This is a genomic window from Marinomonas atlantica, from assembly GCF_001639725.1.
Taxonomy (GTDB): Bacteria; Pseudomonadota; Gammaproteobacteria; order Pseudomonadales; family Marinomonadaceae; genus Marinomonas; species Marinomonas atlantica.
Genome location: NZ_LTAW01000001.1, coordinates 1 through 115343, shown reverse-complemented (window position 1 = coordinate 115343; position 115343 = coordinate 1). Strand labels below are relative to the sequence as shown.

108 protein-coding genes (1 of these 108 running past the window's edge) are annotated in these 115343 nt (G+C 46.8%); 61 read left to right on the top strand and 47 right to left on the bottom strand.

The annotated features are described in order from the left end of the window. Positions 1–77, bottom strand: the 5' portion of a protein-coding gene (locus tag AYW75_RS00530) for a glutamine synthetase family protein (RefSeq protein WP_067093889.1). Its footprint begins 1258 nt before the window's first position; 77 of the gene's 1335 nt are visible here — the first part of the coding sequence; it begins with the start codon at positions 75–77; the stop codon falls past the left edge of the window. A gap of 562 nt (positions 78–639) precedes the next feature. Between AYW75_RS00530 and AYW75_RS00525 the strand changes: the two genes are divergently transcribed. Continuing rightward, entirely contained in the window at positions 640–1458 is an 819-nt protein-coding gene (locus AYW75_RS00525) for a LuxR C-terminal-related transcriptional regulator (protein ID WP_067035266.1), read from the top strand. 90 nt (positions 1459–1548) lie between these two features. Here AYW75_RS00525 and AYW75_RS00520 read toward each other — a convergent pair whose 3' ends face one another. Together AYW75_RS00520 and AYW75_RS00515 are read right to left on the bottom strand one after the other, a co-directional pair. Further along, positions 1549–2832: an NAD(P)/FAD-dependent oxidoreductase gene (locus tag AYW75_RS00520; protein ID WP_067093886.1), complete on the bottom strand. Its 1284-nt coding sequence runs from the start codon at positions 2830–2832 to the stop codon at positions 1549–1551. A gap of 114 nt (positions 2833–2946) precedes the next feature. Then, positions 2947–4437 (bottom strand): aldehyde dehydrogenase, encoded by a 1491-nt coding sequence (locus AYW75_RS00515; protein WP_067093882.1) that lies wholly within the window; start codon positions 4435–4437, stop codon positions 2947–2949. 215 nt (positions 4438–4652) lie between these two features. On the opposite strand from AYW75_RS00515, the gene aguB reads away from it, so the two are divergent. Then, entirely contained in the window at positions 4653–5531 is an 879-nt protein-coding gene (gene aguB, locus AYW75_RS00510) for an N-carbamoylputrescine amidase (protein WP_067093878.1), read from the top strand. Positions 5532–5539: 8 nt separating this feature from the next. Next, positions 5540–6619 carry an agmatine deiminase gene (gene aguA, locus AYW75_RS00505; protein WP_067093876.1) on the top strand — a complete coding sequence of 360 codons (1080 nt, stop codon included), beginning with the start codon at positions 5540–5542 and terminating at the stop codon, positions 6617–6619. A gap of 220 nt (positions 6620–6839) precedes the next feature. Here aguA and AYW75_RS00500 read toward each other — a convergent pair whose 3' ends face one another. From AYW75_RS00500 to AYW75_RS00490, 3 genes are all read right to left on the bottom strand, one after another. After that, entirely contained in the window at positions 6840–8000 is a 1161-nt protein-coding gene (locus AYW75_RS00500; protein ID WP_067093873.1) for an FAD-dependent monooxygenase, read from the bottom strand. 501 nt (positions 8001–8501) lie between these two features. Next, positions 8502–8765, bottom strand: a complete 264-nt coding sequence (locus AYW75_RS00495) for a Txe/YoeB family addiction module toxin (RefSeq protein ID WP_067093871.1) — start codon at positions 8763–8765, stop codon at positions 8502–8504. Continuing rightward, on the bottom strand, positions 8758–9012 hold the full coding sequence (locus tag AYW75_RS00490; protein WP_067093868.1) for a type II toxin-antitoxin system Phd/YefM family antitoxin: 255 nt from the start codon (positions 9010–9012) through the stop codon (positions 8758–8760). Before AYW75_RS00490 ends, AYW75_RS00495 begins: the two co-directional genes overlap by 8 nt. A gap of 386 nt (positions 9013–9398) precedes the next feature. On the opposite strand from AYW75_RS00490, the gene AYW75_RS00485 reads away from it, so the two are divergent. Next, complete coding sequence (locus AYW75_RS00485; protein ID WP_067094999.1) at positions 9399–9701, top strand: type II toxin-antitoxin system RelE/ParE family toxin; 303 nt, start codon at positions 9399–9401, stop codon at positions 9699–9701. Then, the gene (locus AYW75_RS00480) at positions 9698–9973 is read left to right on the top strand and encodes a helix-turn-helix domain-containing protein (protein ID WP_067093865.1); all 276 of its coding nucleotides are present in this window, start codon (positions 9698–9700) and stop codon (positions 9971–9973) included. The genes AYW75_RS00485 and AYW75_RS00480 overlap by 4 nt, the downstream gene beginning before the upstream one ends. Positions 9974–10282: 309 nt before the next feature. Here AYW75_RS00480 and AYW75_RS00475 read toward each other — a convergent pair whose 3' ends face one another. Both AYW75_RS00475 and AYW75_RS00470 read right to left on the bottom strand, forming a co-directional pair. Then, the gene (locus tag AYW75_RS00475; protein ID WP_067093862.1) at positions 10283–10837 is read right to left on the bottom strand and encodes a hypothetical protein; all 555 of its coding nucleotides are present in this window, start codon (positions 10835–10837) and stop codon (positions 10283–10285) included. After that, positions 10837–11418: a ComF family protein gene (locus tag AYW75_RS00470; protein ID WP_067093859.1), complete on the bottom strand. Its 582-nt coding sequence runs from the start codon at positions 11416–11418 to the stop codon at positions 10837–10839. Before AYW75_RS00470 ends, AYW75_RS00475 begins: the two co-directional genes overlap by 1 nt. 754 nt (positions 11419–12172) lie before the next feature. Between AYW75_RS00470 and AYW75_RS00465 the strand changes: the two genes are divergently transcribed. The 4 genes from AYW75_RS00465 to AYW75_RS19185 all read left to right on the top strand — a co-directional run bounded on the left by AYW75_RS00465 (position 12173) and on the right by AYW75_RS19185 (position 14953). Further along, the gene (locus AYW75_RS00465) at positions 12173–12433 is read left to right on the top strand and encodes a type II toxin-antitoxin system Phd/YefM family antitoxin (RefSeq protein WP_067093856.1); all 261 of its coding nucleotides are present in this window, start codon (positions 12173–12175) and stop codon (positions 12431–12433) included. Further along, positions 12430–12693: a type II toxin-antitoxin system mRNA interferase toxin, RelE/StbE family gene (locus AYW75_RS00460; protein WP_067093853.1), complete on the top strand. Its 264-nt coding sequence runs from the start codon at positions 12430–12432 to the stop codon at positions 12691–12693. Before AYW75_RS00465 ends, AYW75_RS00460 begins: the two co-directional genes overlap by 4 nt. Positions 12694–12772: 79 nt before the next feature. Further along, a complete protein-coding gene (locus AYW75_RS00455; RefSeq protein WP_067093850.1) occupies positions 12773–13072 on the top strand; it encodes a hypothetical protein in 300 nt (99 codons plus the stop codon). A 12-nt stretch (positions 13073–13084) separates the two neighbouring features. Continuing rightward, positions 13085–14953 carry a methylated-DNA--[protein]-cysteine S-methyltransferase gene (locus tag AYW75_RS19185; RefSeq protein ID WP_067093847.1) on the top strand — a complete coding sequence of 623 codons (1869 nt, stop codon included), beginning with the start codon at positions 13085–13087 and terminating at the stop codon, positions 14951–14953. Between the two features lie 19 nt (positions 14954–14972). On the opposite strand, the gene AYW75_RS00445 is transcribed toward AYW75_RS19185, so the two are convergent. Further along, positions 14973–15188: a DUF2798 domain-containing protein gene (locus AYW75_RS00445; protein ID WP_067093845.1), complete on the bottom strand. Its 216-nt coding sequence runs from the start codon at positions 15186–15188 to the stop codon at positions 14973–14975. A 107-nt stretch (positions 15189–15295) separates the two neighbouring features. Between AYW75_RS00445 and AYW75_RS00440 the strand changes: the two genes are divergently transcribed. Further along, entirely contained in the window at positions 15296–16183 is an 888-nt protein-coding gene (locus AYW75_RS00440) for a LysR family transcriptional regulator (RefSeq protein ID WP_067093842.1), read from the top strand. A 36-nt stretch (positions 16184–16219) separates the two neighbouring features. Beyond that, entirely contained in the window at positions 16220–17011 is a 792-nt protein-coding gene (locus tag AYW75_RS00435; protein WP_067093839.1) for a sulfite exporter TauE/SafE family protein, read from the top strand. Positions 17012–17228: 217 nt separating this feature from the next. Here the strand turns inward: AYW75_RS00435 and AYW75_RS00430 are convergent, their stop codons facing one another. After that, on the bottom strand, positions 17229–17585 hold the full coding sequence (locus AYW75_RS00430; RefSeq protein ID WP_067093836.1) for an endonuclease domain-containing protein: 357 nt from the start codon (positions 17583–17585) through the stop codon (positions 17229–17231). 269 nt (positions 17586–17854) lie between these two features. Next, the gene (locus tag AYW75_RS00425; RefSeq protein WP_067093832.1) at positions 17855–20662 is read right to left on the bottom strand and encodes an FAD-binding and (Fe-S)-binding domain-containing protein; all 2808 of its coding nucleotides are present in this window, start codon (positions 20660–20662) and stop codon (positions 17855–17857) included. 258 nt (positions 20663–20920) lie between these two features. Here AYW75_RS00425 and AYW75_RS00420 point away from each other — a divergent pair, with 258 nt between their 5' ends. Beyond that, positions 20921–21694, top strand: coding sequence for an FCD domain-containing protein (locus tag AYW75_RS00420; protein WP_067093829.1), 774 nt, complete (start codon positions 20921–20923; stop codon positions 21692–21694). Position 21695: 1 nt separating this feature from the next. On the opposite strand, the gene AYW75_RS00415 is transcribed toward AYW75_RS00420, so the two are convergent. From AYW75_RS00415 to AYW75_RS00405, 3 genes are all read right to left on the bottom strand, one after another. Then, on the bottom strand, positions 21696–23507 hold the full coding sequence (locus tag AYW75_RS00415; RefSeq protein ID WP_067093826.1) for an Lnb N-terminal periplasmic domain-containing protein: 1812 nt from the start codon (positions 23505–23507) through the stop codon (positions 21696–21698). Positions 23508–23587: 80 nt separating this feature from the next. Then, positions 23588–24064 (bottom strand): DUF3015 family protein, encoded by a 477-nt coding sequence (locus AYW75_RS00410; RefSeq protein ID WP_067093823.1) that lies wholly within the window; start codon positions 24062–24064, stop codon positions 23588–23590. 131 nt (positions 24065–24195) lie between these two features. Then, complete coding sequence (locus tag AYW75_RS00405) at positions 24196–25500, bottom strand: MATE family efflux transporter (RefSeq protein WP_231886115.1); 1305 nt, start codon at positions 25498–25500, stop codon at positions 24196–24198. A gap of 382 nt (positions 25501–25882) precedes the next feature. Here AYW75_RS00405 and AYW75_RS00400 point away from each other — a divergent pair, with 382 nt between their 5' ends. Next, positions 25883–26083 (top strand): hypothetical protein, encoded by a 201-nt coding sequence (locus AYW75_RS00400; RefSeq protein WP_067093820.1) that lies wholly within the window; start codon positions 25883–25885, stop codon positions 26081–26083. Beyond that, entirely contained in the window at positions 26076–26513 is a 438-nt protein-coding gene (locus tag AYW75_RS00395; RefSeq protein ID WP_067093816.1) for a group II truncated hemoglobin, read from the top strand. The genes AYW75_RS00400 and AYW75_RS00395 overlap by 8 nt, the downstream gene beginning before the upstream one ends. 20 nt (positions 26514–26533) lie before the next feature. Here the strand turns inward: AYW75_RS00395 and norR are convergent, their stop codons facing one another. After that, a complete protein-coding gene (norR, locus tag AYW75_RS00390; protein WP_067093813.1) occupies positions 26534–28105 on the bottom strand; it encodes a nitric oxide reductase transcriptional regulator NorR in 1572 nt (523 codons plus the stop codon). 231 nt (positions 28106–28336) lie between these two features. Between norR and hmpA the strand changes: the two genes are divergently transcribed. Beyond that, positions 28337–29530 (top strand): NO-inducible flavohemoprotein, encoded by a 1194-nt coding sequence (gene hmpA / locus AYW75_RS00385; RefSeq protein ID WP_067093810.1) that lies wholly within the window; start codon positions 28337–28339, stop codon positions 29528–29530. A gap of 116 nt (positions 29531–29646) precedes the next feature. On the opposite strand, the gene AYW75_RS00380 is transcribed toward hmpA, so the two are convergent. The 4 genes from AYW75_RS00380 to AYW75_RS00365 form a co-directional block, all read right to left on the bottom strand. Beyond that, on the bottom strand, positions 29647–30804 hold the full coding sequence (locus AYW75_RS00380) for a GNAT family N-acetyltransferase (RefSeq protein WP_067093807.1): 1158 nt from the start codon (positions 30802–30804) through the stop codon (positions 29647–29649). Positions 30805–30927: 123 nt separating this feature from the next. Continuing rightward, the gene (gene aroE / locus AYW75_RS00375; protein WP_067093805.1) at positions 30928–31728 is read right to left on the bottom strand and encodes a shikimate dehydrogenase; all 801 of its coding nucleotides are present in this window, start codon (positions 31726–31728) and stop codon (positions 30928–30930) included. 39 nt (positions 31729–31767) lie between these two features. Then, positions 31768–32694, bottom strand: coding sequence for an oxygen-dependent coproporphyrinogen oxidase (gene hemF, locus AYW75_RS00370; protein WP_082856323.1), 927 nt, complete (start codon positions 32692–32694; stop codon positions 31768–31770). A gap of 85 nt (positions 32695–32779) precedes the next feature. Further along, entirely contained in the window at positions 32780–33382 is a 603-nt protein-coding gene (locus AYW75_RS00365) for a TetR/AcrR family transcriptional regulator (protein WP_082856322.1), read from the bottom strand. 236 nt (positions 33383–33618) lie between these two features. Here AYW75_RS00365 and AYW75_RS00360 point away from each other — a divergent pair, with 236 nt between their 5' ends. The 3 genes from AYW75_RS00360 to AYW75_RS00350 are packed head-to-tail and all read left to right on the top strand — an operon-like array spanning position 33619 to position 36550. Then, positions 33619–34578: a dihydrodipicolinate synthase family protein gene (locus AYW75_RS00360; RefSeq protein WP_067093802.1), complete on the top strand. Its 960-nt coding sequence runs from the start codon at positions 33619–33621 to the stop codon at positions 34576–34578. Beyond that, the gene (locus tag AYW75_RS00355) at positions 34569–35519 is read left to right on the top strand and encodes a 4-hydroxyproline epimerase (protein WP_067093798.1); all 951 of its coding nucleotides are present in this window, start codon (positions 34569–34571) and stop codon (positions 35517–35519) included. Before AYW75_RS00360 ends, AYW75_RS00355 begins: the two co-directional genes overlap by 10 nt. 11 nt (positions 35520–35530) lie before the next feature. Then, a complete protein-coding gene (locus AYW75_RS00350) occupies positions 35531–36550 on the top strand; it encodes an Ldh family oxidoreductase (RefSeq protein WP_067093795.1) in 1020 nt (339 codons plus the stop codon). Between the two features lie 69 nt (positions 36551–36619). Here the strand turns inward: AYW75_RS00350 and AYW75_RS00345 are convergent, their stop codons facing one another. Continuing rightward, positions 36620–38170, bottom strand: coding sequence for an aldehyde dehydrogenase (NADP(+)) (locus tag AYW75_RS00345; protein ID WP_067093792.1), 1551 nt, complete (start codon positions 38168–38170; stop codon positions 36620–36622). A gap of 128 nt (positions 38171–38298) precedes the next feature. Further along, positions 38299–38967 carry a GntR family transcriptional regulator gene (locus AYW75_RS00340; protein WP_067093789.1) on the bottom strand — a complete coding sequence of 223 codons (669 nt, stop codon included), beginning with the start codon at positions 38965–38967 and terminating at the stop codon, positions 38299–38301. A gap of 259 nt (positions 38968–39226) precedes the next feature. Between AYW75_RS00340 and AYW75_RS00335 the strand changes: the two genes are divergently transcribed. Beyond that, positions 39227–40705, top strand: a complete 1479-nt coding sequence (locus AYW75_RS00335) for an NAD-dependent succinate-semialdehyde dehydrogenase (protein ID WP_067093786.1) — start codon at positions 39227–39229, stop codon at positions 40703–40705. 149 nt (positions 40706–40854) lie between these two features. On the opposite strand, the gene AYW75_RS00330 is transcribed toward AYW75_RS00335, so the two are convergent. Further along, the gene (locus tag AYW75_RS00330) at positions 40855–42891 is read right to left on the bottom strand and encodes a TonB-dependent receptor (RefSeq protein ID WP_067093783.1); all 2037 of its coding nucleotides are present in this window, start codon (positions 42889–42891) and stop codon (positions 40855–40857) included. Between the two features lie 453 nt (positions 42892–43344). Between AYW75_RS00330 and AYW75_RS00325 the strand changes: the two genes are divergently transcribed. Both AYW75_RS00325 and gabT read left to right on the top strand, forming a co-directional pair. Then, positions 43345–44811 (top strand): NAD-dependent succinate-semialdehyde dehydrogenase, encoded by a 1467-nt coding sequence (locus AYW75_RS00325; protein WP_067093781.1) that lies wholly within the window; start codon positions 43345–43347, stop codon positions 44809–44811. A gap of 78 nt (positions 44812–44889) precedes the next feature. Beyond that, on the top strand, positions 44890–46167 hold the full coding sequence (gabT, locus tag AYW75_RS00320) for a 4-aminobutyrate--2-oxoglutarate transaminase (RefSeq protein WP_067093778.1): 1278 nt from the start codon (positions 44890–44892) through the stop codon (positions 46165–46167). A gap of 118 nt (positions 46168–46285) precedes the next feature. Here the strand turns inward: gabT and AYW75_RS00315 are convergent, their stop codons facing one another. The 7 genes from AYW75_RS00315 to manD form a co-directional block, all read right to left on the bottom strand. After that, positions 46286–47203, bottom strand: a complete 918-nt coding sequence (locus AYW75_RS00315) for a sugar kinase (protein WP_067093775.1) — start codon at positions 47201–47203, stop codon at positions 46286–46288. 54 nt (positions 47204–47257) lie between these two features. Continuing rightward, positions 47258–48700 (bottom strand): mannitol dehydrogenase family protein, encoded by a 1443-nt coding sequence (locus AYW75_RS00310; protein ID WP_067093773.1) that lies wholly within the window; start codon positions 48698–48700, stop codon positions 47258–47260. A 13-nt stretch (positions 48701–48713) separates the two neighbouring features. After that, positions 48714–49988, bottom strand: a complete 1275-nt coding sequence (locus tag AYW75_RS00305; protein ID WP_067093770.1) for a TRAP transporter large permease — start codon at positions 49986–49988, stop codon at positions 48714–48716. 2 nt (positions 49989–49990) lie between these two features. Then, the gene (locus tag AYW75_RS00300) at positions 49991–50524 is read right to left on the bottom strand and encodes a TRAP transporter small permease (protein ID WP_067093768.1); all 534 of its coding nucleotides are present in this window, start codon (positions 50522–50524) and stop codon (positions 49991–49993) included. A gap of 67 nt (positions 50525–50591) precedes the next feature. After that, positions 50592–51551, bottom strand: a complete 960-nt coding sequence (locus tag AYW75_RS00295; protein ID WP_067093766.1) for a TRAP transporter substrate-binding protein — start codon at positions 51549–51551, stop codon at positions 50592–50594. A gap of 35 nt (positions 51552–51586) precedes the next feature. Further along, complete coding sequence (locus AYW75_RS00290) at positions 51587–52609, bottom strand: Zn-dependent oxidoreductase (RefSeq protein WP_067093763.1); 1023 nt, start codon at positions 52607–52609, stop codon at positions 51587–51589. Between the two features lie 4 nt (positions 52610–52613). Continuing rightward, a complete protein-coding gene (gene manD, locus AYW75_RS00285) occupies positions 52614–53825 on the bottom strand; it encodes a D-mannonate dehydratase ManD (protein ID WP_067093760.1) in 1212 nt (403 codons plus the stop codon). 208 nt (positions 53826–54033) lie between these two features. On the opposite strand from manD, the gene AYW75_RS00280 reads away from it, so the two are divergent. Next, the gene (locus AYW75_RS00280; protein ID WP_067093758.1) at positions 54034–54741 is read left to right on the top strand and encodes an FCD domain-containing protein; all 708 of its coding nucleotides are present in this window, start codon (positions 54034–54036) and stop codon (positions 54739–54741) included. A gap of 24 nt (positions 54742–54765) precedes the next feature. On the opposite strand, the gene AYW75_RS00275 is transcribed toward AYW75_RS00280, so the two are convergent. Both AYW75_RS00275 and AYW75_RS00270 read right to left on the bottom strand, forming a co-directional pair. Next, positions 54766–55668, bottom strand: a complete 903-nt coding sequence (locus tag AYW75_RS00275; protein WP_067093755.1) for a DUF808 domain-containing protein — start codon at positions 55666–55668, stop codon at positions 54766–54768. Between the two features lie 131 nt (positions 55669–55799). Next, positions 55800–56750: a LysR family transcriptional regulator gene (locus tag AYW75_RS00270; RefSeq protein WP_067093752.1), complete on the bottom strand. Its 951-nt coding sequence runs from the start codon at positions 56748–56750 to the stop codon at positions 55800–55802. Between the two features lie 354 nt (positions 56751–57104). Between AYW75_RS00270 and AYW75_RS00265 the strand changes: the two genes are divergently transcribed. From AYW75_RS00265 to AYW75_RS00250, 4 genes are all read left to right on the top strand, one after another. Beyond that, positions 57105–58991: a methyl-accepting chemotaxis protein gene (locus AYW75_RS00265; protein ID WP_067093749.1), complete on the top strand. Its 1887-nt coding sequence runs from the start codon at positions 57105–57107 to the stop codon at positions 58989–58991. A 432-nt stretch (positions 58992–59423) separates the two neighbouring features. Continuing rightward, positions 59424–60449, top strand: a complete 1026-nt coding sequence (locus AYW75_RS00260; protein WP_067093746.1) for a TRAP transporter substrate-binding protein — start codon at positions 59424–59426, stop codon at positions 60447–60449. Between the two features lie 70 nt (positions 60450–60519). After that, the gene (locus AYW75_RS00255; RefSeq protein WP_067093743.1) at positions 60520–61071 is read left to right on the top strand and encodes a TRAP transporter small permease subunit; all 552 of its coding nucleotides are present in this window, start codon (positions 60520–60522) and stop codon (positions 61069–61071) included. Beyond that, positions 61071–62390, top strand: a complete 1320-nt coding sequence (locus AYW75_RS00250; protein WP_197478870.1) for a TRAP transporter large permease — start codon at positions 61071–61073, stop codon at positions 62388–62390. Before AYW75_RS00255 ends, AYW75_RS00250 begins: the two co-directional genes overlap by 1 nt. 101 nt (positions 62391–62491) lie before the next feature. Here the strand turns inward: AYW75_RS00250 and cysQ are convergent, their stop codons facing one another. Then, positions 62492–63337: a 3'(2'),5'-bisphosphate nucleotidase CysQ gene (gene cysQ / locus AYW75_RS00245; RefSeq protein ID WP_067093741.1), complete on the bottom strand. Its 846-nt coding sequence runs from the start codon at positions 63335–63337 to the stop codon at positions 62492–62494. A 63-nt stretch (positions 63338–63400) separates the two neighbouring features. Between cysQ and hslR the strand changes: the two genes are divergently transcribed. After that, the gene (gene hslR, locus AYW75_RS00240) at positions 63401–63817 is read left to right on the top strand and encodes a ribosome-associated heat shock protein Hsp15 (protein WP_067035431.1); all 417 of its coding nucleotides are present in this window, start codon (positions 63401–63403) and stop codon (positions 63815–63817) included. A gap of 32 nt (positions 63818–63849) precedes the next feature. Here hslR and dprA read toward each other — a convergent pair whose 3' ends face one another. Continuing rightward, positions 63850–65058, bottom strand: coding sequence for a DNA-processing protein DprA (gene dprA, locus AYW75_RS00235; RefSeq protein WP_067093737.1), 1209 nt, complete (start codon positions 65056–65058; stop codon positions 63850–63852). 220 nt (positions 65059–65278) lie between these two features. On the opposite strand from dprA, the gene def reads away from it, so the two are divergent. The 6 genes from def (at position 65279) to ybaK (ending at position 71803) form a co-directional block, all read left to right on the top strand. Beyond that, on the top strand, positions 65279–65785 hold the full coding sequence (gene def / locus AYW75_RS00230) for a peptide deformylase (RefSeq protein ID WP_067093735.1): 507 nt from the start codon (positions 65279–65281) through the stop codon (positions 65783–65785). Between the two features lie 120 nt (positions 65786–65905). Beyond that, complete coding sequence (gene fmt, locus AYW75_RS00225) at positions 65906–66904, top strand: methionyl-tRNA formyltransferase (protein ID WP_067093732.1); 999 nt, start codon at positions 65906–65908, stop codon at positions 66902–66904. Next, positions 66901–68220, top strand: a complete 1320-nt coding sequence (gene rsmB, locus AYW75_RS00220) for a 16S rRNA (cytosine(967)-C(5))-methyltransferase RsmB (protein WP_067093729.1) — start codon at positions 66901–66903, stop codon at positions 68218–68220. The genes fmt and rsmB overlap by 4 nt, the downstream gene beginning before the upstream one ends. Positions 68221–68427: 207 nt before the next feature. Then, positions 68428–69801 carry a Trk system potassium transporter TrkA gene (trkA, locus tag AYW75_RS00215; protein WP_067093727.1) on the top strand — a complete coding sequence of 458 codons (1374 nt, stop codon included), beginning with the start codon at positions 68428–68430 and terminating at the stop codon, positions 69799–69801. A 61-nt stretch (positions 69802–69862) separates the two neighbouring features. Continuing rightward, positions 69863–71311 carry a TrkH family potassium uptake protein gene (locus AYW75_RS00210; protein ID WP_067093724.1) on the top strand — a complete coding sequence of 483 codons (1449 nt, stop codon included), beginning with the start codon at positions 69863–69865 and terminating at the stop codon, positions 71309–71311. Positions 71312–71332: 21 nt separating this feature from the next. Beyond that, positions 71333–71803 carry a Cys-tRNA(Pro) deacylase gene (gene ybaK, locus AYW75_RS00205; RefSeq protein WP_067093722.1) on the top strand — a complete coding sequence of 157 codons (471 nt, stop codon included), beginning with the start codon at positions 71333–71335 and terminating at the stop codon, positions 71801–71803. A 49-nt stretch (positions 71804–71852) separates the two neighbouring features. On the opposite strand, the gene AYW75_RS00200 is transcribed toward ybaK, so the two are convergent. Continuing rightward, positions 71853–72752 carry a lysophospholipid acyltransferase family protein gene (locus AYW75_RS00200; protein ID WP_067093719.1) on the bottom strand — a complete coding sequence of 300 codons (900 nt, stop codon included), beginning with the start codon at positions 72750–72752 and terminating at the stop codon, positions 71853–71855. A gap of 150 nt (positions 72753–72902) precedes the next feature. On the opposite strand from AYW75_RS00200, the gene gmhB reads away from it, so the two are divergent. Continuing rightward, the gene (gmhB, locus tag AYW75_RS00195; protein ID WP_067093716.1) at positions 72903–73460 is read left to right on the top strand and encodes a D-glycero-beta-D-manno-heptose 1,7-bisphosphate 7-phosphatase; all 558 of its coding nucleotides are present in this window, start codon (positions 72903–72905) and stop codon (positions 73458–73460) included. Positions 73461–73580: 120 nt separating this feature from the next. Here the strand turns inward: gmhB and AYW75_RS00190 are convergent, their stop codons facing one another. Then, positions 73581–73976: a winged helix-turn-helix transcriptional regulator gene (locus AYW75_RS00190; protein ID WP_197478869.1), complete on the bottom strand. Its 396-nt coding sequence runs from the start codon at positions 73974–73976 to the stop codon at positions 73581–73583. 84 nt (positions 73977–74060) lie between these two features. On the opposite strand from AYW75_RS00190, the gene AYW75_RS00185 reads away from it, so the two are divergent. Continuing rightward, positions 74061–74915 carry an SDR family oxidoreductase gene (locus AYW75_RS00185; protein ID WP_067093713.1) on the top strand — a complete coding sequence of 285 codons (855 nt, stop codon included), beginning with the start codon at positions 74061–74063 and terminating at the stop codon, positions 74913–74915. 76 nt (positions 74916–74991) lie between these two features. Here AYW75_RS00185 and gyrB read toward each other — a convergent pair whose 3' ends face one another. The 4 genes from gyrB to dnaA are packed head-to-tail and all read right to left on the bottom strand — an operon-like array spanning position 74992 to position 81249. Then, positions 74992–77415: a DNA topoisomerase (ATP-hydrolyzing) subunit B gene (gyrB, locus tag AYW75_RS00180; protein ID WP_067093711.1), complete on the bottom strand. Its 2424-nt coding sequence runs from the start codon at positions 77413–77415 to the stop codon at positions 74992–74994. Further along, complete coding sequence (gene recF, locus AYW75_RS00175) at positions 77416–78510, bottom strand: DNA replication/repair protein RecF (protein WP_067093708.1); 1095 nt, start codon at positions 78508–78510, stop codon at positions 77416–77418. A 51-nt stretch (positions 78511–78561) separates the two neighbouring features. Continuing rightward, on the bottom strand, positions 78562–79659 hold the full coding sequence (gene dnaN / locus AYW75_RS00170) for a DNA polymerase III subunit beta (RefSeq protein ID WP_067035471.1): 1098 nt from the start codon (positions 79657–79659) through the stop codon (positions 78562–78564). A 33-nt stretch (positions 79660–79692) separates the two neighbouring features. Further along, positions 79693–81249, bottom strand: a complete 1557-nt coding sequence (dnaA, locus tag AYW75_RS00165; RefSeq protein ID WP_067093701.1) for a chromosomal replication initiator protein DnaA — start codon at positions 81247–81249, stop codon at positions 79693–79695. A 529-nt stretch (positions 81250–81778) separates the two neighbouring features. Here dnaA and rpmH point away from each other — a divergent pair. From rpmH to mnmE, 4 genes are all read left to right on the top strand, one after another. After that, on the top strand, positions 81779–81913 hold the full coding sequence (gene rpmH / locus AYW75_RS18575; RefSeq protein ID WP_082856320.1) for a 50S ribosomal protein L34: 135 nt from the start codon (positions 81779–81781) through the stop codon (positions 81911–81913). A gap of 18 nt (positions 81914–81931) precedes the next feature. Continuing rightward, on the top strand, positions 81932–82315 hold the full coding sequence (gene rnpA / locus AYW75_RS00160; RefSeq protein WP_231886114.1) for a ribonuclease P protein component: 384 nt from the start codon (positions 81932–81934) through the stop codon (positions 82313–82315). Positions 82316–82410: 95 nt separating this feature from the next. Then, on the top strand, positions 82411–84066 hold the full coding sequence (gene yidC, locus AYW75_RS00155) for a membrane protein insertase YidC (RefSeq protein ID WP_067093698.1): 1656 nt from the start codon (positions 82411–82413) through the stop codon (positions 84064–84066). Positions 84067–84172: 106 nt separating this feature from the next. Continuing rightward, entirely contained in the window at positions 84173–85552 is a 1380-nt protein-coding gene (mnmE, locus tag AYW75_RS00150) for a tRNA uridine-5-carboxymethylaminomethyl(34) synthesis GTPase MnmE (RefSeq protein ID WP_067093696.1), read from the top strand. A 45-nt stretch (positions 85553–85597) separates the two neighbouring features. Here mnmE and acuI read toward each other — a convergent pair whose 3' ends face one another. Together acuI and acuR are read right to left on the bottom strand one after the other, a co-directional pair. Beyond that, complete coding sequence (gene acuI, locus AYW75_RS00145) at positions 85598–86575, bottom strand: acrylyl-CoA reductase (NADPH) (protein ID WP_067093693.1); 978 nt, start codon at positions 86573–86575, stop codon at positions 85598–85600. 45 nt (positions 86576–86620) lie between these two features. Continuing rightward, positions 86621–87247, bottom strand: coding sequence for an acrylate utilization transcriptional regulator AcuR (acuR, locus tag AYW75_RS00140; protein WP_067093691.1), 627 nt, complete (start codon positions 87245–87247; stop codon positions 86621–86623). An 86-nt stretch (positions 87248–87333) separates the two neighbouring features. On the opposite strand from acuR, the gene AYW75_RS18720 reads away from it, so the two are divergent. The 16 genes from AYW75_RS18720 to AYW75_RS00065 all read left to right on the top strand — a co-directional run bounded on the left by AYW75_RS18720 (position 87334) and on the right by AYW75_RS00065 (position 102067). Continuing rightward, on the top strand, positions 87334–87492 hold the full coding sequence (locus AYW75_RS18720; RefSeq protein ID WP_156490784.1) for a hypothetical protein: 159 nt from the start codon (positions 87334–87336) through the stop codon (positions 87490–87492). Between the two features lie 419 nt (positions 87493–87911). Continuing rightward, a complete protein-coding gene (mnmG, locus tag AYW75_RS00135; RefSeq protein WP_067093688.1) occupies positions 87912–89801 on the top strand; it encodes a tRNA uridine-5-carboxymethylaminomethyl(34) synthesis enzyme MnmG in 1890 nt (629 codons plus the stop codon). Between the two features lie 37 nt (positions 89802–89838). After that, positions 89839–90465 (top strand): 16S rRNA (guanine(527)-N(7))-methyltransferase RsmG, encoded by a 627-nt coding sequence (gene rsmG, locus AYW75_RS00130; protein ID WP_067093685.1) that lies wholly within the window; start codon positions 89839–89841, stop codon positions 90463–90465. Positions 90466–90472: 7 nt separating this feature from the next. Next, positions 90473–91246, top strand: a complete 774-nt coding sequence (locus AYW75_RS00125) for a ParA family protein (RefSeq protein WP_067093683.1) — start codon at positions 90473–90475, stop codon at positions 91244–91246. Positions 91247–91268: 22 nt separating this feature from the next. Continuing rightward, entirely contained in the window at positions 91269–92159 is an 891-nt protein-coding gene (locus tag AYW75_RS00120) for a ParB/RepB/Spo0J family partition protein (RefSeq protein WP_067093680.1), read from the top strand. A gap of 180 nt (positions 92160–92339) precedes the next feature. After that, positions 92340–92744 (top strand): ATP synthase subunit I, encoded by a 405-nt coding sequence (locus tag AYW75_RS00115; RefSeq protein WP_067093677.1) that lies wholly within the window; start codon positions 92340–92342, stop codon positions 92742–92744. A 46-nt stretch (positions 92745–92790) separates the two neighbouring features. Further along, positions 92791–93612, top strand: a complete 822-nt coding sequence (atpB, locus tag AYW75_RS00110) for a F0F1 ATP synthase subunit A (RefSeq protein WP_067035510.1) — start codon at positions 92791–92793, stop codon at positions 93610–93612. Positions 93613–93679: 67 nt separating this feature from the next. Further along, a complete protein-coding gene (gene atpE, locus AYW75_RS00105) occupies positions 93680–93937 on the top strand; it encodes a F0F1 ATP synthase subunit C (RefSeq protein ID WP_067035513.1) in 258 nt (85 codons plus the stop codon). A 60-nt stretch (positions 93938–93997) separates the two neighbouring features. Further along, entirely contained in the window at positions 93998–94468 is a 471-nt protein-coding gene (locus AYW75_RS00100) for a F0F1 ATP synthase subunit B (protein ID WP_067093675.1), read from the top strand. Positions 94469–94479: 11 nt separating this feature from the next. Next, a complete protein-coding gene (locus AYW75_RS00095; protein WP_067093672.1) occupies positions 94480–95016 on the top strand; it encodes a F0F1 ATP synthase subunit delta in 537 nt (178 codons plus the stop codon). A gap of 36 nt (positions 95017–95052) precedes the next feature. Then, positions 95053–96597 carry a F0F1 ATP synthase subunit alpha gene (atpA, locus tag AYW75_RS00090; RefSeq protein ID WP_067093669.1) on the top strand — a complete coding sequence of 515 codons (1545 nt, stop codon included), beginning with the start codon at positions 95053–95055 and terminating at the stop codon, positions 96595–96597. A 78-nt stretch (positions 96598–96675) separates the two neighbouring features. Then, positions 96676–97536: a F0F1 ATP synthase subunit gamma gene (gene atpG, locus AYW75_RS00085; RefSeq protein WP_067093666.1), complete on the top strand. Its 861-nt coding sequence runs from the start codon at positions 96676–96678 to the stop codon at positions 97534–97536. Positions 97537–97564: 28 nt separating this feature from the next. Then, entirely contained in the window at positions 97565–98941 is a 1377-nt protein-coding gene (atpD, locus tag AYW75_RS00080; protein WP_067035528.1) for a F0F1 ATP synthase subunit beta, read from the top strand. 60 nt (positions 98942–99001) lie between these two features. Then, a complete protein-coding gene (locus AYW75_RS00075) occupies positions 99002–99421 on the top strand; it encodes a F0F1 ATP synthase subunit epsilon (protein WP_067093664.1) in 420 nt (139 codons plus the stop codon). A gap of 175 nt (positions 99422–99596) precedes the next feature. Beyond that, the gene (locus tag AYW75_RS00070) at positions 99597–100034 is read left to right on the top strand and encodes a F0F1 ATP synthase subunit epsilon (protein WP_067093661.1); all 438 of its coding nucleotides are present in this window, start codon (positions 99597–99599) and stop codon (positions 100032–100034) included. Between the two features lie 128 nt (positions 100035–100162). Continuing rightward, complete coding sequence (locus AYW75_RS00065; protein WP_067093658.1) at positions 100163–102067, top strand: propionyl-CoA synthetase; 1905 nt, start codon at positions 100163–100165, stop codon at positions 102065–102067. 102 nt (positions 102068–102169) lie between these two features. Here the strand turns inward: AYW75_RS00065 and AYW75_RS00060 are convergent, their stop codons facing one another. Next, positions 102170–102910, bottom strand: coding sequence for a TrmB family transcriptional regulator (locus tag AYW75_RS00060; protein WP_067035541.1), 741 nt, complete (start codon positions 102908–102910; stop codon positions 102170–102172). A 220-nt stretch (positions 102911–103130) separates the two neighbouring features. Between AYW75_RS00060 and tcdA the strand changes: the two genes are divergently transcribed. The 3 genes from tcdA to AYW75_RS00045 are packed head-to-tail and all read left to right on the top strand — an operon-like array spanning position 103131 to position 105423. Then, complete coding sequence (gene tcdA / locus AYW75_RS00055) at positions 103131–103916, top strand: tRNA cyclic N6-threonylcarbamoyladenosine(37) synthase TcdA (RefSeq protein WP_082856319.1); 786 nt, start codon at positions 103131–103133, stop codon at positions 103914–103916. A gap of 40 nt (positions 103917–103956) precedes the next feature. Then, a complete protein-coding gene (locus AYW75_RS00050; protein ID WP_067093653.1) occupies positions 103957–104787 on the top strand; it encodes a helix-turn-helix transcriptional regulator in 831 nt (276 codons plus the stop codon). 51 nt (positions 104788–104838) lie between these two features. Beyond that, a complete protein-coding gene (locus tag AYW75_RS00045) occupies positions 104839–105423 on the top strand; it encodes a LysE family translocator (RefSeq protein ID WP_067093650.1) in 585 nt (194 codons plus the stop codon). Positions 105424–105454: 31 nt separating this feature from the next. Here AYW75_RS00045 and AYW75_RS00040 read toward each other — a convergent pair whose 3' ends face one another. After that, complete coding sequence (locus tag AYW75_RS00040; RefSeq protein ID WP_067093647.1) at positions 105455–105847, bottom strand: SufE family protein; 393 nt, start codon at positions 105845–105847, stop codon at positions 105455–105457. Continuing rightward, on the bottom strand, positions 105840–107057 hold the full coding sequence (locus tag AYW75_RS00035; protein ID WP_067093644.1) for an aminotransferase class V-fold PLP-dependent enzyme: 1218 nt from the start codon (positions 107055–107057) through the stop codon (positions 105840–105842). Before AYW75_RS00035 ends, AYW75_RS00040 begins: the two co-directional genes overlap by 8 nt. 166 nt (positions 107058–107223) lie before the next feature. Between AYW75_RS00035 and AYW75_RS00030 the strand changes: the two genes are divergently transcribed. Both AYW75_RS00030 and AYW75_RS00025 read left to right on the top strand, forming a co-directional pair. After that, positions 107224–108909 (top strand): GntR family transcriptional regulator, encoded by a 1686-nt coding sequence (locus AYW75_RS00030; RefSeq protein ID WP_067093641.1) that lies wholly within the window; start codon positions 107224–107226, stop codon positions 108907–108909. A 108-nt stretch (positions 108910–109017) separates the two neighbouring features. Then, positions 109018–110247: an aminotransferase class V-fold PLP-dependent enzyme gene (locus AYW75_RS00025; RefSeq protein ID WP_067093639.1), complete on the top strand. Its 1230-nt coding sequence runs from the start codon at positions 109018–109020 to the stop codon at positions 110245–110247. Positions 110248–110256: 9 nt separating this feature from the next. Here AYW75_RS00025 and AYW75_RS00020 read toward each other — a convergent pair whose 3' ends face one another. From AYW75_RS00020 to AYW75_RS00010, 3 genes are all read right to left on the bottom strand, one after another. Continuing rightward, complete coding sequence (locus AYW75_RS00020) at positions 110257–110889, bottom strand: DsbA family protein (RefSeq protein ID WP_067093636.1); 633 nt, start codon at positions 110887–110889, stop codon at positions 110257–110259. Between the two features lie 97 nt (positions 110890–110986). Next, the gene (locus AYW75_RS00015; protein WP_067093633.1) at positions 110987–112183 is read right to left on the bottom strand and encodes an amino acid aminotransferase; all 1197 of its coding nucleotides are present in this window, start codon (positions 112181–112183) and stop codon (positions 110987–110989) included. Between the two features lie 268 nt (positions 112184–112451). Beyond that, positions 112452–112646 carry a PA3496 family putative envelope integrity protein gene (locus tag AYW75_RS00010; RefSeq protein WP_067093631.1) on the bottom strand — a complete coding sequence of 65 codons (195 nt, stop codon included), beginning with the start codon at positions 112644–112646 and terminating at the stop codon, positions 112452–112454. A gap of 166 nt (positions 112647–112812) precedes the next feature. Here AYW75_RS00010 and uvrD point away from each other — a divergent pair, with 166 nt between their 5' ends. After that, a complete protein-coding gene (gene uvrD, locus AYW75_RS00005; protein WP_067093628.1) occupies positions 112813–115023 on the top strand; it encodes a DNA helicase II in 2211 nt (736 codons plus the stop codon). Positions 115024–115343: the final 320 nt, after the last annotated feature.

The following is a 115343-nucleotide window of genomic DNA, read 5'->3' as shown; positions in this document are numbered from 1 at the left end:
CGCTTACCGCGCAAGTTACCGTTAAGATCTGTAATGAACAAATCAAACTCATTGTTGCTATCGTAAATATCCGACATAAAAAGCTCTCTTATGAAATTAGTCTTACTGCGGGAGACTCTTTAACGCATGAATAGCCGAACTTTAATTCGAGTTAAGCATTAAATCAGTGATTTCAGGTTAGGTTCTCTCGATATAACTCACTGTAACCCGAGCAAATGATGCGAGTAACTATCCCCGATTAGGTATATGCAATAAGGCACTATTTGTATAAAAACTACTCTAATAGGATTACAGTTACTTATCTTTACTGCTCTAAAGGCATTGATATATAGGCACTTTGATAGGGAAGCAGACCTAAATGGAGCGAACCTGCGCATCTTAAAGCGAAAAATATTTCGGGTTATCCGATTTATTTTTACTACACGGTCAGATACAAAGTCGATGTATTTTTGTCTGACTAAGAGCACATTCCTAGACGGGATAAGAAAATAAAAACCGACATTTTGATCGATTTATAGAGGATGCGTTAAGGCCTAAAAACTGGCGCACAAGTTGCTTCATTTAAGCCAGCGTCAAGACGGCTAGGCTTGCTTGACCCGTCACACCGTATTCGATCCAAGTAGAAGAGGCGTTATACTCATGCAAACAAACACCTTACGAGGACAGCTAGGTCTTTCAGAAATCATGAAGGATTTAGCCACGCTGACCTGTCACGTTCGTGTGCCTAGCTTTCCAAGTGTATTAGAAGGGGTTTTAAGCAATCTATGCTACTTTGACACCATCATCATGGTGACTTATAAAAAAGCACTGAAACCACTGCTCATTTATCCCTCCGACCCAGCGGAACAAAGCCAAACCTTACGCACGTATTTAAATCAGGCGTATTTACTCGACCCTGTGTTTAACTCGATCCAACAAGGCATTGCACCCGGCATTTATCGTTTGGTGGATATGGCGCCCGATTCATTTGAAGAAACAGAGTATTACCAGTCCTGCTATCAAAAGTTTGATTTGGTCGATGAGATCAACATCTTGGTGGACTTGGATAAAAACACCACCTGCGCCGTGTCTCTGGGGCGTAAAAAAACGGTTGGCTCTGTTCGCCGTACGGAGCTGAATAATCTAAAAACTGTGTTCCCTATGTTGGAAGCGTTAATAGGGCAGTTTTGGATGGCGCAAGCAGGGGAGTTCATTGAACGAGCACCGTCTACAGGGCCGCTTAAACATGCACTGAAAACCTTTGCACAGGGTGTTTTAACGACCCGCGAGCAGGAGATACTCGGGCTCTTACTGAAAGGGCACTCATCAAAGTCCATTGCCAATGAACTGGGCATCAGCGCTGGCACAGTTAAGGTGCATCGTAAAAACATTCATGCGCGCTTGGACACCTCCACACAATCTGAAATTTTCACACTATTTCTCAGCCACTTAGATGCATTAGATCGAGAAGTCGTATAGCTGAACACGATCAATACTTAATGTTTAAATACAAAAAAGCCGCTTGAAAGCGGCTTTTTAGCATGTCTAAACACTCTTGGCATTTATCTTTTAGATACCTAATCGATCACGCATGTTGTAGTACGCCGCGCCAACAACGGTGTAGGGCACGCGTAACATGCGACCGCCTGGGAACTGATACTGTGGCATGCTGGCGAACACATCAAAGCGTTCGGTATCACCGTCTATCGCATCCGATAAGATTTCGCCCATCAGATGTGAATTGGTCACGCCATGGCCAGAGTAGCCTTGTGCGTAGTACAAGTTCTCGCCGATTTTACCGACCTGAGGCATGCGCATCATGGTCAACAAGAAGTTACCGGTCCACGCAAAATCGATTTTTGTGCCTTTCAACATCGGGTAGGTTTTCAGCATCTTCGGCACAATGATCGACTCAATTTCACCCGGATCACGCGCGCCATAGGTGGTGCCGCCGCCATAAATTAGACGTCCATCGCCGGATAAGCGGTAGTAATCCAGCACATAGTTACAGTCTTCTACACAACGATCCGTTGGTAACAGCTGTTTTTGCATCTCAGGCGATAGCGGCTCGGTAGCAATCACTTGCGTGCCACAAGGCATGGCCTTTTTCTCGATCTCTGGCAATATGCCAAAGATGTACGCATTACCTGCGACGACGATTTTATCGGCAATCACAGAGCCTTGTTTGGTCACGACTTTGCCTGGCACACCTTTTTCTAAACGCACCACTTCTGAGTCTTCGAAGATCAGTCCACCAAGGCTTTCAAAGGCTTGTGCTTGTCCTAAAACAAGGTTTAACGGCTGAATATGGCCGCCTTTTCGATCCAGCAAACCACCCTCGTAGCGATCACTACCAATGTGGTCTTGAATCGTAGAGGACGTCAGTAGCTCAAGTTCATTGTGGCCATGAGACTCCCACAATGCTTGCTTGGCTTTTAGCTCTTCAAATTGCTTTTTATTGCAAGCCGCAAAGACGTTGCCGTGCTTTAGGTCGCAATCAATATTGTATTTTTCAATGCGATGACGGATCAGGTCCGCGCCAGCAAAGGCCATTTTCGCCATTTTATGACCAATAACCTCACCGTAATTATCAAAGATGTAATCAATATCTCGGTTGAAGCTGTTAACGATCTGACCGCCGTTACGACCCGAGGCGCCAAAACCAATACGACTGCCTTCAACGACAATCACACGTTTGCCTTTTTCGGCCAACGCGAGCGCTGTAGAGATGCCAGTAAATCCAGCCCCCACCACACAGACATCGCAACGGTGCTCGCCAGTTAACTGGGGACGCGGTGTTTTGTCGTTTGCGGAGGCCGCATAATAAGAGTTTGCATGAGTAGGAGATGACATAATAAACGACCTTCCAAAGCTTAAAGACTGATAATAGGTTCATGGCAGGTTCGCCTGCCGCCCTCTTTTTTAAACGCTAAGAGGGCAATAAACGTGGCTTAACAACCCCGACGTTTATTTAAGACTGATCCACGTATTCTTGAGTTCGGTGTATTTCTCTAGTGCGTGCCATGATTTATCGCGGCCATTACCAGAGGCTTTCACTCCGCCAAATGGCACTGTGCTGTCACCATCGCCCCACGTGTTTACCCACACCATGCCAGATTCCAGCAAGCGGCTGACACGATGAGCGCGGCCTAAATCATTAGTCCACACGGACGCCCCTAAGCCATATTGGGAATCGTTCGCTAGCTCAATCGCTTCGTCTTCGCTGTCAAACCCCATGACCGCCAATACTGGGCCAAAAATTTCTTCGCGAACAAACTCCATCTCATGCGTCGCATCGGTAAAGATGGTCGGCTTAGCATAGAAGCCTTGTCCTTCTTGATACTCAGGTGCGCCACCCAAAGCCAACGTCGCGCCATCTGCAATGGCACTTTCAATAAAACGCGTCACGGTATCCAACTGGGCTTTATCGACCATCGGTCCCATTTTCGTCGCAGGGTCCAATGGATCGCCCGGCACATATGCTTTGGCCGCCTCCAGTAGCGCCACCATAAATTCGTCTTTGATGCTGTTTTGCACATACAAACGCGAACAAGCGATACAGACTTCCCCTTGGTTGGTAAAGATGGCCGTTGCCGCGCCTTTCGCCGCCGCTTGAATGTCTTTGCAATCTTCAAATACCAAACACGGGGATTTACCGCCCGCTTCAAGCCAAACCCGCTTCATATTGGACTGACCTGCATATTGCATTAGCATTCCGGCGACACGGCTGGAACCAGTGAAGGCAAGGGTGCCAATATCGTGGTGCAACGCAAGGGCTTTACCAGCGGTGTGACCATAACCGGGGAGGACATTGAAGACACCATCTGGGACCCCCGCTTGCGTTGCTAACTCGGCAATTCGTAACGCGCTCAACGGCGACTTTTCCGACGGTTTAAGGATGACGCAATTGCCCGCCGCCAGCGCGGGTGCAATCTTCCACATCACCATCATCAAGGGGTAATTCCATGGTGTGATGATCGCCACCACACCTAACGCTTCGCGGCTGATTAACGCTAGATTGTCTTTATTGGTTGGCGCAATTTCGCCATATAACTTATCAATGCATTCTGCTGACCAACGTAGTGAGTCGATCGAGTCTGGCACATCAATATTGACCATTTCAGAAATGGATTTCCCCATATCTAAAGTATCGATTAACGCCAATTCGTCTTGGTGCTGTTCCAGTAAATCAGCCCATTTTTGTAAAATGCGCTTGCGTTTACCAGGGGCCATATCAGACCAAGTACCGCTTTTAAAGGCGGCTTTCGCCACATCCACGGCGATGTCGACATCTGCCGCATCACAGCTGGCAACGTTTCCTAGTAAGCGCTCGTCAGTCGGATTAATGCAGGCGAATGTGTCACCGCTTTGCGCTGGCGTGAAACGTCCATTAATGTATGCCTGTGTCGACAGGGACAGTTCCGTTTGTAGCGTTTGCCATTGTTGATAGGTTTTCATTCGTCCTTCCTTACTCTGACGCTCACAAGGAACGTGTAGTGAATTGCTAGGGTTCTAAGTTAACTGAGTGTCATCCTGTCTCACCATATCCCCGTGGGGGTATATCGTTTTTTTACCGGCTCACTAAGATGAGGCAATACGTCAAAGCAGCGTCTTTGCCAATTTTATTTATAACCATAACAATACCCACTGGGTGACGATCTGGAGAGCACACTATGTCAAAAGTAACGGTGGCAGCGACACAAATGCACTGTACCTGGGATCAGCAAGACAACCTCAACCGAGCGGAAACGTTGATTCGTAATGCGGCGTCACAAGGCGCTCAAATCATTTTGATTCAAGAACTCTTTGAAACACCGTATTTTTGTATTGAAATCCACGAGCCTTACCATGATTTGGCCACCACACTTGCTGAAAATGAGGCGTTTAAACGCTTTACCGAACTCGCTAAAGAGTTGAATGTAGTATTGCCATTCAGCTGGTTCGAAAAAGCAGGACAAGCGCGTTTTAATTCGGTTGCCATGATCGACGCCGGTGGCGAACTACTGGGTGTGTACCGTAAAACACATATCCCAGACAGCGATGGCTACTTAGAAAAGTACTACTTCAGCCCTGGGGATACGGGCTTTAAAGTATGGCAAACCAAGTTCGGCTGCGTTGGCGTGGGCATCTGTTGGGATCAGTGGTTCCCTGAAACCGCACGCTCTATGGTATTAATGGGCGCGGATATTTTATTGTTCCCAACTGCCATTGGCTCTGAGCCAAGCCAGCCTCAGCTTAATACCATGCCACACTGGACCAACACCATGCGTGGTCATGCCGCCGCCAACCAAGTACCTGTGATTGCTTCCAACCGTATTGGCAAAGAAACCGCACAACATCGTGATTTAGAGCTAACATTCTATGGCTCTTCGTTTATCTGTGATGAAACAGGTGACGTCATCAAACAAGCAGGGCGCGACAGCGAAGACGTGCTAGTACACACCTTTGATTTAGACGACGTGCGCCGACAGCGTAAAGCTTGGGGTTTATTCCGAGATCGTCGCCCAGAGCATTACGATGTGATCAAAACCCTTGATGGACAAGTCAAATAGGAGCCGCAATGCAAGTACCTACCCCTAAAGCAGACGGTTTTTGGATGCCGGGAGAGCATAGTCCTCTTGCCAGCGTTTGGTTGGCGTGGCCAACTCGACCAGACAACTGGCGCAAACAAGCCGCACCTGCACAGGCGACCTTCGCACATTTTATTAAATGCCTAAGCCGCTACGTCACCGTCAAAGTCGCCGTTTTGCCGGAGCAAGAGATACAAGCAAGAGCCATGCTACCAGAACAGGTACAGATTTTTCCGATGGCCTATAACGATGCTTGGATGCGCGACATCGGCCCGACCATGGTCATCAACAAGGCCGGTGAAAAACGTGCCGTGAATTGGCAGTTTAACGCATGGGGTGGGGAACTTGATGGGCTCTACGACGACTGGTCAGACGACGAAACGGTTGGCATACGTATCGCCGAACACGAAGATGTGGTGTGCTACAACGCACCGCTTATTCTTGAAGGTGGCTCCATTCACTGCGATGGAGAAGGTACCGTCTACACCACTGAAGAATGTCTGCTGCACCCCAGTCGTAACCCAGATTTAAGCCGTGCAGAGATTGAAGCACACCTCATGGATTACTTGGGCATCGAAAAAGTCATCTGGCTGCCATTGGGATTATTCAACGATGAAACCAACGGCCACATCGACAACATTTTGCATGTGGTAAAACCCGGCGAAGTGATCCTGAGCGTCTGTGAAGACAACTCCGATCCGCAGTATGCCATTAGCCAACAAGCACTCGAAATACTGGCCAATGAAACCGATGCCAAGGGGCGGAAGATCAAAGTACACCAGATCCCCATACCTGGGCCGTTATACATGTCTGAGGAAGAAGCCGCAGGCTTGGTACAACCGGACCGCATGGCACGCGAAGCAGGCGAACGTCTCGGCGGATCGTACGCCAACTTCTTAATCTGCAACGGCGCCGTCTTCTACCCACAACTGGACAGCACGCAAGACGAATGCGCGAAAGACGTCTTAGCAACCGCCTTTCCCGAGCATACGTTAGTCGGCATTCCTTCACGCGAAATCCTACTGGGCGGCGGGAACTTGCACTGTATTACCCAGCAAATACCGGCGTAAACACAACGCAAATATACACAAAAGCCACGTCTGACTCACAGACGTGGCTTTTTCGGTTATTTTTACCCGTTTTTTCATCTGACCCCAATTAGCCCGCGAAATCCTACTGGGAGGCGGGAATTTGCATTGTATTACCCAGCAAATACCTGCGTAATCACCACGACAATAACCGATAAAGTGGCCAAGTCATCGTAAAACGACGCGTAATTTTCATCTGCCCTTAATTATTGGAGTGTTTAGATATCTCGAAATTATAAAGCCAATCCGATTGGCTGTTCGCCATCATTGGCGCGACCTTACTTAAAATTTGGTTTCGTGCTGAACACAGGAGCGGAGAGCGCCAGTTGGTAATCTGACCAATTTTCCATGAAGCTTTCGACACCCTATCCACTCTGGTCTGCCTAGCCTGCTGAAACTCTAAAAAGGCTGTTGCTGGGTCACTAAAGTGCTCTAATTTTTCTGCAATCGCATAGGAATCTTCAATCGCTAATGCCCCACCCTGACCTAAGTTGGGTGTTATCGCATGAGCCGCATCCCCTAGAAGCACTACTCGATTTGAAAACCAGTGTTTCAGCGGTTTTATGTCATACATATTCCCCTCAATTATTAAATCTTGAGGCGTACTATCAATGATGTTATCGACACACGTTATGTAAGAAGAGAACAGCTTTCGCAAACTGTCAGCAGCTCTATCAGATTCAAAATAATAATTACGTTTACTAGAGGCAGTTGCATACCAATATACTTGATCTGGCCCGATTGGCACAAAGCCAAAACGAGTGCCATCTCCCCATAGCTCTGTTAGTTGAGCATTAGAGCTTTCAGGTAATTGAATATTTGCCACACCTCTCCAGCAGACCTGCTGACCGTTACGCAATGCGGAGTCAGGCATGACAAACTGCCTCACTTTCGACCTTAGGCCATCCGCCCCTATCATGAAATCTGCAATGCGTTGTTGGTTATTCGCAAAAGAGACCTGTAGACCTTCATTCGTACTCTCGACTCTGCTGTACTGATAGCCTAGATGAATGCGCTCTTCACTGACATTGCGAAGTAATATTTCTTGTAGCTTCCCTCTGTGAAGAGCGACTGTTTTGAACTGCGTTCGATTGTTTACGAACGTGGATGGGGTTATTGATATGGGCTCCCCTCGGAAGCTCGAAACACGGAGGGCATCTATTTCCTTGCCATAAGACTTTACCTCATCGGCCAGACCATAATGAGCTAAAACGGCCATTGCATTGGGTGGCACAAGGATGCCCGCACCAACTACTTTCAACTCCGCGGATGCTTCATAAATATCGACCTCAATGCCCTTTAACTTAAGAGCAATCGCTGTCGAAAGACCAGCAATGCCAGCACCAATAATGATTCCATTCATCTTCTTACCTTCTAAAGGGTATCAATTAAGCCTACGCTCTTATTGGGCCGAATAAAACCTCATCATTATCATTAACCGACACACTCAGTTTTTGAGAAAGCCAAAATATTCTATGCGCCCTGAGCCATATATCCTTGCACTTAGCTTCAAGCTAGCCGTAACTCAAACAAAGCTCAGACTATTTTTCATCTGACCCCGATTACCTTGACGTAAAACTCATATTCCTGTCTTTGATGCCAGAGAATACCCTGAGCTAAAAGATCAGATCGATGAAAACATCTGGAATGAAAACAACCAAGATGAAACCCAAGACATCCCCACGACGAAATCGTAACGGTTTACCTGCCTAACAAAAACGGCCTCATCCGAGGCCGTTTTTTGTGCTAATCATTGTCAAATAGAAAGAGGTACAGGCCTGATAAGTTTAAAAGACCTTAAACAACGCCTCTTGTCGAACATTGGTTATTTTCATCTGACCCCGATTAACTGAAAGGGCAATTACTAGTAATGATAACGGCACGAAATAACCGTAATTGCTGTATCATCCACGGCATATACCAAACGATTGGTATCATCTATTCTGCGAGACCAGAAGCCTGAAAGGTTTTCCTTAAGAGGTTCCGGTTTTCCAATCCCAGCAAATGGAGTGCGCTTTACATCGGCAATTAGCTTATTGATACGTTTCAAGGTTTTCTTGTCTTGAGTCTGCCAATATACGTAACCATTCCAAGCTTCATCAGTCCATGATAATAACCTGTCACTCATCAATAAGTTCTCGCTGGGTCGTTTTACCCGCTTTAAACTGTGCAATTGAACGATTTAAGTGTTCAGCGTTCGCTGGAGAACGAAGTAAATGAACCGTTTCCATAAGACTATTGTAGTAATCCAATGACATTACAACAGCATCTTCAGAGTCACGACGAGTGATTACAGTCGTATCCGCATCATTAATGACATTATCCAAAACGGCTTTTAGGCTATTTCGGGCTTCGGTAAAAGAGACTATTCTCATTTTGCACCTCACTTGTACAATATATGGGACAAGTTTAGTTTAAGACTCAGTACATGTACAGGATATTGTGCATCACTTTACAGTAGCTGCTAATGCCACAATAACCGGCGTGAGGTAAGAGCGTCCGGCTCTGCAAGCGCGTAGTTGATTGCACTTAACGCAAGCGATTCCACGCCGAAGCAATAGCACCACAGTAGGAGCACTGGAAACTATCGTGATCCATGCCAAGAATATCCAATGCTTCTTTTACTTGGTCATTTGTTGGAACAATTATTGGGACTATTTTTCATCTGACCCAAATTACTTCTGGTTTTAGCACTAATAGGATTGTTGAAAAAACAACCAACCAAAGTTATCATAAAGGATAACTTTTCATGGAGGGAATCATGAGTTGGAAGTTACAGTTTTACAGTGGCGTTGAAGAGTCAATTTTATCAATGCCACCCAAAATACAAGCAAGAATGATTCGATTATTAGAGCTTATGGAGCGTCCCCATACAGAGCCGATGGGCGATGGATTATTCGAGATACGGACAAAAGCACAGGAAGGTATTGGACGAGGCTTGTTTTGCTACTTAAAAGGTAATGAAATTATAGTCTTGCATGCATTTGTCAAAAAAAGCCAAAAGACGCCTAAAAAAGAATTGAGCATAGCCAAGCAGAGACAAAAAGAGGTGCAATCGAAATGAGTTTAAAAGATCTCAAACAACGTGCTTTGTCGAATCCTGAGGTACGTGATGAATACCACAACTTAGAAAGCGAGTTTTCCTTAATCGATCAACTGCTTTCCATGCGCACCAAAGCTGGCCTTACTCAAGAACAAGTCGCCGAACGTATGCACACGCAAAAAAGCAACATTAGCCGACTAGAGCGAGGCAACGCCAACCCAAGCTGGCTGACGTTACTTAAATACGCCAAAGCCTGCGGATTTGAGCTGGGGTTGGAAGTTAAGAAGCGGTGAGCGGGGTGGACAGTTACGGCTATTTTTCATCTGACCCCGATTACTTACGGCTATTTTTCATCTGACCCCAATTACTTACGGCTATTTTTCATCTGACCCCAATTACTTAGAATAGTTATGAAAAACAGCATCAGCTGATTCGATTAGCCTTTCTGAAAATTCCAAACTGTATTCCATGCTTTGAAAGACTCCTAACGCTCAAATCAGGCGACCGAACCGATGTGTGGATTTTGGTACTAAAATGCCGCGAAGCGAGCAAGCACCAAAAGCCGCGCAGCGGTTAGGGTCGCCTGGATTTTCTTGTTAGGCCTAAAACAGTGCTCCCTGCTCGTGTTTTAATTTAGCTATTTTGTTTTGTAAAGATAGTTTTTTATCTGCTTTTTCATAAGCAGAGGGACTCATGAATTTAATTAGTTGCTCCAAGTCTTCAGGTGTTTTCACTTTGTGGAATATTTTTTCTTTGTTAATGAAGACTAAAGAGACTTTTTTCTGAGAAAGAAGCTCAAGAGTATTACTCAATGTACCTGTGCTTTTAGTATCCCACACCATAAGACCCAAGTCACAATCATCAGCCATTTTTAAATCTTTTTCAGTGAAATACGCTCTAGTGCCAGACTCGTATTTTGAATAAATATTATTTGTCTGCCAATTTGCTAAATTATTTCGTGGATTATCGCCAGTACAATAAACTACGGCATTAAGATATTCTTTTGTTTTTAAATAGTCTTGAATGGAGCTGTCAACTCCATCAGCATCGCCCACGATTACTTTGTGTCCTAAAGAAATAATATTGTCTAGACGCTCAAGTACCTTTACGTCAAGTTTCTTTATTCGCATTGAGCCTGATATAAATACAGTTGTCATTACGACCTCGTTTTCGTAAATGCTGCAACATAAATGTTATCTATTTTATCATACTCACGAAGTACTAATGTTGCTGCTTCCATAGTACTGCCAGATGAAAATAGATCATCGAGTAGAACTATATCATGTACGTCATCGAGGTTATCAATCACAGAGAAGCAGCCAAGCAGAGCTTCCATTCGCTCTTCCTTGGAAGATAGATCTTTCATTTGCTGAGTTGTTCCATTTTTTACAAGAACATCCTCTATGCAATCTATACCAAGCTCATCTGCTACTGCATTAGCAAGTAAAGAAACAGGCTGAACTGCTCTAGCTTTAGACGGGGAGAGAGGAATGATCGCATCAACTTCACCAAATTGTTCATCAATCATTTCAGCCATAGTTTCTGCTAATTCATCAACTCCTACATCATTTCCTTGATATTTAAGTTGATATATTGCCTCTCCGACTTCTGAACGAGTGTTATCCCATATAGGATAACCAGAGCTATTATGTCCGACAATTTCACTATGGATCGTATGACGATCTAATACATAACCATCTTCCCAGTTTCCATGAACTTCAATTAGATTTGTTTCCATCTTTAAAACTCCATTAAAGATGTTGAATATTTTGGTGATACTCGATAGGGGGCCTAACAGCTTAATAGTTCGCATGCTCGTTTATACACACCGTGCGTGCTCGTTATTATGTTTAGCACTTCAAGACTAAGTGTGCTAAACATTTGATTATTAAAGGGTTAAAAAGAATCTTTAGGCGCTCTCTCACTGTAAAAACAAGTATGCGCGTTTTTCTAAATAACCGTGCGAGTCAGGGAGAGGAGAAGATGTGTAGCTCTCGTCTTCCTTGACGCTATGCTGACACACTAATCTATTTTCAAATGAGTGCCAATCAAAACAGGCTGATAGTAGGTTGAACCCTGCTTATTATCATCTAGCACGCTGCAATGCCCCCGATACAATCGGGTCGTACAAATGCTTTGCTAAGCGATGTCATGCGTTTGATTCGCGCTGACGGTCTCGGAACGAGACATTGCGTAAGCGAAGCAAATGCATGGCATTGCAAACCAGTAGGTTAGATGCGAAGCGGGGGCGGATTCCCTCGCGCAGCGAGGTCGTACAACGTGTCCCCGATACAACTGGGTCGTACAAACGCATTGCAAACCAACAGATGTGAAGCGGAGCGGGGGCGGATTCCCTCGCACAGCGAGGTCGTACAACGAGTCCCCGATAGCTTAAAAAGAGACCAATAGTTTATCTGAATAGCTAAATACTAATATACTTCTCAAAATACTAAGTGGTACGCTTTATGGTACGTTAATAGAGGATATTCATCATGGTAACCATGACGGCGACAGAAGCTCGAAAATCATTTTTCGAGTTGATTAAGCAAACCAATCAGCAGCACGAGATCATTGAGGTACAACATAAAACTGGTAATGCGGTGATCATGTCTGCAGAAGACTACGAAAGCTTGCAGGAAACGCTACATTTGCTGTCACAACCCCATTTTAAACAGACATTCGATCAATCTGTTAAAGAGGCCGATGAAGGCCAAACAGATAGCTTTGACGATGTGTTTGGGGAACCTCTGTGACAGAGAAGTCCTACCAAATAGAATTCACCAAGCAGGCGCAAAAGGATATTTCCAAGCTAACCCCAAAGCTTAAGGACAAGCTAAAAGATATTCTGCGCTACAAAATCTCTGTCGCTCCTGAAACTGGCAAGCCACTCGTCGGCGACTTCAAGGGCTATTACTCGGTTCGCTTAAGCTTTCAAGACAGAATCGTCTACCGGATCGAGAATGGCCGCTGTGTCGTGGTGATTATCAGAGCACGGTCACATTACGGGGAGTGAATACTCCTAGCTATCATTTTATCCCCGATACAATCGGGTCGTACAAATGCTTTGCTAAGCGATGCCGTGCGTTTGATTCGTGCTGACGGTCTCGGAACGAGACATTGCGCAAGCGAAGCAAATGCGTGGCATTGCAAACCAGCAGGTTAGATGCGAAGCGGGGGAGGATTCCCTCGCGCAGCAAGGTCGTACAAACGCCTTTCTAAGCGATGTCATGCGTTTGATTCGCGCTGACGGTCTCGGCACGAGACATTGCGCAAGCGAAGCAAATGCATGGCATCTCCCACCATCAGATGAGAAGCGGGTTTCTATTGAGTTCCGATTTCGTCGCATGTTTTCGGGTGTGTTGATTTACACTGTTGCTGACACTCTTTTTTGATGGGTAATTGGGATGAGCAGTAATACGCTTTCTAGTCAGCAGCGGTCGGCCTTTCAGCAAGCAAGGCTGGCGCGTGATCCGCGCTTTGATGGGACATTTTTCGTGGCGGTCAAATGCACGGGGATTTTCTGTCGTCCTATTTGTCCGGCGCGTTTGCCGAAGGAATCCAACGTTACCTACTACCAACAAGCACTTGAAGCCATGCGCGATGGGTATCGTCCGTGCTTACGTTGCCGACCTGACAGTGCGCCCGGTTCCTGTGCTTGGCAGGGCGTTCAGACCACAGCCACGCGAGCGCAAACGCTGCTGTCGACTCTACCACCCGAGCCGATTAGCACGATTGCCGAGCGTTTGGGCATCTCCGAGCGTTACTTGCATAAGCTGATCCATGCCGAGTTGGGGCTGTCGCCTAAGAGTGTCCAGCTTTACCACCAGCTGATGTTTGCTAAGCGTCTGTTGCAGCAAACCAATTTGCCCATTGATGAAGTGGCATCGAGCGTTGGCTTTCACTCTGCCAGACGTTTGCAGAGTGTGATGAAAAGCCATTGGTCACTAACCCCTTCGCAACTGCGTCGCGCCAACACCGACGGGTTGGAACAAGCTGTGCCTCAGTTAACGCTCTTTCTTGCTTATCGACCGCCTTACCAATGGGCGGTGGTTCGGGATTTTTTGCGTAAGCGTGCTATTACCGAAGTAGAAGAGGTGCGTGATAACAGCTATCGACGCGTATTTAGCGAGGATGACGTCAATGGTTGGATACACGCTCAGCATCAACCCGAGCATAATGGGTTTGCAGTGAGCTTATCCATCAATACGTTGCAAGCGGCGCCTAACATACTGGCGACGTTAACGCGCGTGCTCGACCTTAATGCCGATCCTGATGTCATTTTCCAAGCGCTCTTGTCGGCGGGCATCAGCCCCAATGAGGCGGTTGAAGGGCTGCGGTTACCCGGTGTTTGGAGTGTGTTTGAAGCGGGGTGCCGAGCCATTTTAGGTCAGCAAGTGGCGGTGAAAGCGGCCATTTACCAAGTTAATACACTGACTCAAGCCTTAGGGCAAGACAATGGTTTCGGGCGGACGTTTCCGACGCCAGAGGCGGTCGCGTCCAGTGACCTAGACTTCTTAAAAATGCCTCAAGCCAGAAAAAACACCTTGCGGGCGTTTGCCCACTATATGGCCACCACCGCCTCTGAAAACTTTGCGCCCGACGCTGTTTTAGCGTTAAAAGGCATTGGCCCTTGGACGCTGGATTATATAATGATGCGCGGGCTAAGCGACCCAGACAGAACGTTAGCGGGCGACTTAATCGTGCGCACTATGACCGAGACGCTGCCGATTCAACCTGAGCGCGCGGCCCCTTGGCGCAGTTATTTAGCCATTCAGTTGTGGCACATGGCCGATGTCATCAAAAATAAGGAACCTGCTATGTACAACCAATATCTTCAAAGCCCATGTGGACTGATTCATATTCAAGCAACAGAGGAGGGCATTACGGCGATTCGATTTGTCGAAGCGTCGGGCGCGCACACGTCAAACCCATCTGAGCTAACCATCGAAGCCAGCCGCCAGCTCGACGCATATTTTGCGGGCCAGCTGACGGTGTTTGATTTGCCTTTGACGGCTCAAGGGACGCCGTTTCAGCAAAGTGTCTGGCAAGCGCTCTGCGCCATACCTTTTGGTGAAACGCGCAGCTATAAAGACATCGCAAATGCCATCGACAACCCCAAAGGCGTGCGCGCGGTGGGTCTAGCCAATGGCAAAAACCCTATTTCCATTGTAGTACCGTGCCATCGCGTCATTGGCAGCAACGGCAAACTTACTGGCTATGCCGGCGGGCTAGAACGCAAAGCCGTGCTATTGGAACTGGAAGGCGTCCATTAAACCGGCGTCTTTTCAGGGCTTACACTTTCTCCGCTATGCGATGGGCCAGCTGATGCAAGAAAGGCGCGAATAAAAAAGAAATCACACCCGCCGCCGGCCAAGCCAATACCCATGCGTGCATCCAGAATGATACAAAATCGGGGTGCAGTCCGATGTTCAAAAACGTAATCCAAGCGGACATTAACAACGACAGCACAAAAGACATCATGGTGGCGAAAATAATACGGTGTTTCATAGGAAGCCTCTGCGTTACTGCATAAGTTTAACAATGCATACAGCATAACAAATCGCTATATTGGTAAAAATAGACACTTTTAAGAACCCTTTTTACAAATATGCAAAATGCTAGATGATCTAAAAATCTTTATCACCGCGGCGCAAACCAAAAGCCTGACGGCGACAGCCGAGAAGTTGGGTATGACCATCGCAACGGTGTCACGTCGTATAGCGAATCTTGAAAGCACCCTTGGTTCGGTGTTGCTGCATCGCTCTACCAAAGGCCTGACGCTGACAACGACGGGGGCGTCTTATTACCGTGAGTGTGCGGAATTTATCGAAGCCCTCGACCAACGTATCTCCGATTTGGACAACACGCTAAACAGCTTAGAAGGGGAGGTGAAAATCCTCGCGCCAACGAACCTTGGTGCGGGGCCGTTGGATGAGTTTTGGCCTCTGTTCGCCATTAAATACCCACAAATTTCACTGCGTATTGAGCTGAGTAATGATTTTCAAAGCTTACAAGATACTCAAGCGGACCTCGCTTTGCGCTCTGGTCAGTCCAGCAATCAATCGTTAATTCAACGTAAGGTGGGTGAAATACAAGGAATATTGGTGGCTTCGCCCACTCTGTCACCTTTTCCCGAGACGATAGAACAACTGGAACAAACACAAAGTGTTGCAGGTCAGCTGTTTAATGAGTGGCATTTGATTAACGATGCGTCTGGCGCGGAGCAAACCATCGATAAAACCCATCGCCACACCTGCAATGATATGCGCATCTCGGTTAACCTCGTCAAACATGGGCACGGGGTGACGTTTTTACCCGAAAGTCTTGTGTATGACGAGATACAAGCAGGGCAGCTCAAGCGTGTTCTACCTGAATGGCGTGGTCGATCGCGCGAAATCTATGTGGTATGGCCGTATCGCCGCAGTTTATCTGTCAGAGCAACACTGGTACGCGATGAGTTGATGGCCTTTCTCCATAGCCAAGCGTGGTTCAAACCCTCATAATTTAGCCATTCAGATTCACAACGAGACAACCTCATCATGGAACATTTAGTTTGGTGGCAGTACGCCGCCATCGCAGGGATTTTTATTTGGAGCGGCTTTGTTCGCACCGGGTTAGGCTTTGGCGGCGCCGTCTTGGCATTGCCATTCCTGCTACTGGTTCACAATGATCCTTTAGTATTTTTACCCATCATTTCGATACATTTACTGGTGTTTTCGAGCTGGATCGCATGGCGAGGCTCGCAAAAAGCCAAACAGGAACACGCCACCACCGAAAGTGGCGAAGCTTCTGGCAATATCGCATGGGGCTATTTGCGCAAAGCGCTGGGGATTATGATTGTCCCAAAATTGATCGGTGTGTTTGGTTTGCTGACCTTGCCCAATGACATTGTTACCGGCGTGATTTTCATCATCGTCGCAGTATTTGCCATGTCTTATATTCTGGCTAAACCGTTCTACAGCAACAACCCTGTTGTCAGCACCGGTCTGCTGATGATGGGCGGTTATGTGAGCGGCACGTCATTAATCGGCGCGCCATTGATCGTTTCGGTGTTTGCCACCAAAGTACCGCGCCATCAGTTACGCGATACCTTGTTTGTGCTGTGGTTTATCTTGGTCTGCATCAAGATGGTGTCATTCTTGATTGCGGGCGTCGATCTGCAACTGATCCACCAGTTGTGGCTGCTGCCTTGTGCCTTCATCGGCCACCTGATCGGCCAGCATTTTTACGACAAAATTCAAAAGGCCGAAACGCCTGTATTCTTCAAATTCATCGGCTGGGCGCTGTTACTCGTCTGTGTGTTTGGGTTATACACCACGTTTTGGTTGTAACCCTCACCTTAAAGACACAAGGGGAGGGAAATCGAAATGCTGCAGTGCTGAAGCTCTAGCTCCTCCCCCTTAACAAGGGGGAGGCTGGGAGGGGGTTGCAATGTCTGACGTTACCCGAACAATTTAACCCCTCCCTAACCCTCCCCTTAAAGAAACAAGGGGAGGGAATTCGAAATGCTGCAGTGCTGAGGGTCTAGTGGAGGGGGGTTGGAAGCAGTTATTTCTTTAGTTCAGCCGAGATCATGCCCACAACTGCTTCCATTTCTTGCATCACTTGCTGATTTGTAAAACGCATGACACAAATACCTAGCGATGCCATATATTGGTCACGCTCTTGGTCGTAAGTCATTCCTTCTTCGGTATAGTGGCTATCACCATCTACCTCGATTACTAGCCGCTTCGCAGGACAGTAAAAATCAACAATATAGCGTCCAATACCAAACTGACGTCTAACCTTAACACCCAACTGATTTTTACGCAGATAGCTCCACAAACGCCGTTCGGGTTCTGTCATATTTGTTCTTAGCTGAGAACGTAAATCCTTTGTTCTTTTCTGATTGTATATCTTCGTCATTCCTTGACTCCTTTGATGAACCCCTCCCTAACCCTCCCCTTAAAGACACATGGGGAGGGAATTCGAAATGCCGCAGTGCTAAAGCTCTAGCTCCTCCCACTTACTAAGGAGGAGGTTGGGAGGGGGTTGCAGCGCCTGACGTTACCCAAACACTTTAACCCCTCCCTAACCCTCCCCTTAAAAACACAAGGGGAGGGAATTCGAAATGCCGCAGTGCTAAAACTCTAGCTCCTCCCCCTTAACAAGGGGGAGGCTGGGAGGGGGTTAGCTCAATGTGCCAACTTATCCACTAGATACACGATCGATTGGTACTCTATTCCCGAATGTTCGGTTAAGCCTATCTCGCAGGTGCGGGAGTTGGAGTAGCCAACGTCACAGTCTTGTACGGCGCTTTTCAGGGTTTTGAGGGCGCTTTGGTTCAGCTCCGGTGTGGTGAAGCCTTTGTCGCCGGCAAAGCCACAACAGGTGATATCAGGCGGTATAACGACATTGTCTGCCAACTGTCTCGCCAAGTCGATAAAGGTTTGACCCAAGCCCATACGGGTGGTGCTGCAGGTGATATGCAGGGCCATGTTCGGGATCTTGCGTTCAATATTAAGCTTCGGCAACGCTTGCTCTGCAAGGAACTGCACTTGCTCGTACAGTTTCAAGGATGGATCCAGGGTATCTTTCATGGTGAGTAAGCATGGGCTGGTGTCACACACGATCGGCAATGCGCCTTGTTGACTGGCGTCCATTAGTAACGTGTTGAGATCCTTGGCTTTTTTCGCTGCAGCATCAAATTGGCCTTTGGATTGAAACGCCATGCCACAGCATTGGCTTTCGACGTCTTTAGGTACAATCACGTTATAACCCGCTTTTTCGAGTACAGACAACATGACTTCCATCACAGGACGTTTGTCAGAAGCATCTGGGCCTGCGCCCATAACACGGGTGGCACAACTAGGCATGTAGACGACGCTGGGGCGTTCGTCGTTGACCATAGGAATACGTTTTGGCATAGACGCGGCTGTGGGCATTTGCGGATGCCAGTTCGGCACCATGCCGCCACTGACTTTATGGGCCACGCCCGTCACCGCTTTCATAGCGCCATTACCCAAGGCACCTCGCATCGCGCCCGCGACAGCAAGCCCCGTGCGTGCGGTTTTGGTGACGCCGGCAAAATGATCGGCAATCCAATAGCCAACTTTGGTGTCCTGATAACGATCATGTCGTAGCTCGCGAGTCAGGTCGCCCGTATTAATGCCGACAGGACATTGCATTGAACATAAGCCACACGCGGCGCAGGTATCGACGCCTTGGTAACTGTATTCTTCTCGCAACTCAGCAAGACGCTGGGGCGATTCACCAGAGCGCTCTAAACGCTGTATTTCACGCCACAGTACGATGCGCTGGCGTGGTGTTAAGGTCAGATCGCGGGAAGGGCAAGCGTGCTCACAGAAGCCACACTCGATGCAGGTATCTACCTTGTCGTTGGCTTGCGGTAAGGGCTTTAGATTTTGCACATGGATATTAGCGTTATGACTGAGTATCACATCGGGATTCAGTAAGCCTTTAGGATCAAAGGCTTTTTTCAACTGCCACATGATGTCGTAAGCTTGTTGCCCCCATTCCAGCAGCACATACGGTGCCATGTTGCGGCCCGTGCCGTGTTCTGCTTTTAGCGAGCCGTTGTATTTCACCGCCACCAATTGCGCCACTTCATCCATCAGCGCTTCGTAACGTGTTACTTCTGCCGGATCATCAAAGCCTTGCGTAAAGACAAAGTGCAAGTTGCCCTCTAACGCGTGGCCAAACAGGATAGCTTCACTGTAACCGTACTTTTGAAAGACGCCTTGCAGTTCCGCGACGCCTTCCGCTAATTGTTCCACGGGAAACGCGACATCTTCAATGATGACGGTGGTGCCAACTTTCCGGACGGCGCCCACCGCGGGAAACATGCCTTTGCGGATTTTCCAGTAGGTATCGTAAAGTGCTTTTTCTTGGGTAAATTCAATCTCGTACAGCGCGTTCATACCCTGCAATGATTGTGTTACCTGTTGTACTTTTTGATCGAGTTCATCGGCTGTGCTGCCACGAACGTCGATCAGCAGGCCAGCGACGTCATCGCCTAAGTCCGCCAAAATGGCTGGCATGCCCGGTTTACCGGCGACGGTACGAAGACCAGCACGGTCAATCAGTTCAACCGCGGAGACAGGCGTGCTTTTTAGAACCGTCACCGCACGACAGGTCGCTTCCATATCAGGGAAATAAATCAGTGCCGCGGCTTTGATCGGGTGATCTTCAACCGTTTCATAGGTCACTTCACTGATAAATCCCAGTGTGCCTTCTGAACCGATCATTAAGTGGGTCAGAATGTCGAACGCATCCTCAAAATCGACCAAACTGTTCAGACTGTACCCTGTGGTATTTTTTAGCCTGTATTTGTGTCTGATTTTATTGGCTAAATCGCTGTTATTTTTGACGCTGTTCGCAAGTGTTTCCAATTCAGACAGCAAATCTGCGTGGCTTTCGCGAAACGCTGTACGACTGTGCTCATCGGCCGTATCAAGCAAGGTGCCATCTTCCATGATGACGCGCATGCTTTTCACGGTGTGGTAGCTGTTTTGTGCGGTACCACAACACATGCCACTGGCGTTATTGGCGGCAATGCCGCCAATCATACAGGCATTGATCGAGGCCGGATCTGGGCCGATCTTGCGTTGATAAGGCGCCAATAGCTGGTTGGCTCGGGCACCAATGATACCGGGCTGTAACGACACCGAATGACCGTGATCGTGAATGCGATAGCCTTTCCATTGATCCGACAGTTGAATCAGTACCGATTCTGTCACGGCTTGCCCTGATAGACTGGTCCCAGCGGCGCGAAAGGTCACCGGAATATCAAGCGCACGGGTCTGTTGCAGCACGAACCGCACTTCGTCTTCGTCATGCACACGTACCACAAGCTGCGGCACAAGGCGGTAAAAGCTCGCATCCGTGCCGTAAGCGAGGGTGCGCAACGGGTCATGAATTAAACGTTCTGGGGCGATGCGGCTGGATAATTTGTCGAACAGAGATTGATACTGAGATTTCATAATGCCTTCCACGATCAAAATAAATTGGTATTACCAATTTACCTTTGTTATTTTGTAGACAATAGAAACCTTTCCGATCATTGTCAATATACGACTTTAACGGATTTTAAGCGCACAATTGCTGATTTTTATTGGTTTTACCAATTTTAGTTTTATCCACAGATATTGTGAATAATGGGATAACATGAACCTTGGTCTGACCAATTTTAGAACACTATGCAGTTCAACCATTTAGCGATAACCACAGCAGGATTTAAAATGGATCGACGCCCTTTAGGCCGTGTACAGCAGCCAAAAATCTCTGACATCATCATGCAAGAGCTGGAAAGCATGATACTAGATGGCACCTTTAAACCCGGTGAGAAACTTCCGCCTGAGCGTCAATTGGCCGAACAATTTGAAGTATCACGTCCATCGCTACGCGAAGCCATTCAAAAATTGGTGGCTCGTGATGTGCTGTATTCGCGCCAAGGCGGAGGTACATATGTGTCAGACAAGCTGGGAGCGTCGTTCACGGATCCACTGCAAGCCTTACTCAGTTCTCATGATGAGTTTCTGTACGATCAGCTTGAGTTTCGTGATGCTCTGGAAGGGTTATCCGCTTATTACGCGGCACTACGCAGTACGGCCGCCGATAAAGCAATGCTTACACGTAAGTATCAAGCACTCGTCGCAGCAAACGAAGTAGAAGACGCACAACAAGAGTCTAAACTCGATGCGGAATTTCACATGGCCATCGCAGAGGCTGCTCATAATGTTGTTCTGCTACACACGCTAAGAAGCTTATTTTCGACACTAGAACGCAGCATCTCCTCTAATCTCACTAATTTGTTTGAGAAGAAAAATGCTCGATCACAAGTGATGGCTCAGCATCAAGCACTGTATGAAGCGATTATGGAAGGCAGACCAGAAGATGCACGCAAAGCCGTGCATGAACATCTGATCTTTGTCGAAGACAGCCTATTGAAAATGCGCCGCGAGGAGTCACGTATTCAACGCTCCTTGCGACGCACAAAAAGCGGCACTTGGTAAGTTACCAATAGTACCCAGCTCCCACAGTAAATGAGGTGTCTTGGGACTTTTCTAAAGTTACTCTTACATCCCAATGAGGCGAAGAGCTGAAGGCTTGCTGCCACTTAATACTGTCTGACGACAAAGAGCTATTCAACCCTAATTCGGACGTAATCACCAACCTAGAACGCCACCAATTAACAGGTTTAATAACGGCACCGATTTCAGCGCCTAAATAGCCAGTATCGATGTTGTGATGATGAGTTTGTAGACGTGTTGTTAATAAACCATAAACCGTTCTATTGAAGCCTCCGAATGCTTTACCGAAGCCACCTTCAACGTATCCTACAGAGCAATTTGAGCATGCTGTTGTAGCCGGTTGAAAACCAAATTTTGCAGTCCACGCATGACTTTGATCGCCATCCAGCTGAGTATTATCTGGCTTAATATTTCGAACATTGATTAAATCTATTCTCTTCAGGCCTTTCGATTCACTATCTGACAATACAAAGTTCATTGTTTCAAGTGCTGAGAAGTTGTTCTCTGGTTCGTTAATGGACAAGGCATCGTAATAGCTGCCTCGTACCTTCAGCTGAGTCTCTGAACCATTTTGTTGCCAAACATGTGATAACTGTATCAGCATTGGACGTTGAGTTTTGTGGGGGGGTAATACTTCACGGGTAGTCCATTCAGCCGCCCCTATTCCCATAGAGAAGCGAGCAACTAGTAGTTCTTGCCTCTGCTTTAATTGTATCTTAGTAAGCGAGTCTTGGCGGATTTCTAAATAGCTAAAGTAATCGAGCAACACTTCAATTAACTGTTTTTTCTCACTTTTCTGACTTACTGAATCTAGAATTTGAGATAAAGATCGATTCTCTGAGAGGTAATTTTCAATTAAATTTTGAGTAATAGCTGTCAATTGTTGGTAGCGATCATAAAACAACTGTTGTCGGGAGGGCCTACGTTTAAAGGAAGTTATTATCGAGGGCTCAAAATCCGCTAGCGCTGTAATCACGTCAATCGGCAGTACCCAAGGATATTTCCTCTGTAACACAGGCTCGTCATTCACTAAGCCTAATAAAAAAGCCAGTTGATAGGCGCAATTCTCCGTAAAAAAGTAATAGTCGAACGTTACATTTCTAAGTTCAAAACGATGTGCTAGCAATAACGATATCTGAGTCTCATCAAGATCTAGTTCATACTCCCACATGTTACGAAGTTCATCTTCATTATAGATGTTACTGTGATGATAAAACGGCTCATCGGAAAAACGGGAGACATATCCGCCTGTAATTCCTTTGAATATATAAACGAATTTATTATCTTTTGGTGGCACAATCGCACCAAAGTTGAAAGTGTTATCTAATAGTTGCGAAGACTGGCCTAAGTTCAAGCGTAATAACAAGTGCCCAAACATCGAAGCTGGATTACCTAAAAACCCGGAAGCGTATACTAAGCTGATACTCTTTACAGGCAGCTCTGCTAAGTAGTTTCGATATTCAATACACGCCGATTTTACATCTCGCGGATTAACTAATTTATATTGTAGTAAAAACAGGTATCTAGCAGGGTACTGACAATAAACTTTAAGCTGATCTGATTGAAAGGCTTCTATCGTTGCAATGAGCTCGGCTTTAGGGTCATTTGAACCCTGCTTAGCCAAAAAAAAATTCGCTGAAGTAATAGAGCTTTTAAAAGCGCCAAAATACGGCTGATAATGCCCTAAGACACGCCACTGCTGAGTGCTTGCAATGGTCTCAAGAGAAGTTGATGCGGTTGAGTAGACTTGAGTACTCAATAGGCCAACCAATATACACAGTATGATTTTATACATATCAATGGCTCATTCCATCTGCGCCACAAATAAAAAAGGCCATACAAAGTATGGCCTTAAAGAAAATTCAAATAATTACCTTAGGCGCCACAAGTTGCTGCATTTGCAGTCAATGCAGTGTAGTAAGCTTCTGATTTAGCACTAACAGACAGTCCTTGATAACTTGGCTGAGCCACCTGATCCGCCACGTCGATACGAACATTTGATAAAATAGCGGTAAAGTCTTCTTCACGACAATCCATCATGCCTAACATTGCAGTAACGTACTCACCTTCACCTTTAGCTGTCTCTTCTAGCACATTGTTAAAGCTCTTTTGAATAAACATAGCTGTTTGTATACGCTTACCTTCACAAGAGTCTTCAGATGTGACTTTTGAAGAAACAGCTGTTGTTCCTAAATCCCAAATGATGTTTGAGATAGCTGCTGCAGTCCCATTGTCATCAAAAATCATTGCACCGATACCACAATGTTTCCAAGGATTGATGTTATCTTGTGCAAGAGCTTGAGTAGATGCCAAAGCGGCTGTTGCTAAAATCGCTGCAGAAACTAATTTCATGAAATTTTCCCTAAATATATAGTTAAGATTTAACAATTCAAATCATTATGAATTGCTAGCAAGATACAAAAGCCTCTTTGTTATGGCAATATAAAGTCTGTAATTTTGTAAGAATTATTCACGATATTGCGTTAATTAAACCAAACACCATTTTTCATATTCCGACGATAACACCACCAAAGTGTGATCGCGCGGGCGACAAAGAACACCGCCATACTGAACCATAAGCCATGATTGCCGAACCCTTGGGTGACAAACCACAATGGAAAGAAGATGCCTAGAACACTGGCGATCATGGTGTTTTGCATCTGTTTCACACTGGTCGTGCCGATGAAAATGCCATCGAGCATATACGACCAAATACCCAACAGTGGGAAAGCGATTAGCCAAGGTAGGTACAGTTTGGCGTCAGCACGAACCGATTCAACATTGGTCAGTAAATCAATGATCAGGCCGCCAAAAGCGCTAAAAATCAGCATCAAGAGTACTGCGGCGAGCAGTGCCCAATAGGTTGATAGCCGTATCACCTTTTGAAACAACGCTTTTTGCTTGCGACCGAGAGACTCGCCGCACAGGGCTTCCACAGAAAAAGCAAAGCCATCTAAAGCATTAGAGATAATCATCAGAAAGGTCAGCAATACCGCGTTGGCCGCTAGGACCGAGTCCCCCAAACGCGCCCCTTGCGCGGTAAAGAAAGTCATCACGGTAAGCAGTAAAATCGTGCGCACAAACAGATAACGGTTCACTTGTATCAATTCGATATAAGTGTGCCATTTCGATAAGTCGATTAACGGCACATGACCGTCAAAACGTCGTAATTGTTTCGCTGCGAAGAATAACGCCATCATAACGCCCAAGTAATGAGACGCTACGGTCGCCCAAGCGACGCCAACACTGGCCATGTCCCACTGATACACCGCCACGTAATCCAATATCATATTGGCAATGTTGATCACCAGCAGCATCCAAAGAGGGCCTTTAGAATATTGCACACCAAAGAACCATCCCATCAGCGCATAACCCGCCAACACGGCAGGCGCACTGTAAATTCGGGCTTCACAATAGGCTCTCGCCCAAGGCTCTAATTCAGCACTGGGTGCCATAAAGTAAATGGCAAGCTCAATGATCGGGGTTTGAAACAGAATCAGCAGCAAGCCGAGTCCCACGCCCATGGTAATGGACTGCAATAACAACGCTCGAACTTGGCGGCCATCCTCTCGGCCGAGCGCTTGCGCGGTCAGTCCGGTGGAGCCCATACGTAAAAAGCCAAACGCCCAGAATAGAAAACTAAAAATGCTCGCGCCAATGGCAACAGCACCAAGATGCACGGCCGTACCTAAATGACCCACGACCGCCGTATCCACCAATCCCAATAGAGGCGTGGTGATATTGGCGACCATCGGCGGCCAGGCCATGCGCCAAATTTTCAGGTTCAATTCACCGTCTTTTTGAAAACGTTTTATAAGGTGTTGATAAAACAATACAAGCCTCAATAATTGGTTATCTGTGGATATCCATCCATTGTGGATAAGTGGTTATTTTATGCACTGCCAAAGAAAAATATTCACTTGTGGACATAACAGCACTTTATACACAAAACAGGGAATACTAGAAAGTTTTCAACTGCAAGCCAGGCTGATAAACACCATTTATATCCACAATCCACTCTTATAATTTGTTTACCCACAAAACAAACGGTTCATATTGTATCTCTAGGCAGATATATTGACTTCTGGATAAGTGGGTGTTTTTTCCACAATTTGCTTTAAAATAGTCGGTATTTTGCTAAACTCAGCGTCGAAAATTTTGGGGAATTTTATGAAAAAAGCACTAAAACCTATTCTTGAAGGCCTCGCCGTTGGCTGTGTCTTTGTCAGCATCACCATGTTGTTTGATATTCCAATGTACATGAGTTTAGTCATTGGCGCTTTAGCGGCGTTAGGCGGTTACCGCAACTCCATCAAAATGGACAAAGCTAAAGCAGACAAAGCCGCCGCTGCGGAACAAAAAAATGACTGAAGCGACTACAACGAGCGTATACGGTGAAGGCGACGCTACCTTACAAGCAGTGGGTGGCTTAGAAGGGTTGACCAAACTGGTTCATAACTTTTACCGCATCATGGCTGAAGTGCCAACTTACCGTCCGCTGTACGACATGCACCCGCAACCCATTGAGACTTCGATTGATAAGCTCATCTTGTTTTTGCATGGTTGGTTGGGTGGTGAACGTCTGTATGCAAAGAAATACGGCCAGATTGCGCTGCCGCGTGCTCATGCCCACCTGAAGATCAGCGATCACGAACGCTTGGTTTGGCTAAACTGCATGTCGGATGCGATCAGTGATTTAGGCTACCCTGAAGACCTACGTGAATACTTAGTATCAGCATTTAGCGTTCCCGCTGGACGTATTCAACAAGTCAGCCAAGCACAACACGCCGCACAATCTTAATCCCTCTGATGAGCAGCGTATTAACTGCGCTGCTTAGTGACTTCGATCCCCAGTCGTTTTGCTAGACGCACTAAGTTCGCTCTATCCATGGACAACAAGCGTGCGGCTTGCGACCAGTTTAACTGTGATTGATCCAATGCCCTTTGAATCAAACGACGCTGATAAGCTTCTGTAACCTGTTTCAAATCGAGTGTTTCAACTGCATCCTTTTCATCCTCGCCTGTCGCGGGCGTCTCCCATAATTCAGGCTCCGCTATAAACGTATCTAAGTCACTCAAGTGTGTCACGTCAATACAGGTAATCCCTTGATTTGTATGTTGTTTGGCTAACAATGCCGCACGCGAGAGTACGTGTTCTAGCTCTCTGACATTACCTGGCCATGGATACTGCTGCAATTGTTGGCGTGCTTTTGCAGAGAGGGTAATTTGCTGTAAGCCAAACTTACGACGCAGTTGTTCGGCAAAAAAACCTGCCAACAAGAGTACATCGCCCTGACGCTCCCGCAATGGCGGCACCTTAATCGGGAACACACTTAAACGGTGGTACAAATCAGCTCGAAAACGCTTTTCGGCCACTTCTTGTTTTAAGTTACGATTGGTCGCCGCAACAATGCGAACATCGACGTACTCGACCGTGTCCTTACCCACCGCCTGAATTTCTTGGTTTTGAATGGCTCGCAGCAAGCTGCCCTGAGCTTCGAGTGGCAGCTCACCAATCTCATCCAAAAATAGGGTACCGCCATTAGCCAGCGTAAACTTGCCCGTTCGATCCCGATCCGCGCCAGTAAACGCCCCCTTCACATGGCCAAACAGCTCACTTTCAATCAAGTTTTCCGGAATGGCCGCACAATTGACGTACACCATTGGCGCTTGGGCGCGTTTCGAGAGTCGATGCATGGTTCGCGCCACCAACTCCTTGCCGACACCGGTTTCACCTTCAATCAATACCGCCAGATCGGCGGGCGCGACCAGTTCAAGATTTTGTCGAAGGGTTTGCATACTCTGACTGTTGCCAACCATATCACTGCCTTCTTTGAGCAACGCCTCCTCGTTTAACTCGACAAGTAGGTTTTGCGCATGCTTCGATTTTTGCTCAAGGCGATCCAACAGCATGGCCGTATTAAGGCTCATCGCCGCCATTGTCGCGACAATGTCCAGTGCCCGTGAATCAATGTCATCAAAGACTCCAGGGGTCATGCTGTCGAGCGTCACGACACCCAGTAGCTTCCCTTGAACATACAGAGGAATCCCCATACAAGCATGTACAGGCAGACCGTCATCGTGTCCGGCGACCATGCCATCATAAGGGTCAGGCAGTGTACTGCCGGTCGGAAAGCGTACCGGCTGATACGAGTCACAGATGGCCGCGAAGCGCGGGTGCTCAGCAATTACAAAACGACGACCCATCACATCATCCACTAAACCTTGTTGCGCCAGCGGCTGAAGGTGTTCGCCTTGATGCACAAGCAACACCACGGCATCGCTTTCAATGGTGGCACGCACCGCACGAATTAAACGCTCAAAGCGATCTTCAAGCGTGACAGAGCTGGCAAGATCTAAGGCAAAACGGAGCAGATTGTCGCTGGCAATCATAGAGTTCTCACTGGTTCAATCTTATTTATGTCATATTGACCTATTTAAATCATAATGACACATCCTTAAAAGAGTCAAAATGACATAAATCAGGTTTATCGGATTTATTAACCTTATGATTTTTAAGGAAAATTAAAACTGGCACTGTTTTCGCAATAGATCTAGGTAATTGTTATGAAAATTGCTCAGTCAATCGAGCTTATTACCTTAAGCGTTCTTAGGAGCCTATTTATGTTATCGCAAACTCACATCGACACCGTCAAAGCCACTATCCCAGTCTTAGCGTCTGCTGGTACGGCTATCACCGAACATTTTTACAAGCGTATGTTCACACACAACCCTGAGCTTAAAGACGTGTTCAATATGTCGCATCAAGCCACTGGCCGCCAGCCAGCGGCTTTGTTTAATGCCATTGCCGCTTACGCGACACACATCGATAACTTAGAAGTATTGACGGGCGCCGTGATGCGTATCGCTCATAAACATACCAGTTTTAACATTCAGCCTAATCAATACCCAATCGTGGGTCATCACCTTATCGAAACGCTGCGTGAGCTACTGGGTGACGCGTTCACACCTGAGATCGAAGAAGCTTGGGGCGCAGCTTACCAACAGCTGGCGGATCTGTTTATACAGATTGAAGGTGATTTATACAAAGCCAATGCAGCAAAGCAGGGTGGTTGGGACGAATTCCGTACTTTCCGCGTTGCCAAAAAGCACCCTGAATCTGAGTTGGTGACAAGTTTTGTGCTCGAGCCAACGGATGGCGGTGCGGTGGTCGATTACGTACCTGGCCAATACTTGGGCATTAAGTTACACCCAAGCAATCACGAATTCGATGAAATCCGTCAGTACAGCCTTTCTACGGCCCCGAATGGCAAAAGCTACCGCATTAGCGTGAAACGCGAGCTGAGCGATGTGAAAAATGGTGTGGTATCGAACTATCTACATGAAAGTGTTCAAGAAGGCGATGAAGTTGCATTAATGCCTCCAGCCGGTGACTTCCATTACCAAGAGCGTGAACGTCCAGTCGTTCTGATCTCAGCGGGGGTGGGCTTAACCCCAATGAATTCAATGCTGGATACGCTGGCGGCACAAGGCAGTAAAAACCCTATTTTCTACCTACACGCATGCCGTAACCCACAACAACACTCATTCGCCGAACATGTTGCCAGCTTAGCAGACACGTTAGCACTGACTTACTACACTTGGTATGAAACCGATGCGCCAGAGAATGCTGACCATGTATTAGCCGGCCAAATGCAACTGGCGCAAGTCGCTGAAGTACTGCCGCTAGCAGAGGGTGACTTCTACTTATGTGGTCCTGTGGGCTTTATGATGTTCGCCAAAGAACAGCTGCTAAGCCTTGGTGTAAGCGATGATCGCATCCATTACGAAGTATTTGGACCGCATCAAAGCTTTTAAAGGCTTACCCCATCCTAACCTTCCCCTTAAAGAAACAAGGGGAAGGAACGCAAGATATCTCAGGTCTGATGGTCTTTGCTCCTCCCCCTTATTAAGGGGGAGGCCGGGAGGGGGTTTTAACCCTGCTTAAATGGCAATAACGCGTGGGTATCTTGATGGTAGCCACGCACGGCTTCGGCTTCTTCTTTGCAGAAGTTGCCAATCGCATCACGAAAGCCTGGGTTGTCGATGTAGTGAACGCTGTGGCTAAACACTGGTTCAAAGCCGCGGGCGATTTTGTGTTCCCCTTGGGTACCAGGATCAAAATGCTGTAACCCTTTTTCGATGCAGAACTCGATGCCTTGGTAGTAACAGGCTTCGAAGTGCAAGCAGTCAAATTCCTCGATACAGCCCCAATAACGGCCATAAAGTGAGTGATCGTCGAAGAAACACCACGACGCGCCGACAGCTTCATCACCTTTATAAGCCAATACCAATAAGATTTGATCCGCCATGGTATCGACCAATTGCTGGAAGAAGGCTTCGGTTAAATAACCTGTCTGACCGCGTTTGGCATAGGTACTCTGATAGCAAGTATAAAAGAACTGTATCTCTTCTGAGGTTAATTCCGAACCCAATTTACGGGTTAAATGCAGACCTTGTTGAGCAATCTTATCACGCTCTTTTCGGGCGCTTTTACGTTTGCGGCTGGAGAAATGGCTAAAGTAGTCCTCCATGGACTGGTAGCCCTTGTTAAACCAATGGAACTGACAGGAGACACGATGTAAGTATTCATCAGATTGCCCTAAGTGTTTGGCAAGATGCTCGCGACAAAACAGTAAGTGCCAGCTGGAGAACTGACGATCTTGGTTGGCTTGCGTCAATAACGGCGCCAGCGCTGCATACATAGACACGTATTCTTCAGAGCGGCCATTCGGATCTAGATGCGTAAACAGGCGAGGACCTGTCACAGGCGAATAGGGTACCGCCCAAATGCGCTTGGGATAATAGGGGTAACCGTAGCGCTCATAGGCTTCGGCCCATGACCAATCAAACACAAATTCGCCTTGCGAGTGCGTTTTCAAAAACGTTGGTGCGATCGCAACTGGGCTTTCATCGTCTTCCATCACCAGCAGGTATTCTGGATACCAACCGGTACCATCGCCCAAGCAGTTGTGCGCTTCTAATGCTTGATAAAAGGCGTACTGGGCAAATGGATAAGAGGTGTCACCAATGGCTGCTTGCCAACGCTCAAAGCCAAAATCCGCTACCGATGCAAACCATTGTGCTTTCATAGGACCTCTCTTCATTACAGAGTATTCGTTATCGTCTTCGAGCCAGCTCAACAGCACATCCCTGTGCCCTTTTAGTCCGTGCGAGGAGATCTTATGATCTTAGGAATCACCGATTAGACTGATCTACATCTCAGCGCGAAGCTTCTCAATCACGGGGGCTTGTTCTGGGCGTTTATGAAGCCATAAAAAGAACGCTTCTGCGGCTTGCCCGACTAACATACCGAGCCCGTCCGCACCTTGCGCACCACGGGCAAAGGCCCATTGCATAAAGACAGTCGGTTCAGCACCGTACACCATATCGTACACCCAGGTTTTATCGCTCACGAGGCTGTCTTTTAGTGGCGGTAGTTCGCCCCCTAAGCTGGCCGATGAGCCATTGATAATGACATCAAACGGCCCTTCAAGATCCTCATAGCTTGAGTAATCGCAATTAAACTGCAATGCCAACTCTTCCGCCTTGGTAACCGTACGGTTCGCAATGGTAATGATGTCGGGATTTTGCGCCATCATTGGACCCAATACTCCGCGTACCGCACCGCCTGCGCCCAACACCAAGATACGTTTATCTTTGAGCGGTTGCTCAAGTACTTTGACAATGTCTCGTACCATGCCAGCGCCATCGGTGTTGTCACCGTATAACTCACCGTTTTTGCCCATCATCAAGGTGTTCACTGCACCGGCTTGTTCGGCGCGCTTACTCAGCTTGTCACACATATCAAAAGCACGCTGTTTAAACGGTACGGTGACATTTAAGCCTAGGCCGCCGTCAGCAAAGAAGTCACGCACTTGCTGCTCGAAGCCTTCTATGTCGCCCAGAATTTTAGTGTAATTCACGGACAATTCTGTTTGTGCGGCAAAAGCATGATGAATATCTGGAGACTTGCTGTGTTCTATTGGATTACCAATTACTGCGAGCTGTTCCACTGTACACCCCAATCATTGATCTAGTTATGCTTATGAAAATTAGGCGCGACCTAGCCAATCGCGACCCGTTAAGTAGTAATCCGTTAATGCAGCTTCTGGGCTGCCTGCTTCTGGCTCATAGCCGTAAGTCCATTTCACTTCTGGTGGCAAAGACATCAGTATTGATTCTGTGCGCCCCGCGCCACTTTGCAAACCAAAGTGCGTGCCACGGTCAAATACTAAGTTAAATTCTACATAGCGACCACGACGATGTAATTGAAAATCGCGTTCATGTTCGCCAAATGGCGTATTTTGATGTTTCGCTAAGATCGGTTCGTACGCTTCAATGTAGCCATCGCCGACGGCTTGCATGAGAGCAAAGCTTTCATCGAACGGTAACTCATTGAAATCATCAAAGAAAAGACCACCAATGCCGCGGTGCTCTTGGCGATGTTTTAGGAAGAAATACTCGTCACACCACGCTTTAAAACGGTCGTAATAGTCTTCACCAAACGGTGCTAACGAGTCGAACGCTTGTTGGTGCCATTGGATACAGTCTGCATCATCACCATAATAAGGGGTCAGATCAAAACCACCACCAAACCACCAAACAGGGTCTAAGCCTTCTTTGTGAACAACGAATAAACGGACATTGGCGTGCGATGTAGGGGCGTAAGGGTTGCGCGGATGAATAACAAGCGACACGCCCATAGCTTCAAAGCTACCACCGGCCAGTTCTGGACGATCGGCCGTGGCAGACGGCGGGAGCTTATCACCACGAACGTGGGAAAAGTTAACGCCGCCTTTTTCGATCACTTCACCTGACAGCACTCGAGTACGGCCCATGCCACCGGTGTCACGCTGCCACGCATCTTCATGGAAACGAGCACTGGGTTCAAATACTTCCAGACGCTGACAAATGCGATCTTGCAGGCCCATCAAATACGCTTTGACAGCGTTGATCTTATCCTCGGTTAATGCACTCACAATTTAGCTCCAATCCGTATGACATCAATTGAAACTATTCTAGCATTGTTCAGAGCGCACACTGAACGCTCTCGCTAAGATAAGATTAAATGCGATCAACAAGGTTACGCCATGGGGCAACCGCTTGTTCAAAGCACTCTGACTGACCGGTAGCACGTACCAGCACCGAGGCGCCATGCATGCTGGCCAAGATCTGGCTGGCATATTGGCGGGACTCTTCGGTCGGCATCCATTCTTTTTTCATATAGGAAATAACCGTAGCAAGCCAATCGTATTTCATTTCATAAAATTCAGACATGGCTTCCAGCGTTGCCTCGTCGAGTAGAGTTTTTTCCACCGCTAAGACCGTACAAAGGCTGACGTACTCTTCGTCAATCACTCGCAGCTTGAAATCGTCGATAAACTTATTCAGTGCTTTTTGCGCGGCTTGACGTTTTTTCTTCGGTAATACCAAACGCTCGGCGTAATCATCCCTATAGCGACGCATAACCGCTGTGCATAGGTCACCCTTCGTTGGGAAATGATAATGTACGCTGGCACTTTTTATACCTACTACAGCCGCTAGATCACGAAAGCTCATGGCTTTGTAACCTTGCTTTAGCATCGCCTCAAGTGCTGCATCAAGAATCGCTATCTTGGTCGTATTAACCGCTTTGTTTGGCGCTTCCAACTTTGACTTCATATCCATCGTGCGTATCCATGTTTAAAACTAATCAATTGATAGGTTTATTTTTAACCTATCACTACATCAGACGCTATAGGCAAATATGGAGAGACTGTTTAAAAAGAAATGTAATCTCCGTTTCGCTATCAATTAGTTACTTTTGTACTATTTTCGCTGCAATAAGACTGTCATTTATATTGACGTACTTTAAAAGATAATTGTATTTTGGATACAAAATACAATTATCCAAGGAGCTCGCTATGAATACACAAGTCTTTCACGGTGTCATACCGGCGTTGATGACGCCTTGCCAATCCGATCGAACTCCAGATTTTGATGCATTAGTCGAGAAAGGTCATGAGATGATCGCGGCAGGTATGTCGGCCGTGGTGTATTGTGGCTCGATGGGCGACTGGCCATTGTTAAGCGATGCTCAGCGCATGGAAGGAGTGGAGCGCTTGGTTCAAGCGGGCATTCCAGTGATTGTTGGAACCGGTGCGATTAATACGCAATCCGCCGTCGCACACGCTGCCCATGCTGAGAAAGTCGGTGCAGCGGGACTGATGGTGATTCCACGAGTACTGTCCCGAGGTAGCGTGATTGCGGCGCAAAGACATCATTTCAAAGCGATTTTAAACGCAGCTCCAAGCATTCCGGCCATTATTTACAACAGCCCTGTCTATGGTTTCGCGACCAAAGCCGATTTGTTCTTCAGTTTACGTGCAGAGCACCCTAATTTAGTAGGTTTCAAAGAATTTGGTGGCGACGCAGACTTACGCTATGCGGCAGAAAACATCACCTCGCAAGATAACGATGTTTTGTTAATGGTGGGCGTGGATACTGCGGTTTACCACGGTTTTGTGAACTGCGGGGCCGTGGGTGCGATCACTGGTATTGGCACAGCACTGCCGAAAGAGGTCCTACTGTTGGCTCATTTGTCTCGTAAAGCCGCTCAAGGCCATGCGGAGGCCCGCCTACGTGCAAAAGAGTTAGAAGAAGCCATGGGGGTGCTCGCCAGTTTCGACGAAGGTCCAGAACTGGTCTTATTCTTTAAATACTTACTGGAACTTAACGGAGAACAAGCCTATCGCCTACACTTTAACGCAACAGATGAGCTGAACAGCGCGCAAAAACATTACTGCGAACAGCAATATGCACTGTTTAAAGCGTGGTTCAAGAATTGGTTCAAACAAGGTGGGGTAATCAAGGAATGCTGGTAATCGACAGTCATACGGAAGGTGAGCCTACGCGCGTCATAATAGAAGGTGGACCAGATCTTGGTAAGGGGACACTTGCTCAACAAGCGCAAAAATTAGCAACAGATTATCAAGACTTTTATCGTTCTTTGGTCGTTGAGCCTTATGGTCAAGAAGCCATGGTGGGTGCGTTATTAGTGGAACCAAACGACCCAAGCTGCGTGGCTGGAGTCATCTACTTTGATGCAGCAGCGGTCATTGGAATGTGTGGCCATGGCACTATTGGCGTTGCCGCAACCCTCGCACACATGGGAAAAATAGGCGTCGGTAGCCATCGTCTTGAAACGCCAGTGGGCATCGTTGAAGTGACCTTAAGCGATGCCAATACTGTAACGGTGCAAAATATTCCCAGCTACCGTTTTCAAAAAGGTATCGCTCTGGATGTTGCCGAAGTAGGCACGGTGATCGGCGATGTGGCCTACGGTGGTAACTGGTTTTTCATCGTTGATCAAAGCCCCGTGACTGTACACCCGAACAATATTCGCCAATTAACAGAAGCCAGTATCAAGGTTCGCGACGCTCTGTATGCCAAAGGGATAGAGGGCGAAGAGGGCGGCGTTATTGACCATATTATCTTTTATGGGCCAGCGTTAGATCCTGCCCATCACAGCCGAAATTTCGTGCTATGCCCTGACAATGCTTATGACCGCTCGCCATGCGGTACTGGTAGCTCGGCGCGCTTAGCCTGCTTAGCCGCTGATCAATTACTGGCACCTAAGAGTGAGATTTATCAAGAAAGCATCATTGGCAGCGGCTACACTTTAAGCTATCAATTTACCTCACCCGATCATTCTAGCGGTGCAATTATACCGCGTATCACTGGACAAGCCTTTATGACGCGCGAGTCGAAAATAATGGATAACCTTAAGGATCCGTTGCGCAAAGGCGCAAGTAAGCCCCAATAATAGGAATGACTATGAGCGAGCAAATCACTTTATCATTGGATGATATCCGTACATTAAGTGAATCGATTCTATTGAGTAATGGTTTTAACCAAGCCCATGCCAGTGCTATCACGGACATTATCTACACCAATCAAATCGGCGATTGCCACTCTCACGGTTTGTACCGCTTATTTATGTGCGTCGAAAGTATCCGCTCTGGACGCGTTGACGGCACTGCCGCACCAACCATCATAGATGCAGCACCCGCGGTAGTTCGCGCCAATGCCAATGACGGTGTCTCGTTACTAGCGATGCAAGCAGCCATGCCATTGCTGATCGAAAAAGCCAAAATAAACGGCATCGCAGCCTTAGCCATCAACCGTTGTTTTCATTTCTCCGCTTTATGGCCAGAAGTAGAAAAGCTGTCCGAAGCCGGTTTAGCAGGGATGGCCATGCTGCCGAGTCATGCCTGGGTAGCACCGGCGGGGGGCCGTCGTGGTTTGTTAGGCACTAATCCGTTTGCTTTCAGCTGGCCACGTCAAGGCAAATCACCGTTTACCTTTGATTTTGCCACCAGCCAGTTCGCAAGGGGGGAAATTGAATTGTACCGTCGTGCTGGCAAAGCGTTACCTGAAGGTGTGGCGATCGATAAAGAGGGGCAGCCCACCACCAATGCTGAAGCCGCAATGGACGGTGCCATGCTGACTTTTGGTGGACATAAGGGCTCGGCACTGTCTTTGATGATTGAATTGATGGCTGGGCCTTTGATCGATGATTTGACCAGCAAAGAAAGCATGGACTTTGCCGAAGGCAAACCTGAAGCGCCGTATCATGGCGAAATCATTTTAGCGTTCGACCCAAATCTACTAAGCGGTGGACGCGCACTGGAAAACAATGATCGCGCTGAACGTTTATTTGCCGACGTCATTGATCAGGGTGCGCGCTTGCCTTCTCAACGTCGACAAGCAGCTCAAGCGTATAACCTTGCGCGCCAAGCGGTTGAGATCCCTAAAACACTGTACGACGATTTGTTGGCGTTGAAACAAACCTAGTCGCTTTCAACAAAAGCGGATCTAAGGCTCAAAACGGCACGCTAGCGTGCCGTTTTTTTTTGGTAAACGCTACATAAAGTCATCGTCCATCAGCGGTGCGAACATTAGGTCCTCTGGCAGCAAGGCACTAGGGATGTCTTGATAGCATACGGGGCGCAAGAAGCGTCTAATCGCTAGAGTACCAACAGACGTCGCGCCAAAGTTAGTCGACGCAGGGTAAGGACCGCCATGTACCATGCTGTCACATACTTCAACCCCTGTAGGGAAGCTATTGGCCAGCACACGGCCAGCCTTGCGCACCAAGGTTGGCATAAGTCGCTTTGCTTCTTCATGGTCCGCATCATCCACGTGCAGTGTGACCGTCAGCTGACCTTCCAGTTGCTGGGCAATCTGCTCAAACTCGGACAAGGAGTCGGCGACAACCACAATGCCTAATGGGCCAAATACTTCATGCGATAAGCTGTCATCTGCTAACCATTGCTGAGCCGTGGTTATATACAAATATGGCGTAGCAGAACGGCCCTCGCAGTCGGTCGCTAAGATTTCTTGGGTATTGTTATTAGTGGCAATGCGCTGCTGGCCTGCACGATATGCTTCAGCAATGTCGTCGGTTAACATGGTCTGAGTGGGTACATATGACAACGCAGCACTGGTTTTGGTAACAAACTCTTCGGCTTCACTGCCAGCTACAACTACCGCTACGCCGGGGTTGGTACAGAATTGACCTGCGCCCATGCAAAGGGAGTTGGCCCAGCCTTGTGCCAACTCGCCACCTCGCTTCGCTAATGCATTAGGGTAGAGAAACATGGGGTTAATTGATCCTAGCTCGCCAAAAAATGGTATTGGCTCAGGACGTTGCGCACAAAGATCGTAGAGCGCACGACCACCGCGTAAGGAGCCGGTGAACCCCACTGCTTTGATCAATGGGTGTGTCACCAGCGCTTCGCCCATGGCAAAACTTTCACCGCTGTCTTGGATGAAGCTAAAAACACCGGCTGGCATGTCACACTTCTCAATCGCGGCATGAATCGCTTCGGCCACTATTTCCCCAGTACCGGGGTGAGCAGGGTGACCTTTGACGACAACCGGACAACCCGCGGCCAGCGCCGATGCCGTATCACCGCCTGCAGTTGAAAATGCCAACGGAAAGTTGGACGCGCCAAACACCGCCACAGGGCCAATCGGCACTTGCATCATTTTAAGATCGGCGCGGGGTAGCGGTTGGCGATTGGGTAAAGGTGAATCAAAACGGCGATCTAAATACATGCCATCAAGAATATGTTCGGCAAACATACGTAATTGACCACAAGTACGGCCTCGTTCACCCTGCAAACGCGCTTCCGGCAATCCCGTTTCGCTGGTACCAATAGCGGTAATCGCATCGGCTCTGGCATCGATTTCATCAGCAATGGTGTTTAAAAATTTTGCGCGATCCAGTCGGTTCTTTTCGTTGTAAGCATTAAACGCCTCTTCAGCGGCTTGCACCGCAACCTTGACGTCTTCGATTCGGCCTTTGGAGTAAGAATGCGCACTGCCACTGGCGGGGGAGGACAGAAAATAGTCCTGTGTATCGACCCACTGTCCAGCAATGAGATGTTTACCGTGAGGTTTGAACGTCATAGAGCACTCCGTTTTCCAAACAATGAAACTGTATTTTGTATCCAATTTCATTGTTGATGAAATAACGCTATGACACAAGGGAAGTCTTTTAATTTGGTGCGCTAGACCACCATACTGTCGACTTTACTCTATGCAGATTCTCGTTTTTCCTGCACCCAGTCTAATACCTGCTGTTTGGTATTAATCAAATGGGTACGTAGCATCTCTGTCGCACTCACCACATCTCGTGCTCGAGCAAACTCTAACAAAGACTGATGGTCTGAGCGGGCTTTATGGTTGGTAATATCAATGTGCAACCCAACGTAGCGACTGGCTTGCAAGGTCACACGCTCTAACAACGCTTCGGTCAAATGGCGACCCGCCGCTCGGTATAAACATTGATGAAAAAGTGTGTTTAAAGGCCCCCATTGTGCGACGTCACTTTTTTCATAGGAAGCATCCATGTCTTCGAGCAGTGCTGCGCACTCGGTAAAATCTTGTTCTGTCATCTTAGGGATGGCGTGCTGAAATAGAGCCACTTCTAATTGGATGCGTAAATCAAAGATCTCGGCGATTTCGTCCAAAGTATGCTTGGTGACCGTGGCACCTCGATGATTTTGAAACACTACTAAACCTTCTGCGTCTAAACGCTTTAAGGCTTCACGAACTGGCATGCGAGAGACATCGTATTCTTGCGCGAGTAATTCTTGGCGAATCAAAGCCCCTTCTTCTAAATCGCCAGAGAGAATACGTTGGCGTAGATCCGCAACAATCACATCAGGCAGGCTTTGTCTTACAACTGCACGCTTTGGGGCCAAAAGGTGTCTCCTTTGATTATCAATTTGACAGGTCATTTGCCGATTATACCTAATATTACGTCGAACAACGCTAGTGTTCTGATCGGGCGTCATCGCCATATTTACTCTTTTCTTCATTATGGTTTCATTTTTCTTAAGCAAATACTGCCCTAATAAAACGCTATATTGAAACTAACCGTAGGAATTGATCCTGCAAAAGCCATTAAGTGTTCGAGCCAAAAGCTTGAGCGCAAAACCTCACTATGAGTCTGGAGTAATGATGAACATGACACTCGCACAACCAAACTTATTGAGAAACCAATCCTACATCAATGGCCAATGGGTCTCAGCAGATTCAGGTAAGACTTTTGCCGTGACGAATCCAGCTAATGGCGAGACCATTGCAGATCTTGCCGACTGTGGTGCTGACGAAACGACACGCGCCATTGACGCCGCTGATGCAGCACTTAAGTCTTGGCAGCGAAAAACAGCTAAAGAGCGTTCCCTTATTTTACGTAAGTGGCATCAACTTATCTTGGACAACCAAGATGACTTAGGTAAGTTGATGACTCTTGAACAGGGCAAGCCGTTAGCTGAAGCGAAAGGCGAGATCTTGTATGGGGCTTCTTTCATAGATTGGTTTGCCGATGAAGCGCGTCGTATTTATGGCGATGTTATTCCGACCTTTGCTGAAGGTAAGCGAGTACTTACTATTAAACAGCCTGTTGGAGTGGTTGCTACGATTACTCCGTGGAACTTTCCGAATGCGATGATCGCGCGTAAAATTGCGCCCGCATTAGCCGCTGGTTGTACCGTGGTCGCTCGCCCATCTAAAGAGACGCCTTTGAGTGCGTTGGCACTGGCTGAATTGGCCCACCAAGCAGGCGTACCTGAGGGTGTCCTCAATATCATCGTCGGCAGTAGTTCAAAAGATGTGGGTGGCGTGATGACGAGCCACCCAACCGTACGCAAGCTGAGCTTCACTGGCTCAACGCCTGTCGGTAAGGCACTTCAGTCACAATGTTCTGACACCGTAAAACGCACATCAATGGAGCTAGGTGGTAATGCCCCGTTTATTGTCTTTGACGATGCTGACATCGATGCTGCGCTAGATGGTTTGATGGGCTGTAAGTTCCGTAACGCTGGCCAAGTGTGTATCAGCGCCAACCGTATCCTAGTACAAGACGGCATCTACGATGAGTTTGCCGACAAGCTGACTAAACGCGTTGCTGAGCTAAAAACAGGCAATGGCCTTGAAGAAGGCGTTAAAGTGGGCCCTTTGATTAATAAAGGCGCCGTAGAGAAGGTAGTCGAATTGGTCGATGACGCCGTGAAGAAGGGCGCACAAGTGACTGTCGGCGGACATGATTCTGAGCAAGGTGACGAGCGCTACTATCAGCCCACCGTATTGACCAATGTAACCGACGATATGGATGTGTTTTCCACCGAGATCTTTGGTCCCGTTGCCGCACTCTACCGTTTCAAAACAGAAGACGAGGCGATTGAACGTGCTAACAATACCCCATTTGGCTTAGCATCTTACTTCTATTCCCAAGGGTTTAGCCGTATTTGGCGTGTTTCAGAAGCCTTAGAGTACGGCATGGTCGGCGTTAATGAAGGTGGTATCTCTACCGAAGTCGCCCCGTTTGGCGGTATCAAAGAGTCAGGTAGCGGTCGCGAAGGCTCGAAGTATGGCATTGAAGACTACGTCGAAATCAAATATCTGTGTATGGGCGGTATACAAGAAGACGCTAAATAAGTGCCACGTCTATCCCATAATAAGAAGACGAGCCAATTGGCTCGCCTTCTTATATAGATCCCATTTACCACCGACCCTTCGCTGACGATTTGTCACGACTAGTCATGATGTAAAACCGATACTTTTGTTAACAAAGAATTGAACAGACATTAAAGCTCGTAGTGATAACTCACCATAAACTCTGCTGGAGCGCCGTAACCGATTGAGTTCACACCCGATGTGCCGTTGGTGGAACCTAGGTAATACTCTTCATCGAATAGGTTGTAGGCGTTTAGTTGGATACGATGTTTGCCAACATGGTAAGACGCCATAGCGTCTACGAGGGTGTAATCCCCTAGGGCAACGGCTTCGTTGTTACCCGCGAAGCGATCCCCCACATATTTAACGCTCCCCCCAAAACGCCATGCCTTGTCTAGCTGATAGGTGGCACCTAATGCCGCCAAATGGTCGGAAACATCATTAGGTTTTTTACCCGTATCGCGATCCTCTGCATCCATATAGGTGTAGCTTGCGGTGGCACTCAATTGCTCGGTGATCTGACCGCGCATTTCTAATTCAATCCCTTGATGACGGGCACGGCTTTTATCGACAATAAAGCCATCCGCATCGGTGCTTGGCTGTTCTTGGTCAATTTGGAACACCGCGGCGTTAAGCATCAAGGCATCGTCTAGCACGTAGGCTTTGGCCCCCACTTCGAGCAATTCCGTGGAGAAGAATTCCGCTTGGGTTGGGCTGACAAAGCTGCCGCCATAAGGCAACTGCCATGATTTAGCCAAGGTCGTGTAAGCGGACATGTCGTCGTTCAAACGATACACCGCCCCCAGACGATAGCTGGTTTTATTGTCATCATTGCTGCTGTTCACGCCAGCCGCCGTGGTTTGGTCCAACTTCATACGGTCTTGGCGTACATTTCCTGTGAACGACCAATCTCCCACCGTAATCATATCCTGCAAATATAGGCCTAGGGTTTTGGTGGTGTTTTCACGGAAGGCGGGGAAGCCTGGATTGGGCGCGTTAGTCGCAATAGGATTGTAGATATCTTTCGTCGGTAAATTCGTACGCGCCAGATTGAGGTCAATATCAATCTGATTGTAATCTGTGCCAAACAACAATTGATGGTTATTCAGTTGCCACTCCAGCTCCGATTGCAGTGTCTGCGTGGTACGTGGGTCATAACCAAAGGTATTCACGGTTTGTGCCACCTCATTTGTATCTGAAACAGGCGCAGTAGACTGTCTTGTACCTCTTTGTTCCAGCGTCACACGGTTGTAAACCGCGCGGTTATGCCAAGTGATCTCTGGTGTCAGCGTCAACTCATCTTCAATGGCGATGCGCACACTGTCGGATTCTTGGTAATCATTAAGACTGCCGAAGTAAGTACTCCTTGGCACCGCAACAGGTTTGCCATCTTTGGATGGAATACCACGGTAGGGCGCTAGCTCTTGATGCATAAACTCTAAATCAAGGTTTACCACATGGCTTTCAGACGGATTAAATTGCAACGATGGGGCAATAAAATAGTCTTCTGAATCCACATGATCGACAAACGAATTAGACTGTCGAATCTCGGCATTGATACGACCATTGACGGTATCCGTCAGCTGAGTTGAGCTGTCTATAGAACCAGTCACCTGATCATGGCTGCCATAGCTCGTACCTAAGCGTGTAAATTCATCTCCATTGGCACGTTTGGTGACAAGGTTAATAATCCCACCCGCTGAACCACGACCATACAACGCACCAGCTGGGCCTTTTACTACCTCAACTTGCTCAACATTGGCCAAGCTGCGATAGGACTGTAAATTGCCATCGTCTCTTAAACCATCGCGATACACGTCTCGAATCGCATCAAAACCACGAATCACAAACTGATCACGACTGCCTTCTCCTAGGGTATTGTTGACCCCTGCGACGCCGTCCAAGGCATCCACCATACGCACCGCACCACGGTCTTCCATTTCAGTATTCGTCACCACCGATACGGACTGTGGCACCTCTAGCCATTCAGCATCGGACTTGCTACCCGATGTTGGCAGCTCCTGAGCGTATCCCTTGTAATCTTGAATCATGATTGGATTCATCATATTTTGGCGATCAGAAATAGGGGCTTCCTGCGCGCCATGCGCAGCCGATGAAACAGCGATTACTGCCGTAAGAGGCGTCACTAAAAACGTTTTTATTTCCATTACGAATGGCTTCCAAGTGTATACCTGTAAAGCGTTGCGAAAATCGCAACATCTTGTTTTCATAATAGAAATGAAACCACACTCAATAATCATTATCAATTAAAAACAAATATCATTTGCATTTAAATCAATCAGTCTTTCGCTTTAAAAACAGACAAACGCTAAACACGCCCTTTTGATGCTATCGAAAAAATACCTGGCTATACATTGGTCAACTTTATGGCTAAATTGCAATTTGAATGTCTCGTCCCATCACTATTTACCGGTTTAAAAAACGCGGCCGTGTATCACTAACCTTGTCCTTAACGCAGTAGCGATTTCTAATGTTTGAATAACATCAAACAAAGCATTGATAGCTTCCCATTTTTCCAATCCTATTGTTCTCCTACTATCCAATCATTACGGACAAATAGTGTCCGAACACACATACCTCATTATGAGTCTGGAGTTATTATGCAAGTAACATTAGCTCAACCAAACCTACTGAAAAGCCAATCATTCGTGAACGGTGAGTGGGTTGCGGCTGATTCTGGTAAAACCTTCGCAGTGATCAACCCTGCAACGGGTGAACACATTGTTGATGTAGCAGATGTTGCGGCAGACGAGACAACGCGTGCTGTCGAAGCGGCGAATGCGGCGCAAAAAGCATGGCAAGGTAAAACAGCAAAAGAACGTGCGATGTTACTACGCAAGTGGAATCAGCTGATTCTTGATAACCAAGAAGACCTGGCTAAGCTAATGACTCTAGAGCAGGGCAAACCGTTTGCTGAAGCGAAAGGCGAAGTGCTGTACGGCGCGTCGTTCATCGATTGGTTTGCCGACGAAGCACGTCGTTTATACGGTGAAGTGATCCCATCTTTCGCCAATGACAAACGTGTTCTAACCATCAAGCAAGGGGTGGGCGTTGTTGCAGCGATCACGCCTTGGAACTTCCCAATTGCCATGATTACGCGTAAAGCCGGTCCTGCACTTGCAGCGGGCTGTACGATCGTTATCAAACCATCAGAAGAAACACCTCTGTGTGCCTTGGCGCTTGCCGAGTTGGCGCATCAGGCGGGCATCCCAGCGGGTGTTCTGAACGTGGTAGTGGGTACCGACGCTAAGGCGATAGGCGGCGTACTGACTGGCAATCCTATCGTGCGTAAATTGAGCTTTACTGGCTCAACACCAGTAGGAAAACTACTACTCTCTCAATGCGCACAAACGGTAAAACGCACCTCCATGGAGCTAGGTGGCAACGCACCTTTCATCGTATTCGATGACGCTGACCTTGATGCAGCGGTAGAAGGCGCGATTGCTTCCAAATACCGCAACGCCGGCCAAACGTGTGTATGTGCCAACCGTATTCTTGTTCAAGACGGTGTTTACGATGCCTTTGCTGAGAAATTGGCAAAACGTGTTGCGGAATTTAAAACCGGTAACGGTTTTGCAGACGGCGTAAACATCGGTCCTTTGATCAACAAAGCAGCGGTTAACAAAGTAGAAGAACTTGTCAATGCAGCAATCAGCCAAGGCGCGAAAGCGTTAGTTGGCGGGGCAAAAGCCACTCAAGCCGGCGAGCAGTTCTTTGAGCCAACGATTCTTACGGGTGTGACCGATGACATGGCGATTTTCTCAAGCGAGATCTTTGGCCCAGTCGCACCACTGTTCCGTTTTAGTACAGAAGAAGAAGCTGTTGAGATGGCAAACAATACCCCATTTGGTTTGGCATCTTACTTCTATTCCCAAAATATCGGCCGTATTTGGCGCGTTTCCGAAGCGTTGGAATACGGCATGGTCGGTGTTAACGAAGGCATTATCTCCAGCGAAGTTGCGCCATTTGGTGGTGTGAAAGAGTCTGGCAGTGGCCGTGAGGGTTCCAAGTACGGTATCGACGAGTACGTGGAAATTAAATACCTATGCATGGGCGGCATTCACTAAGCCAACCTTTCGCAACAGACGACACGTTAGAGTGCGCTCCAGCGTGTCTGCTTTCTAATTTCAGAGAGAACAAGACAAATGACAAACGCTAGCTTACAAGAACGCAAAGTAAACGCCATCGCACGTGGCCAAGGCAACATGGCTCCTGTGTATGTAGACCGTGCCCTAAACGCTGAAATTTGGGACGTTGAAGGCAACCGTCACATCGACTTCGGTGCGGGTATCGCAGTAGTGAACACGGGCCACAACCACCCGAAAGTGAAAGCCGCAGTCCAAGCACAAGTTGAGCGCTTCACCCACACGTGTGTCATGGTGAGCCCATACGAGTCAGCCGTTGCTCTTGCAGAAAAACTAAACGCTGCCGCACCTGGTAACACACCGAAGAAATCTATCTTCGTAACGACGGGTGCAGAAGCGGTTGAAAACTGTGTGAAAATCGCACGTGCTTACACGGGTCGTCCGGGCATCATCGCGTTCAACGGTGGCTTCCATGGCCGTACCAACATGACCATGGGTCTAACAGGTAAAGTAAACCCTTACAAAATTGGCTTTGGTCCATTCCCAAGCGACATTTTCCACGTGCCATACCCAAATGAATACCTAGGCATTACTGAAGAGCAAGCACTTGCTGACCTGCAAATGCGTTTTACGTGTGACATTGAGGCGTCTAAAGTGGCGGCGGTCATCATCGAGCCTGTTCAAGGCGAAGGTGGTTTCTACATGGCGTCAGCAAGCTTCCTACAAAAGCTACGTGCGGTATGTGATGAGCATGGCATTCTGTTAATTATGGATGAAATCCAAGCAGGTTTCGCCCGTACTGGTACGATGTTCTGCCACGAACAATCTGGCGTCGAAGCGGATCTTATGACGGCAGCAAAAGGCATCGCAGGTGGTTTCCCTATCGCAGCTGTAGTGGGTAAAGCAGACATCATGGACGCGCCAATTCCTGGTGGTCTTGGCGGTACGTACGGCGGTTCTCCAGTAGGTTGTGCAGCGGGGCTTGCAGTATTCGACGTGATCGAAGAAGAAAACCTATGTGAACGTGCTAACCAAGTGGGTGCGCGCTTTGTTGAGCACCTAAAAGGTCTGCAAGCGGACTACCCACAAATCATTGGCGACGTGCGTAACGCTGGCGCCATGATCGCAGTTGAATTCGTTCACGACGGTGACGTAACTAAGCCATACCCAGAGCTAGCGAAAGGCCTATCGGCAAAAGCCGCTGAAAATGGTCTAGTACTGCTTTCTTGTGGTATCCGCGGTAACGTTATCCGCTTCCTACCAGCATTAACGATTGAAATGGACATCATTGACGAAGGCATGGAAATCTTCAAGCGCTGCTTCGAAGAGCTTGCTTAACATTTGAGTTTCAACGGATTTGTCCACCTAGACTTCCGTTTGCAAGACATGCCCTCCAGATAGTATGTCTTGTCTTTTAGCCGCTGCCTCACAAGGGCAGCGGCTTTTTTATCCGCGTTTACGCTAGGTTTAGCAGATTTTCTGGCACGATCGCGCCACGGTGCTGTATTACTTGCGCTGCGATGTTGTGCGCAAGCTTGGCACTGTCGGCTTTACTCTTGCCTAACGCTAAACCAGCTAAATAACCGCCATTAAATGAGTCACCCGCACCGGTCGTATCTAGCGGAGAAATTCCTGCAAGCGAAGGTATAAGTTGTTCTTCTGACGCGATTAGACAACCTTCAGCGCCTTTTTTAACAATGACTTCCTGCGCACCTGCTTGCTGCCAAAACGATACCACATCAATATCTGTATGCAGGTCATTGAGCAGTTGCTCATCGTCGAGGGTCGTCATGACCGTGGCATGAGTAGTAGACACCAAATCTTGCATCGATGAGGACGCCTCAGAGGCACTTTGCCAAAGTTTAGGGCGGTAATTGGGGTCAAATACAACGTCGACCTGTGCAGCTTTGAGTGCATTGACAAGTTTCATACGTGCCACAGGGGTTAAAATCGCCAACGAGATACCTGATAAGTATACCATTTGATAGTCACTTAACGACGCCAATAGAGCATCGCCTTCATCGCCATCAAACATCCGCTTCGCTGAAGAGGTTTCACGCCAGTAAGTAAAATGACGTTCGCCGTCGTCGTCATTAGCGACTAGATATAACCCCACTTTGCCATCTTCTAAACAGCGAATCGAGCGCGTATTCAAATCAGCGGCATTGAGCGCATCAATGAGTTTATGACTGAGCGCATCTGTACCCACTGCTGTTATATAACTGACATCTGCTTGGTTATTCAATAGCTTCTTTAAGTAATAAGCCGTGTTATAGGTGTCACCAGCATAGTTTTTAATCAAGTTGTTAGGGGTATCGCCTGTTGTTAGTTCGATCATGCATTCACCGATGCAGGCAATTTTTATATTGGACATATGAGGACTCCAAGCATAGCCGCTCAATCAGAAATCAAGCGACTATGGCAATGTCTAAGAAGAGAGGGAATTGAGTGTAGACTGTAAAGGCGACTGCTGCAGCTGTGTCACTAAACCACTAATACGCTTACACAACGCCATATTAGTCAGTGGTGCAGGGAAAATATCTGTAATCGCCAGTAAAGATGCGACTTTCTCAGCGGTATACTCACTTTGACTAACGGCCTCGAACAGCGTTTTTTCCAGCGGATCATTGATTGATGTCTGCGCTTTTTGATGTTGCATCACGTACAACATCCAACCTGCTAGGCCAAGCTCTATCGCTTGACAAGCCATACCTTGCTGCGACAAATCGCACCAGCCTTGCAACCAACGCTGTGGCAATTTTTGCGATCCATCCATCGCAATTTGTTGTAAGCGATGCTTCAAACTGTCATTTTTAAAGCGCTGAATCAAAGCAGAGCAGTAATCTTCTAATTCTTGTTGATCAAACGATGGGAGGGTCGGTGCCACTTCTTGCATCATATAGAGACGCAAAAACTGTTCAATCGACGCATCGGATAACGCTTCGGCGACGGTTTCATAACCCGCTAAAGGGCCTAAGTAGGCTAACAACGAATGACTACCGTTGAGCATACGTAACTTCATCATTTCGTAAGCCGACACGTCTTCGACCATCTGTACCCCGCAGGCTTCCCATTGTGGACGGCCTTGAGGGAAGTTGTCTTCCACCACCCACTGGCTAAATTGCTCACACTTGACTACGGTTGGACTATCGATGTCGGTATCTTGCTTGATGGCAGCAAAGTCCGCATCTGTCATGGCTGGGACGATACGATCGACCATGGAACTAGGAAATGCAACCTGCTGCTCGATCCACTCGGCCAATTCAACATCAAACGCTTTGGCAAAGCTCACAACCGCCTTTTGCACACGTTTGCCATTGTGGGGCATGTTATCGCAACACAGCACCGTAAATGGCTCAAGGCCCGCGTCACGGCGCAAGCGTAAGCCCTGTACTAACAAACCAATAATGGTTTTAGGGCTATCTAGGTGCTCTAAGTCATGCTGAATATCAGCGTGATCTCTCTGCAACGTACCCGTCGCCGGTGATAGGAAATAACCTTTTTCTGTCACCGTCATGGTGACAATTTTAGTATGTGTATCCACTAGACGCTGTAGCAAAGCTTGTCGGCCCGCTGTGTCACCCGCGAATAACGCTTCTTTCATTGCACGAATTTCACGTACGGTGGCCGTATTTTGATCGGCGTATTCCACCACATGAAACACGTTATCAGCATTATTTAATTGCTCAACCAGCGTGACGTTCGAACGAATGTTGGCACTGACCAGTGCCCAGTCACCGCCAAACTTGGCTAAGGTGTTTTCGATGTACACCGCTTGGTGGGCTCGATGAAAAGCCCCCAAACCAATATGAACGATGCCAGCTTGATGCTGTTCAGGGACGACATAACTCGCCTCTACAGTAATATTCATAACGTTGTCTCAACTAATCCATTAATGAAGGAAGCCACAGCGAAACTGCCGGTACGTAAGACACCAGCAATAATACCGCAAGGTTACACAATAGGAATGGCCAAATGGCTTTCACCACATGAGACATCGGAATTTTACCAATACCCGCTGCGACAAATAGACACACCCCTACAGGCGGAGTGGTTAAACCAATCATCAGATTTAAAACGGCCATGATACCAAAGTGAATCGGATCCATGCCTATGCCTTCCGCCACTTTTAGTAGGGTTGGGAACAGGATAATCAGTGCTGCAATGGTCTCCATAAAGCCTCCCACCAGCAACAAAACGATATTCAGGATCAAAATCACTAAGATTGGATTAGACGTGATACCAAAAATAGCATCCGACAACATTTGCGGAATTTGTTCACTGGTTAAAATCCACCCGAACAAATTCGCCATGCCCACTAAGATCAATAAGCTGGAGGAACTTAACGCCGTATCCATGAGGATTTTTGGCAGGTTTTTCCAAGTAATGCCTTTGTAGACAAACATGCCAACTACAAATGCATACAAACTCGCCACAATGGACGCTTCCGTTGGGGTAAAAATGCCACCGATAATGCCGTATAGGATAATGAAGGTCATCAGCAACGCCCAAAACGCACCTCGTCCCACACTTAGCACTTCACGGAACGTCGCGCGTTTCTCACGGGGGTACTGCTTGCGTACCGCAATGATGTAAGCCGTCACCATCATTGCCACACCCAGCATCAAGCCCGGTACGACGCCTGCGATGAACATTTTACCCACTGATATACCGCTCAAGGACCCAACAATGATCATTGGCACACTTGGCGGAATGATCGGACCAATGGTAGACGATGCCGCGGTGACCGCCGCTGCAAACGGTTTATCATAGCCAGACCGTGCCATCCCCGGGATCATTACCGAGCCTATACTGGCCGTATCGGCTACCGCAGTTCCCGAAATACCGCCAAAAATCATTGAACCACCCACGTTAGCGAGACCCAGACCACCGCGAATATGACCTAATAACGAATTACTAAAGCGAATGATGTAATCGGTAATGTTACCGACGTTCATTAGGTTTCCGGCCAGAATAAAGCCCGGAATACATAACAATACGAATGAGTCCATGCCAGCATATAAGCGCTGAGGCACGATCGTCATTGGGATATCAGCCATAAATAGGTACGCTAACGAGGACAACCCCAAACAAAAAACGATGGGCAAACCAAACAGAAGCAGTGAAAAAAAGGCTACAAATAAAATCGCAACTTCCATGGTTATTGCTCCTCACGTTGAGTGGATGAAAGCAGCTCTAGGATCGCACCCAGTACGCTGTAAAAAGCAGTTAAGTAGAAGAAAATGGTCACTGAAATGAATACCCAGAGCATTGGCATTTCGAGGGTAGGGGACATTTGCCATTTTCCTATTTGGGCGTACTGCATCGAGAACGGAATCAAATACAACGCAAAGGCCGCGGTTAATACATGGCATGCCACAGTGTATAGGCGCTTCCAAAAGGGGTTGAGAAAGCCCTGAAACAACTCTAGTCGCACATGTCGATCATCCCGAATCACCAAGCCAGAGCTCAAAACAATTAAATAGATAAACAGATAACGCGACAATTCCTCGGTCCAAACAGGCGAGGTGGGTAACATAAAGCGAGAAATAACCTGTAGCAGGACCACGGCAGCAATCGCCAGTAACGACGCTGACGCGAGGATAGCGAAGCACTTATCAATCACTGTACGAATTGCCAGCAATAATGAGGTGGCTTTCACCGTTAAAGTGGTCGTAGATGCGGAAGCATTCATCGGACAGAACTCCAAAAAATAAAGAACCTCCCGCAAGATTAGCAAGGGGAGGTTGAGAGTGCCGTTATTAAATTTTGTTCAAAAGCTCTAGCTGCTCAGAAGTCAGAGACTCTTGAACCGCGGCTTTAACTTCTTTTTGGAAAGCATCAATATTTGGCTCAACAAACGTCATACCGCGCGCTTCTAAATCTGCTCGCAGTGCCGCTTCATCGGCAGCAAACATCTCATGTTCGTATGACTGCATTTGCGCCGCTGCATCCATTACGATCTCACGTAATTCCGCTGGCATGCTGTTTAATTTGTGAGAACCGATGACAACATAGATCCAGCTGCGCACATGACCGGTTAGATTCACGTAGTCTTGTACTTCGTAGAAGCTGGCACTTTTGATCAAGCTAAGTGGGTTTTCTTGACCATCAATAGTGTTCTGTTGAAGCGATGTAAACACTTCACTGAACGACATCGGAATCGGCTTGGCCCCCAATTTATGCCACGCTTTAACAAACAGCGGTACGTTCGGCACACGCAGTTTCATACCGGCTAAATCACTTGGCTCCGTAATCGGGCGATTCGATGTTAGATGGCGAGGTCCACGTTCAAACCAAGCAATCGGCTGCAAGCCCGTTTGTTGCTTGATTTGCTCTTCGATCTCTTGACCGACTTCACCTTCAACAGCATTTTTAAGCTGTTCAGAACTAGTGAAGGCATACGGCACAGCGAGTAACGCTGCTTTTGGAGCCCAGTTTTGTAATGATTCACCCGTCATTGTCATATCAGCAGTCCCTAGCTGGATGCTATTAATGACGTCTTGCTCTTTACCAAGCTGTGAATTTGGGTACAGTTTCACTTCAATTCGGCCATCCGATTCGGCTTCCGCAACCTCTTTGAACTTCAGCGCAGCTTTGTGCCAAATATTATCTTCTGACGCTGGGTGACCAAATTTAAGGGTCACGTCCGCTGCATGGGTCAGACCCGCAGCAATTAACGCAGAAGAAAGGGCAAGGGCTTTGAACATTGGTTTAATCATAGGTAACTCCGTTTTTTATTTTCGATCGTTTTAAGTTACTCACCCATAGTGACAAGCACTTTACGGGTAATTTCTGGGTGTTTCTCCATCAACTCGATGCCATCTGGCATTTCATCCAAGGCCACTCGATGACTGATCAATTTCAGTGGATCGAGTTGACCAGAAGCAATCAACTCCAACACTTGCGGGAATCGACGGTTGTTTAAGCGAGAACCAACTAGCGTAAGCTCTTTCTTAATAACTTCAATTTGCGACAGATCGCTTGGCGCAGAGCTGAAGCCCAATAGGCCAATGCGACCCGCAGGGCAGGCAATACGCAGAATTTCAGGTAGTAGGGCTGGTATACACGCCGCATCGGCAATCAATGGCACACCTTCACCGTTGGTCCATGCGCGAATGGTTTCTTCGACGTTTTGCTCACGGCTATTGATCGTGTCGGTGGCGCCCAATGCTTTGGCCGTTTCTAAACGCTCCGCAACAATGTCCGTCACGATAATGCGCTCTATGCCGATCGCTTTGGCGACTTGTACAATGGTCAAACCAATGACGCCTGCGCCATAGACCAATAACGTATCACCATCAATCGGATTCATACGTGACAGCACGTTCATCGCAATGGAGTAAGGCTCTACTAACGCCGCTTGTTCTAGCGTGACATTGTCTGGCAATTTAATGACGTTCGTGGCAGGTGCACTCGTGAACTGGCTAAAACCACCATTACGGTGCACACCAAACACTTGCATATTCATACAAACGTTATGACGTCCTGCACGACACGGATAACAGGTGCCACAGCTGATGACAGGGTCTACGCAAACACGGTCGCCAACTTCAAAGCCTGCGACATCATCCGCCAACGCCGTTACCACACCTGAGAATTCATGACCTGTAACACGAGGAAACTGTACGAATGGGTTTTGACCATGAATGATATGTAAGTCCGAACCACAGATTCCAGCGAACGACGTCTTGATCATCACTTCACCTGCTGCCACTTCCGGCACCTCAGTGTCGATTAGGTTGTATTCGTTAACGTTTTTTACTTGGAAAGCTTTCATAGGGTTACCAGTTCCACAAGGTGCCATCTTCTAAGCGGTTAACCGGAAGATAAGCTGGTTTGTAAGGGTATTTAGCAGCCAGTTTTTCATCGATGTCGACACCGTGACCAGGGACTTCACCTGGCGTAAAGAAGCCATCTTTAAACTCGTAGGCATGCGGGAATACCGCATCGGTTTCAGCTGTATGGGGCATGTGTTCTTGAATACCGAAGTTAGGGACCCAGGTATCAAAGTGCAATGCCGCGCCCATACACACTGGCGACAAGTCTGTCGCGCCATGGAAGCCTGTTTTGACATGATATAAGGCAGCGAAGTCAGCAATTCGACGTACATTGGTAATACCACCGGCATGGGTAATCGTTGCACGAATGTAGTCAATTAGCTGTTTTTGAATCAGCTCTTGGCAATCGTGTAGTGAGCTGAAGACTTCACCAATCGCTAGCGGTGTCGTTGTGTGCTGGCGAATGGTTTCGTATGACGCTTGATGCTCGGCCGGGGTACAGTCTTCTAGCCAAAACAAATGGTAAGGCTCCACTTCTTTGCCAAGACGCGCCGCTTGAATCGGCGTTAAGCGATGGTGAGCATCATGCAATATATGCAGATCGTCACCGAATTGCTCGCGCACCGCTGCAAACAGCTTAGGTACGTGATTTAGGTATTTTTCAGTGGACCAAACATGCTCCGCAGGCAAAGCTGAGTCGGCTGGCTCATAAGGCTTACCTGCTTCTTTCGCCACACCATAAGTAGTGGGAACACCTGGAATACCGCATTGTACTCGCACGGCTTTGTAGCCTAAGTCGACGTGTTTCTGGACTTCTTCTAAGCACGACTCAATGTCTAAGCCAGTCGCATGACCATAGACCATGACTTTTTCACGGCTTTTACCACCTAGCAACTGGTACAATGGCATGTTTGCCATTTTCGCTTTGATGTCCCACAGCGCCACATCAACGGCAGCAATCGCGGTCATCGTCACCGGGCCCCGACGCCAGTACGCACCACGATATAGGTATTGCCAAGTATCTTCGATACGCTGCGGGTCTTTACCAATAAGCGTTGGGATAACATGGTCTTCAAGATAGGCTACGACTGCTTTCTCTCGACCATTGAGCGTCGCATCACCAATACCATATACGCCTTCATCGGTTTCAATTTTAAGCGTAACCAAATTGCGACCAGGGCAGGTTACAATCACTTTTGCGGATCGAATTTTCATACTGACAAACCTAACTTATTATTTTTGGCATACCAAAAAATGGATTACAGGGTAAAAGTAGCTTAGTTTTTCACCAATAACAAGTTTTTATCTATTTTTGGCATACCATATTTAGAAAAAATTAGGATAGGGTGGTCATTACTCGACTTTTTTCCGCTAATGAGCAAATATGGTATACCACTTACGTTAAATCGATACAGTAACCATTATGGCAGCACGTCTTTACAAAGAAATTGGCGAACAGATCAAACAAGAAATCATCCAATCTGGCTTAAGCGTTGGCGATAAACTCCCAACCGAGCGAGTGTATGCCGAGTTATTCGGTGTCAGTCGCACACTCGTGCGCGAAGCGTTTATCATGCTGGAAATCGAAGAGTGGATCGAAGTAAAAAAAGGGTCTGGCAGCTATTTTAAAAGTCGCCCCTTGGAGCATTCGAAGCATGTCTCTGATGTGGGTCCCTTTGAATTGCTGCAGGCCCGTCAAGTGATGGAAAGCGCGATTGCCGCATGTGCTGCGCAAACGGTGACCAAAGCAGATTTACAAAAGCTCCAAGACACCTTGGAACTAGAGGAAGCGGAGCTTCATAGCGTCGAAAAAGCCAATGCCGCCGATCGTGAGTTTCATCTACTCGTGGCTCAAGCCACCCAGAATGCTCTGCTGGTCGACAATGTTCGACGTTTGTGGGACATGCGCGACAATAACCCTATGTGGCAACAGCTACATTCTCGGATTCCAGAGTCTTCTTATAGCGATCAATGGTTAAAAGATCACGAAAAGGTTCTAACCCAATTGCGTAAGCGTGATGCTGAAGGCGCACGTGAGGCGATGTGGCAGCACCTAGAAAACGTTAAGCGTACTTTGTTTGAGCTATCAGACACCGAGTCGCCAGATTTTGATGGGTATTTGTTTTCTTAGTGATGAGATAACCTTTCTGCCAATCTAAGAGCGTATTTTAGATAGCACGGGTCCAGCTACGTACTCCAAGACAAGGTAAACGAATGCCCCTGCTAATAAACCAATCCCTAAATTAATCATCATCGGGATAAGTCCAGATACAATGGTTTCGAGTGCGGGTGGTAAGGATGACAGCGGAGCTTCCCAGTGTGGTAAGGCGTGAGCAATGATGCCACCGCCGACTAAGAACATGGCGAAGGTGCCCACCACAGAAAGTGCTTTCATTAGCTTAGGTGCGAAGGTTACGAGCCCCATCCCCAGAGTGTTTAATAAGCCATCTGGGTACTTTTTTCTTAGATAAAGTCCTAAATCATCGAGCTTAACGATCCCAGCAACCAGAGCATACACACCGGCGGTCATAACAAAGGCTATAAGGGAAACCACTAAGACTTGGCTAATAAACGCAGCGTTTTGAACCGTACCTAAGGCAATAACGACGATTTCAGCTGAGAGTATAAAATCAGTGCGGATGGCGCCTTTGATTTTATTGTTCTCATAGGCCACCAAATCTGTACCCTCTGGTAGATTCAACTGATCACTGTGCTCTTTTTTATGCGTTAAGCTGTGTAGAACCTTTTCGAAGCCTTCAAAACAAAGATACAAGCCTCCAATCATTAACAACGGTGTAATGAGCCACGGTGCAAAGGCTGAAATCAGTAATGCGAGCGGCACTAGAATCAGTTTATTAATGAAAGAGCCTTTGGCAACGGCCCACACTACTGGTAGCTCTCGGTCAGCACTGACACCTGTGACTTGCTGAGCGTTCAGTGCTAGATCATCACCGAGCACTGCACCGGTTTTCTTAGCGGCCACCTTAGACATCAACGCAATGTCGTCCAGTAGGGTAGCGATGTCATCAATCAACGCGAGTAAATTTGTACCAGCCATGGTGCTAGCTCCTGCTTGGATGTTTCATTGACAGTACCACTAACCCACTTTAAAAAACGCCAATGACTCCGAAAATTAAATGCAGTATTAACGATTTAGAAAATGATCATGTGTTTACTCTGAGCCTAATCCTAATAAGGTGCGGCTTCTGAGGTGCTTTTATTCAGTGCTAAGTGCTCTTTTAAGACGGTTAAAAACAATTCTCTAGGTTTATTCGGCTGAGCGGTTTTCTTGTAGATAACGGCCATGCCAAGGTTGTAAAACCGCTGTGATGTGGCAACAGCAACAATATTACCGCGTTTTAAATATTCCGCCGCGTAGGTTTCAGGTAAGAAGCCAATGTATCGTCCGGATAAAATAAGCGCTAAACGCGTGTCGTAAAAATATGAGATCGCAGATAAAGTCATATTAGATATCTGCTCACTTGCCCCTTCATGAGGCTTCAAGCCCGCATGAGTAGCAGGGAAACTATCAACAGAATCGATTTGCTCTTGCTCAGATAACAGCGCCAATGGATGCGTTTTGGCCACATAGATATAGCAGGGTTCACTGTATAAGTGGATGTACTCAAGGCCATCAAGTTTACGGTGATAGGGAATAAACCCCACGTCTGCGCCATCGTTTAAAATAGTACGCTCAATTTTGGCCATGGAAGAGATGTTGGTTTCGAGCGTCACTTCCGGTGCGCGGTCGGTAAATTCTCGAATCAACTCAGGAAAGTGACAGCGAGGATCGAGACTCACCGAGTCCGACAAGGTAACACGCAAACGGCCGGTCAAGCTGGCATTGAGGTTGTTCACGGTAATACGAAACGCATCCAATGATTCGAGCAATGTTTCGGTCATACGATAAATAATCTTGCCTTCTTCGGTCAGCGAAAAACCACCACGGCCTCGCTTACATAAGGTGAGATTCAAACGCGATTCAAGATTTGAGATATGCAGGCTGATCGTAGAGCGACCAATATTTAACATGGTCTCCGCCGCTGAAAACCCGCCACAGTCTACGACTGTTTTAAAGACTTTCAGTTGCTTGATCTCGTAGTCACCTACTTGACCAAGCGAATAATTTTTCATACTCATTACAACCCCTTCTAACGCAGCCTGCACTTTATCAGATGTATCAGTCACCTTATAGCTAAAGACTTCTGATATATTGTTTAAGTTATTTTGCTTATCAAATAAGTTTGGTCAATCCCTAACTTTAGGTTTAGATGTTTACATTTCAATCAATCCTAGGCTTCTCTACTGTTTATTGGTTGGCGCTGATAAATGACATCACCCTGTTTATCTTCTTCAATGCAATTAAGACGACCCTTTCATGCTTCTTAATTGAAAACCTTCGTACTTACTTTATAGCCCGAAGCTCTACGCGGGCTTTTTTTTCGCTGACAAACTCTGTCTTAGTCTAACGCTTGCCTCAAAATAGGAGTTTTCGTGTCTCTATCACTTTCTTTACGACAGAAGTTAATCGCTGTCTTAGTCTTGGTCTGTCTCGGCTTTGCTGGGTTTGGCTTGTATGCCATCGTCAACTTTCAACAGATGCAACATGCGGCATTAAAAGCTAATCGCATTGCAGACAGTTACGCTAATCTGAGTAATTTAGAAACAACGTTGCTAAAGTTTGAGCGCCAGGCCGCTAACCCGACACCCGCTACTATGGATTGGCTTTATCAAGAGCTGGCACATTTGACTGAGCAAAACCAGCTAAGCGAAGCCCTTCAAAACCCTTACTTGGACCGCCAAGCTAAGCAAAGCATTACCCAATTAGCCGATAGCCTGCCTGAATACTTTACCAACCTAAACCAGTCTCTCGACATCATGCAGTCGCTTGGTGCAGATAATCAAAGTGGCGCATTGTTGGCTCTCAATAATCAAGCAAAGGAAGCACAGCAACAATTGTCCATACTGGCGCAATTCGCTGCGACCTTTAAAGAAGTGCGTACCATTGAGAAAGATTTTCTTGCCTATCCTTCCCAAGAAAACCTGGAGTCTTGGCAGAACAGCATTGATCGCCTGATGAAACAAATCAACGATATTGGCTTTGGTGACGATTTCAATCCACTGATTGAGTCTTATCGTACCGCCACAAACCAAGTGTCCAGCTTAGCCATGTCTTTGAAGCAATTATCGAGTCGCTTAGAATCTGCACGCGAACAAAACTCGGCAGCTTTAGGACAAGCAACCGAATATCTTCAAAGCCCGTTATTGGAAAATGCGCAACAGCAAGTTCATGCGACGGCCGACGACGCGCGTCGTAATCTGATTATTGGCGGCATTGTACTAACGTTAATTATTGGTGCAATTATTGCGACGCTGATTTATACACTGAGCCAAAAAATTCAAACCATTTTAAGACGCTTACAAGATGTCGCCAGTGGCAAACTGATACATCATTCAGACACTGGTCTGAACCACAACGATGAACTTGATCAAATTTTACTGACTTCAAGTACCATGACAGCGAACCTGAGTCAGCTTGTCACTCAATTGCGTGATAGTAATCAGGTACTCGTCGAAACAGCGGATCACCTGAGCGATGATGCAGTGACCATTGTATCTAGCAGTGAACAGATTCGAGATCGAAGTAATACACTCGCCACTGCCACTGAGGAAATTTCTCACACATCGGCTGACGTAGGAAATATGACTCAGCAAGTAAACGATGCGGCAAACAACGCTCATCAGTCAGCTCAGTCAGGCGCACATGTAATTGATGCCGCAATTGATGCCATTCAAGCGGTTGCCTCTTCCATTGAGCAAACCCATGTTAGTGTGTCTCAGCTTGGTGAGCGCTCCAAAGAAATTGACTCCGTTATCGACCTAATTGTTGGCGTTGCAGAGCAAACTAATTTGCTCGCTCTGAACGCTGCTATCGAAGCTGCACGTGCCGGAGAGGCAGGCCGAGGCTTTGCCGTGGTCGCAGACGAAGTACGAACTTTAGCCGAGCAAACTGTTCAAGCTACTAGCAGTATCACCAGCAAAATTGAAGGCATTCAGCGGGAAACACAAAATGTCATCGCGGCCATGGCATCTAGTTTAGAGCAAGTCGCCGCAGGCAAAGAGAAAGGTGAGACAGCTGTCTATACCATCAAAGAAGTGGAAGCGTTAACGTTGGATGCTGCAGAGCGGACACAAACGATTTCAGCATCAATTCAAGAAGTTGTTTTAACCACGCAAACCATGGCCAAAGACATGGATGATATTGCTCAAAGCATCGAACATAATTACCATGCGACACAAAATATCAAGGCATCAGGCCAAGACATTCATGGTCATGCTTCCAGCTTAACTCAGCAAATTGAACAATTTGAAATTAGATAGTCATTCATTTTTTAGAATTCGTCTGAGAGAAGGGGGGAGCATTGCTTCCCCTTTTTTATTGCTTAGTTACGGCATTACATGCACCATATAAGTGCATTAATATTCGCTATCATTATTGAACATTTATTAACCAAAAAAAACCAACGTTATTTTTTGAAAATGCTTTAATAATCAATTTACTAGATCATTAAATACGTACCTTTGTTATGGCATTATCGAAGCCCTAATTTAGGGCATGAGTACGAATCTAAATCAACTATACATCTGATTTATAAAGACTTTTAAAATACGTTCTATTGTTTGGTCAGAACAAAACTTTAGGTAGGTTTTGTATGGTTTAATTTGTGCAAGCTTTTTGAAAATATCCATAAAAGCCGCCATCGTCGGGGAGGACATGGCTAAATCTAGCAACTCTTTATCAAGAGGTTACTCATGTTAAAAACACTACAAAAAGTAAAAAAACATTTAGTCGCGAGTTCTCTTGCTGTCGCTATCGGTGCTGGCGCAGTAGCAACTTCAGCTCATGCAGCTGATTACAACTGGCGTTTTGCAAACCTATACGGTCGCGGAACAGCTTTCGGTGAAATCTACGAAAACTTAGCAAAGAATATCGAAACCAATACTGATGGCGCAGTAAAAGTACAAGTCCTTTACTCTGGTGAAGGTGTCGGTACAACAGGTATTCTTGGCGCAGTAAAATCTGGCCTTGTGACAATGGGTGCCCCATTCCAGTCTATGCACGCAGGTGAGCTTCCAGCAGGTGTCGTGGAAATCGGTCTACCAGGTGGTACTGATGACACAGACAAATTGCATGAACTGTTTTACGACAAAGGTTGGGACGAAATCCTTAAAGAAGCGTACGGTTCTCAAGGCCTAGTATGGCTTGACCCATACATTCAGCCACCAGTTTACATCATCACAAAAGAGCCAATCGAATCGATCGAAGACTTCCAAGGCCTGAAAATCCGTGCACCGGGTGCATACGGTAAGTTCCTACGTAACCTAGGCGCATCACCTGTTTCACTAGCATGGTCTGAAATTTACACGTCTCTTTCAACCGGCGTAATCGACGGGTCTATCGGTTCTAACATGATCGATCACCGTGACGGTAACCACGTTGAAGTAGCAAAATACATGTACAAACTGCCTCTAGCCGGCGCACAAGTTTTGCCAATCGTTGTTAACCGTAACGCTTGGAATAAACTAACGGACGAACAGAAAGCAGAAGTGAAAGCAGCAACTGCTACGCACGCTGAAGAGCAATTGACTAAGTCTAAGCAGTGGGAAGCTGAAGCCGTTGCTGAAATGGAAGCAAAAGGCTTGAAATGGTCTCCAGCGCCAAGCGAAGCAGACAAAGCAGCATGGGCAGAAGCCGGTGCTGGTCTTTGGGACGAATACGCTGCATCTGATGACTACAGCAAACGTCTGATCGACGTGCTACGCGCAGAACAGAAATAATCTATACTCCCTCCAAAGGCGAGCGTCTCCGCGCTCGCCTTTTTTCGTTTAAATCTCGAGGTACATTCCCATGTTATTGACTGCGATGAGGCTTTATTGTCATGCGGTCCGCCGAGTGGTGGAGTTCGTAGGCAAATCCGTTTCTTATGTCATGCCAGCCTTGGCGTTCGTCGTAGCTTTCGAAGTATTTTCCCGCTACTTCCTGAATAAGCCGACAATCTGGGCTTATGACTTATCATTGTTTATGTTCGGCTACATTGCTGCGTTAGGGGGGGCCTACGCACAACAGCGCCGCGGCCATATCAACGTCGATATCCTTTACAACAAAGTTTCACCCCGCATTCGCTGTTTGTTTAACATGTTTTCGTTTGCACTAGGCATCTTCTTCTTAGTCATTGTCTGCAAAATGAGCATCGGCAAATTTGAAGAGGCCATTGAATTTAACTACCGCCGTCAAAGTGAATGGGCACCGCAGATGCACCACTTCTGGGTCATGATCTGCATTGCCAGCAGCCTGTTGATTGCCCAACTGTCCAGTGACTGGTTAGACGATGCCGTTTATCTATTCACCGGTAAACGCTTATTACCTGAGCTGAATTTTGACGACGAGGACGACGCATAATGATGAGTATCGAAGTATTAACCGGCGTCCTGTTGGTTTGTATTCTAGTGACCTTTGCCCTTGGGGCACCGGTCGGTCTAGCGCTAGGTGGCATTGCCATGGGCGTTGGCTACATTACCTGGGGCGATGCGTTATTTAACGTGATTCCCACCACGCTTGAAGGTACCTACTTCAGCTTTATTCTGTTAGCCATTCCTTTATACATTTATATGGGGCAACTGCTAACACGCTCTGGTATTGGCGATGCCATGTTCAGTGCCAGCCAAATGTTGATTGGTAAAGTCCGTGGTTCATTGGCGATCAGTGTCATCATCGTATGTTCCATGATTGGCGCCATGGTGGGCATCATCGGCGCAGGTATCATGACCTCAGGCAGTATCGCACTGCGTCCAATGCTAGAACGTGGCTATGACAAGCGTTTAGCTCTGGGCGTTATCATGGCAGGTGGTGGATTGGGTATTTTGATCCCACCCAGCATTCCAATGATCATGTTTGCTTCGTCAACACAGAACTCTGTCGGCCGTATGTTCATCGGTGCCTTAGTACCAGCATTGATTACCATCGTACTACTGATCACGTACGTAGTAATCTCTTGTAAGATGAATCCGAAGAAAGCGCCGTTAGACAAATTACCGGACGTACCTCAAACCACCAAAGAAAAGCTAATGACCGCCCGTGACGGCGGCTTATCGCTTCTGCTGATCGTTGCGGTTTTAGGCAGCATCATCATGGGTATCGCGACGCCGACAGAGTCAGGTGCCATTGGTGTCGTGGGTGCTATTATTCTGGCAATCTTCTTTAAGCGCTTTAAGCCTAAAATGGTACGAAGTGCGGGGCTACGTGCCGCGGTTCTTGTCAGCGTCGCCATGTGGATCATCTTTGGTGCTACGGTGTTCAGTAACTTCCATCTATTGATGGGCGTGCAAAACATGGTTGCGGGCTTCACTCAAGATTTGGGCTTACCGCCCATGATGGTCATTTTGTTGTTCCAGCTGATCATGCTGTTGCTGGGGTTCATCATTGATGAATTCATCATCGTTTTGATGTGTGCACCGATCTTCACACCGATTGCCGTGTCACTTGGTTTTGATCCAATCTGGTTTGGTATCTTGATGATTTTGAACATCGAAATCGCGGTACAAACACCGCCTTACGGTTTCGCTCTGTTTTACCTAAAAGGCATCGCACCACCAGGGATTACTATGTTGGATATCTACCGCTCGGTTACACCCTTCGTCTTGATTAAGCTTTTGGTGCTACTGATCGTAATGTTCAACCCTGAGCTTGTGACGTGGTTGCCAAATAAACTCATGGATTAGCGATCGTTGATCTCTACTCTAGTGACATTAAAAAGCCCCTTAGACTGATGCCTAAGGGGCTTTTTTAGGTTCATAAAACACACAAAGCTATTACTGTGACCTTACTCGTCTTCGTTTTGTTCATACCAATCCAGAATCACGGGGGTGATCTCTGGCCCCGCGACGATAAAGTGTCCATTGAGTAATGACTCACGTTGGTTATAGCGGAACGGTTTACCACTTGGTGCAACCAGCTGACCGCCGGCGGCTTCGATAATTGCTTGTTGCGCTGCGGTATCCCACTCACTGGTTGGGCCACGACGTAGGTGTAAATCTGCAATACCTTCCGCAATACGACAACCTTTGATCGAACTGCCTTTGGGCAATTCACGAACTTGCTCGTAAGATGCTTTAAGTGTGTCTTTTAAATCATCAGGTAGGGCAGGTCCATGGCTGCGACTGGTCATGGCGACCAACGGCTCTCGCGGCTCTCGCACAGAGATCGACTCAAATGCTTCACCTTGCCATTTGATCGCACACGGCTCAATCTCATGCCATGTTTGCGTCACGCCAAAGTAGCCTTCACCCGTAGTCGGTAAATAAACAATGCCCAAGATCGGCTCGCCATCCACTACCAGTGCAATGTTAATACTGAACTCGCCATTGCGTTTGATGAACTCTTTGGTACCATCAAGCGGGTCAACGACCCACAGCTGCTGCCAATTTTTACGTTCCTCAAAGGACACTACGGCTTCTTCCGACAGTATCGGAATATCTGGGGTCAGCACTGCCAAGCCCGCCATAATAATGCGATTAGCGGCAATGTCTGCAGATGTAACAGGACTATCATCAGACTTGTGCTCGACACCTAAGTCGGCTTTCTGATAAATCTCCATGATCGCTTCAGCAGCATTGTGTATTATGTCTTGCAGTGCCTGAAAAGTAGGGTGACGACTTACATCCATCATAATGGTACTAATTCTTTTGGTTCATCATTCGTGTGTCCACTTTAATAAGTAAAGCAGAAAAGCATGAGTAAAGCAGAAAAACATCAGCAATCACAAGCAGTAAGATTAGATAAATGGCTTTGGGCGGCACGTTTTTACAAAACTCGCTCGCTGTGTAAAGAAGCCGTAGACGGCGGCAAAGTCATGTACAACGGTTCTAAAGGTAAAGCCTCTCGCAATGTTGAGCTCGGCGCGCTGATCACTATCCGTAAAGGCTGGGACGAAATGACCGTTGAAATTAAAGGCCTGAGCGAGCAACGTCGAGGCGCACCAGAAGCACAGTTGCTGTATAGCGAAACCGCAGAGTCGATTGAAAAACGAGAACGTCGAGCGGTCGAACATAAATCGTTTGGTGGGCGGATCATGGCGGATCATCGTCCGAACAAAAAAGAACGCCGTGATATCCAACAATTAAAGCGCGACATTTTCAGTTCTGACTGAGCATAATATCTCTTGAAAGCTTTCTCAAAACACTATGGGGCAAATTGATATTGCCCTTGGGTGTTCACTACCATCCCGGACAACTCCAACTCCATTAAGGTCTGTGATAAATCTGCAGCACCCAATCCTGTCCGCCGAACCAATGCATCAAAGTCAAAACTGATACGCTCAGTACTCAGAACGGTTAACAGCCCCGCTGCGTGAGAGGAGAGACTCGAAGTATCAACCACATCAGAATTGGTCAACATAGGCGCAGACGACTGCTCACGCAGCTCTCGAGGCATTTCAGCGATGATATCGTCAACTGAACGGACTAAGGTTGCACCTTGGCGAATCAAATGATTTGTTCCTGAGGCTTGTGGATCGCCCACACGACCCGGTACAGCAAATACTTCACGGTTTTCTTCTAATGCATAACGAGCACTGATTAAAGAACCACTTTTCTCGGACGCTTCAACCACCAACACGCCATGGCTCATACCACTGATAATGCGATTACGCGGCGGGAACAATTGTGGTCTAGGGCTGGTGGTCAGTGGGTACTCGCTAATCAGCACACCCGCATGATCCAGAACTCGCTCAAACAATTTTTGATTTTGACGAGGGTACAAGTTAAATAGCCCCGTACCCATAACTACGATTGTCTCCGCTTGCGCGTTGAGTGCGCCTTGATGAGCCTGGGCATCAATGCCTTTGGCACCACCGCTGCAAACACAATAACCACGCTCAGATAACTCTAGGCCCCATTGCTCTGCTATTTTCTTGCCATAACCGGATGCATTACGCGCACCCACAACACCAACACAGGGTTTAGCCCAAGATTGAGTATTGCCCTGCGCATAGAAAAAAGTTGGCGGTACAGCAATAGTCTGCAGTAGGTGGGGATAGTTCAAATCGTCGCGAAACACAATAGACTGATTAGATTGTGCCAACCAGCGTTCGGTTAAGTCAAAACGCTCTTCGGCATCGTAGGGGAGTTTACCTGTTTTCAGATAGAGCATCGCCGCACGAGCGGTATTGTCAGACCAATTCAAAGCACGTAGAACGTGGTAATCAACCGATTGTGCTGCAGTTCGATTTGCATTTGTAAACGTTTGAAATAAGTCATCAGAGTCTCGCTGTTCTGATTCCCATGCGTCTAGGTAAGTCCAAAGGTGAGCAAGGCGGTTAGGACCAACTCCGGGAATAAAGCTTAAGGCCATCCAGTCACGTTGCGTAAAACCATTGTGGGCAATATTCATGCGGCAATCCTTTGCAAGCATCGAGATAAATTAGGGGATTGAATAAAAAGCGCCGTAAGTACGCTGAAAAATTGCGCCGCATTTAAGCATATTGCATAAAATTTAGCCAGCTTCATACGCGCATTTCGTGATTAATGCGTTACAATAGGATTATTGAAATTCATCCTACTGACCCCTATGTCTCTGTAGGACAAAGACTGATAAGTGATTGGAAAACCATATGGCTGTATTACCCGTTTTAGAATATCCAGATCCGCGTTTACGCAAAGTTGCTGAACCTGTTACAGAGTTCACCGATGCGTTACAAACGACGATCGATGATATGTTAGACACCATGTACGATGAGAATGGTGTAGGCCTTGCGGCGACGCAAGTTGACTTCCATTATCGTATTGTCGTGATGGACTTCTCTGAAGAACGCAACGATCCAATTGTCTTCGTTAATCCTGAGTTTGAAGTGTTGGATGAGGAGCCAAACGAATTCCAAGAAGGCTGCCTGTCAGTGCCGGGCTACTATGAGCACATTTACCGTGCAGCGAAAGTAAAAGTAAAAGCTTTGGATCGTCACGGCAAAGCATTTGAATTGGAAACCGATGAATTGATGGCGGTCTGTGTTCAACATGAGATCGATCACTTAGACGGTAAATTAATGGTGGATTACCTTTCTCCGCTTAAGCGTAATCGCATTAAAACCAAATTACTGAAAGCACAAAAGCAACGTGCTTAACAGTTAGAGACGCATTCGTTCTGTTCAATGTTGCATGAACTTTTACAACACTGCACATGATCCTTCATGAAAAATCAGGCCTCGGCCTGATTTTTTCGTTACATGAGACAAGACCACACTATGACCGATACAACTCAGCTAAACCCAAACACACCATTACGTATCATTTTTGCAGGCACACCTGACTTTGCCGCGTCCAGCCTCCAAGCGGTATTAGATAAACAAGCTGTTAAGCAATACGATGTTGTGGCTGTTTACACCCAACCTGATCGCCCTGCAGGTCGCGGTCAAAAGCTGGTTGCCAGTCCAGTAAAACAATTGGCGTTAGAGCACGATATTCCAGTGTATCAACCTCTGAACTTTAAAGACGAAGCGGACCGTAAAGCTTTGGCTGAGCTGAATGCGGACATCATGATTGTGGCGGCCTATGGTTTAATTTTACCTAAAACCGTATTGGATACGCCCAAACGTGGCTGTATTAATGTTCACGCTTCTTTATTACCACGTTGGCGTGGTGCCGCGCCCATTCATCGTTCAGTGATTGCGGGAGACAGTATTACTGGCATCACGATCATGCAAATGGACGTAGGCTTAGATACCGGTGATATGTTGCTCAAGAAAGAGTGTGATATTAAACCTGAAGACACATCAGGCAGCTTACACGATCGTTTAGCGATACTCGGTGGCGATGCCTTGATCGACGCTCTTGAAATTATTCGTCATGGCCATGCTAAACCAGAAAAGCAAAACGAAGATCTAACGTGCTACGCAGAGAAACTCACCAAGCAAGAAGGGGAAGTAAACTGGAGTTTGGATGCGTCAATCATCAGCCGTCGAATTCGTGGTCTATTACCATGGCCAGGTGCCTATACACACACGCCATCTGGGGTAATGAAAATTCATGCCGCACGTTTACTAGACACACAAGATCAAGATTTCGAGTGTGGTGAGATCACGATGGTCAGCAAAGAAGGTATCGTCGTCGCTACGGGCAAAGGCTCTATTTTGGTCACTGAACTGCAATTCCCTGGTGGTAAGCGTATGTCCGTTCAAGATGCGCTAAACGGTAAATTTAAAGAGCAGCTACAATTAGGCAAAACACTGGGGAGCAAAGAATGAGTCAACCCGCTCGATTAGTCAGTGCAAAAATCCTTGAGCAAGTACTACTGCAACGTGGTTCTTTATCGACACAGATTGGCAAACAAATTGGTGAGGTAGACTATGATGAACAGGGGTTAACGAAAGAACTTTGTTTTGGTGTCTGTCGTTATTATCCGCAACTAAATAGCATCGCGCTCAGCCTGCTCAGTAAGCCATTTGAAGAAAAAGATTTTGATTTGTATGCCGCCTTATTGATGGGCCTGTATCAAGTCGACCACATGAGTACACCGGATCATGCCGCGGTGCACGAATCGGTAGAGCTGTGTCGTCAGCTTGATAAAGAATGGGCAACGAAGTTAATGAACGCCGTACTTCGTCGTTACCAACGTGAACGTGATGAGATTTTAGAAAACCTCGCCAAACAACCGTCGGTAGAGTTCAATATGCCTAAGTGGTTGGTGAAGCGTTTTAAAAAGCATTGGCCTGAGTCGTTCGAGCAAATCGTCGAGGCCACAAACACTCATCCGCCAATGTGTATTCGCGTGAATGAATTGCATGTTTCACGTGGAACATACCAAGCAATGCTATCAGAACAGGATACTGTTTCACGTGAAACAGCATTTTCAGCATCAGGTTTGTACCTAGAGTCTGCTGTTCCGGTATTTATGTTACCCAATTTTGATCAAGGTGATGTGAGCGTTCAAGATGAATCTGCACAGCTAGCTGCAAGCTTGCTTGCTCCCCAAGCAGGCGAACGCATTCTAGATGCATGCGCAGCGCCAGGCGGCAAAACGGGCCATCTGTTAGAAAAGCAACCCAACATCGAGCTGACGGCAGTGGAGTTAGAACCTTGGCGCTTGACTCGCATTGAATCAAACTTAGAGCGTCTTGGTGTGTCAGCAGAACTTATCTGCGGTGATGCCAGCCAGCCAGATCAATGGTGGGATAAACGAGCGTTTGATAAAATTCTATTGGATGCGCCATGCTCTGCTACAGGTGTGATTCGTCGTAATCCAGATATAAAGATCAACCGCAAGCCAGATGACATAGATGACTTGGTTGAGATTCAAGCGGCGATATTAGATGCGACATGGCAAACGTTAAAGCAGGGCGGCTACATGCTTTATGCAACGTGCTCTTTAATGCCAGAAGAAAATGAACAACAAATGGCTGCGTTTCTTACCCGCCAAGAGGATGCCTGCGAATGTCCGCTGAATCAGTTGGCCCCAGATCAGACTCTGGCATTTGGTAAACCTGTCTCACACGGTATCCAAGTGTTCCCAACCGTCAATGGCCAAGATGGTTTCTACTACTGCTTATTACAAAAGCACTAAGCAGCACACCATTCTGTTCCTATTACCATACTCTTCCTGTTTTAATGAGGAGTATGGTTCATCCCTTATGAAAATATATGCGCATTATTCACACAAACACCATTAAATCTTTGGGCATTCAAGTTTAGAATGAGTCCTATCACCTCAAGCTGTTTGAGGCCGGTTCTTTTTACAATGCGATGAGCGAAATAGGCTCTAAGGCGATCCATGAAGATCATAATTATTGGCGCTGGCCAAGTTGGTGCGACACTTGCTGAGAACTTAGCAAATGAAGACAACGACATTACAGTAATCGATACCGATCTGAACCGTTTGCGAGAACTGCAAGATCGACTGGATATTCAAACGATCCAAGGCAGTGGATCTCATCCCGATGTATTGGATCAAGCTGGCTGTAATGATGCTGATATGCTGATCGCCGTAAGTAACCAAGATGAAACCAATATGATCGCTTGTCAGGTGGCTTATACCTTATTCAAGACGCCAACCAAAATCGGCCGTATTCGTTCGAACGCTTACTCTAAATATCCTAAGATTTTCGCAGATACCGCGCTACCGATGGACGTACGCATCAGTCCAGAAAAGGAAGTGACTAAACATTTAAGCCGTTTGATTCGTTATCCAGGTGCCTTGCAGGTAATGGAGTTTGCTGAAGGCAAAGTTCAGCTGGTGGTGGTAAAAGCTGAAAAGGGTGGACCGCTGATTGATCGACCAATCAGTTTCTTACGTGAGCACATGCCATCAATTCAAACACGAATTGCAGCAATCTATCGTAATGGCCAATCGATTAATCCGGATGGCAATACTCATATCCACGCGAATGATGAGGTATTCTTTCTTGCTGCACAACGAGATGTGCTCGATGTGATGAGCGAGCTGCGTCCACTGGATACACCTTATCGTCGTATCATCATTGCCGGTGGCGGTAACATTGGCGAACGTTTGGCGCAGAGCCTTGAGAAAGAATACCGCGTTAAAATTATCGAACGCGATCCTGAGCGCTGCCGCTACTTGTCTGAAAACCTAGATAACACCATTGTGTTAAACGGCGACGCGTCGAAACAAGAGCTATTGTTAGAAGAAAACATCGAGTCAACGGATGTGTTCTGTGCCATCACTAACAACGACGAAGCCAATATCATGTCGTCGATGTTGGCTAAGGTGTTGGGGGTACGGACTGTTATGACGATCATAAACAACCCAGCATACGTGGACATCGTACAAGAAGGTATGATCGACATTGCCGTATCACCACAGCACACAACCATCAGTTCGCTGCTAAGCTACATCCGTCGTGGTGACGTCGTCAACGTTCATACCATGCGAAAAGGCGCTGCAGAAGCATTAGAGGCAGTGGCCCATGGAGATTATCGCTCCTCTAAAGTAGTCGGCCGCTCGATTGCTAATATCAATTTACCTGAAGGTGCTACCATCGGTGCGATCGTACGCGAAGATGAAGTGATACTCGCGACCGGTGAAGTGGTTATACAAGCAGAAGACCACGTGATTATTTTTGTCTCCAATAAGAAACAGATCCCTGCGGTCGAGCAGCTGTTCCAAGTTGGATTAAGTTTCTTTTAAACATTACCCATTTTATTAATTGTCCCACGCTAGCGTGGGACATTTTTTACAAGGCTACTGCATGCATATTCAGGTAATCTTACGCGTTATCGGTTTGCTCATTATGATCTTCAGCTTAACGCTGTTGCCTCCGATCGCTGTGTCTTTAATCTATCAAGATGGCGCGATACTTGCTTTTCTATATGCCTTGGTCATCAACTTAATTGGCGGCTTGGTAATTTGGTTTCCGTTTCGTAACCATCGTGGAGACTTGAAAATACGGGACGGCTTCTTAGTCACTGTTTTATTCTGGTCAACACTGGGGTTATTTGGCTCGGTACCTTTTTTGCTGGCGACTGATCCACACCTCACCTTTACCGACTCTTTGTTTGAATCCTTGTCTGGTTTAACAACCACGGGGGCTACCATTCTTACGTCCATAGATAACTTACCGGAGTCGATACTGTTTTACCGCCAATGGCTTCAGTGGTTGGGTGGTATGGGTATCATTGTCTTGGCCGTTGCGATCATGCCAATGCTCGGTGTAGGGGGCATGCAGTTATACCGTGCTGAAACTCCTGGGCCCGTTAAAGATTCCAAACTGACCCCGCGTATCGCTGAAACAGCCAAAGCCCTTTGGTACATTTATGCCACTCTGACGCTTGCCTGTACTCTGGGTTACTGGGCGGCTGGAATGACATTCTTTGATGCATTGTGTCATAGCTTCTCTACCGTAGCGATCGGTGGTTTTTCAACCCATGATGCCAGTATTGGTTACTTCAACAGTGTCACCATTGAAATCATCTGTACCGTATTTATGGTGATTTCAGCATTAAACTTCGCCCTTCATTTCTATGCTTGGCGCACACGCAGTGTCTGGCATTACTTTAAAGACCCAGAAGCACGTTTCTTTTTCTTTATGCTGTTATCGACCATGGCGTTAGCAACGCTGGTGTTGATTTTGACTGAGACATTTGATTGGCAGACCTCTCTGCGCTATGCCGTATTTGAAAGTGTATCAATTGCTACAACGTCTGGTTTTGGTACATCAGATTTCTCTGTATGGCCTCATTTCCTGCCGTTCTTGTTAATCGTCACATCGTTTGCAGGTGGCTGTGCAAGCTCTACTGGTGGCGGTATGAAGGTTATCCGTATTCTACTGATCCTCAAACAAGGCTTTCGTGAGATTCAACGTTTAGTGCATCCAAATGCTGTCATTCCGATCAAAGTTGGCGGTAAAGCGATTCAAGAACGAGTAGTGTCTGCGGTATGGGGATTCTTCTCCGCGTACCTGTTGGTTTATGTCATTCTAATGATTGGCTTGATGGCGACAGGTATCGACCAAGTCACTGCATGGTCTGCTGTAGCTGCAACACTGAATAACTTAGGTCCAGGTCTGGGTGAAGTCGCGGCTAACTTCGCTTCCATCAATGACCCTTCCAAATGGATGCTGTGTTTTGCGATGTTGCTAGGGCGTTTAGAAGTGTTCACCTTATTGGTATTATTTACGCCTATGTTCTGGCAGAAGTAAGCAATATAAGGAAAGAGTCTCATGACGCCCGCCACACAAACATTGAAGAAACGTAAGATTGACTTCACCCAGCATGAATACGAACATGACTCTAATTGCCAAAATTTTGGTGAGGAAGCGGCCAGTAAACTTGGACTTGCACAAGCAGAAGTGTTTAAGACGTTGCTGGTTACTGATGATAAAGACGTGTTTGTTGCCATCGTGCCGGTGACAGGAAAGCTCAATTTGAAGCGTACCGCAGCCGCACTGAAAGTGAAGAAGCTACGCATGACTGAACCAAAAGAGGCTGAACGTCTTACTGGGTATATTGTTGGAGGCATCAGCCCTATTGGACAAAAAAAAGCCCTTGTAACGGTGATTGATAACAGCGCTCAGGCTTTAGAGAAAATGTATGTCAGTGGGGGCAAGAGAGGGTTTGATATTGGTTTAGCACCCAGAGATCTCGCTGCCGTATGTCGGCAAACGGTTTTCTCGCACATTGCTGAGCTATAAAAAATGGGGCTTTTTAGCCCCATTTTTACGGATATCACTTACTGCTTTATTAGTGATCGTGTTCTTTATAGGGGTTCAGAGCATCATGCGGCTGAACCTTAAAGCGCTTGTATTCCCACTGATACTGGCTAGGTGCACGTTGAACAATTTTCTCAATCGTCGTATTCATGCCTTCAAGAGATGTGCTCACATCCGCGTCATAGAAGCTTGGATCCACTTCTAGTGCCGTCATTTCAAAGCCTTTTTTCGTTTGAATACAGCCTACGACAAACGCTTTCGCGTTAGTCTTCTGCGCAAGCTGGCTTGCTAATGTCATGGTATAAGCTTGATGACCAAAGAACGAAGCAAACTCGCCACTGCCTTTTTGCGGCACTTGATCAGGTAACATTCCAACCACACCATCTGCGTTCAGTGTTTTCACAATTTGCATTACACCACGGCGATTTGTTGGCACCAGATCGCCACCTGCACGGTTGCGGGCCTTAAGAATAAACGCATCCAAAGCCTTGTCTTTATAGGGACGATACATGGCCGTCATAGGACGAATAGAACTGATATAGACATTTACGGCTTCCCAGTTCCCTAAATGCGGTGCTAAAAGAATAACCCCGCCTTTGCCTTCTACTGCTTCTTTAAGAGCCTGAGCGCCTTCCCCGTCATAACACTGATTCAATATAAACTTCACATCCCGTGTCCACAGGTGGCCCATTTCTGCGAAAGTTTGGCCCATATGTTGTAAGCGACGATTACGCAAACGCGTACGTTGCTCTTTGTCCATGTGAGGTAAGCAAAGCTCTAAGTTACGATCGATGGCGCGACGAGTGCGACGATCAAAACGAAGGCCTAATAACCCGAAAATACGTCCTACACAGCGAACAAATGGAAGCGGAAGCTTCCCAATGATGGTAATTAATTTCGTCATTGGCGAAGAGGAAACTTGATCGGACATAACACCCACTTAGTAAATTCACTAACAATTGGTTCTTGGCAGACTGACGAAAACATCAAAGTGTTTCACGTGAAAACTCAACCTAAGCCAACCTGAAACCATTATACTAACATCTAAAACCGTTCATTTATCTGTGAGGCAGACACAATTATGGCCAATAACAAGCCTATTATCATTCTTGATCGCGATGGCGTCATTAACCAAGATTCGGATGCGTATGTGAAATCCGTCGATGAATGGATCCCTCTACCTGGTAGCATCAAAGCTATGGCAGCGCTTAGTAAAGCAGGCTTTCAAATTTTTATTGCAACCAACCAATCTGGTATTGCCCGTGGTTACTATGACGAAGCGACACTACACGCTATGCATGACAAAATGCTGAGCTTATTAGAGGCTGAAGGTGGCCGTGTGGAAGGCATAGAATACTGCCCACACGGACCAGATGATGCCTGTGAATGCCGTAAACCAAAGAGCGGTATGATTGAAGCTATCGAAGCGAAACTGGGTGTTAGTTTTAACAACACCTCCGCCATTATGGTCGGTGACTCATTAAGAGACCTTGAAGCCGGTAAGGCACGTGGCTGCGCACCAGTACTAGTTCTGACAGGCAAAGGACGTGCAACTCAATACAAAGACATCGACTTTCATTTTGATATTTACACTGACCTCGCTGCATTTGCCATCGCAACTTTGCATAAATACTCCTAATAAGGAATTGTATCGATAGTGAGCACTCACATATCATTACAATATTTCATCATTTGATACAAAGTAATAAGTTCTATAAAGGCTATGAGGACTTATTACTTTAAACAAAACTCACCTTAACTAAGTTTGCTGACGATTATTAAGAATACCCAGTAAGTTGTCTTCCAACCATTCCACTAGATCAATCACCTTTTGCCCAAATTCTATTCCTAATGGCGTTAACTGATACTCTACATGGGGCGGTACCACTGGATAGACAATACGTTTTACAAAGCCATCAGCCTCCAGCTGTTGCAGCGTCTGCGCGAGCATCTTTTCACTCACACCTTGAATGGTGCGACGCAAATGACTGAAACGCTTTGCTTCACCATCACGTAAAGCCAAAAACACCAACATCCCCCAGCGGCCAGTGACATGTCGCAGCACTTCTCGGGATGGACATTTACTTGAGAACACATCACCACGATCAAACTTGATTGCCATGGCATCGGAACTCACATCAGTAATTTTTTTCATACTTACCTTTTTGTGCGTACTTACTAAAAGTAAGTTTTAAGTCTAACCTATATTCATTCACTAACCAATGAACAGGAGTGCAGTATGATTTTAGTAACCGGTGCAACAGGCCAATTGGGTAAATTAGTTATTACAGGTTTATTAGCTCGCGGAATCGCGGCCGATGGCATCGTTGCCGCCGTTCGTAGCCCAGATAAAGCAGATGATTTAGCCCAACTTGGCGTCATATTGCGTAAAGCAGACTATACCGACCCAGCGTCATTAAAAGCAGCAATGGTCGGCGTAAAGCGTGTGGTTTTGGTGTCATCCAGCGAGGTTGGCCAACGTGCTCCGCAACATCAAAATGTCATTGATGCTGCAAAAGAGGCCGCCATTGAGCTGTTAGCGTACACCAGCATTTTACACGCAGAAGCATCGCCTTTAGCATTAGCCGAAGAGCATCGCGCAACCGAAGCGGCTCTTAAAGCATCAGGCATACCACACGCTGTTCTGCGTAACGGTTGGTACTCTGAAAACTATACCGCTTCCGCAGCCATGGCACTTGAACATGGCGCCGTATTAGGCAGCGCCGGTGAAGGCCAATACGCAACCGCGACCCGTGCAGATTATGCAGACGCTGCGGCCATCGTGATTACATCGGAAGATCAGGTCGGTAAAATGTACGAACTTGCAGGCGATGAGGCATTCACATTGGCCGAATACGCTGCTCACTTGACGGCTATTAGCGGTAAAGAAGTGGTTTATCAAAACTTACCTGAAGCTGAATACGCGAAAGTATTAGTAGATGCTGGCTTACCAGAAGGGCTGGCTACGATCTTAGCCGACTCAGATGTCGGTGCAGCAAAAGGCGGCTTATTTGACGACAGCCATACGCTTTCAACGCTCATCGGGCGACCAACCACGCCGATTCAAGACAGTATTAAAGTCGCACTTAAATAAGATTAAGCAACGCTTTGAACACAAAAAGCCAGAGTCAAACTCTGGCTTTTTATTACATTGCAGAAAATATTTAGATTTAAACGTCTAAGTTCGCAACTTTAAGAGCATTGTCTTGAATAAAGTTACGACGTGGTTCCACTTCGTCACCCATCAAGGTAGTGAACATCTGATCGGCCGCTACCGCATCATCAATGGTGACACGCAGCATACGACGCGCATCTGGGTCCATCGTCGTTTCCCAAAGCTGCTCAGGGTTCATCTCACCCAAACCTTTATAGCGCTGAATCGTTAGACCACGAGACGCTTCTTTCATCAGCCATGCTTTCATGCCTTCGATGGTCGTCACCGGTTCTTTACGCTCACCACGCTGGATGTAAGAACCTTCTTCAAACAATTCATCGATCGTTTGTGACAACTCAACAATGCGCTGGTAGTCAGGCGATGAGAAGAATGCAGATTCAAAACGATAACGCGTGTTCACACCGTGAGACATGATGTCGACGACAGGTAAGAAGGTATTACGCTCTGCATCTTTTTCGACACCGAAGTCAAAACGGAAACCTGTACGTACGTCTAATGGCATTTGTTGCGCTAACGTATCCACCCAAGATTGAACCGTCGCTTCGTCGTTCAACTGATCTACTGTCAACTCTTTACAGTACAGAAGCTTGTTCATGACATCTTTCGGGTACACACGAGCCAAGCGTTCGATGTCTTCTTCAACACGGATGTAATCACGGATCAGCTTAGATAAGCCTTCGCCTTGAATACCAAGAGCATCGGCATTGATGAAGAATTTCGCGCCATCCAGTGCGACTTCAATGAGGTATTGCTCTAACGCTGGTTCATCTTTGATGTACTGCTCTTGCTTGCCACGCTTGATTTTGAACAGCGGCGGCTGGGCAATAAAGATGTGACCGCGTTCAATGATTTCCGGCATTTGACGGAAGAAGAACGTCAGCAATAGGGTACGAATGTGCGAACCGTCGACGTCGGCATCGGTCATGATAACGATGCTGTGATAACGCAATTTGTCCGCATTGAATTCGTCACGGCCGATACCACAACCTAATGCCGTAATCAGTGTGCCGACTTCTGCAGAAGACAGCATCTTGTCAAAACGTGCTTTCTCAACGTTTAGGATCTTACCTTTCAGCGGCAGGATCGCTTGCGTACGGCGGTCACGACCTTGTTTCGCAGAACCACCAGCCGAGTCACCCTCCACTAGGTAGATTTCAGAAAGCGCTGGGTCTTTCTCCTGACAGTCAGCCAGCTTACCTGGAAGACCGGCGATGTCTAATGCACCTTTACGACGGGTCATATCGCGAGCACGACGCGCGGCTTCACGCGCACGGGCCGCATCCAACATCTTGTTAACGATGATTTTGGCTTCGCTTGGTTTCTCAAGCAAGTACTCAGCAAAACGCTTCGCCATTTCCTGCTCAACCGCGGTTTTCACTTCAGAGGACACCAATTTGTCTTTAGTCTGTGAAGAGAACTTTGGATCCGGCACTTTCACCGATACGATCGCCGTTAAACCTTCACGGGAGTCATCACCTGTGGTCGCGACTTTTTGCTTCTTCGCTAAGCCTTCAGACTCAATGAAGTTATTAAGTGTACGCGTCAACGCACCACGGAAACCAGCAAGGTGGGTGCCGCCATCGCGCTGTGGGATGTTGTTGGTGTAACAGTAGATATTTTCTTGGAAACCTTCGTTCCACTGCAGTGCCACTTCTACGGCGATGCCATCTTCTAGGTCATCACGTTGACAGATGAAATGGAAAATATCATTGATCGGTGTTTTGTTGGTGTTCAAATGCTCAACGAAGGACTTCAAGCCACCTTCGTAATTAAAGAATTCTTCTTTACCCGTACGCTCATCTTTCAGATGAATCGCCACACCCGAGTTTAGGAAAGACAGTTCACGTAGGCGTTTAGCTAGAATGTCGTAGACAAACAGGATATTTGAGAAAGTCTCTGCCGACGGTTTAAAGTGAACCGTCGTACCTGCGCCATCAGATTCGCCTACAGCAGCAAGAGGTGCTTGTGGTACACCGTGTGCATAGTTCTGCTCGTAGACTTTACCATCCTTGCGAATCGTCAGTGTCACCGTCTCGGACAGAGCGTTTACAACGGAAACACCTACACCGTGTAAGCCACCGGAAACTTTATAAGAGTTGTCGTCGAATTTACCACCTGCGTGCAAGACGGTCATGATGACTTCGGCTGCCGATACACCTTCTTCTTCGTGCATCTCAACTGGAATACCACGACCATTGTCTGATACAGAAATGGATTCGTCTGGATGAATGATGACTTTGACTGTGTCACAGTGACCCGCTAACGCTTCGTCAATGGAGTTGTCCACTACCTCAAACACCATGTGGTGTAGACCAGTTCCATCATCTGTATCACCGATATACATACCGGGACGCTTACGCACAGCGTCTAGCCCCTTAAGCACCTTGATACTGGACGAATCGTAATTATTTTCACTCATTTAACTCTCCTGTGCGTTTGGGGACAATTCGCCTTGTCTCATGGAGAAGTGACGAACATCTATCTGATCAGACCAAGTAAAGTCCATACTATCTGGCCCAACGCTTGTAATAAAAATTTGGCTATCCAGAGATTCCAGCAGCTGACATAGCTTGCGGCGATGATTAGCGTCCAGTTCAGCGGGTAAATCGTCGACTAAAAACACTAACTGTCTGCCGCGCTCAATCAGCAATTGCCCTTGGGCAATTTTTAACGCCGAGACCACCAGCTTTTGTTGGCCGCGAGACAACGTATCGAGTGCATCCCCTGTTGGGGTTTTAACTCGTAAATCGGCCCGTTGAGGTCCGGTGTTGGTGTAACCAACATCTATATCTCGCTGATAACTGTGCTCAACGGCTTCCGCTAGAGAACGCTGTGCGTCCCAACCTTGAAAGAACGTTAAGTGCACATCAAGATCTGGTGCGAGTTGCTGTAATACGCTTTCAAAATGCGGCGTTAGCGCGGCCACATACGCTTTACGCGTATGATTGACTTGCTCACCTAAGCGGATCAACTCTTGATCAAACGCCGCCAGTAAATTGGCAGATATTTTACCACGTCTGAGCACGCTATTCCGCTGTTTTAACGCTTTTTGCCACCCACGCCAGGCATTTATAAACTGCCCATCAAAATGGAACACACCCCAGTCGACAAATTGGCGTCGAATCTTAGGCGAGCCCTCCAATAAACGGAACGCATCTGGGTTAATTAGTTGGACGGGTAAACATTCGGCTAATTCTATGGCTGACTGCGCGGCACGACCTTGAATACGCACTTCGACTTGGCCATCACGACCCCGCTTAATGCCTACGGGTAAGTGCTGCGTACCTTGATCAACTTGCGCAAACACAACACACTCAGGCTGTTCATACTGAATGTATGTTTTGTGCTTATGACTGCGGAACGAACGTCCAAAGGACAGTAAATAAATCGCTTCCAGTATTGAGGTTTTACCACTGCCATTTTCCCCGACAATGATATTCACCTGAGGGGAAGGTTCAAAGCGCACATGGGTAAGGTTACGAAGACGGGAAATGTCGAGACGAGCCAGTGGCATAGGGGTCTTATAAAGTAGGAAGAGGGTGCGAGCGCACCCTCTATATTGGGTTTACAAACGCATTGGCATCACAACGTACTGCGATGCATGGCCTTGACCTTCTTCAATCAAAGCGCTGCTGTTAGAGTCATTCAAGGAAATACGTACTTCTTGAGAGTTCACAACGCCCAGCACATCCAGCAAGTAGCCGACGTTAAAACCAACCTCAAGGTTATCACCTTGGTACTGAACCAATACAGATTCTTCGGCTTCTTCTTGCTCAGGGTTGTTAGCAAACACTTGCAACATACCATTTGACAGAATCAAACGTACGCCACGGTATTTCTCGTTTGATAAAATCGACGCACGCAAGAAGACTTGGCGTAGCTCAAGGCGATCTGCTGTGACCGTTTTCTCGTTATTACGTGGAATAACACGGTGATAATCAGGGAACTTGCCGTCAACAAGCTTCGATGTGAAGGTATAATCGCCGACGTTAGCACGAATATGATTCGAGCCAATGGTCAATTCTACTTCGTCTTCTGAGTCGTTCAGTAAGCGGTTCAACTCCAACACACCTTTACGTGGTACGATGACTTGCGTCAGATCACCTTGTACATGAGCATCTTCAACCGCCGTCGCAAGACGATGACCGTCTGTTGCCACTGCACGAAGTTGACCATCCGCCACTTCAAACAGCATACCGTTTAGGTAATAACGTACGTCTTGGTTTGCCATAGCAAAGCCAGTGCGATCAATCAGTTTACGTACATTTCCTTGTGGAATCTTAACCACAAGCTCACCTTGCATGTCCTGAATGTTTGGAAACTCTTCTGCAGGTAAAGTAGACAAACTAAAGCGTGATCGACCAGAGCGGATCACGGCTTTTGACTCATCGACAGAAAACTCGATCACGGCACTGTCAGGCAAGCTTTTACAAATGTCCATTAACTTACGAGCAGGGACGGTGATGCGGCCTTCTTCGCACTCATCTAGCTGCGCACGACCTACCAGTTCCACCTCAAGGTCTGAACCCGTCAATGTCAGAGTTTGATCTTTTACTTCCACCAACACATTGGCTAATACTGGCATCGTTTGTTTACGCTCAACCACACCAGCTACTAATTGTAACGGTTTAAGGAGCGTTTCGCGGACGACTGAAAATTTCATTCTTTTCCTCGTTAATTCAAAGTCTTAGACCAATTAGGTGGTCAGAATGCGCATCAATTGCTTGTAGTCTTCACGGATATCCGAATCCGTATCCTGCAGCTCTTTTATCTTACGAATCGCGTGCAGCGCCGTGGTATGATCTCGACCACCAAAGGCATCGCCGATTTCCGGCAAACTGTGGTTGGTCAGCTCTTTTGCCAGCGACATAGCGACTTGACGCGGACGAGCAACGGATCGACTGCGACGTTTAGACAGCAGGTCACTGATTTTAATTTTGTAATATTCGGCGACAATACGCTGAATATTATCAATGTTCACTAACTTGTCCTGCAAGGCCAATAAGTCTTTTAATGACTCGCGTACAAAATCTGGCGTGATGGAACGACCGGTAAAGTGAGAATTTGCAATCACTCGCTTTAAAGCGCCTTCTAATTCACGAACATTTGACCGTATTTTTTGTGCTATAAAGAATGCCGAATCATAGGACAATTTAATACCGCTTTCTTCAGCTTTACGCATCAAAATCGCCACACGGGTTTCAAGCTCCGGCGGCTCTATCGCTACCGTTAAACCCCAACCAAAGCGCGACTTTAAACGATCTTCTAAACCTTGAATCTCTTTTGGGTAACGGTCACAGGTCAAAATCATCTGCTGACCACCTTCAAGTAAGGCATTAAAAGTATGGAAAAACTCTTCCTGGGTTCGATCTTTACCCGCAAAGAATTGAATATCGTCGATTAATAAGGCATCAACCGAACGGTAATAGCGCTTAAAATCGTTAATCGCGTTAAGTTGTAATGCTTTTACCATATCTGCCACAAAACGTTCTGAATGCAAATATACAACTTTAGCATTGGGGTTGTGGCGCATTAGTTCTGTGCCCACAGCTTGCATTAAGTGGGTTTTACCTAAGCCCACACCACCGTAAATAAACAGCGGATTGTAAGCGCCACCCGGATTTTCAGCCACTTGTTGTGCGGCCGCGTGGGCAAGTTGGTTCGATTTACCTTCAACAAAGTTTTCAAAGGTAAACGAGTTATTTAAGTTGGCACCGTGATTAATACCTCCTTCAACCTCAACCTTGCGGTTAGGTGGGGTAAGCGGCAACTGACCTTGTTCATAAGGCTCTGGGTCAGGGCGAACATAATTGTCGCCTAAACTAAGCGGTGCCTCGAATTCGATTTCTGGGCCGTCGCGATCGTTGTGGTCCATCAAGCTAAAACCCGGACTATAACCTGACTCGAACACAGGCTCCGAATGAGATCCAGAGCGTGGTGCAGGCTCTGGAGCTTTAGCCGCTGGCGCTTGTTGAGGTGGTGGCGGAGTAGGATTAACGAAATTATTTTGGCGTACCGCCAAGACTAGGCTTGGCGCCGGCTCATTTCCCGCAAACTCAGACAACAACTCTTTGATGCGCGCTTGATACTTATTAGTCACCCAATCGAGCACAAAACGATTTGGAGCATACAGGCACAGATCCCCATTAGACTCGGCTTGCGCTTGCAGCGGACGAATCCAGGTATTGAACTGTGATGTGGAAAACTCTTCCTGCAAGGTAACAAGACAGCGCTCCCAATACTGCAAAGACACGATAAACGCTCTCCTTGATTGAGTTTTAAATTCGACAAATTTTAAACAAGAGGGGGATTTTAGCGTGAGCATACGCAGTTATCCACAAAAAATGCATTATCGAGCTTAAATCATAGAAAATAAAAAAATGTTAATAACAACATCACTTATACACAGCAGTGAATTAACAAGGACTCGTGTGTATAAAACACCTACTTATACACATATTAACAAACGCTTTGGAATATTTTTATGCACAGCAATTTTCACTCTCAAGTTATTGTTAATAAAATATTTTATAGAGTTAATGTAATCCAATGTGCATAGTTTTTAGTATGACAATTATTTTTTACACACACATTCGGTATAACGTTGTGTGTAAGTTATTAATGTATTGAGTGGTTAATTTATTTACAGAAAAGAGCTTGTGTTGGATTGAATTGTGTCGGTAAACCCTCTAAAATCCGCGCCCTGATTTTGTAATCAAACTAAGAGGCTTGGCGGACGCTAACCCTCACACTCAGAACACTGATTCAGTGAGAGAATTGAAATGAAAAGAACTTTCCAACCTAGCGTACTAAAACGTAAACGCGCACACGGTTTCCGTGCTCGCTCGGCAACAAAAAACGGTCGTAAAGTATTGGCGGCTCGCCGTGCTCGCGGTCGCAAGGTTCTAAGCGCGTAATCTTTGATGACACGCTTTATGTTTCCCCGGCAGGTCAGACTCCTGAATGCCGGGGACTACCAATCCGTCTTTAATGACACCTCCTCCAAAGTCTTTGCTGGCGAATTTCTCTTACTAGCTCGAAAACACGAAGGTCAGGCACGTCTTGGCTTAATAGTGTCTAAGAAAACAGACAAGAGAGCCGTAGGCCGTAACCGCATCAAACGCGTGGTACGCGATTCCTTCCGTCACCAGAAAGACCTGTTAAATGGTTTAGATATCATTTTTCTAGCTCGCCACGGCATTCGCGATGTAGACAACCCAGATTTGCACAAACGTTTAGAAAAAGCGTGGAAGCAACTGGCCAAGAAAGCCCAAAAGCCAAATTTTGAGCAAAAACAACGCAAGACATCGCAGAAATAGGCTGAAAAATCAGCTAAAGGCTGGTTTAATACGGCGTGATTTTAAAACGGGTGTTTTCACCTCCATCGTCCAACCAAAGAAACTAGTTGAATACCATGGATTTCAGACGTTACTTATTATGGGGAGCTCTGTTTGTCAGTGGCTACCTGCTGTTCCTGCAGTGGAACCAAGACTATGGCACAGCTGCAACAGCACAATCTGCAAGCACGCCAAGTGAAACGGTTGTAGCAACTAATGCAGATTCCGATCTTCCAAGCGCAAACTCGATTACCCAAGCGGCGAGTAATGCGGATATTCCAGATCAAGCAACATCTGTTGCTCAAGGCCAGCTGATTCACGTTAAGACTGATACTCTTGATGTAGCAATCAACCCATTGGGTGGCGATTTGGTTGAAGCCTCTTTGTTGCAATACATGAAAACCAACAATGGCAGTGAGCCATTTGTAATTTTAGATAATGGCGGAGAACGTCTTTATGTAACACAAAGTGGTTTGATTGGACGCGACGGCCCAGATGCAAGCGGTACTAGACCAACATACAGTGCGGAGCAAACGTCTTACACTCTTGAAGACGGCGACAACACACTGGATGTAAACCTTTACTACACAGATGACAAAGGCATTAGCTACACTAAAACCTTCGTTTTCACACGTGGCACTTACAGCGTCCGTCAGTTGATTACCGTAAACAACACCAGCTCTGAAACATGGCGTGGTAATCAGTTTGCGCAAATCAAACGTGATAACAGTGAAGACCCAAGTACAGCAACGAATATGGGCTTGCAGCCGTTTATTGGTGGTGCAATCTCTGACGAAGAAAATCCATACGACAAAATTTCGTTCGATGACATGGCGGAAGAGCCTGTTAAAGACACGACAACGAAGGGTTGGGTCGCTTTACTGCAACACTACTTCGTATCGGCTTGGATTCCAGAGCAGGGACAGAAAGTTACCTTGTTCGCACGTACAAACAACAATGGCTTTAACCTAATCGGTTTCACAGGTTCTGCTGTTGAAGTACCAGCGGGTCAGCAAGGCACGCTAAGTTCGACTTTCTACGTGGGTCCTAAACTGCAAGATCAATTAGCCGCAACCGCTGAAAACCTAGATTTAACCGTAGATTACGGTTGGTTGTGGTGGTTAGCACAACCATTATTCTGGTTACTAACGGCGATTCAAGCTGTTGTTATTAACTGGGGTGTAGCGATTATCTTGATCGTAGTCTGTGTGAAGGCATTGTTCTTCAAACTGTCTGCAGCAAGTTACCGCTCTATGGCCAAAATGCGTAAGTTTGGTCCTGAGCTTGCACGCCTACGTGAGCAGCACGGCGATGATCGCCAAGCCATGTCGCAAGCCATGATGACGTTGTACAAGAAAGAAAAGATCAATCCTTTGGGTGGTTGTCTTCCAATTCTGGTACAAATGCCAGTGTTCCTATCCCTTTACTGGGTCTTGATGGAATCAGTAGAGCTGCGCCACGCGCCATTCATGCTATGGATCACTGACTTGTCAGCGATGGATCCTTACTTTGTACTGCCAATCCTAATGGGTCTAAGTATGCTAGGTCAGCAAGCGTTAAATCCGACGCCTCCAGACCCAATGCAAGCCCGCATCATGAAGATTATGCCGATCGCATTTACGTTCTTCTTCTTGTGGTTCCCATCAGGTCTTGTACTGTACTGGGTTGTGAACAACACGCTTTCGATCATCCAGCAATACGTGATCACTAAGAACATAGAGAAAAACGGCTAGTTATTTACCCGTTATTCCATTGTTAAAAAAGGCTTCCTACGGGAAGCCTTTTTGTTATTAAAGTCTTACACTAAGCATATTATTTTTATCGTTTATACAGGCCGTTATGTCAGATTTTCAGCAGCTCATCGACCAAGATACCATTGTCGCGCAAGCCACCGCTCCAGGTCGTGGCGGTGTCGGCATCGTGCGAGTTTCCGGCGCCAAAAGTCTCGAAATTGCACAGGCGATTATCGGTTTTGAACCAACGCCTCGTTATGCTCATTATGTTCCATTTAAAGACGCTCAAGGCGAGCAGCTGGATATGGGCATTGCGCTTTACTTTCCAGGGCCTAACTCTTTTACCGGTGAAGACGTATTCGAACTACAAGGCCATGGTGGCCCTGTTATTATTGATATGTTGTTAAGCCGTTGTCTGAAGCTTGGTGCACGCCTAGCCCGGCCTGGTGAGTTTTCAGAACGTGCTTTCTTGAACGACAAGATGGACCTAACACAGGCTGAAGCCATTGCCGATTTAATCGATTCATCGTCCGAACAAGCAGCAAAATGCGCGTTACGCTCGTTACAAGGTGCGTTTTCCAAACGCATTGATGAACTGGTGGAAGCCCTTATTTATTTGCGTATTTACGTAGAAGCCGCAATCGACTTTCCAGAAGAAGAAATCGATTTTATCGGGGATGGTAAAGTCGCGGCTCAGCTGCAAGAGATCCGCGATAAACTGCACAGCGTGATGAAAGAGGCGAATCAAGGCGCACTGCTACGTGAAGGTATGAGTGTGGTAATCGCAGGCCGTCCGAATGCAGGTAAATCGAGCCTTTTGAACGCATTATCAGGCAAAGATTCTGCGATCGTAACGTCGATAGAAGGCACCACTCGCGATGTACTGCGAGAGCATATTCATCTAGATGGTATGCCACTGCACATCATTGATACGGCTGGGTTACGCGACAGCCCAGACGAAGTGGAGCGCATCGGTATTCAGCGTGCTTGGGAAGAAATCCATAAAGCTGATCGCATTCTGTTGATGGTCGACAGCCAATCGGTCAATTCCAATGACCCGAACGATATATGGCCAGAATTCATGGGGCAATTGACCTCTAAAGATCACCTAACACTGGTCCGAAACAAAGTCGATCTAACCAAAGAAAGCACGGGCTATGAAGAATATAACGGACTGCCCGTGATTTCGTTATCGGCGAAAACCAATGATGGAATTGATGCTTTATCCACACATCTAAAAACCGTGATGGGGTTTGACAGCACCACAGAAGGCGGTTTTATCGCTCGTCGTCGCCATATAGAAGCACTGCAAAAAGCCAACAGCTTCCTTGACGCAGGCTTTGAGCAGCTACATGGGCATGGTGCAGGGGAGTTGTTAGCAGAAGACCTGAAAGAAGCGCAACAAGCTCTTAGTGAGATCACTGGCGCTTTTACCAGCGACGATCTATTAGGTCGCATCTTCGGTTCTTTCTGTATAGGGAAGTAATGCTAACGCCCACCAGCCAAAGGTGGGCGTTTTTCTAACATGTCGTTAAATCGACACTATCACTCGACCACGAACGCTTCCGTCTAAAAGCTTGTTCGCGTATTCCACGGCATCCTCTAAACCAATCGTTGCACCAATCTGGTCTAAATCCTCTGCATTTAATAGCTCGGCAAGACGCTGCCATGCTTGTTCGCGGTCGGCCAATGGGCGCATCACACTATCGATACCGTACAATGTCACCCCTCGAAGAATAAACGGCGCCACTGATGCAGGGAAATCCATGCCTTGCGCGAGTCCACATGCCGTGACCGCACCGCCGTATTTTACACTTGCACATGCATTGGCTAAAGTGTGACTGCCTACACAATCAACCACCCCGGCCCAACGCTCTTTTTGCAAAGGCTTTCCAGCTTCGGATAACTCAGCACGATCAATCACATCACTCGCCCCCAGCTGCTTTAAGTATTCCGACTCTTGTGGTCGTCCAGTACTGGCAACGACCTCAAAACCTAATTTACTTAAAATTCGTACCGCATAACTGCCAACACCGCCGTTGGCACCAGTAACTAAAACAGGACCATGAGAGGGCGTAATGCCATGTTTTTCCAACGCTAACACGCTGAGCATCGCCGTATAGCCAGCAGTACCAATCGCCATGGCTTGTGGGGCGCTGAATGCACTGGGTAACGCAATCAACCAGTCACTGTTTAAACTGGCTTGTTCCGCTAGACCGCCCCAATGAGTTTCCCCTACACCGAAACCGTTTAACAAGACTTGATCACCAACTTGAAAACGGTCACTTTCAGTCGCCACGACCTCTCCAACCAAATCAATCCCTGGCACCATTGGAAATTGACGTACCACTGGCGATTTACCTGTAATCGCTAAGGCATCCTTGTAGTTTAGAGTACTTGCACGAACCGCAATCTGAACGTCTCCTTGCGGTAAGTCAGCTGTTTCTAATTGACTTAGCTGAGCTTGGTAACCTTGTTCATCCTTCGTTATAACCAGTGCTTTAAACATTACGGTCCTCCTAATTAGACCAGTCGTCTATAAATAGATAAATTTCTAACGGGCCAAGCCCGCTAAATAGAATTTTTCAAACTGAATCAGTGGTCCACTGGACTGCAGTAATCTAGCCCGCGCCACAGCACCTTCCCAACTAATCCAAAAAACATGTGCTAACTCATCGACATCTGCATCATGAGCTAATAACCCTTGCTGTTGAGCCAACGTTAGGCAGTCTGCCACTTTACTCTGCCAACTTTGATAAGTGGCAAGCACTGCTAAGCGGATTGTCTCAGGCAATGCATTGGCTTCTTGCTCTAGGTTACCCACTAAACAGCCACGTTTATAAGCGTATTTCTCCATACCGGCTTTGGCCGAGTCTATAAAGTTACGCAATCGCGTTATTGGAGATACATCATCATCCAGTAAATAGCGATCAAGCTTATTTTCAAAGTAATGCCTGTATCGTTCGAGTACAGCTAGAGCAAATACTTCTTTGCTATCAAAGTAATGGTAGAAAGACCCTTTAGGTACTTCTGCAAATCGCAGCATCGGCTCCAATCCTGTTCCATGAAAACCGTTTTGGGTCAGCCAAACTAAGCCAGCCTGTAACAACGCATCCTTTGTATCACGGTAACTCAAATCATTTCGTTTCGGTCGACCGCGTCGGCTTTGAAGTACTTCCATTAACATTCCTCTAAATTAGACCAGCCGTCTAAAAATAGTTGGTTATACACATTTTCGCAACATGCATCGTTAAATAGGTTATGCACATGGCTATGGTAAAAGACCTGATTGGCTGTCAAGAAACTTTATTCACAAAATTATTGCGTAAAAAATATGAAGATGATGAAAAAATTAACTTTTTTGCCTGTGGATTAAAATTTTATATTTTTGCTGTATGTATAACCAAAAAAACAAGTAATTATTAACAATATTAGTAGGTTATAAACATTTGAATTGTAAAATTAGCTTGTGGACAAATACGGTAATAAGTCCATAAGAAGTTTTGCACAGTTTTGCACAAGTAGGTCACTATAAAAACGGTATGTATAACTAACACATTTATGCACAGCAATTGATTATCCACACCACAGGATTATAGGTGCGAACTTAACATGTTATTATGTGAATAAGGTTATGATATATATAGATTTTTATAAGTTAATAACAGAATTTGTCTTGCTATATAAATAACTTAAACATAAAAAAATCATATATAACCTATTTATACTATTATTGATGACCGGGTAATTGGACTGAAAGGTCTCTTTCAATTTGGAATTTACTCGATATACTAAGCGCCCTGTTAGATCAACTGTTCATTTTTTATTCATTACCCGAGGTTCGTGTGGATTTCCCAACTCACTTTGATGTGATTGTGGTCGGTGGTGGCCATGCTGGTACCGAAGCCGCTCTTGCTGCAGCTCGCATGGGTGTAAAAACCCTTTTACTTACTCACAATATTGAAACGTTGGGACAGATGTCTTGTAACCCAGCGATTGGTGGTATCGGGAAGTCCCACTTGGTTAAAGAAATTGATGCCTTGGATGGCGTGATGGCTCTAGCTACGGATAAGGCTGGCATCCAATTTCGTACATTAAACAGCCGAAAAGGACCTGCAGTTCGTGCAACACGTGCTCAAGCCGATCGAATTCTTTATAAAGCGGCTGTTAGATATACGTTAGAAAACCAAGAAAATTTATGGCTGTTCCAACAATCATGTGAAGATCTGATTGTTGAAAACGGCGCTGCTCGTGGCGTTATTACTCAGAGTGGTATTCGTTTTCTAAGTAAAACAGTCATCATGACGACTGGCACATTTTTAGGCGGTATTATTCATGTAGGTATGCAGAATTACTCAGGTGGGCGAGCAGGAGATCCTGCTTCCATTGGCTTAGCGGAAAAGTTACGTGCTCTGCCATTTCGCATTGACCGCTTGAAAACCGGAACGCCTCCACGTATTGATGCTCGTACTGTCGATTTTTCAGTCATGCAAGCTCAGCCTGGAGATGACATTACTCCGGTAATGTCTTACATGGGCAGCCGTGCTTTGCATCCAGAGCAAATAAATTGCTTTATTACACATACCAATGAACAAACACATGACATCATTCGTTCAGGTATGGATCGTTCACCTATGTACGCAGGTGTAATAGATGGGGTAGGACCACGTTACTGCCCATCTATCGAAGACAAGATTGTGCGGTTTGCCGATAAAAACTCTCACCAAGTATTCATTGAGCCGGAAGGATTAACGACGCACGAGCTTTATCCAAATGGTATTTCGACGTCACTGCCATTCGATGTGCAGTTGGATTTGATTCGCTCTATGAAAGGCTTGGAAAATGCGCATATCACGCGACCTGGTTATGCCATTGAGTACGATTTCTTCAATCCGCAAGATTTAAAGTATTCACTTGAAACTAAACACATGGAAAGTTTGTACTTCGCTGGCCAGATTAATGGCACAACAGGTTATGAAGAAGCGGGTGCTCAAGGCTTATTAGCTGGGATGAATGCTGCATTGCAGGCACAAGGTAAAGAGCCTTGGACACCACGTCGTGATGAGGCGTATTTAGGCGTATTGGTCGATGACTTAATCACCATGGGGGCTGATGAACCTTACCGTATGTTTACCAGTCGCGCCGAATACCGTTTAATTCTTCGTGAAGACAATGCTGACTTGCGATTGACTGAAAAAGGCCATCAATTAGGTTTGGTATCAGAAGAACGTTGGGCTGCATTCAACAAGAAGCGTGAAGCTATCGAGCTTGAAACTCAACGTATGAAGTCAGCTTGGATTGTACCGAATACACCGGAAGCGGAATCGATTAATCCTAAACTGGAAACACCGATTTCCCATGAGTACAACTTACTCGACTTGCTAAAGCGTCCTGGCGTGGAATATTCAGATGTAGCGAATTTGAAAAATGCACCAGAGCAGCCAGTTGATGAACAAGTAGCTGAGCAGGTTCAGATTTCAGTAAAGTATGCAGGGTATATTTCTCGTCAAGCTGAAGATATTGAGCGTTTGCGTCGTCAAGAAAATACTGCGCTGCCAGAAAATATGGATTATTCCATCATTGATGGCTTGTCGAATGAGGTGAAGCAAAAGCTTGAAGCGGCACGTCCGGCTACGCTTGCAGCAGCATCTCGTATTCAAGGCATTACACCGGCGGCGATATCTTTACTCTTAGTACATTTGAAAAAACGTGCCATAAGCCACAAAAGTGCCTAGAATCAGCAGCCAATAGTATGCATTTCTAGGAACGACTGTGAGTTATTTTGATACCCTCAAACGAGGTGCCGAACAAATGGGCATCTCGTTATCTGATGAAACTGTTGAACGCCTTGTTCAATACCTAGGACTTCTTGAGAAGTGGAACAAGGCGTACAATCTTACTGCTATCCGCGACACGGACAAAATGGTGTCGCTACATCTACTGGATAGTCTTGCAACATTGCCTTTTATTACCGGTAAAAAAATTATCGATGTTGGTACCGGCCCAGGCTTACCTGGCATGATATTGGCAATTTGTTTACCAGAGCATGATTTTACCTTGTTGGACAGTAATGGTAAAAAAACACGTTTCCTTACCCAAGTGAAAATGGAAATGGGGTTGGCCAACGTTACCGTTGCGAATGAACGTGTTGAAAATCATGCTAACCAAGGCGCATACGATCATGTTACTTCTCGTGCATTCGCATCACTTGAAGACATGATTAATTGGTGCTTACCATTGCCTTCTGCAAAAGGGAATTTTTTAGCCATGAAAGGTGTCTATCCAGACGATGAGTTGGAAAACCTACCAGATACAGTAACGGTAAAAGAGATTAAACCATTGAGTGTTCCCACCATTGACGCCGAGCGACATATGGTGATTATGACCCGCAAAGGATAGTAAGACTATGGCGCGTATCATCGCAGTGACCAATCAGAAAGGTGGCGTAGGCAAAACCACAACCTGTGTTAACTTAGCCGCTTCACTGGGTGCAATGAAGCGTCGCGTGCTCTTGATTGATCTCGACCCGCAGGGTAATGCCACTACCGGTAGTGGCTTATTGAAAGATGAGCTCGAAGGATCCGTGTATGATGTCTTAGTTGGAACCCATGGCGTTAAAGAGACTATGGTATACAGTGAAACCGCTGGCTTCACTGTATTACCCGCTAACGGTGATTTGACTGGTGCTGAAGTCGTATTATTGGACTTGCCAAGCAAAGAGACGCGTTTACGTGCGGGTTTATATGAAGTTGAAAATGAATTCGACTATATCTTACTAGACTGTCCGCCTTCACTGAACATGTTGACAGTGAACGCATTGGCGGCAGCTCAGGGTGTGCTCATTCCTGTGCAATGTGAATACTATGCTTTGGAAGGGTTAACGGCCTTATTACAAACCATCGAAACAATTTCAACGGCCTTGAATCCAGCATTGGAGATCGAAGGTATATTACGAACTATGTATGACCCACGTCCAAGCTTGACGCATGATGTGTCGACACAACTTGTCGAGCATTTTGGGAATAAAGTGTTTGATACGGTCATTCCTCGCAATATCCGTTTAGCCGAGGCGCCGAGCTATGGTTTGCCAGTATTACAATACGAGAAGCAGTCTCGAGGCGCTGTCGCGTATTTAGCGTTGGCTGGCGAGTTTATTCGTAAGCGTGCGGTCGCCGCTTAAACAGTTAAAAGGTTTGATTGGAATGACGATGAAAAAGCGTGGATTAGGTCGCGGATTAGATGCTTTGTTGGCGCCGAAAGCGGCACCTGCTCAAGATATAACTAGCGGTGACGCCATTGAAATAACTGATAATGTTGTTCAAGGGCTAACGTACTTACCCGTTGATTGGCTGAGCAAAGGTAAATTCCAGCCACGTCGCGACATGAACCCCAATCAGTTGGATGAACTGGCGAACTCGATTCGTAATCAAGGTATCATGCAGCCGATTGTTGTGCGTCCAATTAGCGAACAAAACTACGAAATCATTGCCGGTGAACGTCGTTGGCGTGCCGCTAAAATCGCTGGTCTAGATAAAGTGCCGGTGATAGTCCGTCACGTAGAAGATTCTGATGCCATTGTTTTAGCGTTAATCGAAAACATCCAACGAGAAGACTTGAACCCAGTTGAAGAGGCTATGGCCCTTCAGCGTTTGGTGGACGAATTTAAGCTTACACAGCAACAAGTCGCTGATACGGTCGGTAAGTCACGTTCTGCCGTTGCAAACCTTCTTCGTTTGTTGAATTTATCGCCTGACGTACGTCGTTTATTAGAGCATGGTGACATTGAAATGGGGCATGCCCGAGCTCTATTAGGGCTTGATACTGAGCTTCAGCCGCAAGCGGCATCCGTCGTGATCACTCAGTCACTTTCTGTTCGAGAGACAGAGAAATTAGTGAAGTCTTATCAAACGCCAGTCGAAGAGCAGGCGAAAAAGGCGCTACCAGACTTCTCGGAGCATGCTTCTAAGATTGCAGAAAAAATTAATTCTAGCGTGAAGGTGCAACCAAGTGCTAAAGGGAAGGGAAAATTAGTCATCGAATATCGAGATCAAGCGCATTTAGAAGCGATGATGAATGAGTTTTTTGGGGTATAGCTGCAAATTTGGTGCGTTAAAGCACTAAAATAATCGACATTAGACTAATAGTGCACTTTCTGTGCCGCGTTTGTATTGAACCGCCTTAATATAACCCATATAATGCGTCGGATTTTAAATTTGATCACATTGTGTGCGTATTTAAATGCATCATAATTGTGCGTCAGCTAGGGGTAATTAATGGCTCATACTAAGCCGCTCAAGGCGAGTGCTTTATTAGCCGCAAAAAAACGCGCCGTGTTTCGCTTTATTGCAACACAACTCGTGTTAGTTTTTTGCCTCAGTGTTGGAATTTATATGATTTACGATGGTCTACACGCCTACTCCTTTTTAGCAGGAGCGTTAGCCAGCGTACTTCCAAGTTTATATATGGCATGGCGTGTGTTTGGTCATGCTGGGACGAGAGCTGCGCAAGACGTAGTGAAGTCATTTTACCGAGGTGAAGCAGGTAAATTGGTATTGACGGCTATCTTACTTTCAGCTGTCTTTATTTTTATAAAGCCAATTGCTGCCGGCGCGTTATTTGCCGGCTTCGGTGTTGCAATTTTGAGCCATTGGCTCAGCCCTTTGTTGCTAAGGTATTAGCAACAAAGGTAACGGTTTTAATCATTGAAAGAGTGTGGATGTAAATATGGCAAGTGAAAATCTCACAGCGTCAAGCTACATTCAGCATCACCTTCAGAATTTGACCTATGGTCAACATCCTGATGGTACGTGGGGTATTGCTCACGGTGCTGAAGAAGCTGCGGCAATGGGGTTCTGGGCGATTCACCTGGACACAATGTTGTTCTCGATCGGCCTAGGTATCCTGTTCCTTTGGTTATTCCGTAAAGCGGCGAAGAAAGTATCTGTTGATACCCCTTCTGGTCTTCAGAACTTCGTTGAGCTGATGGTGGAATTCGTTGACCAGAGCGTTAAAGAAACGTTCCATGGTAAGAACAAAGTCATCGCGCCTTTGGCATTGACGATTTTTGTTTGGGTGTTCTTGATGAACACGATGGACTTAGTACCGGTCGACTTTTTACCTCATTTAGCGTCTTTGTTGGGGGTTCCATACTTCCGTGTGGTACCTACAACAGATCTTAACGCGACACTTGGTATGTCTATTTCAGTCTTCATTTTGATCATTTACTACAGCATCAAAGTGAAAGGCGTGAGCGGATTTGTTGGCGAATTGACATTGCAACCTTTCGGTAAGTGGATGATTCCATTCAACTTATTACTTGAAGGTGTAGGTCTATTGGCTAAACCTGTTTCTCTAGCATTACGACTTTTCGGTAACTTGTATGCTGGTGAATTGATCTTCATCTTGATCGCGATCTTGCCTTGGGGCATTCAATGGGCTCTGTCTGTGCCTTGGGCGATCTTCCACATTCTAGTAATCGTATTGCAAGCATTCATCTTTATGATGCTGACAATTGTTTACCTGAGTATGGCGCACGAAGATCACTAAGATCGCGTTGTTAAAACGATTTATTAAAACCTTGAAATCTTAAAAACTGTGAAAATTAGGAGTTAAAATGGAAACTGTAGTTGGTCTAACCGCTGTTGCTGTAGCCCTTCTTATCGGTCTTGGTGCCCTAGGTACTGCGATTGGTTTTGGTCTACTTGGTGGTAAATTCTTGGAAGGCGCTGCGCGTCAACCAGAAATGGTTCCAATGCTGCAAGTTAAAATGTTCATCGTAGCGGGTCTTCTTGACGCCGTAACTATGATCGGTGTTGGTATTGCATTGTTCTTCACTTTCGCAAACCCATTCGTTGCTCAGGTTGCTGGCTAATACGTCGCTTTACATTGAAGTGATCTATTAATTTTGAACGACTAGAGCGAGGATATTTGCGTGAATATTAATCTCACACTAATAGGCCAAGCTATCTCGTTTGCTATTTTTGTGTGGTTCTGCATGAAGTTCGTGTGGCCACCAGTAATTGCTGCGCTCGAAGAGCGTAGCAAGAAAATAGCAGACGGTTTGGAAGCAGCTAACCGCGCTTCACGTGATCTAGAGCTAGCTCAAGAAAAAGCTACTCAAACATTGCGTGAAAGCAAGGAACAAGCGGCCGAGATTATTGAACAAGCCAACAAACGTGCTAACCAAATCATTGATGAAGCGAAAGAGCAAGCGATCACAGACGGCCAACGCCTACGTGATGCCGCACAGTCAGAGATCGAACAAGACGTTGTACGTGCTAAAGAAGCACTACGTAGTCAAGTTTCATCTCTAGCTCTTATCGGTGCAGAGAAGATTTTGGGCGCCAGCGTTGACCAAAAAGCACACAGCGAGATCGTTGAACAACTCGCCAAAGAGCTATAAGCGAGGGTCCTATGGCTGAATTAAAAACAGTCGCGCGACCATACGCCAAAGCGGCTTTTGAAGTAGCTCGTGAGCAAGGCCAAGTAGCTGAGTGGGCCAATATGCTAAGCATATTGGCTACTGCTACAACTGAGTCAAAGCTAAGTACTGCGCTTCAAAACCCAGCTTTTAGTGCGCAAGAGAAGGCAGCAGCTCTAGCGGAAGTGTGCAACGAAGTGATCACTGAGCAAGGTAAAGCATATTTGCTAAGTCTTGCTGTAAATAAGCGTTTGACGCTTCTTTCAGCGATTTCTGAGTTATTTGAGCAGTTCAAGCTGAACTATGAAAAAGCGGTAAATGTTGTAGTGACATCTGCCTATGCTTTATCAGCTGAACAAGAGCAAACACTGGCCGCTTCACTGGGTCAAAAGTTAGATCGTCAGATCAACTTAACCAGTGAAACAGACGCAAGCCTTATTGGTGGCGTGGTAATCCGTACCGGTGATTTAATCATCGACGGTTCAGTACGCGGAAAACTGGCGAAACTGGCCGAAGCGATAAACTCCTAAGGTTTCATTCGCGAAACCAGGGTTGAGGAATTTAGCATGCAGCAACTGAATCCATCTGAGATCAGCGAGATCATTAAGAAGCGCATCGAAACACTTGATGTGACTTCAGATGCCCAGAATGAGGGCACAATTGTCAGCGTTGCAGACGGTATCGTATTGATCCACGGTCTAGCTGACGTAATGTACGGGGAAATGATTGAGTTCCCTGGTGGTATCTTTGGTATGGCATTGAACCTAGAGCGTGACTCTGTCGGTGCCGTAGTACTTGGTAACTACCAAGACCTTGTAGAAGGTCAAAAAGCAAAATGTACTGGTCGTATTCTTGAAGTACCAGTAGGCCCAGAGCTACTAGGTCGCGTTGTAGACGCACTTGGTAACCCAATTGACGGCAAAGGCCCAGTTGAAGCGAAACTAACTGACGCAGTAGAGAAGGTTGCACCTGGTGTAATCGCTCGTCAGGGTGTTGATCAGCCAGTGCAAACTGGTTACAAAGCAATCGACTCTATGGTGCCAATCGGTCGTGGTCAACGTGAGTTGATCATCGGTGACCGTCAGATTGGTAAGACAGCTCTAGCAATTGACACTATTATTGCCCAGAAAGATTCTGGCATTAAATGTGTGTACGTTGCGATTGGTCAAAAGCAGTCTACTATCGCTAACGTAGTACGTAAGCTAGAAGAGCATGGCGCATTGGAATACACGACTATCGTTGCAGCGGGTGCATCTGACCCAGCAGCGATGCAGTTCCTAGCACCATACTCTGGTTGTTCTATGGGCGAATACTTCCGTGACCGCGGTGAAGATGCGTTGATCGTATTTGATGACTTGACGAAACAAGCTTGGGCTTACCGTCAAATCTCATTGCTACTACGTCGTCCACCAGGTCGTGAAGCCTACCCAGGTGACGTATTCTACTTGCACTCTCGTCTTCTAGAGCGTGCATCACGTGTAAGCGCTGAGTATGTAGAAAAGTTCACTAACGGTGAAGTTAAAGGCCAAACTGGTTCTTTGACAGCTCTACCTATCATCGAGACTCAAGGTGGTGACGTATCAGCGTTTGTACCAACGAACGTTATCTCTATCACCGATGGTCAGATCTTCCTTGAAACAAGCTCATTCAACGCCGGCATCCGTCCTGCAATGAACGCTGGTATCTCGGTTTCTCGTGTAGGTGGCGCAGCGCAAACTAAAATCATCAAGAAGTTGGGCGGTGGTATTCGTCTTGCTCTTGCTCAGTACCGTGAATTGGCTGCGTTTGCTCAGTTCGCTTCTGACCTTGATGATGCGACTCGTAAGCAACTTGAGCACGGTAAGCAAGTAACTGAATTGATGAAGCAACCGCAATTCAGTCCAATGTCAGTAGGTGACATGGGCGTAATCCTTTACGCTGCCAATGAAGGCTTCCTTGCAGATGTTGAAACAAGCAAAATTGCTAGCTTTGAAAGTTCATTGTTGAGCTACATGAACAGCGAACACGCTGCCATGATGCAAGACATTAACAAGTCTGGTAATTACAACGACGAAATCGCAGGTACTTTCAAGTCAGCGATTGAGAAGTTTAAAGCTACACAAACTTGGTAATGATTGGGTGGCTGGCTTGCTGGCCACCAATCATCTCTGCAGTTTGTGAATTAACATTCTCACAAGGGCAGGTCTAATATGGCAGTCGGAAAAGAGATACGCGCTCAGATTGGGAGCATTAACAATACGCGAAAAATTACGCGTGCTATGGAAAAAGTAGCCGCTAGTAAAACGCGTAAAGCTCAGGATCGTATGGCCTCTTCTCGTCCGTATGCAGATCGCATTCGTCAAGTGATTGGTCACTTGGCAAACGCGAATCCTGAGTATAAGCACCGTTACCTAACCGAGCGTGAAATCAAGCGAGTTGGTTACGTCATCGTATCCAGTGACCGTGGTTTGTGTGGTGGCTTGAACGTTAACGCGTTTAAAGCGGCTATAAAAGATATGAAGCAATTTGTCGAAGCAGGGGTCGAAGTTGAGATCTGTGCCGTTGGCTCAAAAGCGGTGTCTTTCTTCAAAAACTACGGTGGTAATGTATCTGCAGCAGTAACTGGCCTAGGCGATGCACCAGAAGCATCACGTTTGGTTGGTAGTGTGAAGGTTATGTTGGATGCGTTTGATGAAGGTCGCATCGACCGTCTAGTTTTGGTGTCTAACGAATTTGTTAACACCATGACTCAGAAACCATGTGTCGAGCAACTTTTGCCGCTACAAGCAGAAGAAAATGCAGAACTGAAGCACCACTGGGATTACCTGTACGAACCTGATGCAGTTGAGATCTTAAATGATCTACTGGTTCGTTACATAGAATCTCAGGTATACCAAGCCGTTGTTGAAAATATTGCGTGTGAACAAGCCGCTCGAATGCTGGCTATGAAAAACGCAACGGACAACGCGGGCGATATCATTAATGAATTGCAGTTGGTGTACAACAAGGCACGTCAGGCAGCCATTACTCAGGAAATTTCTGAGATTGTTGGCGGCGCGGCAGCGGTTTAAGGTATTTAGGTATTAAGAGGATCCGAACATGAGTAGCGGACAAATCGTACAGATCATCGGTGCGGTTATCGACGTGGAATTCCCACGTGATAGCGTGCCAAAAGTATACGACGCCCTTACTATTGAGGGAAAAGAGTTGGTGTTGGAAGTTCAACAACAACTAGGTGACGGTATTGTACGTACTATCGCCATGGGTTCTACCGAAGGTATGAAGCGTGGACTAGAAGTTCAAAGCACTGGTAACCCAGTGTTGGTACCTGTTGGTACTAAGACTCTAGGTCGCATCATGGACGTTCTAGGTAACCCTATTGATGAAAAAGGAGCCATCGGTGAAGAAGAACGTTGGTCTATCCACCGTTCAGCTCCTTCATACGCTGAGCAGTCTTCAAGCAACGAATTGCTTGAAACAGGTATCAAGGTAATCGACCTTGTTTGTCCTTTCGCGAAAGGTGGTAAAGTTGGTCTGTTTGGTGGTGCCGGTGTAGGTAAAACCGTAAACATGATGGAGCTTATCCGTAACATCGCGATCGAGCACAGCGGTTACTCTGTATTCGCAGGTGTTGGTGAGCGTACTCGTGAGGGTAACGATTTCTACCATGAGATGACTGACTCGAACGTAATCGACAAAGTATCTCTAGTATACGGTCAGATGAACGAGCCACCAGGTAACCGTCTACGTGTAGCATTGACAGGTCTAACCATGGCGGAGAAATTCCGTGATGAAGGCCGTGACGTACTATTCTTCGTCGACAACATCTACCGTTACACACTAGCGGGTACTGAAGTATCAGCACTGCTAGGTCGTATGCCTTCTGCGGTAGGTTACCAGCCAACTCTTGCAGAAGAGATGGGTGTGCTTCAAGAACGTATCACGTCTACTAAGACAGGTTCTATCACGTCTGTACAAGCGGTATACGTACCTGCCGATGACTTGACTGACCCGTCTCCAGCGACAACGTTCTCGCATTTGGACGCAACGGTTGTATTGTCTCGTGACATCGCATCTTTGGGTATCTACCCTGCGATCGATCCATTGGACTCTACTTCACGTCAGCTTGACCCACTTGTAATTGGTCAAGAGCACTACGACGTAGCACGTGGCGTACAGATGGTTCTTCAGCGCTACAAAGAGCTGAAAGACATCATCGCGATCTTGGGTATGGACGAGCTTTCTGAAGAAGATAAACAGACTGTAAACCGTGCTCGTAAGATCCAACGTTACTTGTCTCAGCCTTTCTTCGTAGCGGAAGTATTCACTGGTTCTCCTGGTAAATACGTTTCTTTGAAAGACACTATCCGTGGCTTCCAAGGCATCCTTAACGGCGAATTCGACGAGCTTCCAGAGCAAGCGTTCTACATGATCGGTAGCATCGACGAAGCTGTAGAGAAAGCTAAGAAACTTTAATCCACGCAGTGTCAGTGAGCCTCGGCTCACTGACAAAGCCTGACTGAAAAGAGGCAACTTATGGCTATCACGGTACAATGCGATATCGTAAGCGCTGAACAAGAGATCTTCTCAGGTTCTGTTGAGACTCTTGTGGCTGCAGGTAGTTATGGCGATCTAGGTGTTTACCCAGGTCATGCGCCTTTGTTGACTACATTGCAACCAGGCCCTGTTCGTGTGGTTAAGCAAAACGGTGACGAAGAAATTATTTTCGTATCAGGCGGCTTCCTAGAAGTACAGCCTCATCGTGTAACTGTCTTAGCAGATACCGCTGTTCGTGCGAACGACCTTGATGAAGCGGCAGCACTTGAAGCGAAGAAACATGCTCAAGATCTGTTGGATCAGCAACATGCTGATTTGGATATTAGCCGTGCAACGGCTGAATTGGCGGAAGCCGTAGCGCGTCTACGTACTATCCAGCAGTTCCGTCAAAGCAAATAAGCTAGACGTTATCCAGATCATAAAAAGCAGCCTTAGGGCTGCTTTTTTTATGCCTAAAATTTGGTGTTTAACAGCACCTATACAGCATGTTGGTCTATAAAAGGAGTGGGTTTTTCATAGTTGGAAGGATTTATGCATGTAGTGCAGTAACCAACTAGTTTAAAAAGGAGTTTTTATGAGCCAAACCATTCTTTGCGACATTGTCAGTGCTGAACGCACACTGTACTCCAGTGCTGTGAAGTATATTGTTGTGCCTGCGGATTTGGGTGATGTTGGCATTTATCCCGGACATGCCCCGCTATTGACGCTATTAAAATCGGGCAGTGCTCGTTTGGTAAAAGAGGATGATAGTGAAGAGTTGTTGTATATCTCGGGTGGGTTTATGGAAGTGCAGTCTCATCGGGTCATATTATTAGCAGACTTTGCAGAGCGAGCGGGTGAGCTAGACGAAGCAGAAGCCCTTGCGGCTAAACAGCATGCGGAAGAGCACTTAGGTAGCTCGGTTAATGATCTTGACCATAACCGTGCTTTGAAAGAGCTAAGCGAAGCGGTAGCGCGCCTTAAAGTGATTGAACAGAATCGTAGAACGGCTCACTTTGTCGACAAAAAATAAATAATATTCAAATATTAGCCTTTAGTATTAGATTTTTTGGCGCTTTTTTCGTCTATATTTGGTTTCGACGCTTTAGATTGTAGACAATCTGAAGTTTGGCAAAGAATAAACATAAAAGGTCTGCCTGCATGTCATATCAAATAGAGTATCAACGTGCCTGTACTGAACCAGAGGCATTTTGGCGCGAAAAAGCGCAAGCGTTAGAGTGGTTCCAATTTCCGCATACCGTGCTCTCACAGGATGAGCATGGCATGGATCGATGGTTTGCTGATGGCGAACTCAATACCTGCTATCTTGCGCTTGATCATCACGTCGCTAACGGCCGTGCTGATCAAGCGGCGTTAATTTATGACTCCCCCGTGACCAACACCAAGAAAACTTACAGCTATCAAGAGTTGTTAGATGAAGTGTCTGTGTTTGCGGGCGCATTGAAGCAGCAGGGGGTCGGTAAGGGCGATACAGTCGTCATTTACATGCCGATGATTCCTCAAGCTTTGATGGCCATGCTAGCAGTTGCACGGCTTGGGGCGATTCACTCCGTTGTCTTTGGTGGCTTCGCTGCCCATGAGTTAGCGGTACGTATTGATGACGCCCAGCCTAAAGCCATTGTGACGGCTTCTTGTGGCATAGAAGTAAGCCGAGTCGTGTCTTACAAGCCGTTACTTGATGAAGCGTTAAGACAAGCTAAGCATGAGCCCAATGCTTGTATTGTTTTTCAACGAGAACAAGAGCTTGCAGAGCTTAAAGCAGGCAGGGATTACGACTGGAACGAGCTGGTGAAAAGTGCTTTTCCGTGTGACTGTACCCCTGTTAAAGGTACTGATCCACTCTATATCCTATACACGTCGGGGACGACCGGAAAACCGAAAGGTGTGGTTCGCGACAATGGTGGTCATGCCGTCGCCTTGAACTATTCGATGAAAGCCATTTACAACATGAGCCCGGGTGAAGTGTTTTGGGCGGCATCGGATGTCGGTTGGGTCGTCGGTCATTCATACATTGTATATGGCCCTTTGATTTATGGTTGCACCACTGTGATGTACGAAGGCAAGCCGATTATGACGCCTAATGCCGGTGAATTCTGGCGGGTCTGTAAAGAGTACGATGTGAAGACTTTGTTTGCTGCGCCGACGGCATTTCGTGCGATTCGTAAAGAAGATCCGCATGCCGAGTTACTGAACAAAGAAGACTTAGCCGGTTTGCGGGTCATCTTTATGGCAGGAGAACGTTTAGATCCCCCTACGTACGAATGGACTAAAGCCGTCACCGGTAAATGTGTTGTTGACCATTGGTGGCAAACGGAAACTGGCTGGGCGATTTGCGCTAACCCAATAGGGTTGGAAATGAAGATTGCTAAACCAGGTTCGTCGACAGTGCCATCCCCTGGGTTTCAAGTGCATGTGCTGGATGATCGAGGTGAGCCGCTCGCGCCAATGGAGCAGGGCAGTATCGCCTTAAAAAGACCGCTGCCCCCCAGTTGTTTACCGGCTATTTGGGGCGATATCGATCGCTTTAAGTCGGGTTATTTAAGTGAATACCCGGGCTATTACACCTCTGGAGATGGTGGTTACATCGATGAAGACGGTTATGTGTTTATCATGGGACGAACCGATGATGTTATCAACGTGGCAGGACATCGGCTATCAACCGGTGAAATGGAAGAAGTCGTCGCCATGCACGACGCTGTGGCTGAATGCTGTGTGATCGGTATCAATGACGATCTAAAAGGCCAGTTACCATTAGGATTGGTACTGTTGAAAAATGGCTATGAAGAACACACCGATAAAATTCAAGAAGAGTTAGTGGCTTTGGTTCGTCAAGAAATCGGTGCCTTGGCCTGCTTTAAGATTGCGATGGTGGTACCTAAGTTACCGAAAACCCGTTCTGGTAAAATCCTGCGTAAATTACTGCGTCAGATTGCTTCGGGAGAAGAGTTTAATATTCCTTCCACCATCGACGATCCAAACAGTATTCATGATATTCAGGACTTAATGGCCGAGCGCGGCATCATTGTCGACAAACTGGCGGGTTAGCAGCCAAGCTGAGTTTTTAAGCCAGCCAACATGGCCACGCCATGTTACTCCACTGTTGCCCGAGCGATTGCTCGGGCTTTTTTTATTTCGGAACATGACGCATTACAGCAGTCGCCATAAAGTATCAAAGATAATTTGTTGTGCTTTGGCTATATCGTTGGATTCCAAAACCACGGCCGACGGGAAGTTGTCTCGTGCGAGTGAGATGATGGCACACTTGGGTGGGTAGATGGCAATGTAGCTGGCATCGACACTGCCTTCGGTTTTTATCCATTTACGTTCAGACAGCTCAGCCTCTTCACCACCGTCGCCTAAAGCGATCACTTTTACGTTAATGCCCAGCTTTACTCGCTGCTTGGTGTACGTTGGGAATGGTCGATACAAGTACGGTCGGATCGGTTTGGAGGAAAATACACAGTATTCCTTATGGTCTTGCTGGGAGACCACGTTTAAAATGTCGCGCAATACCCACTCAATACCATCGTCGCCTTCGTAATAACGCACGTCGGTGTGGTGAAAGGTTGGTTGGGATTGCACCAAGCTTGGAATAATCGTGTGCTTGAGCGAATCAATGGTCTTCTCTATGTTCTGCTTACGCTCTTCGGCAAGGTTGAGCAGAATGTCCGGATTCTCAGCCATGAAGAAGCGACGTTTGCCTTTTGGGAAATAGCTGACGACGCCTTTATTTTGCAGCTGTTTGAGTGATTCGTAAGCGGAACCCCGGTTAACGCCTGATTGTTCGGCAATATCACGAATCGACGCTGGCCCAAGTTTAAGCAAAGTTTGGTATAGCGTGGCTTCACGCTCTGTAAGACCGAGTTGTTCTAACACTTGATGCAGCATAATTTATTAATCGTTTTAATCGCAGCCGCCAGAGGCATGGTTGAATAGAGACCTTAGTGACGCGCGTCTAAACATGACAGCATCGCCCTACGGACGGACGTCCCTGTCCGCGAAGGGTGCGCACGCCCATCCTTGGGCGTTGTGCTTGTCATGATTTAGACGCCGCTAGGCTAAGCCGTTATTCTGCCTTATCGGTAAGATTCTGCAAGGAGTTAAAAGAGTGAGTGATGATCAGCGTTTCGGTGGTATTCGTCGCCTATACGGCCATGCTGCCTATGACTATTTTCAACAGTCCCACGTTTGTGTGATTGGTATCGGTGGAGTAGGTTCTTGGTGTGCTGAGTCTCTTGCGCGTTCAGGCATCGGTCAGATTACCTTGATCGATATGGACGATGTGTGTGTCACGAATACCAATCGCCAAATTCACGCGCTAGATGGCAACATAGGCAAATCGAAAGTCGACGCCATGGCAGAGCGTATTAAGTTGATCAACCCCAACTGCCAAGTGAACGGCATTGAAGATTTTATCACCCCTGAAAACATCCCTGAGCTGCTCGATACGCCGTTTGACTACATTATAGATGCCATCGATAGCCTCAAACCCAAAGCCGCTTTGATTGCGTGGTGTAAGCGCAATAAACGTAAAGTTATTACAGTAGGCGCTGCGGGTGGTCAAATGGACCCTACGCAAATTCAAATTTGTGATTTGGCTCGAACTGAGCGCGATCCACTCGCGGCGAAATTGAGAAACTTTCTACGTCGCCATTACAACTTCACTCGAAATGATAAGCGTCGCTTTGATATTGAGTGTGTGTACTCGCAAGAACAGCTGAAATACCCACAGCTAGACGGTACAGTTTCTCAGCAACGTCGTCGAGGGGATACAGAGACCAAGATGAATTGCGATACAGGGTTTGGCGCCAGCACGGTTGTTACGGCCACCTTTGGCTTTGTTGCTGTCGGGCGAGTGCTAGAGAAATTGGCACAAAAGGCCATACAAGACTGAACAATTTTTTACCGGTGTTTGAGTGTGCCACGGGAGCGTTATGCGTGCTGAAGAATTTTGCTATGTGAAGACCCACCAAGTATTAAATGGTCTTGAAGTCATTCATGCGCAATTCACGGATACGGTATTTGGTAAACACGCTCACGCTGATTATGTGATTTCTATTGTCGATACAGGTGTGATGCATTTTAGTCATCGTGGTGCGAGTCACAATGCTTTACCGGGGCAGTTGTCTATTGTCAGCCCTGATGAGCTGCATACCGGTTCCAAAGGACAGGGTGAAGGTTGGCGTTACCGTGCTTTATACCCTTCATTAGAACGAGTTAGCGGTCTGTACCAAGAGTTGTTTGGTCGATCTGGCGTACCGAGTTTCCATGCGAGTATTTTGCAAGATGAACGCTTGAGCCGGCAAATGCAGCTATTATTGGCTAAGCTCGAATCGGGTGCGGAGGCATTGGATTTAGAAGTGCATTGGGAGCTGTTTTTAGTCAATCTGCTGCAAAAGCACGCCATTAAGCGCGGTCAATCGCCAAGAGCGCTCGGATTGGCGCAATCGAATATCGAGCAGGTACGTGATTACCTAGCCGATCAGTATCAACATAAAGTGTCTTTGGAAACTGTCGCGCAACAAGCGGGCATCAGTAAGTTTCATTTAATCAAAGAATTCAAACGTTACTTTCAGCTCACGCCACACCAATATCAAATCCAACAACGACTGAATCATGCCAGAGCGCAGCTTAAAGCGGGCTCGAGTGCGGTAGACGTCGCGTATCGTTGCGGTTTTCATGATCAAAGCCATTTCAGCAAAGCGTTCGTGAGCGCGATGGGGATTACGCCTTCGGCTTATCGGCAGCAATTTTTTACAAGATAACGCTGAGCGTTAGGATTACATTAGTGACTTACCTAATTAATGAGTCACATTATGGAAAGCCAGTTAACGTTTTTAGCCATTTGCCTTGCATCGGCGGCTTCACCAGGGCCAGGTGGTTTGGCGGTTGTCAGTAACAGCATTAACCACAATCTTCGCCGTACCTTACCGGTGATCTTTGGCATTGCCACAGGGCTTATGTTGGCATCTTTACTGGCTAATACATGGCTGTTAGCCGTGATTCATTCGAGTGAGCAAGCGTTTCAAGTCATGACCTGGTTATGCAGTGGCTACATCGCCTATTTAGGCTGTAAAGCGCTGTATTACTCTAATAGAACAATGACTATTGCGGCACAGGGCTACAGTTTTAAAAATGGGGTACTGATCTCGTTATTGAACCCAAAAACATTGGTGTTCTTTGGTGCATTATTTCCAATGTTTGTCCCCTCTAATGAGCATTTCGTGGCATACGCGGTTATGCTGACCATCGAGCTGGTGGCGATTACCTTGATCATTCATGTTCTGATATCATCGGCAATTGATAAGGTGTCTCATGTATTGAAACACCATATTGTACTGATTAATCGCATTACGGGATTGTTATTTATCGGATTGGGTACAGCGGGATTTGTTGCTTAGGGAATAAGTACAGGAAAATGCTGCCTTTTCATTAGCTCTTAATTCTTTTCAAAATCCCCAATATTCCATTGGTACGGGAGCTGGTGAGGTAGCTAGACAGATTAAACTCGTTCAGCTCTGCGGCCAGATCCATCGCTTGCAACTCGGCTTTGCTGTGGCCATTAGCAAGGCTTAAAATCACTGCGAGGACACCACGCATGAGTTTTGCGTCGCTGTCGGCTTGGAAAGTGCATACTCCGTTTTCTTGACGTTCAATCAGCCAGACGGCACTTTCACAGCCTTTTACCTTGTTCTCTTCAATCTTTTCAGCATCCGTCAGTCGATCAAGCTGTTTGCTAAGGCTTACTAACTCTTTAAAGGTAGCTTCTTTACTGGTGCAGGTTTGTAGTTGTGCTTGGATAGCGTCGCGGTTTAATTCAGTCATCACCTAATATCTCTATGGCTTCGAGAAGAACATCACAGAAGCGGCGGGCTTCCGATAGGGTATTGTAGCAAGCAAATGAGGCTCGTAGGGTGCTGCTAACGCCAAGTTGGGCCATCAGTGGATGGGCACAATGGCTGCCTGCGCGGACGGCAACACCTTGGCTGTCCAAGTAGCCGTTTAAATCCAATGTATGAATACCGGGCACACTGAGAGACACCACTGTGGTGTCTGTGGCAGGCGAGTAAATTTCAATGTCATTGTTGAACTTCAGTTCGTCGTAGACATAGCGCGCCAGCTTTTGCTCCCAGATCAGCATGTCCTCACGATCTTGGCAGGCTAGAAAATCACACGCTGCTGAAAGGCCAATCACGCCTTCGATATTGGGTGTGCCCGCTTCAAGCCGGTAGGGCAGTGTATTAAACTCGGTGCTGTTGTAGGTCACGTGGCTGACCATTTCACCACCGGTTTGCAAAGGTGTTAGCACGTCTAGTGCATGGGCTTTACCGTAGAGCGCGCCAATGCCTGTTGGACCATACATCTTGTGGCCAGAGAAAGCATAGAAGTCACAATCCAACTCAGTCACATCCACTTCATAATGAGCAACGGCTTGTGCGCCATCGACTAAGGTAAAGGCGCCTACGGCTTTCGCCGCCGCTAGCATGTCTTTGAGCGGAGTTTTTACACCGATGGCATTGGATATCTGAGTGCAGGCAAAAATACGCGTGCGCTCGTTAAAGTAATGGGCGTATTCCGGCTCCCACTCACCCTTTGATGTAAGTGGTAGTACACGCAAGCGCGCGCCAGTCCGAAACGCTAATTGCTGCCAAGGGACAAGGTTTGCATGGTGCTCAAGACTGGTGATTAAGATTTCATCATCAGGTGCGATACACCACTCAAGGCCATGAGCCACTTGGTTAATGGCTTCCGTGGTGCCTTTTGTCCAAATGACATAGCTGTTTTCGGGCGCATTCAGAAACTGTGCGACGCGATCGCGGGCGTGTTCAAATTGAGCGGTGGCACGGTCACTGAGGTAATGGGCTCCCCGGTGAACATTGGCGTTGCTGGTGGTGTAATAGGATATCAGAGCATCCAATACCACCTGAGGTTTTTGAGTGGTGGCCGCATTGTCGAGGTACACCAACGGGTGCTCGTTCGCTTCCATTGACAGGATTGGAAACTCATCTCGAATTGTATTTGCGTCAAAAGACATACACCACTCACTCAGGCCGTTTTTGAAAATAGGGGTAAATTGTACCTCAAAATGAGCTAATGGCTGCAATAATGCATGTTACAGGTGGTAAACACTTGTCATTTCAGCCTGATTCGCTAAGGTTCTAACAGAATGCACAGATTTCGACATTAAAGGTACAGTGACCGTGGCGGACTTTTTATACAAAGGTGTAGTGGATTGGTTTTTAGAGCAAATGAGCCAAGGGAAATTGGCCCCGGGGGATAAAATGCCGTCCCTACGCAAATTTGCGAAACAGCTTGAGCTGAGTCTCAATACTGTGATTCATGGCTACGATTTGCTGGCCGAGGAAGGCTGGATCGAGTCACGCCCTAAATCCGGTTACTTCGTGTGTCATAAGCCCAGTGTTAAGCATGCTCATGTGCTAGCGGGCGATCAAGTGGTGCAGTTTGGCGAAGCGTTGAGTAAGAAAATGCCCTGGTCCGCTTTATCACATCGTGCTGCGATGGTGGACCAAAGTGATGAATTCTTGATTCCGAACGTCAAACAAGGTGAGTCGGATTTACCTATTTTAGGTAAAGGCCATCTTGCGGTGCGCGAGGCTGTAAGTGAGCACTTACGCAAAGTCGCTATCAACGTCCATCCATCGCATATTTGGCTAGGCCGTTCCCCATTGTCTATGTACACCCAAGCGGTTCAAACATTGACGGATCGCGGTGACGCTGTGCTGGTGATCACCCCATGTGATCCACGTTTAACCTCGACACTGATTAATCTTGGTCGTGAAGTATTTACCTTAGCTGCGGGTGAAAGAGGGGTCGATTTGGATGAAGCCGTGCGTTGTATGCGTGACGATGCCATTAAATTGGTCGTGTTCCCAAGTCAGTTTGCTTTCCCAAGTGGTAGTGAAGTGTCAAATCTAAGCTTACGTCGTTGGTTGGCCATTCTTCAGCATGTTGCGATTCCTGCGATTGAGTGGGATATGACGTCGCATCTTGGTTATAAAGCCTCTACATTGATGACGTACAAGTCCTTAGACGATAAAAACCAAGTGGTGTACATCGGTGGCGTAGAGTCGAAAGGGGTCGACCGTAACGCAGCATGGTGTATTCCTGGTCAGTATACGGACTTGGAAGGGGCTTTATTGAGTGCTGACTTAGCCTTGAGCGATCCGCAGCAGCAAGCACTTATGGATGCCCTGCAATCGACGCAGCGTCAGTCTTTGGTGCGTCGAGCTCGTCAAATATGGTCGGTGGCAGAGAAATCGAAAAGCATCTTGGAAGCGGCTTTGGGAAATACCGTTCGCTTTGCTAGTTGTAAAGGCGGATTAACGTTATGGCTGCAATTGGATCAAGCGCTTACCGATGCACAGATGACGCAGCTGTTAGCGAAACATCGTCACGGTATTGTGCCGGGTTATTATCTCTCGGCGCAAAACGATGCGGACCATTGGCTGGCAGTCAATGTCACCTATGATGCGATCGATAAGCTAGCTTCACAGCTCAGTAGTTTTGTCAAAGCGTCGAAGGTGGCGGATACGATCGAATCTGACAGCGCCGAAGCGTTACCTCAAACGGAGCCGGACATGACCGACGTGTCATCAACGGCACCGCAAACCCCAGAATCAGAAACTTCTGGCTTACTACTCGAACCGAGTGATTTTGAGTTAGACGATGTAATGCTGAAAGAAGGCGAGACAGAAACAGAACTGGATGCACTGCAGTCAGCTATTGATAATAGCGTCCCAGTTGATGACGCCCTACCAGCTGACGTGGAGTCTGACGCGCCTCCTGAATCTGAAAGCAACGAAGAAAAAACGTCTAAAACCGTCTACAACCCTATGTTGGATTTGATCAATCACGATTTTGGCTAATCCCAACTTCTTGCATAGAGTATGATTTCCCTTTTTCAGGGCAAGCATTTTTGCTGAGTCCTCCTATACTGCTAATAAATCAAACATTTAGAGTAAGGAGGCACTCGCATGCCCGCATTGGATTTGCAGTTTGTTCGTTCACAGTTCCCTGCATTTGATGAGCCTACGTTGGCAGGCCAAGCATTTTTCGACAACGCGGGTGGTGCTTACGCCTGTTTGCCTGTGATCGTGCACCTTAATCGCTATTACCATCAAAGCAAGCTTCAGCCCTATCATCTGCATCCTGTATCTCAAGATGCCGGTAAGCAAATGGACGAGTCCCATGATCGTTTAGCTGGGTATCTTAATGTCTTGCCTGAAGAAGTACACTTAGGTCCGTCTACTTCTCAAAATACCTATGTATTAGCGCAAGCGTTTGCGCATCTTTTGCAAACTGGTGATGAAATAATTGTTACCAATCAAGATCACGAAGCCAACATAGGCGCATGGCGCCGGCTCTCTGAACGTGGCATTGAAATTAAAGAGTGGCGCGTTAATACGATTACAGGTGAGCTGGATCCAGCTGATTTGGATACACTTATTACGGATAAAACTAAATTACTGGCATTCACACATTGCTCCAATATAGTGGCGCATATTAACCCAGTGAAAGAGATTTGTGCCAAAGCTAAGCAGGCAGGCGTGTGGACCGTTGTCGATGGTGTGGCGTATGCTGGTCATGGCTTCCCTGATGTTAAAGAGCTAGGCGCTGATATCTACCTGTTCTCGCTTTATAAAGCATTTGGGCCCCACTTAGGCGTTATGGTAGTGCGTCAGGCACTAGCGTTACAGTTGGGGAATCAAGGACACTATTTCAACGGTGGGTATCGGCATAAGTGGTTCGTCCCAGCGGGGCCTGACCATGCACAAGTGGCGGCGGCCCGTGGTGTAGTAGATTACTTTGATCGGTTACATGATCATCATTTTGATTCCAACAAAGACATCAGTGTGAGAGCCAGCAATGTACGTAAGCTTCTACATGATGCCGATGCAGCGTTGTTACCCCAGTTATTAGATTATGTATCAGAGCATCCAAAGCTGACCTTGGTTGGGCCTGCAGACTTCTCAAAACGCAGCGCAACCGTGTCTTTATTAGCGACGGAACAAACACCTCAAGAATTGGCGGCTAAGCTTGTGAAACAAGGGATTATTTGTGGCGCAGGGCATTTTTATGCGGTGCGCTTGCTTGAAGCGCTGGGCGTGGATCCGGCGACCGGTGTGTTGCGATTGTCCTTCGTACATTACACCAGTCAGGAAGACATCAATCAGCTGCTAGAAGCACTTGATAAAGCGCTTTAAACCCTAGAATTAAAGAGAGTTTAGGCGCTGTTCAATTTGTGCCAACATCGGCGTGTGATCTTGATAATTTATGGGAATTTCCATCAGTTCTTCGCCGATGAGTAATGACAGTGATGGAAATGAATTCAATCCCAGCTGACGTGCGTTATCGATTTCTTTTTCGGCTAATTCTTGTTGCAGGGTGTATTGCATGCTGAGTATAAAACCATCGCGGTTTAAGCCTATCTGTTCGGCGCAATCCGCAAGGGTACTCAAGTTAGAGGGGTTTTTAGCGTCTAAGTAATAGGCCTTTTGAATCGCGTGATACATCTCCATTTCAAGGTTTTGGTCACGCGCGACCAAACAAGCACGATTAGCAGGGTAGGTAGAGCGACGAGGCTCTGTATCGGTCCAAAATCGATAGTTAAATTTTGTACCCAAACTTTGTTCGATCTGTTGCCACGTTCCTTGCAGTTTCTCGCGCATGGCGACTGGCATCGGCTCATTTGAGTCTGCGGCCAATCCTCCCAGCATCGGTTGTATGATCAAGTCTTCACGATCAATGTGCTTCGCTAAAGCTTTTTGTAACGCAGTCCAAGTAGGGCGGAACCCCCAACACCAACTACACATTGGGTCGTAGCAATAAATTAATGTTGCGGTCATGTCTTTGTTCCTCATACTTTGGCAGCGTGGTAAAACGCAAGGCAAAAAAAAGCCAGCTGAATATTTTCAGCTGGCTTTATTATTAAGCGATTAGTGCTTAGCTAGCAAGTACCTTAGCAATACCTTCACACAGTGGTTCCATATTGTCTTTTGTCATACCTGCAACGCTGATACGACCAGAGCCCACAATGTAAATACCAAAATCGGTACGCAGTTGTGCGACTTGATCAGGTGTTAGACCTGAGAAAGAGAACATACCATTTTGATGTGAGATGAATGAGAAGTCTTGCTCCACACCCTTCGCACGCAAAGTACTCACAAACAAGTTGCGCATTTCGTTAATTCGCGTTCGCATTGCTTGTAGCTCTGTTTCCCAAAGGCTACGCAGTTCCGGATCTGTTAGGACTTCAGTGACAACTGCTGCGCCGTGAGCTGGTGGGTTAGAGTAGTTTGCACGAATACAACGTTTAACTTGAGAGAACGCAGCGTCTGCTTGCTCAGATGTTTCACATACAACGGTAATGCCGCCAACGCGCTCGTTGTACAAACCGAAGTTTTTAGAGAATGAGTTAGCGATCAGCATTTCTTGAGCTTGGTCCAAGAAAACACGTAAACCTGCCGCATCTTCTTCTAGGCCACTGCCGAAACCTTGGTAAGCAAAGTCAAACAATGGCAGGAAGCCTTGTTTGCTGCAAAGTTTTGCCAATTGTGCCCATTGCTCTGTGGTCGGATCGATGCCTGTTGGGTTATGGCAGCAACCATGGAACAGAACAACGTCACCTTCTGGTACTTGTGAAAGGCTAGCGAGCATGGCTTCGAAATCCAGTGATTTAGTCGCTGCGTCGTAATACGCGTAGCTGCCAACTTCCAAACCAACTGATTGGAAAATTGCTTGGTGGTTCGCCCATGTTGGGTTACTTACCCAAACGGTTGCACCAGGTAGGTGTTTTTTGATGAATTCTGCTGCAATACGTAACGCACCAGTACCACCAGGTGATTGAGCGGTACGGGCACGTTGTTTAGCGATGACATCGTGGCCTGCACCAAATAACAGCTCTTGAACAGCTTGACGGTAAGCTTCTGTGCCTTCAATGCTCAAGTAGCTTTTGGTCTTCTCGGTTGCGACTAAACGCTCTTCAGCTTGCTTAACAGACTTTAGAATTGGCGTCGCGCCTAGCTCATCTTTATAAACGCCTACACCTAAATTAATTTTGTTTGGGTTTGGGTCGTTACGATAAGCATCATTTAAGCCGAGAATAGGATCAGCAGGTGCAACTTGAATGTTTTCGAACATGATGACTCCCCATAAGGGTTATATGTACTGTTTTTATTGTGCGTTGACGGTAAAAAATCAGCCGTAATGTTACTCGAAGCGTGTTCCCTTCGCTATAACAAGAGACAAAATTGGTTTGTAAATACGACAATAATTGACAAATAACAGAGGGAAAAAGCGTGTAGGGGAGGACGTCACTCAAATCTTGGTTTAGGATCTGAATTTAAAGGTAAAGCAGTCCCACTGGCACAGCTTGCGAGACCGCCAGAATGTGGTATGACGTGTAGGGCTATTCGTCCCAGCCGTCTGAAATCGCTTGATTAAGGCGCTTTTCTTCTAAATAAGCTTCAATTGCTCGCCGAGCTTTCAACAAACGTTCGCAACCTTCTCTTTGGTTGCGCTCGCTTTCTTCTTTCTTCAAGCTGATGGAAGCGTGTAACAAATCGGTTTTAACTTCGGAAATAATTTCCGCTGGCGTACTCATCATTTTTTCCTCACAGGTCCATTTCGACGACAGAAATGCACACATCACTGTCATCGACAGGTGAAAAAAGTCAAAATAGACAGACATCAAGACTTCAGTGATATAAAAAACGCTAACTGGTCAAAAATCAACCTATTTATTATGAATTTTTTATTGGCGGATACGAATGGATGTTTCTTTTATCCTCGATGCTTTGAACGATAAGCAGCGGGAAGCGGTGGCAGCACCGCTGCAAAACAGCCTAGTGTTAGCAGGCGCAGGGTCTGGTAAGACGCGTGTGTTGGTGCATCGCATTGCTTGGCTTATGCACGCTTACGACATTTCCCCCTATAGCCTGATGGCCGTAACCTTTACCAACAAAGCGGCGCGCGAGATGCAAGGCCGTATTGAGCAATTGGTGGGCGTACCGCCACAAGGTATGTGGGTAGGCACTTTCCACGGTATTGCTCATCGATTGCTACGTGCTCATTGGCGTGATGCGGGACTGAAAGAAAATTTCCAAATCATGGACAGCGATGATCAGCAACGATTAGTGAAACGCATCATGCGTGAGCTGAGCATTGATGAAACGCGCTGGCCGCCGAAGCAAGTCTGTTGGTTTATCAACGCGCAAAAGGACGAAGGTCGGCGCGCGGCCCATGTGCCAGATAGCCACGACCCGTTTTCTCGTGGTATGCGTGAAATGTATTACCACTACGAAGAAGCCTGTGAGAAAAACGGCTTGCTGGACTTTGGTGAGCTATTATTGCGCGCTCATGAGTTAATGTTGACCACGCCTGCCTTGTTGAAACATTACCAACAGCGTTTTGTACATGTATTGGTGGACGAGTTCCAAGACACCAACACCATTCAGTACGCGTGGCTACGTTTAATGGTTGGCGACAGCGGCACGATTACAGCAGTAGGTGACGATGACCAATCTATTTATGGTTGGCGTGGCGCGAAAATTGAGAACATTCAAAGCTTATCTAAGCACTTTAAAGACTTGCACACTATTCGTTTGGAGCAAAATTACCGTTCTACGGGACATATTCTAAAAGCGGCCAACGGTTTGATCAGTAATAACGACGACCGTTTAGGCAAAGAACTTTGGACAGACAGCGGTGAAGGTGAACCGATCTCGGTATACGCAGGCTTTAACGAGCAAGATGAAGCGCGTTTTATCATCGAGATCGTCAAGAAGTGGCGTGATGATGGTACAGCGCTAAAAGATATGGCCATTCTGTATCGGTCTAACGCGCAATCGCGTGTGATCGAGGAATGCTTAGTTAGGGAACAGATTGCTTACCGGATTTATGGTGGTCACAGATTCTACGATCGTCTTGAGATTAAAAATGCCTTAGCGTATGCGCGTTTGGCCATTGATCCTAACGACGATGGCGCAATGGAGCGTGTGATTAATGTACCGACACGAGGTATTGGTGAGCGCAGTATTGGCACCATCCGCGAACTGGCGCGTGACCAAGGCTGCTCAATGTGGCAAGCCGCTGACCAGATTGTTACTCATAGTTTAATGCCTGCTCGCGCTTCGAATGCTATCAAAGGTTTTATGCAGCTAATTCATGGCATGGCAATGACATTGCAAAACCCTGATCTTGGCTTAGGTGATATCTTTGATCAGATTATTGCTGAAGCTGGCTTGATTCCCTATCACGAGAAGGAAAAGGGCGAGAAAGGCGAAGCCCGTGTAGAAAACTTAAAAGAACTCGTAAATGCAGCGAGTGGTTTCAATTGGCTGGACTCGGAGGAAGAGTTTAGCTCGCCGATGATGGCGTTCTTGGATCAAGCGGTCTTAGATGCGGGCGAAGCTCAGGCCGATGAATATCAAGACTCAGTACAATTGATGACTTTGCATTCAGCTAAAGGCTTAGAGTTCCCATTGGTGTTTTTGGCAGGCGTTGAAGAAAACCTATTTCCGAACCGAATGTCCTTTGAAGAACCTGGCCGTCTCGCGGAAGAGCGTCGCTTGTGCTATGTGGGAATTACCCGTGCTATGCAAAAGCTTTATATTACCTACGCTGAATCTCGTCGACTATATGGCTCTGAATCGTTTAATAGCCCATCACGCTTTATTCGTGAAATTCCTGATGAGTGTTTAGAGGAAGTGCGCTTACGTTCACAAGTAGCGCGTCCTGTGTCAATGCAGCGTCCTGACTATTCGGCATCAGTACAGCGTCAGAACCAAAATATCTTACATGGACATCAGGTGCCTGAGACGAATGTCTCCATGGGGGATCGTGTTAAACATCCGATCTTTGGTGAAGGCTTGGTTGTGAACTATGAAGGTCAAGGTCCGCAAGCACGTGTTCAAGTGAACTTTGATGATGCCGGCACCAAGTGGCTAGTTTTATCCTTTGCTAAGTTGGAAGTTCTATAAAAAACTCTAGGGCTTTCGCTTGAGCGCTATCAAGTCGAGCTGTTACTTACCGTAATTGGTTGTTATTTGAACTATTTTAGTTTGAATTAGGCGTTTATTTAAACAAATGTCGCGCTTTTTAATGAAAAAGCGCTTTTTTATTAAAATTTCCAGAAAAGTACTTGCACTGAAAATCCTGATGCGTATTATACGCACCCACTGACACGGACAACGCTTCACAACAACGAAGCGGTAACGAAGTCAGACGCTCTTTAAAATAGATAATCAGATAATTTGTGTGGGCGCTCGCTGGAGACTTCTAAAAATTTTGAAGTCTTAAA

What these genes read in the sequence shown, in the direction of transcription:
- AYW75_RS00210 (WP_067093724.1), top strand. Translation starts at nt 69,863, where the DNA reads ATGCATATTCAGGTAATCTTACGCGTTATCGGTTTGCTCATTATGATC.
- yidC (WP_067093698.1), top strand. Translation starts at nt 82,411, where the DNA reads ATGGATTTCAGACGTTACTTATTATGGGGAGCTCTGTTTGTCAGTGGC.
- mnmE (WP_067093696.1), top strand. Translation starts at nt 84,173, where the DNA reads ATGTCAGATTTTCAGCAGCTCATCGACCAAGATACCATTGTCGCGCAA.
- rpmH (WP_082856320.1), top strand. Translation starts at nt 81,779, where the DNA reads ATGAAAAGAACTTTCCAACCTAGCGTACTAAAACGTAAACGCGCACAC.
- AYW75_RS00015 (WP_067093633.1), bottom strand. Translation starts at nt 112,183, where the DNA reads ATGTTCGAAAACATTCAAGTTGCACCTGCTGATCCTATTCTCGGCTTA.
- fmt (WP_067093732.1), top strand. Translation starts at nt 65,906, where the DNA reads ATGACCGATACAACTCAGCTAAACCCAAACACACCATTACGTATCATT.
- AYW75_RS00010 (WP_067093631.1), bottom strand. Translation starts at nt 112,646, where the DNA reads ATGAGTACGCCAGCGGAAATTATTTCCGAAGTTAAAACCGATTTGTTA.
- AYW75_RS19185 (WP_067093847.1), top strand. Translation starts at nt 13,085, where the DNA reads ATGAGCAGTAATACGCTTTCTAGTCAGCAGCGGTCGGCCTTTCAGCAA.
- ybaK (WP_067093722.1), top strand. Translation starts at nt 71,333, where the DNA reads ATGACGCCCGCCACACAAACATTGAAGAAACGTAAGATTGACTTCACC.
- manD (WP_067093760.1), bottom strand. Translation starts at nt 53,825, where the DNA reads ATGAAAATTCGATCCGCAAAAGTGATTGTAACCTGCCCTGGTCGCAAT.
- AYW75_RS00410 (WP_067093823.1), bottom strand. Translation starts at nt 24,064, where the DNA reads ATGAAATTAGTTTCTGCAGCGATTTTAGCAACAGCCGCTTTGGCATCT.
- AYW75_RS00470 (WP_067093859.1), bottom strand. Translation starts at nt 11,418, where the DNA reads ATGGAAACAAATCTAATTGAAGTTCATGGAAACTGGGAAGATGGTTAT.
- acuR (WP_067093691.1), bottom strand. Translation starts at nt 87,247, where the DNA reads ATGGAAGTACTTCAAAGCCGACGCGGTCGACCGAAACGAAATGATTTG.
- AYW75_RS00185 (WP_067093713.1), top strand. Translation starts at nt 74,061, where the DNA reads ATGATTTTAGTAACCGGTGCAACAGGCCAATTGGGTAAATTAGTTATT.
- atpD (WP_067035528.1), top strand. Translation starts at nt 97,565, where the DNA reads ATGAGTAGCGGACAAATCGTACAGATCATCGGTGCGGTTATCGACGTG.
- AYW75_RS00360 (WP_067093802.1), top strand. Translation starts at nt 33,619, where the DNA reads ATGAATACACAAGTCTTTCACGGTGTCATACCGGCGTTGATGACGCCT.
- atpE (WP_067035513.1), top strand. Translation starts at nt 93,680, where the DNA reads ATGGAAACTGTAGTTGGTCTAACCGCTGTTGCTGTAGCCCTTCTTATC.
- AYW75_RS00250 (WP_197478870.1), top strand. Translation starts at nt 61,071, where the DNA reads ATGATGAGTATCGAAGTATTAACCGGCGTCCTGTTGGTTTGTATTCTA.
- AYW75_RS00290 (WP_067093763.1), bottom strand. Translation starts at nt 52,609, where the DNA reads ATGAAAGCTTTCCAAGTAAAAAACGTTAACGAATACAACCTAATCGAC.
- def (WP_067093735.1), top strand. Translation starts at nt 65,279, where the DNA reads ATGGCTGTATTACCCGTTTTAGAATATCCAGATCCGCGTTTACGCAAA.
- AYW75_RS00495 (WP_067093871.1), bottom strand. Translation starts at nt 8,765, where the DNA reads ATGAGTGACAGGTTATTATCATGGACTGATGAAGCTTGGAATGGTTAC.
- AYW75_RS00095 (WP_067093672.1), top strand. Translation starts at nt 94,480, where the DNA reads ATGGCTGAATTAAAAACAGTCGCGCGACCATACGCCAAAGCGGCTTTT.
- AYW75_RS00020 (WP_067093636.1), bottom strand. Translation starts at nt 110,889, where the DNA reads ATGACCGCAACATTAATTTATTGCTACGACCCAATGTGTAGTTGGTGT.
- AYW75_RS00070 (WP_067093661.1), top strand. Translation starts at nt 99,597, where the DNA reads ATGAGCCAAACCATTCTTTGCGACATTGTCAGTGCTGAACGCACACTG.
- uvrD (WP_067093628.1), top strand. Translation starts at nt 112,813, where the DNA reads ATGGATGTTTCTTTTATCCTCGATGCTTTGAACGATAAGCAGCGGGAA.
- AYW75_RS00275 (WP_067093755.1), bottom strand. Translation starts at nt 55,668, where the DNA reads ATGGCTGGTACAAATTTACTCGCGTTGATTGATGACATCGCTACCCTA.
- AYW75_RS00445 (WP_067093845.1), bottom strand. Translation starts at nt 15,188, where the DNA reads ATGAAACACCGTATTATTTTCGCCACCATGATGTCTTTTGTGCTGTCG.
- AYW75_RS00465 (WP_067093856.1), top strand. Translation starts at nt 12,173, where the DNA reads ATGGTAACCATGACGGCGACAGAAGCTCGAAAATCATTTTTCGAGTTG.
- dnaN (WP_067035471.1), bottom strand. Translation starts at nt 79,659, where the DNA reads ATGAAATTTTCAGTCGTCCGCGAAACGCTCCTTAAACCGTTACAATTA.
- AYW75_RS00335 (WP_067093786.1), top strand. Translation starts at nt 39,227, where the DNA reads ATGAACATGACACTCGCACAACCAAACTTATTGAGAAACCAATCCTAC.
- norR (WP_067093813.1), bottom strand. Translation starts at nt 28,105, where the DNA reads ATGATTGCCAGCGACAATCTGCTCCGTTTTGCCTTAGATCTTGCCAGC.
- gmhB (WP_067093716.1), top strand. Translation starts at nt 72,903, where the DNA reads ATGGCCAATAACAAGCCTATTATCATTCTTGATCGCGATGGCGTCATT.
- AYW75_RS18720 (WP_156490784.1), top strand. Translation starts at nt 87,334, where the DNA reads ATGGCTATGGTAAAAGACCTGATTGGCTGTCAAGAAACTTTATTCACA.
- AYW75_RS00325 (WP_067093781.1), top strand. Translation starts at nt 43,345, where the DNA reads ATGCAAGTAACATTAGCTCAACCAAACCTACTGAAAAGCCAATCATTC.
- aguA (WP_067093876.1), top strand. Translation starts at nt 5,540, where the DNA reads ATGCAAGTACCTACCCCTAAAGCAGACGGTTTTTGGATGCCGGGAGAG.
- rsmB (WP_067093729.1), top strand. Translation starts at nt 66,901, where the DNA reads ATGAGTCAACCCGCTCGATTAGTCAGTGCAAAAATCCTTGAGCAAGTA.
- AYW75_RS00315 (WP_067093775.1), bottom strand. Translation starts at nt 47,203, where the DNA reads ATGTCCAATATAAAAATTGCCTGCATCGGTGAATGCATGATCGAACTA.
- AYW75_RS00525 (WP_067035266.1), top strand. Translation starts at nt 640, where the DNA reads ATGCAAACAAACACCTTACGAGGACAGCTAGGTCTTTCAGAAATCATG.
- AYW75_RS00515 (WP_067093882.1), bottom strand. Translation starts at nt 4,437, where the DNA reads ATGAAAACCTATCAACAATGGCAAACGCTACAAACGGAACTGTCCCTG.
- hslR (WP_067035431.1), top strand. Translation starts at nt 63,401, where the DNA reads ATGAGTAAAGCAGAAAAACATCAGCAATCACAAGCAGTAAGATTAGAT.
- AYW75_RS00310 (WP_067093773.1), bottom strand. Translation starts at nt 48,700, where the DNA reads ATGAATATTACTGTAGAGGCGAGTTATGTCGTCCCTGAACAGCATCAA.
- AYW75_RS00420 (WP_067093829.1), top strand. Translation starts at nt 20,921, where the DNA reads ATGGATCGACGCCCTTTAGGCCGTGTACAGCAGCCAAAAATCTCTGAC.
- AYW75_RS00040 (WP_067093647.1), bottom strand. Translation starts at nt 105,847, where the DNA reads ATGACTGAATTAAACCGCGACGCTATCCAAGCACAACTACAAACCTGC.
- AYW75_RS00050 (WP_067093653.1), top strand. Translation starts at nt 103,957, where the DNA reads ATGCGTGCTGAAGAATTTTGCTATGTGAAGACCCACCAAGTATTAAAT.
- AYW75_RS00330 (WP_067093783.1), bottom strand. Translation starts at nt 42,891, where the DNA reads ATGGAAATAAAAACGTTTTTAGTGACGCCTCTTACGGCAGTAATCGCT.
- hmpA (WP_067093810.1), top strand. Translation starts at nt 28,337, where the DNA reads ATGTTATCGCAAACTCACATCGACACCGTCAAAGCCACTATCCCAGTC.
- AYW75_RS00125 (WP_067093683.1), top strand. Translation starts at nt 90,473, where the DNA reads ATGGCGCGTATCATCGCAGTGACCAATCAGAAAGGTGGCGTAGGCAAA.
- AYW75_RS00295 (WP_067093766.1), bottom strand. Translation starts at nt 51,551, where the DNA reads ATGATTAAACCAATGTTCAAAGCCCTTGCCCTTTCTTCTGCGTTAATT.
- AYW75_RS00355 (WP_067093798.1), top strand. Translation starts at nt 34,569, where the DNA reads ATGCTGGTAATCGACAGTCATACGGAAGGTGAGCCTACGCGCGTCATA.
- AYW75_RS00490 (WP_067093868.1), bottom strand. Translation starts at nt 9,012, where the DNA reads ATGAGAATAGTCTCTTTTACCGAAGCCCGAAATAGCCTAAAAGCCGTT.
- AYW75_RS00045 (WP_067093650.1), top strand. Translation starts at nt 104,839, where the DNA reads ATGGAAAGCCAGTTAACGTTTTTAGCCATTTGCCTTGCATCGGCGGCT.
- gyrB (WP_067093711.1), bottom strand. Translation starts at nt 77,415, where the DNA reads ATGAGTGAAAATAATTACGATTCGTCCAGTATCAAGGTGCTTAAGGGG.
- AYW75_RS00520 (WP_067093886.1), bottom strand. Translation starts at nt 2,832, where the DNA reads ATGTCATCTCCTACTCATGCAAACTCTTATTATGCGGCCTCCGCAAAC.
- AYW75_RS00395 (WP_067093816.1), top strand. Translation starts at nt 26,076, where the DNA reads ATGACTGAAGCGACTACAACGAGCGTATACGGTGAAGGCGACGCTACC.
- gabT (WP_067093778.1), top strand. Translation starts at nt 44,890, where the DNA reads ATGACAAACGCTAGCTTACAAGAACGCAAAGTAAACGCCATCGCACGT.
- AYW75_RS00430 (WP_067093836.1), bottom strand. Translation starts at nt 17,585, where the DNA reads ATGACGAAGATATACAATCAGAAAAGAACAAAGGATTTACGTTCTCAG.
- AYW75_RS00475 (WP_067093862.1), bottom strand. Translation starts at nt 10,837, where the DNA reads ATGACAACTGTATTTATATCAGGCTCAATGCGAATAAAGAAACTTGAC.
- AYW75_RS00350 (WP_067093795.1), top strand. Translation starts at nt 35,531, where the DNA reads ATGAGCGAGCAAATCACTTTATCATTGGATGATATCCGTACATTAAGT.
- atpA (WP_067093669.1), top strand. Translation starts at nt 95,053, where the DNA reads ATGCAGCAACTGAATCCATCTGAGATCAGCGAGATCATTAAGAAGCGC.
- AYW75_RS00065 (WP_067093658.1), top strand. Translation starts at nt 100,163, where the DNA reads ATGTCATATCAAATAGAGTATCAACGTGCCTGTACTGAACCAGAGGCA.
- AYW75_RS00120 (WP_067093680.1), top strand. Translation starts at nt 91,269, where the DNA reads ATGACGATGAAAAAGCGTGGATTAGGTCGCGGATTAGATGCTTTGTTG.
- AYW75_RS00035 (WP_067093644.1), bottom strand. Translation starts at nt 107,057, where the DNA reads ATGTCTTTTGACGCAAATACAATTCGAGATGAGTTTCCAATCCTGTCA.
- AYW75_RS00025 (WP_067093639.1), top strand. Translation starts at nt 109,018, where the DNA reads ATGCCCGCATTGGATTTGCAGTTTGTTCGTTCACAGTTCCCTGCATTT.
- AYW75_RS00060 (WP_067035541.1), bottom strand. Translation starts at nt 102,910, where the DNA reads ATGCTGCATCAAGTGTTAGAACAACTCGGTCTTACAGAGCGTGAAGCC.
- cysQ (WP_067093741.1), bottom strand. Translation starts at nt 63,337, where the DNA reads ATGATGGATGTAAGTCGTCACCCTACTTTTCAGGCACTGCAAGACATA.
- AYW75_RS00400 (WP_067093820.1), top strand. Translation starts at nt 25,883, where the DNA reads ATGAAAAAAGCACTAAAACCTATTCTTGAAGGCCTCGCCGTTGGCTGT.
- AYW75_RS00425 (WP_067093832.1), bottom strand. Translation starts at nt 20,662, where the DNA reads ATGAAATCTCAGTATCAATCTCTGTTCGACAAATTATCCAGCCGCATC.
- atpB (WP_067035510.1), top strand. Translation starts at nt 92,791, where the DNA reads ATGGCAAGTGAAAATCTCACAGCGTCAAGCTACATTCAGCATCACCTT.
- AYW75_RS00480 (WP_067093865.1), top strand. Translation starts at nt 9,698, where the DNA reads ATGAGTTTAAAAGATCTCAAACAACGTGCTTTGTCGAATCCTGAGGTA.
- AYW75_RS00115 (WP_067093677.1), top strand. Translation starts at nt 92,340, where the DNA reads ATGGCTCATACTAAGCCGCTCAAGGCGAGTGCTTTATTAGCCGCAAAA.
- AYW75_RS00345 (WP_067093792.1), bottom strand. Translation starts at nt 38,170, where the DNA reads ATGACGTTCAAACCTCACGGTAAACATCTCATTGCTGGACAGTGGGTC.
- AYW75_RS00435 (WP_067093839.1), top strand. Translation starts at nt 16,220, where the DNA reads ATGGAACATTTAGTTTGGTGGCAGTACGCCGCCATCGCAGGGATTTTT.
- AYW75_RS00365 (WP_082856322.1), bottom strand. Translation starts at nt 33,382, where the DNA reads ATGGATATGAAGTCAAAGTTGGAAGCGCCAAACAAAGCGGTTAATACG.
- AYW75_RS00075 (WP_067093664.1), top strand. Translation starts at nt 99,002, where the DNA reads ATGGCTATCACGGTACAATGCGATATCGTAAGCGCTGAACAAGAGATC.
- AYW75_RS00300 (WP_067093768.1), bottom strand. Translation starts at nt 50,524, where the DNA reads ATGAATGCTTCCGCATCTACGACCACTTTAACGGTGAAAGCCACCTCA.
- AYW75_RS00380 (WP_067093807.1), bottom strand. Translation starts at nt 30,804, where the DNA reads ATGAAAGCACAATGGTTTGCATCGGTAGCGGATTTTGGCTTTGAGCGT.
- trkA (WP_067093727.1), top strand. Translation starts at nt 68,428, where the DNA reads ATGAAGATCATAATTATTGGCGCTGGCCAAGTTGGTGCGACACTTGCT.
- AYW75_RS00485 (WP_067094999.1), top strand. Translation starts at nt 9,399, where the DNA reads ATGAGTTGGAAGTTACAGTTTTACAGTGGCGTTGAAGAGTCAATTTTA.
- AYW75_RS00200 (WP_067093719.1), bottom strand. Translation starts at nt 72,752, where the DNA reads ATGTCCGATCAAGTTTCCTCTTCGCCAATGACGAAATTAATTACCATC.
- dprA (WP_067093737.1), bottom strand. Translation starts at nt 65,058, where the DNA reads ATGAATATTGCCCACAATGGTTTTACGCAACGTGACTGGATGGCCTTA.
- AYW75_RS00280 (WP_067093758.1), top strand. Translation starts at nt 54,034, where the DNA reads ATGGCAGCACGTCTTTACAAAGAAATTGGCGAACAGATCAAACAAGAA.
- AYW75_RS00500 (WP_067093873.1), bottom strand. Translation starts at nt 8,000, where the DNA reads ATGAATGGAATCATTATTGGTGCTGGCATTGCTGGTCTTTCGACAGCG.
- aguB (WP_067093878.1), top strand. Translation starts at nt 4,653, where the DNA reads ATGTCAAAAGTAACGGTGGCAGCGACACAAATGCACTGTACCTGGGAT.
- AYW75_RS00415 (WP_067093826.1), bottom strand. Translation starts at nt 23,507, where the DNA reads ATGTATAAAATCATACTGTGTATATTGGTTGGCCTATTGAGTACTCAA.
- AYW75_RS00260 (WP_067093746.1), top strand. Translation starts at nt 59,424, where the DNA reads ATGTTAAAAACACTACAAAAAGTAAAAAAACATTTAGTCGCGAGTTCT.
- recF (WP_067093708.1), bottom strand. Translation starts at nt 78,510, where the DNA reads ATGCCACTGGCTCGTCTCGACATTTCCCGTCTTCGTAACCTTACCCAT.
- AYW75_RS00190 (WP_197478869.1), bottom strand. Translation starts at nt 73,976, where the DNA reads ATGAAAAAAATTACTGATGTGAGTTCCGATGCCATGGCAATCAAGTTT.
- rnpA (WP_231886114.1), top strand. Translation starts at nt 81,932, where the DNA reads ATGTTTCCCCGGCAGGTCAGACTCCTGAATGCCGGGGACTACCAATCC.
- AYW75_RS00255 (WP_067093743.1), top strand. Translation starts at nt 60,520, where the DNA reads ATGTTATTGACTGCGATGAGGCTTTATTGTCATGCGGTCCGCCGAGTG.
- acuI (WP_067093693.1), bottom strand. Translation starts at nt 86,575, where the DNA reads ATGTTTAAAGCACTGGTTATAACGAAGGATGAACAAGGTTACCAAGCT.
- AYW75_RS00305 (WP_067093770.1), bottom strand. Translation starts at nt 49,988, where the DNA reads ATGGAAGTTGCGATTTTATTTGTAGCCTTTTTTTCACTGCTTCTGTTT.
- AYW75_RS00270 (WP_067093752.1), bottom strand. Translation starts at nt 56,750, where the DNA reads ATGAGTATGAAAAATTATTCGCTTGGTCAAGTAGGTGACTACGAGATC.
- atpG (WP_067093666.1), top strand. Translation starts at nt 96,676, where the DNA reads ATGGCAGTCGGAAAAGAGATACGCGCTCAGATTGGGAGCATTAACAAT.
- AYW75_RS00440 (WP_067093842.1), top strand. Translation starts at nt 15,296, where the DNA reads ATGCTAGATGATCTAAAAATCTTTATCACCGCGGCGCAAACCAAAAGC.